Origin of the sequence: Arthrobacter ginkgonis (genome assembly GCF_039540195.1) — a bacterium.
GTDB classification, from domain to species: domain Bacteria; phylum Actinomycetota; class Actinomycetes; order Actinomycetales; family Micrococcaceae; genus Zafaria; species Zafaria ginkgonis.
Map to the genome: position 1 here is coordinate 1 of NZ_BAABEO010000008.1, position 115,343 is coordinate 115,343.

Annotated in this window: 95 protein-coding genes, 4 tRNA genes and 1 pseudogene (1 of these 100 running past the window's edge); 30 read left to right on the plus strand and 70 right to left on the minus strand. The window is 71.3% G+C overall.

All coding sequences use genetic code 11. From position 1 onward, the window contains the following. Positions 1–17: 17 nt before the first annotated feature. The 3 genes from ABD912_RS02645 to ABD912_RS02655 form a co-directional block, all read right to left on the minus strand. Positions 18–90: transfer RNA gene (locus tag ABD912_RS02645), tRNA-Val, on the minus strand. A gap of 38 nt (positions 91–128) precedes the next feature. Then, positions 129–602 carry a redoxin domain-containing protein gene (locus ABD912_RS02650; RefSeq protein ID WP_345148274.1) on the minus strand — a complete coding sequence of 158 codons (474 nt, stop codon included), beginning with the start codon at positions 600–602 and terminating at the stop codon, positions 129–131. Between the two features lie 125 nt (positions 603–727). After that, positions 728–1,144, minus strand: a complete 417-nt coding sequence (locus ABD912_RS02655) for a DUF3052 domain-containing protein (RefSeq protein ID WP_345148276.1) — start codon at positions 1,142–1,144, stop codon at positions 728–730. Positions 1,145–1,461: 317 nt separating this feature from the next. On the opposite strand from ABD912_RS02655, the gene aceE reads away from it, so the two are divergent. The 8 genes from aceE (at position 1,462) to ABD912_RS02695 (ending at position 11,679) form a co-directional block, all read left to right on the plus strand. Continuing rightward, the gene (aceE, locus tag ABD912_RS02660; protein WP_345148278.1) at positions 1,462–4,206 is read left to right on the plus strand and encodes a pyruvate dehydrogenase (acetyl-transferring), homodimeric type; all 2,745 of its coding nucleotides are present in this window, start codon (positions 1,462–1,464) and stop codon (positions 4,204–4,206) included. A 134-nt stretch (positions 4,207–4,340) separates the two neighbouring features. After that, positions 4,341–5,558, plus strand: coding sequence for a PucR family transcriptional regulator (locus ABD912_RS02665; RefSeq protein WP_345148279.1), 1,218 nt, complete (start codon positions 4,341–4,343; stop codon positions 5,556–5,558). A gap of 78 nt (positions 5,559–5,636) precedes the next feature. Further along, on the plus strand, positions 5,637–6,578 hold the full coding sequence (locus tag ABD912_RS02670) for an ACP S-malonyltransferase (protein ID WP_345148281.1): 942 nt from the start codon (positions 5,637–5,639) through the stop codon (positions 6,576–6,578). A gap of 1 nt (position 6,579) precedes the next feature. Beyond that, positions 6,580–7,635, plus strand: coding sequence for a beta-ketoacyl-ACP synthase III (locus tag ABD912_RS02675; protein WP_345148282.1), 1,056 nt, complete (start codon positions 6,580–6,582; stop codon positions 7,633–7,635). Positions 7,636–7,729: 94 nt separating this feature from the next. Further along, positions 7,730–7,975 (plus strand): acyl carrier protein, encoded by a 246-nt coding sequence (locus ABD912_RS02680; protein ID WP_345148283.1) that lies wholly within the window; start codon positions 7,730–7,732, stop codon positions 7,973–7,975. Between the two features lie 147 nt (positions 7,976–8,122). Beyond that, a complete protein-coding gene (gene fabF, locus ABD912_RS02685; protein WP_345148284.1) occupies positions 8,123–9,361 on the plus strand; it encodes a beta-ketoacyl-ACP synthase II in 1,239 nt (412 codons plus the stop codon). Between the two features lie 276 nt (positions 9,362–9,637). Beyond that, on the plus strand, positions 9,638–10,771 hold the full coding sequence (locus tag ABD912_RS02690; protein WP_345148285.1) for a glutathione-independent formaldehyde dehydrogenase: 1,134 nt from the start codon (positions 9,638–9,640) through the stop codon (positions 10,769–10,771). Positions 10,772–10,857: 86 nt separating this feature from the next. Beyond that, a complete protein-coding gene (locus ABD912_RS02695; protein WP_345148286.1) occupies positions 10,858–11,679 on the plus strand; it encodes an alpha/beta fold hydrolase in 822 nt (273 codons plus the stop codon). A 206-nt stretch (positions 11,680–11,885) separates the two neighbouring features. Here ABD912_RS02695 and ABD912_RS02700 read toward each other — a convergent pair whose 3' ends face one another. From ABD912_RS02700 to ffh, 16 genes are all read right to left on the minus strand, one after another. Beyond that, positions 11,886–12,389 carry a DUF3145 domain-containing protein gene (locus ABD912_RS02700; protein WP_345148287.1) on the minus strand — a complete coding sequence of 168 codons (504 nt, stop codon included), beginning with the start codon at positions 12,387–12,389 and terminating at the stop codon, positions 11,886–11,888. A gap of 366 nt (positions 12,390–12,755) precedes the next feature. Continuing rightward, the gene (locus ABD912_RS02705; RefSeq protein WP_345148289.1) at positions 12,756–13,853 is read right to left on the minus strand and encodes a tyrosine recombinase XerC; all 1,098 of its coding nucleotides are present in this window, start codon (positions 13,851–13,853) and stop codon (positions 12,756–12,758) included. A 168-nt stretch (positions 13,854–14,021) separates the two neighbouring features. Further along, complete coding sequence (locus tag ABD912_RS02710; protein ID WP_345148291.1) at positions 14,022–15,377, minus strand: DNA-processing protein DprA; 1,356 nt, start codon at positions 15,375–15,377, stop codon at positions 14,022–14,024. Next, positions 15,374–16,954, minus strand: coding sequence for a YifB family Mg chelatase-like AAA ATPase (locus tag ABD912_RS02715; protein WP_345148293.1), 1,581 nt, complete (start codon positions 16,952–16,954; stop codon positions 15,374–15,376). Before ABD912_RS02715 ends, ABD912_RS02710 begins: the two co-directional genes overlap by 4 nt. Next, the gene (locus ABD912_RS02720) at positions 16,951–17,310 is read right to left on the minus strand and encodes a YraN family protein (protein ID WP_345148295.1); all 360 of its coding nucleotides are present in this window, start codon (positions 17,308–17,310) and stop codon (positions 16,951–16,953) included. The genes ABD912_RS02715 and ABD912_RS02720 overlap by 4 nt, the downstream gene beginning before the upstream one ends. Positions 17,311–17,466: 156 nt before the next feature. Next, positions 17,467–17,793, minus strand: coding sequence for a DUF2469 domain-containing protein (locus ABD912_RS02725; RefSeq protein WP_345148297.1), 327 nt, complete (start codon positions 17,791–17,793; stop codon positions 17,467–17,469). Positions 17,794–17,815: 22 nt separating this feature from the next. Beyond that, positions 17,816–18,658 (minus strand): ribonuclease HII, encoded by an 843-nt coding sequence (locus ABD912_RS02730; RefSeq protein ID WP_345148299.1) that lies wholly within the window; start codon positions 18,656–18,658, stop codon positions 17,816–17,818. A 3-nt stretch (positions 18,659–18,661) separates the two neighbouring features. Continuing rightward, positions 18,662–19,564, minus strand: a complete 903-nt coding sequence (gene lepB, locus ABD912_RS02735; protein ID WP_345148301.1) for a signal peptidase I — start codon at positions 19,562–19,564, stop codon at positions 18,662–18,664. Next, positions 19,561–20,148 (minus strand): signal peptidase I, encoded by a 588-nt coding sequence (gene lepB, locus ABD912_RS02740; RefSeq protein ID WP_345148302.1) that lies wholly within the window; start codon positions 20,146–20,148, stop codon positions 19,561–19,563. The genes lepB (ABD912_RS02735) and lepB (ABD912_RS02740) overlap by 4 nt, the downstream gene beginning before the upstream one ends. A gap of 123 nt (positions 20,149–20,271) precedes the next feature. Further along, positions 20,272–20,631, minus strand: a complete 360-nt coding sequence (gene rplS, locus ABD912_RS02745; protein ID WP_345148303.1) for a 50S ribosomal protein L19 — start codon at positions 20,629–20,631, stop codon at positions 20,272–20,274. A gap of 305 nt (positions 20,632–20,936) precedes the next feature. Next, positions 20,937–21,782, minus strand: a complete 846-nt coding sequence (trmD, locus tag ABD912_RS02750) for a tRNA (guanosine(37)-N1)-methyltransferase TrmD (protein ID WP_345148305.1) — start codon at positions 21,780–21,782, stop codon at positions 20,937–20,939. Between the two features lies 1 nt (position 21,783). After that, complete coding sequence (gene rimM, locus ABD912_RS02755; RefSeq protein ID WP_345148306.1) at positions 21,784–22,311, minus strand: ribosome maturation factor RimM; 528 nt, start codon at positions 22,309–22,311, stop codon at positions 21,784–21,786. Positions 22,312–22,449: 138 nt separating this feature from the next. Further along, on the minus strand, positions 22,450–22,692 hold the full coding sequence (locus ABD912_RS02760; RefSeq protein WP_149955431.1) for an RNA-binding protein: 243 nt from the start codon (positions 22,690–22,692) through the stop codon (positions 22,450–22,452). 2 nt (positions 22,693–22,694) lie between these two features. After that, on the minus strand, positions 22,695–23,108 hold the full coding sequence (gene rpsP / locus ABD912_RS02765; RefSeq protein WP_345148307.1) for a 30S ribosomal protein S16: 414 nt from the start codon (positions 23,106–23,108) through the stop codon (positions 22,695–22,697). 245 nt (positions 23,109–23,353) lie between these two features. Beyond that, a complete protein-coding gene (locus tag ABD912_RS02770) occupies positions 23,354–23,902 on the minus strand; it encodes an NUDIX domain-containing protein (protein ID WP_345148308.1) in 549 nt (182 codons plus the stop codon). A gap of 25 nt (positions 23,903–23,927) precedes the next feature. Then, the gene (gene ffh / locus ABD912_RS02775; protein WP_345148309.1) at positions 23,928–25,478 is read right to left on the minus strand and encodes a signal recognition particle protein; all 1,551 of its coding nucleotides are present in this window, start codon (positions 25,476–25,478) and stop codon (positions 23,928–23,930) included. 79 nt (positions 25,479–25,557) lie between these two features. Here ffh and ABD912_RS02780 point away from each other — a divergent pair, with 79 nt between their 5' ends. Then, positions 25,558–27,003 (plus strand): glucose-6-phosphate dehydrogenase, encoded by a 1,446-nt coding sequence (locus ABD912_RS02780; protein WP_345148310.1) that lies wholly within the window; start codon positions 25,558–25,560, stop codon positions 27,001–27,003. An 89-nt stretch (positions 27,004–27,092) separates the two neighbouring features. Here ABD912_RS02780 and ABD912_RS02785 read toward each other — a convergent pair whose 3' ends face one another. Next, positions 27,093–27,431, minus strand: a complete 339-nt coding sequence (locus ABD912_RS02785; RefSeq protein ID WP_345148312.1) for a P-II family nitrogen regulator — start codon at positions 27,429–27,431, stop codon at positions 27,093–27,095. Continuing rightward, the gene (locus tag ABD912_RS02790) at positions 27,428–28,735 is read right to left on the minus strand and encodes an ammonium transporter (RefSeq protein WP_345148313.1); all 1,308 of its coding nucleotides are present in this window, start codon (positions 28,733–28,735) and stop codon (positions 27,428–27,430) included. Before ABD912_RS02790 ends, ABD912_RS02785 begins: the two co-directional genes overlap by 4 nt. Positions 28,736–29,016: 281 nt before the next feature. On the opposite strand from ABD912_RS02790, the gene ABD912_RS02795 reads away from it, so the two are divergent. Next, positions 29,017–30,522, plus strand: coding sequence for an MFS transporter (locus ABD912_RS02795; protein WP_345148314.1), 1,506 nt, complete (start codon positions 29,017–29,019; stop codon positions 30,520–30,522). A 35-nt stretch (positions 30,523–30,557) separates the two neighbouring features. Here ABD912_RS02795 and ftsY read toward each other — a convergent pair whose 3' ends face one another. Beyond that, a complete protein-coding gene (ftsY, locus tag ABD912_RS02800) occupies positions 30,558–31,742 on the minus strand; it encodes a signal recognition particle-docking protein FtsY (protein ID WP_425548025.1) in 1,185 nt (394 codons plus the stop codon). A gap of 213 nt (positions 31,743–31,955) precedes the next feature. On the opposite strand from ftsY, the gene ABD912_RS02805 reads away from it, so the two are divergent. Beyond that, complete coding sequence (locus ABD912_RS02805; RefSeq protein ID WP_345148316.1) at positions 31,956–33,194, plus strand: MFS transporter; 1,239 nt, start codon at positions 31,956–31,958, stop codon at positions 33,192–33,194. 13 nt (positions 33,195–33,207) lie between these two features. Here ABD912_RS02805 and ABD912_RS02810 read toward each other — a convergent pair whose 3' ends face one another. The 4 genes from ABD912_RS02810 to ABD912_RS02825 form a co-directional block, all read right to left on the minus strand. Next, the gene (locus ABD912_RS02810) at positions 33,208–34,296 is read right to left on the minus strand and encodes a glycosyltransferase family 2 protein (protein WP_345148317.1); all 1,089 of its coding nucleotides are present in this window, start codon (positions 34,294–34,296) and stop codon (positions 33,208–33,210) included. Positions 34,297–34,355: 59 nt separating this feature from the next. Continuing rightward, complete coding sequence (gene smc, locus ABD912_RS02815) at positions 34,356–37,937, minus strand: chromosome segregation protein SMC (protein ID WP_345148318.1); 3,582 nt, start codon at positions 37,935–37,937, stop codon at positions 34,356–34,358. Positions 37,938–38,131: 194 nt separating this feature from the next. Continuing rightward, the gene (locus ABD912_RS02820) at positions 38,132–39,076 is read right to left on the minus strand and encodes an endonuclease/exonuclease/phosphatase family protein (RefSeq protein WP_345148319.1); all 945 of its coding nucleotides are present in this window, start codon (positions 39,074–39,076) and stop codon (positions 38,132–38,134) included. A 399-nt stretch (positions 39,077–39,475) separates the two neighbouring features. Then, positions 39,476–41,275 carry a hypothetical protein gene (locus ABD912_RS02825; protein ID WP_345148320.1) on the minus strand — a complete coding sequence of 600 codons (1,800 nt, stop codon included), beginning with the start codon at positions 41,273–41,275 and terminating at the stop codon, positions 39,476–39,478. Positions 41,276–41,434: 159 nt separating this feature from the next. Between ABD912_RS02825 and ABD912_RS02830 the strand changes: the two genes are divergently transcribed. The 7 genes from ABD912_RS02830 (at position 41,435) to ABD912_RS02860 (ending at position 54,497) form a co-directional block, all read left to right on the plus strand. After that, positions 41,435–43,042: a Stealth CR1 domain-containing protein gene (locus ABD912_RS02830; RefSeq protein WP_345148321.1), complete on the plus strand. Its 1,608-nt coding sequence runs from the start codon at positions 41,435–41,437 to the stop codon at positions 43,040–43,042. A gap of 128 nt (positions 43,043–43,170) precedes the next feature. Then, positions 43,171–45,876 carry a bifunctional glycosyltransferase/CDP-glycerol:glycerophosphate glycerophosphotransferase gene (locus ABD912_RS02835; protein ID WP_345148323.1) on the plus strand — a complete coding sequence of 902 codons (2,706 nt, stop codon included), beginning with the start codon at positions 43,171–43,173 and terminating at the stop codon, positions 45,874–45,876. A gap of 154 nt (positions 45,877–46,030) precedes the next feature. Further along, the gene (locus ABD912_RS02840) at positions 46,031–48,835 is read left to right on the plus strand and encodes a bifunctional glycosyltransferase/CDP-glycerol:glycerophosphate glycerophosphotransferase (protein ID WP_345148325.1); all 2,805 of its coding nucleotides are present in this window, start codon (positions 46,031–46,033) and stop codon (positions 48,833–48,835) included. Between the two features lie 67 nt (positions 48,836–48,902). Next, a complete protein-coding gene (locus ABD912_RS02845) occupies positions 48,903–49,928 on the plus strand; it encodes a 3-oxoacyl-ACP synthase III (protein WP_345148327.1) in 1,026 nt (341 codons plus the stop codon). Further along, positions 49,922–52,609: an alpha/beta fold hydrolase gene (locus ABD912_RS02850; protein WP_345148328.1), complete on the plus strand. Its 2,688-nt coding sequence runs from the start codon at positions 49,922–49,924 to the stop codon at positions 52,607–52,609. The genes ABD912_RS02845 and ABD912_RS02850 overlap by 7 nt, the downstream gene beginning before the upstream one ends. A gap of 71 nt (positions 52,610–52,680) precedes the next feature. Beyond that, the gene (locus ABD912_RS02855) at positions 52,681–53,670 is read left to right on the plus strand and encodes an NAD-dependent epimerase/dehydratase family protein (protein ID WP_345149382.1); all 990 of its coding nucleotides are present in this window, start codon (positions 52,681–52,683) and stop codon (positions 53,668–53,670) included. Continuing rightward, positions 53,670–54,497: a serine hydrolase domain-containing protein gene (locus ABD912_RS02860; RefSeq protein WP_345148329.1), complete on the plus strand. Its 828-nt coding sequence runs from the start codon at positions 53,670–53,672 to the stop codon at positions 54,495–54,497. The genes ABD912_RS02855 and ABD912_RS02860 overlap by 1 nt, the downstream gene beginning before the upstream one ends. A 60-nt stretch (positions 54,498–54,557) precedes the next feature. Here the strand turns inward: ABD912_RS02860 and mutM are convergent, their stop codons facing one another. The 5 genes from mutM to ABD912_RS02885 all read right to left on the minus strand — a co-directional run bounded on the left by mutM (position 54,558) and on the right by ABD912_RS02885 (position 58,519). Further along, on the minus strand, positions 54,558–55,487 hold the full coding sequence (gene mutM / locus ABD912_RS02865) for a bifunctional DNA-formamidopyrimidine glycosylase/DNA-(apurinic or apyrimidinic site) lyase (RefSeq protein ID WP_345148330.1): 930 nt from the start codon (positions 55,485–55,487) through the stop codon (positions 54,558–54,560). A gap of 2 nt (positions 55,488–55,489) precedes the next feature. Continuing rightward, positions 55,490–56,185, minus strand: a complete 696-nt coding sequence (gene rnc, locus ABD912_RS02870; RefSeq protein ID WP_345148331.1) for a ribonuclease III — start codon at positions 56,183–56,185, stop codon at positions 55,490–55,492. Positions 56,186–56,194: 9 nt separating this feature from the next. Further along, positions 56,195–56,398, minus strand: coding sequence for a 50S ribosomal protein L32 (gene rpmF / locus ABD912_RS02875; RefSeq protein WP_345148332.1), 204 nt, complete (start codon positions 56,396–56,398; stop codon positions 56,195–56,197). 2 nt (positions 56,399–56,400) lie between these two features. Continuing rightward, positions 56,401–56,964, minus strand: a complete 564-nt coding sequence (locus tag ABD912_RS02880) for a YceD family protein (protein WP_345149384.1) — start codon at positions 56,962–56,964, stop codon at positions 56,401–56,403. A 148-nt stretch (positions 56,965–57,112) separates the two neighbouring features. Continuing rightward, the gene (locus ABD912_RS02885; RefSeq protein WP_345148333.1) at positions 57,113–58,519 is read right to left on the minus strand and encodes a stealth family protein; all 1,407 of its coding nucleotides are present in this window, start codon (positions 58,517–58,519) and stop codon (positions 57,113–57,115) included. Between the two features lie 248 nt (positions 58,520–58,767). Here ABD912_RS02885 and ABD912_RS02890 point away from each other — a divergent pair, with 248 nt between their 5' ends. Further along, the gene (locus ABD912_RS02890; protein ID WP_345148334.1) at positions 58,768–59,961 is read left to right on the plus strand and encodes a CDP-glycerol--glycerophosphate glycerophosphotransferase; all 1,194 of its coding nucleotides are present in this window, start codon (positions 58,768–58,770) and stop codon (positions 59,959–59,961) included. A gap of 38 nt (positions 59,962–59,999) precedes the next feature. Here ABD912_RS02890 and ABD912_RS02895 read toward each other — a convergent pair whose 3' ends face one another. Then, entirely contained in the window at positions 60,000–61,292 is a 1,293-nt protein-coding gene (locus ABD912_RS02895; RefSeq protein WP_345148335.1) for a CDP-glycerol glycerophosphotransferase family protein, read from the minus strand. 53 nt (positions 61,293–61,345) lie between these two features. Further along, on the minus strand, positions 61,346–61,807 hold the full coding sequence (locus tag ABD912_RS02900) for an adenylyltransferase/cytidyltransferase family protein (RefSeq protein ID WP_345148336.1): 462 nt from the start codon (positions 61,805–61,807) through the stop codon (positions 61,346–61,348). 178 nt (positions 61,808–61,985) lie between these two features. Between ABD912_RS02900 and ABD912_RS02905 the strand changes: the two genes are divergently transcribed. Beyond that, complete coding sequence (locus ABD912_RS02905; RefSeq protein WP_345148337.1) at positions 61,986–64,664, plus strand: PEP/pyruvate-binding domain-containing protein; 2,679 nt, start codon at positions 61,986–61,988, stop codon at positions 64,662–64,664. A 221-nt stretch (positions 64,665–64,885) separates the two neighbouring features. After that, positions 64,886–65,911 carry an SH3 domain-containing protein gene (locus ABD912_RS02910; protein ID WP_345148339.1) on the plus strand — a complete coding sequence of 342 codons (1,026 nt, stop codon included), beginning with the start codon at positions 64,886–64,888 and terminating at the stop codon, positions 65,909–65,911. 200 nt (positions 65,912–66,111) lie between these two features. Here the strand turns inward: ABD912_RS02910 and ABD912_RS02915 are convergent, their stop codons facing one another. The 8 genes from ABD912_RS02915 to coaD form a co-directional block, all read right to left on the minus strand. Next, a complete protein-coding gene (locus ABD912_RS02915) occupies positions 66,112–67,032 on the minus strand; it encodes a glycosyltransferase family 2 protein (RefSeq protein WP_345148341.1) in 921 nt (306 codons plus the stop codon). Beyond that, positions 67,029–67,895, minus strand: coding sequence for a CDP-alcohol phosphatidyltransferase family protein (locus ABD912_RS02920; protein WP_425548012.1), 867 nt, complete (start codon positions 67,893–67,895; stop codon positions 67,029–67,031). The genes ABD912_RS02915 and ABD912_RS02920 overlap by 4 nt, the downstream gene beginning before the upstream one ends. Beyond that, positions 67,892–68,944 (minus strand): glycosyltransferase family 2 protein, encoded by a 1,053-nt coding sequence (locus ABD912_RS02925; RefSeq protein ID WP_345148343.1) that lies wholly within the window; start codon positions 68,942–68,944, stop codon positions 67,892–67,894. The genes ABD912_RS02920 and ABD912_RS02925 overlap by 4 nt, the downstream gene beginning before the upstream one ends. Continuing rightward, the gene (locus ABD912_RS02930) at positions 68,941–69,861 is read right to left on the minus strand and encodes an ABC transporter ATP-binding protein (RefSeq protein WP_345148345.1); all 921 of its coding nucleotides are present in this window, start codon (positions 69,859–69,861) and stop codon (positions 68,941–68,943) included. The genes ABD912_RS02925 and ABD912_RS02930 overlap by 4 nt, the downstream gene beginning before the upstream one ends. After that, positions 69,845–70,693 carry an ABC transporter permease gene (locus ABD912_RS02935; protein WP_345148347.1) on the minus strand — a complete coding sequence of 283 codons (849 nt, stop codon included), beginning with the start codon at positions 70,691–70,693 and terminating at the stop codon, positions 69,845–69,847. The genes ABD912_RS02930 and ABD912_RS02935 overlap by 17 nt, the downstream gene beginning before the upstream one ends. 92 nt (positions 70,694–70,785) lie before the next feature. Then, complete coding sequence (locus tag ABD912_RS02940; protein WP_345148349.1) at positions 70,786–71,781, minus strand: LCP family protein; 996 nt, start codon at positions 71,779–71,781, stop codon at positions 70,786–70,788. Positions 71,782–71,983: 202 nt separating this feature from the next. Further along, positions 71,984–72,880 (minus strand): UTP--glucose-1-phosphate uridylyltransferase GalU, encoded by an 897-nt coding sequence (gene galU, locus ABD912_RS02945; protein ID WP_345148351.1) that lies wholly within the window; start codon positions 72,878–72,880, stop codon positions 71,984–71,986. Positions 72,881–72,931: 51 nt separating this feature from the next. Beyond that, positions 72,932–73,405 carry a pantetheine-phosphate adenylyltransferase gene (gene coaD / locus ABD912_RS02950; RefSeq protein ID WP_345148352.1) on the minus strand — a complete coding sequence of 158 codons (474 nt, stop codon included), beginning with the start codon at positions 73,403–73,405 and terminating at the stop codon, positions 72,932–72,934. A 97-nt stretch (positions 73,406–73,502) separates the two neighbouring features. On the opposite strand from coaD, the gene ABD912_RS02955 reads away from it, so the two are divergent. Both ABD912_RS02955 and ABD912_RS02960 read left to right on the plus strand, forming a co-directional pair. Continuing rightward, positions 73,503–74,762 carry an aminotransferase class I/II-fold pyridoxal phosphate-dependent enzyme gene (locus ABD912_RS02955; RefSeq protein ID WP_345148354.1) on the plus strand — a complete coding sequence of 420 codons (1,260 nt, stop codon included), beginning with the start codon at positions 73,503–73,505 and terminating at the stop codon, positions 74,760–74,762. Further along, positions 74,759–75,538: a spermidine synthase gene (locus tag ABD912_RS02960; RefSeq protein WP_345148356.1), complete on the plus strand. Its 780-nt coding sequence runs from the start codon at positions 74,759–74,761 to the stop codon at positions 75,536–75,538. The genes ABD912_RS02955 and ABD912_RS02960 overlap by 4 nt, the downstream gene beginning before the upstream one ends. 423 nt (positions 75,539–75,961) lie before the next feature. Here the strand turns inward: ABD912_RS02960 and rsmD are convergent, their stop codons facing one another. From rsmD to ABD912_RS02980, 4 genes are read right to left on the minus strand one after another with little or no spacing between them, the layout of a single operon-like run. After that, on the minus strand, positions 75,962–76,555 hold the full coding sequence (rsmD, locus tag ABD912_RS02965; RefSeq protein ID WP_345148357.1) for a 16S rRNA (guanine(966)-N(2))-methyltransferase RsmD: 594 nt from the start codon (positions 76,553–76,555) through the stop codon (positions 75,962–75,964). Positions 76,556–76,560: 5 nt separating this feature from the next. Next, positions 76,561–78,822, minus strand: a complete 2,262-nt coding sequence (locus tag ABD912_RS02970; RefSeq protein ID WP_345148358.1) for an ATP-dependent DNA helicase RecG — start codon at positions 78,820–78,822, stop codon at positions 76,561–76,563. Beyond that, entirely contained in the window at positions 78,812–79,774 is a 963-nt protein-coding gene (locus ABD912_RS02975; RefSeq protein ID WP_345148359.1) for a DAK2 domain-containing protein, read from the minus strand. The genes ABD912_RS02970 and ABD912_RS02975 overlap by 11 nt, the downstream gene beginning before the upstream one ends. Positions 79,775–79,801: 27 nt before the next feature. Next, positions 79,802–80,842, minus strand: coding sequence for an LCP family protein (locus ABD912_RS02980; RefSeq protein WP_345148360.1), 1,041 nt, complete (start codon positions 80,840–80,842; stop codon positions 79,802–79,804). Between the two features lie 65 nt (positions 80,843–80,907). Here ABD912_RS02980 and ABD912_RS02985 point away from each other — a divergent pair, with 65 nt between their 5' ends. Next, positions 80,908–81,399, plus strand: a complete 492-nt coding sequence (locus tag ABD912_RS02985; protein ID WP_425548013.1) for a DUF3515 domain-containing protein — start codon at positions 80,908–80,910, stop codon at positions 81,397–81,399. A gap of 12 nt (positions 81,400–81,411) precedes the next feature. Here the strand turns inward: ABD912_RS02985 and ABD912_RS02990 are convergent, their stop codons facing one another. The 6 genes from ABD912_RS02990 to leuC all read right to left on the minus strand — a co-directional run bounded on the left by ABD912_RS02990 (position 81,412) and on the right by leuC (position 87,841). Then, entirely contained in the window at positions 81,412–82,536 is a 1,125-nt protein-coding gene (locus ABD912_RS02990; protein WP_345148361.1) for a D-alanine--D-alanine ligase family protein, read from the minus strand. Next, the gene (locus ABD912_RS02995; RefSeq protein ID WP_425548026.1) at positions 82,533–83,534 is read right to left on the minus strand and encodes an NAD(P)H-dependent glycerol-3-phosphate dehydrogenase; all 1,002 of its coding nucleotides are present in this window, start codon (positions 83,532–83,534) and stop codon (positions 82,533–82,535) included. Before ABD912_RS02995 ends, ABD912_RS02990 begins: the two co-directional genes overlap by 4 nt. 26 nt (positions 83,535–83,560) lie before the next feature. After that, on the minus strand, positions 83,561–84,349 hold the full coding sequence (locus ABD912_RS03000; RefSeq protein WP_345148363.1) for a lysophospholipid acyltransferase family protein: 789 nt from the start codon (positions 84,347–84,349) through the stop codon (positions 83,561–83,563). A 9-nt stretch (positions 84,350–84,358) separates the two neighbouring features. Then, positions 84,359–85,678, minus strand: coding sequence for a UDP-N-acetylglucosamine 1-carboxyvinyltransferase (gene murA, locus ABD912_RS03005; RefSeq protein ID WP_345148365.1), 1,320 nt, complete (start codon positions 85,676–85,678; stop codon positions 84,359–84,361). Positions 85,679–85,783: 105 nt separating this feature from the next. Continuing rightward, positions 85,784–86,383 (minus strand): 3-isopropylmalate dehydratase small subunit, encoded by a 600-nt coding sequence (gene leuD, locus ABD912_RS03010; protein WP_345148367.1) that lies wholly within the window; start codon positions 86,381–86,383, stop codon positions 85,784–85,786. Between the two features lie 12 nt (positions 86,384–86,395). Continuing rightward, positions 86,396–87,841 carry a 3-isopropylmalate dehydratase large subunit gene (gene leuC / locus ABD912_RS03015; RefSeq protein WP_345148368.1) on the minus strand — a complete coding sequence of 482 codons (1,446 nt, stop codon included), beginning with the start codon at positions 87,839–87,841 and terminating at the stop codon, positions 86,396–86,398. Positions 87,842–87,954: 113 nt separating this feature from the next. Here leuC and ABD912_RS03020 point away from each other — a divergent pair, with 113 nt between their 5' ends. Then, the gene (locus ABD912_RS03020; RefSeq protein WP_345148370.1) at positions 87,955–88,674 is read left to right on the plus strand and encodes an IclR family transcriptional regulator; all 720 of its coding nucleotides are present in this window, start codon (positions 87,955–87,957) and stop codon (positions 88,672–88,674) included. Positions 88,675–88,718: 44 nt separating this feature from the next. Here the strand turns inward: ABD912_RS03020 and thiL are convergent, their stop codons facing one another. From thiL to ABD912_RS03090, 14 genes and pseudogenes are all read right to left on the minus strand, one after another. After that, a complete protein-coding gene (gene thiL, locus ABD912_RS03025; protein WP_345148372.1) occupies positions 88,719–89,822 on the minus strand; it encodes a thiamine-phosphate kinase in 1,104 nt (367 codons plus the stop codon). Continuing rightward, positions 89,815–91,572 (minus strand): GTPase, encoded by a 1,758-nt coding sequence (locus tag ABD912_RS03030; RefSeq protein WP_345148375.1) that lies wholly within the window; start codon positions 91,570–91,572, stop codon positions 89,815–89,817. Before ABD912_RS03030 ends, thiL begins: the two co-directional genes overlap by 8 nt. Further along, positions 91,569–93,344: a dynamin family protein gene (locus ABD912_RS03035; protein ID WP_345148377.1), complete on the minus strand. Its 1,776-nt coding sequence runs from the start codon at positions 93,342–93,344 to the stop codon at positions 91,569–91,571. The genes ABD912_RS03030 and ABD912_RS03035 overlap by 4 nt, the downstream gene beginning before the upstream one ends. A gap of 119 nt (positions 93,345–93,463) precedes the next feature. Next, a tRNA-Glu gene (locus ABD912_RS03040) sits at positions 93,464–93,536 on the minus strand. Positions 93,537–93,587: 51 nt separating this feature from the next. Then, positions 93,588–93,660, minus strand: a tRNA-Glu gene (locus tag ABD912_RS03045). A 75-nt stretch (positions 93,661–93,735) separates the two neighbouring features. Next, positions 93,736–93,807, minus strand: a tRNA-Gln gene (locus ABD912_RS03050). Positions 93,808–93,932: 125 nt separating this feature from the next. Further along, positions 93,933–94,736: an HAD family hydrolase gene (locus tag ABD912_RS03055; RefSeq protein ID WP_345148379.1), complete on the minus strand. Its 804-nt coding sequence runs from the start codon at positions 94,734–94,736 to the stop codon at positions 93,933–93,935. A gap of 2 nt (positions 94,737–94,738) precedes the next feature. Then, positions 94,739–96,253, minus strand: coding sequence for a glutamate--tRNA ligase (gene gltX, locus ABD912_RS03060; RefSeq protein WP_345148380.1), 1,515 nt, complete (start codon positions 96,251–96,253; stop codon positions 94,739–94,741). 12 nt (positions 96,254–96,265) lie between these two features. Next, positions 96,266–96,940, minus strand: a complete 675-nt coding sequence (locus tag ABD912_RS03065) for a response regulator transcription factor (protein WP_345148382.1) — start codon at positions 96,938–96,940, stop codon at positions 96,266–96,268. Continuing rightward, positions 96,937–98,160 carry a sensor histidine kinase gene (locus ABD912_RS03070; protein ID WP_345148384.1) on the minus strand — a complete coding sequence of 408 codons (1,224 nt, stop codon included), beginning with the start codon at positions 98,158–98,160 and terminating at the stop codon, positions 96,937–96,939. The genes ABD912_RS03065 and ABD912_RS03070 overlap by 4 nt, the downstream gene beginning before the upstream one ends. Positions 98,161–98,321: 161 nt before the next feature. Next, positions 98,322–99,083 carry a fumarylacetoacetate hydrolase family protein gene (locus ABD912_RS03075; protein ID WP_345148386.1) on the minus strand — a complete coding sequence of 254 codons (762 nt, stop codon included), beginning with the start codon at positions 99,081–99,083 and terminating at the stop codon, positions 98,322–98,324. Between the two features lie 213 nt (positions 99,084–99,296). After that, a pseudogene (gene galE, locus ABD912_RS03080) lies at positions 99,297–100,304 on the minus strand (UDP-glucose 4-epimerase GalE); the annotation flags it as partial. 228 nt (positions 100,305–100,532) lie between these two features. After that, a complete protein-coding gene (locus ABD912_RS03085) occupies positions 100,533–101,624 on the minus strand; it encodes a branched-chain amino acid aminotransferase (protein ID WP_345148387.1) in 1,092 nt (363 codons plus the stop codon). Positions 101,625–101,723: 99 nt separating this feature from the next. Continuing rightward, positions 101,724–102,782, minus strand: coding sequence for a 3-isopropylmalate dehydrogenase (locus tag ABD912_RS03090; RefSeq protein WP_345148388.1), 1,059 nt, complete (start codon positions 102,780–102,782; stop codon positions 101,724–101,726). A gap of 209 nt (positions 102,783–102,991) precedes the next feature. Between ABD912_RS03090 and ABD912_RS03095 the strand changes: the two genes are divergently transcribed. The 4 genes from ABD912_RS03095 (at position 102,992) to ABD912_RS03110 (ending at position 108,219) form a co-directional block, all read left to right on the plus strand. After that, entirely contained in the window at positions 102,992–104,173 is a 1,182-nt protein-coding gene (locus ABD912_RS03095) for a sensor histidine kinase (RefSeq protein WP_345148389.1), read from the plus strand. Next, the gene (locus tag ABD912_RS03100) at positions 104,173–104,847 is read left to right on the plus strand and encodes a response regulator transcription factor (protein WP_345148390.1); all 675 of its coding nucleotides are present in this window, start codon (positions 104,173–104,175) and stop codon (positions 104,845–104,847) included. The genes ABD912_RS03095 and ABD912_RS03100 overlap by 1 nt, the downstream gene beginning before the upstream one ends. 97 nt (positions 104,848–104,944) lie before the next feature. Beyond that, positions 104,945–105,694, plus strand: a complete 750-nt coding sequence (locus ABD912_RS03105) for an ABC transporter ATP-binding protein (protein ID WP_345148392.1) — start codon at positions 104,945–104,947, stop codon at positions 105,692–105,694. A 2-nt stretch (positions 105,695–105,696) separates the two neighbouring features. After that, positions 105,697–108,219, plus strand: coding sequence for an ABC transporter permease (locus ABD912_RS03110; protein WP_345148394.1), 2,523 nt, complete (start codon positions 105,697–105,699; stop codon positions 108,217–108,219). An 80-nt stretch (positions 108,220–108,299) separates the two neighbouring features. Here the strand turns inward: ABD912_RS03110 and ABD912_RS03115 are convergent, their stop codons facing one another. Beyond that, complete coding sequence (locus ABD912_RS03115) at positions 108,300–108,947, minus strand: cob(I)yrinic acid a,c-diamide adenosyltransferase (RefSeq protein WP_345148396.1); 648 nt, start codon at positions 108,945–108,947, stop codon at positions 108,300–108,302. 111 nt (positions 108,948–109,058) lie between these two features. Here ABD912_RS03115 and ABD912_RS03120 point away from each other — a divergent pair, with 111 nt between their 5' ends. Beyond that, positions 109,059–110,780: a BCCT family transporter gene (locus ABD912_RS03120; protein WP_345148398.1), complete on the plus strand. Its 1,722-nt coding sequence runs from the start codon at positions 109,059–109,061 to the stop codon at positions 110,778–110,780. 73 nt (positions 110,781–110,853) lie between these two features. Here the strand turns inward: ABD912_RS03120 and metG are convergent, their stop codons facing one another. The 4 genes from metG to ABD912_RS03140 form a co-directional block, all read right to left on the minus strand. Then, positions 110,854–112,410, minus strand: a complete 1,557-nt coding sequence (gene metG, locus ABD912_RS03125; protein WP_345148400.1) for a methionine--tRNA ligase — start codon at positions 112,408–112,410, stop codon at positions 110,854–110,856. A 347-nt stretch (positions 112,411–112,757) separates the two neighbouring features. Continuing rightward, positions 112,758–113,912 (minus strand): sugar ABC transporter permease, encoded by a 1,155-nt coding sequence (locus ABD912_RS03130; protein WP_345149390.1) that lies wholly within the window; start codon positions 113,910–113,912, stop codon positions 112,758–112,760. 113 nt (positions 113,913–114,025) lie between these two features. Further along, positions 114,026–114,856: an ATP-binding cassette domain-containing protein gene (locus ABD912_RS03135; protein ID WP_345148401.1), complete on the minus strand. Its 831-nt coding sequence runs from the start codon at positions 114,854–114,856 to the stop codon at positions 114,026–114,028. Positions 114,857–114,961: 105 nt separating this feature from the next. Continuing rightward, on the minus strand, positions 114,962–115,343 hold the 3' portion of the coding sequence (locus ABD912_RS03140) for a sugar ABC transporter substrate-binding protein (RefSeq protein ID WP_345148402.1). Its footprint extends 689 nt past the window's final position; 382 of the gene's 1,071 nt are visible here — the last part of the coding sequence; its start codon lies off the right edge, out of view; its stop codon occupies positions 114,962–114,964.

Here is a 115,343-nt window from a genome sequence, read left to right on the forward strand (position 1 = left end):
CGGGGTTTTTTATTCAGTGGGCCCTACCGGGATCGAACCGATGACATCCACGGTGTAAACGTGGCGCTCTACCAGCTGAGCTAAAGGCCCCTGCGGCGTCCCAGCCTACCGGGCCGCGGGCCACGCGCCTAATCCGGCGCGCCGGCCCCCTCGCCGGAGCCCGCCCGCAGGCTGTCGACGGCGGCCCGGTAGTCCTCCGGGTCCCGTCCCTGCCCCACGGGGCTGGCGAAGTGGGCGGCCACCCGTCCCCCCGAAACCAGGAACGTGGAGCGGGTGGCCATGCCGCGCACGGCGTCGAAACACCCGAAAGCGGTGGCCACGGCCCCATGCGGCCAAAAGTCGGCGAGCAGGTCGAACCCAAGGCCGAGTTCCTGGGCGTAGGCCCGCAGCGCGTACTTGTGGTCAACGGACACGGCGAGGATCCGTACCCCGCGGGACTGCAGTTCGGGGCGCAACGCCTCGAGCGCCTCCAGTTCCCCGGTGCAGACCCGGGAGAAGGCGAACGGAAAGAAGACCAGGAAGTAGTCCCGCTCCCCCAGCCCACCCTCCGGAGCCGAGCCGAGGCGTTCACCGTATTGGTTCTCCAGCAGGAACCCCGGCACGGGGCCGCCAGGTCCTGGGCGCGCCGAAGGCGCCGTGGCCGCGCCCTCGGTGGGACCGGCGTCGTACCGTGGCCCCTCAGGGGGCCGCGGCGCCGGCAAACCGGCCCGCGGCGCGGGGGCCACGCCTAGTTCTTGCGGCGGGCCACCAGCCGGGAGGCCGCCCAGTCGCGGGACACGCCCTCGGTCTTGGTGACGTGCAGGCCGGCGGTCGGCGCGGCCTCCTGGATCTCCATCGGGGGCACGTAGCCGTCCCGGCCCGACTTGGGGGTCAACAGCCACACGATGCCGCCCTCCTGGAGGCTGGTCAGGGCGTCGACCAGCCCGTCCACGAGGTCGCCGTCGCCGTCGCGCCACCACAGCAGGACCGATTCGACGACGTCGTGGTCCTCCTCCGTCAGCAGCTCGCCACCGATGGCATCCTCAACTTCCTCCCGCAGGTCGAAATCGACGTCGTCGTCGTATCCGAGCTCCTGCACAAGGTTCCCGTCCTTAAAACCCATCTTGGCCGCGGCCCCGGTGGTTGCCGCTCCGGCGTCACTCACGTCACTCCTCCTGCTGGTGTATTGATCTGGGTCCAAGCCAACACCCTTTTGCCCTCTCCATCAAGCGCGGCCCCGCGTGACACGCCGCGGGAGGTCACGGCGGGGCGGCCCCGTCGCATGCGTGCAACGCGTCCGCGCGGCAAGGGCGCTTAGCAAATACGCATCCCGCAGGTCGGAGCACTACAGTGGGTTCGAAGGTCAGGACCGTCTACCCGACGGCACCGGCCACCCATAGCGGCCGCTGCCGCACGCTTCGTCCGGCCGAGCCCGGACGTGACGCGAACCCCCGCTGTACCCGTAACGAGGAGAAGTTGGACGTGGCTGAAGAGGAACACATTTCCCACATCCGGAGCGGCTTGACCAGCCAACTGCCGGACCGCGACCCCGAAGAGACCGCCGAATGGATCGAGTCCTTCGATGACCTGGTGGAAACCCAGGGAACAGAACGTGCCCAGTTCATCGTCCGCTCGCTGCTCCAGCGCGCCGGGGCGAAGAGCGTCGGCGTGCCGATGGTGACCACCACGGACTACGTGAACACCATCCCCGTCGACCAGGAGCCGCAGTTCCCGGGCAACGAGGAATACGAGCGCCGCTACCGCGCCTACATGCGCTGGAACGCAGCGGTCATGGTGCACCGCGCCCAGGATCCGTCGATCGGCGTCGGCGGCCACATCTCCACCTTCGCCGGTGCGGCCACCCTGTACGAGGTCGGCCAGAACCACTTCTTCCGCGGCAAGGACCACCCGGGCGGCGGCGACCACGTCTTCTTCCAGGGCCACGCCTCCCCCGGCATGTACGCCCGCGCCTTCATGGAAGGCCGCCTCTCCGAGGAGGACCTGGACGGCTTCCGCCAGGAGAAGTCCAAGGAAGGCCACGCGCTGCCCTCCTACCCGCACCCGCGTTCCATGCCGGAGTTCTGGGAGCACCCCACCGTGTCCATGGGCCTGGGCCCGATGAACGCCATCTACCAGGCGCAGTCGGACCGCTACCTGCACAACCGCGGCATCAAGGACACCTCCGAGCAGCACACCTGGGCCTTCCTCGGCGACGGCGAAATGGACGAGCCCGAATCGCGCGGCCTGCTCCAGCTGGCCGCGAACGAGAAGCTGGACAACCTGACCTTCGTCATCAACTGCAACCTGCAGCGCCTCGACGGTCCGGTGCGCGGCAACGGCAAGATCATGCAGGAGCTGGAAGCGTTCTTCCGCGGCGCCGGCTGGAACGTCATCAAGGTCGTCTGGGGCCGCGAGTGGGACGCCCTGCTCGAGAAGGACACCAACGGCACGCTGGTCGACGTCATGAACCAGACCCCGGACGGCGACTACCAGACCTACAAGGCGGAGTCCGGCGGATTCGTGCGCGAGCACTTCTTCGGCAAGACCCCGGAGACCAAGGAAATGGTCGCCGACCTGACGGACCAGGAGATCTGGAACCTCAAGCGCGGCGGACACGACTACCACAAGGTCTACGCCGCCTACAAGGCCGCCACCGAGGCCAACGGCAAGCCGACGGTCGTCCTGGCGCACACCGTCAAGGGCTACGGCCTGGGCCCGCACTTCGAGGGCCGCAACGCGACCCACCAGATGAAGAAGCTCACGCTGGATGACCTCAAGGCCTTCCGCGACCACCTGCGCATCCCGATCACGGACGAGCAGCTCGAGGCCAACCCGTACCGTCCGCCGTACTACCACCCGGGCCAGGACGCGGCGGAGATCCAGTACATGATGGAGCGCCGTTCCGCGCTCGGCGGCTTCGTCCCCGAGCGCCGCGAGAAGCACGTCCAGCTGGAACTGCCCGGGGAGAAGGCCTACGAGGTCGCCAAGCGCGGGTCCGGCAAGCAGCAGGCCGCCACCACCATGGCCTTCGTGCGCCTGCTCAAGGACCTCATGCGGGACAAGGAGTTCGGCAAGCGCATCGTTCCGGTCATCCCGGACGAGGCCCGCACCTTCGGCATGGACTCGTTCTTCCCGACGGCGAAGATCTACAACCCCAAGGGCCAGAACTACCTGTCCGTGGACCGCGACCTGGTCCTCGCGTACAAGGAGTCCCCGACCGGGCAGATCCTGCACGCGGGCATCAACGAGGCCGGATCGACCTCCGCGTTCACCGCCGCGGGCACAGCCTACGCCACCCACGGCGAGCCGCTGATCCCGATCTACATCTTCTACTCGATGTTCGGCTTCCAGCGCACCGGCGACTCCTTCTGGGCCGCCGGGGACCAGATGGCGCGCGGCTTCATCATCGGCGCCACGGCCGGCCGCACCACGCTCACCGGCGAGGGCCTGCAGCACGCCGACGGGCACTCCCCGCTGTTGGCCTCCACCAACCCGGCCGTGGTGACCTACGATCCGGCCTTCGGCTACGAGATCGGCCACATCATGAAGGCCGGCCTGGAGCGCATGTACGGCGGCAAGCACGAAGACCCGAACGTCATGTACTACATCACCGTGTACAACGAGCCGATCGTGCAGCCGGCCGAGCCGGAGGAGCTGGACGTCGAAGGCGTGCTCGGCGGCATCTACCTGCTGTCCCCGGCCAAGGTCGACGGCCCGCGCACCCAGCTGCTCGCTTCCGGCGTGTCGGTCCCGTGGGCCCTCGAGGCCCAGCAGATCCTCGCCGACGAGTGGGGCGTCTCCGCCGACGTCTGGTCCGTGACCAGCTGGAACGAGCTGCGCCGCGACGGCCTGGCCGCCGAGGAGGAGGCGTTCCTGAACCCGGGCGCCGAGGCCCGCGTGCCGTTCGTGACCAAGCAGCTGGCCGGCGCCACCGGTCCGGTGGTGGCGGTGAGCGACTTCATGAAGGCCGTTCCGGACCAGATCCGCCAGTTCGTTCCGAACGAGTTCGCCACGCTCGGCGCCGACGGGTTCGGCTTCTCCGACACCCGCGCCGCCGCCCGGCGGTTCTTCAAGATCGACTCCCACTCGGTCGTGGTGCGCGCGCTGCAGATGCTCGCCCGCCGCGGCGAGGTCGACGCCGATGCCCCGGCCCGCGCGTTCGAGAAGTACCAGCTGGACAACGTGAACGCCGGCACCTCCGGCAACACGGAGGGTGGCAGCGCCTAGCGGCGCCTTTCGGACCCGCCAAGGACCGCACCACGACGGCGGCGGGACCCTTCCCACGGAAGGGTCCCGCCGTCGTCGTTTTGTAGCCTTCACACAAAATGGAGCCACGCAACCGGGGCGCGTATCCTCTTTCCATGAGCGAAGATCGACCCGGCACGCAGGGGCCCCGCATCCGGCCGGCCCGGCAACCCAAGGCCAGCCCGGAAACGCTCGCCCGGCTGAAGAACCACCTCGGGGTGCTCTCCACCGTCGCCCTCAAGCACCTGGACCAGTCGCTGCCCTGGTACCGCGGCCTGCGACCGGAGGAGCGCGCGGCCCTGGGGCTGGTGGCGCAGAAGGGCATTTCCTCCTTCGTCTCCTGGTACGAGCGGCCGCAGTCCCCGCAGTGGGTGCTCAACGACGTCTTCGGCGCCGCGCCCAGCGAGCTGACGCGCTCCATCAGCCTGCAGAAGGCCCTGCAGCTGATCCGGACCATCGTCGAGGTCGTCGAGAGCCAGGTCCCGGACATCGTCCCGGAGTCCGAGCACCAGCAGCTGCGCGAGGCGGTGCTGCGCTACTCCCGCGAGGTCGCGTTCGCCGCCGCGGACGTCTACGCGCGCGCCGCGGAGTCCCGCGGGGCCTGGGACAGCCGGCTGGAGGCGCTGGTGGTGGACGCGGTGCTGCGCGGGGAAAGCCCCGACGCGCTGCGCTCGCGCATCGCGGCCGTGGGCTGGAAATCCCAGACGGACATCCGGGTCATGGTGGGCACCGCGCCGGAGGTCGCCGGCGCCGGATTCGTGGGAGACCTGCGCCGGGCCGCCGTGCGGCACACCAAGGACTGCCTGGTCGGAATCCAGGGCGACCGCCTGATCCTGATGCTCGGCGGCATGGAGGACTCCGAGTCGGAGTCTGTCTATACCCGGCTCAGCGAGTTCTTCGGCCCGGGCCCGGTGGTGTACGGCCCGCCGGCGCCGACCCTGCGCGACGCCGCCGCCTCGGCGCACGCCGCCTTCGCCGGCATCGCCGCCGCCCGCGCCTGGCCGCAGGCGCCGCGTCCCGTCGCCGCCGACGACCTGTGGCCCGAGCGGGTGATGGACGGCGACGACGCCGCCCGCTCCTCGCTGGTGAACAACATCTACCGGCCGCTCGAGAAGGCCGGCAACGGCCTGGTGGAGACCCTCGCGAGCTACCTGACGCTGGGGCATTCGCTGGAGGGAACGGCGCGCGAACTGTTCGTCCACGCCAACACCGTGCGCTACCGGCTCAAGCGCGTCTGCGACGTCACCGGGTGGGATCCGCTCATCCCGCGAGAGGCGTTCGTGCTGCAGACCGCGCTCGTGGTCGGTCGCCTCGATGCCGACAAAGAGTTGTAGGATTCCTACAACGACGTCAGTGGAGGTTGGTGCCCCGGGACACCGAGGTTGGCCTGCCTCGTTTGAAAAGGTGGAATAGTGCTAGCAATCGTGTGCCCAGGCCAGGGATCCCAGACCCCCGGCTTCCTGACCCCATGGCTTGAGGTCCCCGGCGTCGCCGGCCACCTCGCCACACTCTCCGAGCTGACCGGACGCGACCTCGTGGAGCACGGGACCGTCTCCGACGAGGAGACCATCAAGGACACCGCGGTCGCCCAGCCGCTGATCGTCGCCGCCGGCCTGGTGGCCGCCCGCGCCCTGTTTGGTGACGACGTCCCGTCCGGCGCCGTGCTCGCCGGGCACTCGGTCGGCGAAATCACCGCCAGCGCCCTGGCCGGCGCCCTGCCCGAGGGCGACGCGATGGTGTTCGTCCGTGAACGCGCCAACGCCATGGCCGCGGCCGCCGCCGACGTGCCCACCGGCATGGCCGCCGTCCTGGGCGGTGACCCGGACGAGGTCGCGGCAGCGATCGCCGCCGCCGGCCTGACCGCCGCGAACGCCAACGGGGCCGGGCAGACCGTCGCCGCCGGCACGCTGGAGGAGATCGCAGCGTTCACCGCCGCTCCCCCGGCCAAGGCCCGCGTCATCCCGCTGAAGGTCGCCGGCGCGTTCCACACCCACCACATGGCCCCGGCCGTGGGCGTGCTCGAGGACCTGGTGCCGTCGCTGCACCCGGCCGATCCCGCCGTCGTGCTGCTGAGCAACCACGACGGCGCCCCCGTCGCCTCCGGCGACGCGAACCTCGCCAGCCTGGTCGCGCAGGTCTCCCGCCCGGTGCGCTGGGACCTGTGCATGCAGCGCCTGGCCGACCTGGGCGTGACCGGCATCCTGGAGCTGCCCCCGGCCGGTACCCTGGTGGGCCTGGCCAAGCGCGGCCTCAAGGGCGTCGACACGCTGGCCCTGAAGTCCCCGGAGGACCTGGACGCCGCGCGCGCCTTCGTCGCCGAACACACCACCGTCCTTCGAGAGGAACAGAACTAACGTGACTGCCGTCCTGGCGCAGAAGCCCCTGCGCGAATACACCCGCATCCTGGGCGTGGGAGCCTCCCGCCCGGGCGTCATCGTCACCAACGAGGACGTCTGCCAGTGGATCGACTCCTCCGACGAGTGGATCCGCCAGCGCACCGGCATCATCACCCGCCACCGCGCGGACGCCGACACCTCCGTGGTCGACATGGCCGAGGAAGCCGCGCGCGAGGCCCTGGCCAACGCCGGCATCGAGGCCTCCCAGCTGGGCGCGGTCATCGTGGCCACCGTGACCTCCCCCTACGCGACCCCGTCCGCCGCCGCCGACCTGGCCGGGCGCCTCGGCGCCACCCCGGCCCCGGCGTTCGACATCTCCGCAGCGTGCGCGGGCTACTGCTACGGCGTGGCCCAGGGCGACGCGCTGGTCCGTTCCGGAGCGGCCGACTACGTGCTGGTCGTGGGCTCGGAGAAGCTCTCCGACTACATCGACAACCATGAGCGCACCATCTCCTTCCTGCTCGGCGACGGCGCCGGCGCCGTGGTGATCGGCCCCTCCGACACCCCCGGCATCGGCCCCTCCGTCTGGGGCTCCGACGGCACCAAGTGGGGCACCATCAGCATGACCCACTCGCTGCTGGACCTGCGCGACGTCGCCCTGCAGGCCGAGGAGGCGCCCACCGGCGAGGCGCTCGTGGCCGGCACCGAGGCCAAGCTGTGGCCGACCCTGCGCCAGGACGGGCAGACCGTGTTCCGCTGGGCCGTGTGGGAGATGGCCAAGGTCGCCAAGCGCACCCTGGACGCCGCCGGCATCACCGCCGACGACCTGTCCGCGTTCATCCCGCACCAGGCGAACATGCGCATCATCGACGAACTGGCCAAGCAGCTGAAGCTTCCGGAATCCGTGGCGATCGCCCGCGACATCGCCGACGCCGGCAACACCTCCTCCGCCTCCGTCCCGCTGGCGATGCACCGCCTGCTCAAGGAGCAGCCGGAGCTCTCCGGCGGCCTGGCCCTGCAGATCGGTTTCGGCGCGGGCCTCGTCTTCGGCGCGCAGGTCGTTGTCCTGCCCTAGGCTGGTACGGGGAAAAACACCACCACCAACCAGACCGCCGCGGCGGTGTGAAAAAACGTCGGGCCCTGCCCGGCCCAACCGAAAAGGAGCCACCATGGCTAGCAACGAAGAAATCCTGACCGGCCTGGCCGAGATCGTCAACGAAGAGACCGGCCTGGCCCCGGAGGCCGTCGAGCTGGACAAGTCCTTCACCGACGACCTGGACATCGACTCCATCTCCATGATGACGATCGTCGTCAACGCCGAAGAGAAGTTCGACGTCAAGATCCCCGACGAGGAGATCAAGAACCTCAAGACCGTCGGCGACGCCGTCAGCTTCATCGCCGCGGCCCAGGCCTAGTCCTCGGCCCAAGGCTCGCGCGTCCGTGAAGGACGCGCAGGATCCGCTGGATCCACCGGGGCGGCCCCGCAGCAGCAGGGCCGCCCCGCCCGCACCCGCCCGACGGCGTCGGGACGACCCACTCCGACCCAGCACAGAGAGTTTCCTATGGCCCGCAAAGTTGTAATCACCGGCCTTGGCGCCACCACGCCGATCGGCGGGGACGTGCCCACGCTGTGGGCCAATGCGCTCAAGGGCGTTTCCGGTGCCCGCACGCTGACCGACGACTGGGTGAAGGAGTACGACCTGCCCGTCACCTTTGCGGCCCGGGCCTCCACCCCCGCCTCCGAGGTCCTCTCCCGCGTCGAGATGAAGCGCATGGACCCGTCCACCCAGTTCGCCGTGGTTGCCTCCCGCGAGGCCTGGAAGGACTCCGGGATCGAAGAGATGGACCACGACCGCCTCGCGGTGGCCTTCGCCACCGGCATCGGCGGAGTGTGGACCCTGCTGAGCGCCTGGGACACCCTCAAGGAAAAGGGCCCGCGCCGCGTCCTGCCGATGACCGTGCCGATGCTCATGCCCAACGGCCCGGCGGCCGCGGTCAGCATGGACCTTGGCGCCCGCGCCGGCGCCCATACCCCCGTCTCCGCCTGCGCCTCCGGAACCGAGGCCCTGAACGTCGGTCTTGAACTGATCCGCGCCGGCAAGGCCGACGTCGTGATGTGCGGCGGCGCCGAGGCCGCCATCCACCCGATGCCGATCGCCGCCTTCGCCGCCATGCAGGCCCTCTCCCGCCGTAACGACGATCCGGAGCGCGCCTCCCGCCCGTACGACACCGACCGCGACGGCTTCGTGATGGGCGAAGGCGCCGGAGCCCTGGTGCTCGAGGCGGAGGAGCACGCACTGGCCCGCGGCGCCCGCATCTACGCCGAGCTGGCCGGCACCTCCGTCACCGCCGACGCCTACCACATCACGGCCCCGGACCCGGAGGGCCTGGGCGCCACCCGTGCGCTGAAGGGGGCCATGTTCGACGGCCGCATCCAGCCGGAGGACGTGGCCCACGTCAACGCGCATGCAACCTCGACCCCGGTCGGCGACAGGCCCGAGTACACCGCGCTGCGCGCCGCCCTCGGCAAGCACGTGGACAACGTCCCGGTCTCCGCCACGAAGTCCCAGATGGGCCACCTTCTGGGCGCCTCCGGTGCCGTGGAGTCCGTGCTGACCGTGCTGGCGGTGTACGAGCGCCGTGCGCCGGTCACCATCAACCTGGACAACCAGGATCCGGAGATCCCGCTCGACGTCGTGACGGGCACCCCCCGTGACCTGCCGAAGGGCCCGATCGTGGCGCTGAACAACTCCTTCGGCTTCGGCGGCCACAACGCCGTCGTCGCGATCCGCAGCGTCTAGGCCCGGCCTCCGCCCGGGCCAACACCCGGGTTCGAACGGCCGTTGCAATACCCCAGCCTTTTGGGGGTTGCAGCGGCCGTTCGGCCTTTAACCCCGGGCCCGGAGGCCGGCATCCACGCTGGTGCGGTCGCTGTCGCCGCCGGCGGCACCGCCCTTTGGCCCGCCTGTACAGGCACCCCCGGGTCTGCGTAGGTTGGAACGATGGGCCGCTTCAAGCGTCCTCCCCGAAAGAGAAATCGAGCCGGCTCAGCCGACGATGAACTGAAGGAGAGACAGATGAAGGCAGTAGTTTTCAAGGCACCCTTCGAACTGGCCATCGAGGAGGTTGCCGATCCGCGGATCGAGGGCCCGCTCGACGCGGTCATCGGCATCACCACCGCGAACATCTGCGGGTCGGACCTGCACCCGTACGAGGGCCGCGCCGAGCTGGACGCCGGCATGGTCCTGGGCCACGAGAACATGGGCATCGTCGAGGAGGTCGGCTCCGCGGTCAACCGCATCAAGGTCGGCGACCGGGTCTCGGTCCCGTTCAACCTGGCCTGCGGCACGTGCCGCAACTGCAACAACGGCTACACCTCGGCCTGCCTGCGCGCCAACCCCTCCGGGCAGCCCGGGGCTGGATACGGCTACCCGAAGATGGGGCCCTACTGGGGCGGCCAGGCGGAACTGCTGCGCGTGCCCTGGGCAGACTTCAACCTCCTCGAACTGCCGCAGGGCACCGAGCACGAGAACGACTTCACGATGCTCTCCGACATCCTGCCCACCGGCTACCACGGCGCCGAGATGGCGCTGGTGACCCCGGGCAAGTCCGTCGCGGTGTTCGGCGCCGGTCCCGTGGGACTGATGGCGGCCCACAGCGCCTTCCTCAAGGGTGCCGCGCAGGTCTTCGTCGTGGACAAGGAGCCCGACCGGCTGGCCCTGGCCACCGAGATCGGGGCCACCGCCATCAACTTCGCCGACACCGATCCCACCGAGGCGATCCTCGAGGGCACCGACGGGTTCGGCGCCGACTGCGGGATCGAGGCCGTCGGCTACCAGGCCCACGACCATACCGGCCAGGAGCACCCCGAAATGGTCCTGGACAACCTCGTGAAGGTCGTGCGCGCCACCGGCCACATCGGCGTCGTGGGGGTCTACGTCCCCGAGGACCCCGGCGCCGCCAACGACCTGGCCAAGGAGGGCCGGGTGGCCTTCAACTACGGCGAGGCTTTCACCAAGGGCATCAGCATCGCCGGCGGTCAGTGTCCGGTGAAGAAGTACAACCGCGAGCTGCGCGACCTGATCATCCGCGGCAAGAGCGCCCCCTCCTGGATCGTCTCCCACCAGGTGGGCCTCGACGAGGCGGTCGAGGCCTACGACAAGTTCGACAAGCGCATCGACGGGTACACCAAGGTGCTCCTCAAGCCGTGACGCCGCCCGGGAGGGGCGCCCCTGCCGGCATCCTCCCGCGGAACAAATGCCAAACGATCCGATTGCGCAAAGGATGGAGCACACCCATGGGAACCGTTACGGGAGCCAACGACAACGAACTGCACTACGAGGACACCGGAGGGACCGGACGTCCGGTGGTCCTGATCCACGGCTGGCCGCTCAACGGCAAGGCCTGGAAGGACCAGGTCGGGCCGCTCTCCGCGGCCGGGCACCGCGTGATCACCTATGACCGCCGGGGCTTCGGGGAATCCGAACCCCAGCACCCCTACGGCTACGACGCCTTGGCCGGCGACCTTGCCGCCCTCCTCGAAGCGCTTGACCTAAGGGAGACCGCCTTGGTCGGGTTCTCGATGGGAGGCGGCGAAGTCGTCCGGTACGTTGCCCTGCACGGGCAGGACCGGTTGCGCAGCGTCGTCTTCGCCGCCGCCGTCCCGCCCTACATGCTCCGCACCGGGGACAACCCCGAGGGGCCGCTGTCCAAGACGGAAGCCGCGGCCATGGCTGCCCAACTCACCGCCAACCGGGAAATGTTCTACGACGGCTTCACGACGAAGTTCTTCTCCGCCGGCGACGAGCTGTGCGTGACCGAGGAGCAACGGCAGGAAGCGATCGACCTGTGCCGCGAGGCCCACAAGCTCGCCGCCCTCGAATGCATGGCTTCCTTCGGATCCACCGACTTCAGGGACGACCTAGGGCACATCACCGTTCCCGCGCTCGTCCTCCACGGCGACTCCGACGGAACCGTGCCCTTCGAGGGATCGGGCCAACGCACCCACGACGCCCTGTCCCGAAGCGAGCTCGTCGTCGTTCCCGGCGCGCCCCACGGCCTCAACGTGTCCCACCCCGACCAGTTCAACACCGCCCTCCTGGCGTTCCTGGCCGACTGACCGGCCCCCGGGATGCGCAGCAGGCGCCGGGACCGCGATGCGGTCCCGGCGCCTGCTGCGTCCGGCGGTGGTGGGCGTCGGGAAGCGGCTGCCGGGGCTGCGGCCCGCTGGAGGACGGGGCCGGAGCCTTGGGGCCGCGCCCGGGAGGGCCGGATCGGCCCAGCCGAGGCGGTGGCTGGCCCGGTAACTGCTAGCCGACGCGATACTTAGCCGACCTGGTGCAGCCAGCGGACCGGCGCTCCGTCGGCAGCGTGACGAAACGGCTCGAGTTCCTCGTCCCACGCTTCCCCGAGCGCCAGGGAGAGCTCCTGGTAGAGCACGGCCGGGTCCCCGGCGCCCTGCTCGTAGGCGTAGCGGATGCGGTCCTCGGTCACGACGATGTTCCCGGCGCTGTCCGTGGTGGCATGGAAAATGCCCAGCTCGGGCGTGTGGGACCAGCGGCTGCCGTCCACGCCCCGGCTGGCTTCCTCGGTGACCTCATAGCGCAGGTGCGCCCAGCCCCGCAGCGCCGACGCCAATTTGGCGCCGGTGCCCGGAACGCCGGCCCAGCCGATCTCCGCCCGGTACATTCCGGGCGCGGCAGGCTGGAGCGTCCACTTAAGGTCCGTCCGCTGGTCGACCACGGACCCGATCGCCCACTCGATATGAGGGCACAACGCAGTAGGGGCCGAGTGCACGAAAAGTACGCCCCTGGTCATTGCCTCAGACATGCCATCCTCCAGTTGCTTTGGTACGTCTTCCCCAACGACCACAGCACTGCCGGTATGCGAGTGTCCAACGGAATTCATTCTGCACGAATCAATCATCCACCGCCACCTGTAAATATTTTGACAGGTGATGTTGTGCCATGTCAGCCTCGCAAGTTTGGCGCAGGGAGGCCGTATGTGCGCGATCACACACTCCGTAACACTCCCCGGCCGGCGCACGCCCGGCGAGTCGATTGCGCGGGCCGGAAAAGCCGATGCGCTACGGACCATTCCGCGGACAGGGAATTGTGCTGCGTAAGTGCGGGTTCCCCATCGAAAAGTGACGCCTAAGTGCGGGTCCCGCCGATCTCCCCGGCCGGGCGAGTGGCTTCAGGCGCGCGGGTGGGCCTGCTGGTAACTGGCCCGCAAGCGCTCGACCGAGACGTGGGTGTACAGCTGGGTGGTCGCCAGCGAGCTGTGCCCCAACAGCTCCTGCACCGCGCGCAGGTCGGCGCCGGCGTCAAGCAGGTGGGTCGCGGTGGTGTGCCGCAGGGCGTGGGGGCCGCGGGCGGCGGTGTCCCCGAGCCCCTCGAGCGCACGGGAGACCACCTCGCGGGCCTGGCGCTGGCCCAGCCGGCCCCCGCGCACGCCGAGGAAGAGCGCCGGGCCGCTGCCCGGGGCGGCCAGCACCGGGCGTCCCCGGCGGAGCCAGTCGTTGAGGGCGTTCAGCGCCGGCTGGCCGAACGGGACGGTGCGTTCCTTGTTGCCCTTGCCCAGCACCCGCAGCGTGCGGCGGTCGTTGTCCACGTCGTCGATGTCCAGGGCCACCAGCTCCCCCACCCGGATGCCGGAGGCGTACAGCAACTCCAGCAGGGCCAGGTCCCTGTCGGCGAGCGCCGCGTCGCGGGGGTCGGCCTCGCGTGCGGCGGCGGACGCGTCGGCTTCCTCGGCGGGGCGGGGAGATGCCGCATCGGTTGTTGCAGGGCGATTGGCTGCGGGACCGCGGGCATTGCCCGTCGCCCGCCCTGCGGAGGCGCCGTCGAGCAGGCGCTGCATTTGGCCCTGCTGCAACACGTGGGGCAGGGTCTTCTCGCGGCGTGGCGACTGCAAGCGAAGGGAGGGATCGTGCGGGACCAGTTCCTCGCGTTTGGCCCACGCCAGGAACGTCCGCGCCGAGGCGGCATGGCGGGAGAGCGTCGAACGGGACTTTCCCGTGGCCTGCTGTCCTCCGAGCCAGAGCCGCAACAGCGAGAGGTCGAGGTCGGCGAGCCGGGTGGCCCCGTGGCCCGCGCAGTAGGCCAGCAGCGAGGCGGCATCGCCGGTATAGGCGCGCACGGTGTGCGAGCTGCGGGCCCTCTCGAACTCCAGGTGGCGCGAGAAGCCCTCGAGCGCGGCGGCGAACTCCACCGGAAGCGGCGCGGCGGCCCCGGACGGAGCGGGAGTGCCGGAACGGGAGGAACGGGGGCGCGGTGCTGCGGGGTCGGGCATTTCTCCACTTTGCCCCGCCGCTGTCGCCGGACCAAGCAACCACGCCGACCAAAGAACCCCGCCAACCCAGTTTCGGTGCAACCCAGCTACCCCACCGGCCTCACCATCAGGCCGGTGGGGCTCGCACTCCCGGGCAGGTGCCGCGTCCACCGGGGACAGGTGCTGTGCTCAGTCGGGGCGGGTACGCTGCCATCCGTCGCCCAGCCGCCGGGCCAGCCCGCGGGCCTGCAGCCGGGAGAGCCCGCCCAGCACCGCTCCAATCCCGAGCCCTGCGACCACCGCCAGCTTGTCCGGCGTGCTCGCCGAGCGCACCGGCAGCGCATCCAGCAGGAGCAGGTCCTGGATGTCGAGGCCGTCGTGCGGGCGGGCGGCGTCCCGGCTGCGGACGGCCTCCCGGCTGCCCGCAGTGTCCCCGCCGCCGGCGACATCAAGGGGATGAGCCGGCGCCCGTTCGCCCCCGGGGCTGCCTGTCGGCGACGAAGGCCGTGGGCGGCCGCCCAGCAGCTCCAGCGCCTCGGCGGCATCCGTGACCGCAAGGGCGGCCCCCTCCCGGAGGAGCCGGTGGCAGCCGGCGGAGTTCGCCGAGTACACCGAGCCCGGCACCGCGCCGACCTCGCGTCCCATTTCCGCTGCCCGGTGGGCGGTGGTGAGCGCCCCGGACCGCCAGCGCGCCTCCACGACCACCGTGGCGGCGCAGAGGGCCGCGATCAGCCGGTTGCGTTGGAGGAAGCGCCACCGCGTGGGTGCGGTGCCCGGGGATACCTCGGCCAGCAGCACCCCGGCCGCGGCGACCCGGCGCAGCAGGTCCTCGTTGCCGGCGGGGTAGAACCGGTCCAGTCCTCCCGCCATCACCGCCACCGTGGGCGGACGGCCCCCGCACGGACCCGGCAGGGTGCCAGGTGCGGTCGCCGTCGCACCGGTGCCGGCGGGACCGCCCAGGCCGTCAAAGGCGGCCAGCGCTGCCTCGTGTGCCCGGGCGTCGATCCCGTAGGCGCCACCGGAGACGACCGTGACCGCCTCCCGCACCAGGGCCGACGCCAGCTCGGACGTCACCTGCCGGCCGTAGGCGGTTGCGTCCCGGCTGCCCACCACGGCCATCAGGTCCTGTACCGGAGGGAGGGCGGCGGGCTCCACCGCGCCCCGCCACCACAGGCACAGCGGTGCGCCCAGCCCGAGCGCGTCGAACTGCCCCGGCCAGCCGGCATCCTCAGGAACCAGCAACCCGCCGCCGAGCCGCCGCATCGTGTCCAGGTCGCGTGCCGGGGCGGCGTCGGGCAGCCGCGGGCGCCAGCGTTCGAGCCCGGCGTCCAACCGGTGTTCGGCCCGCGAGGCGGCGACCCCTTCCAGCAGTTCCGCCACCGCCTGTTGTTCGCGCGCCGGGGCCTTGCCGTCGCGCGCACCGATGAGGCGGAAGGCCTCCTCCGGGCCCGCCACGGCAACGAGGGCGAGTCCGGTCAGGTCCGAGGGCTCCATCAGCCGGGCCAGGCCCGCACGGGCGATCCGGACGGCGTCGGGGGCGCTCATGCCGCCTCCCCTTGTGCCAGGTGCCGAAGCTGGAACGCCACGTCGAGGTCCGCGGCTTGCGGCTTGTCCCCTCCGGCCAGGTCGCTGACGGTCCAGGCGATGCGCAGGACCCGGTCGTAGCCGCGGGCGGTGAGCATCCCGTGGTCCATCGCCCGGTCCAGGGACGCGGTCGCGCTTGAGGGCAGCCGCAGTGGCCCGCGCAACACGGAACCGGTCAGTTCCGCGTTGCGCACCAGCCCGACGGCGGCGAGCCGCTCCGCCTGCTGCTGCCGGGCGGCGCGTACCCGCCGCGCCACCACGGTGCTGCTTTCCCCCGGCGCTGCGGAACGCAGGTGGCCCGCCGTCACGCGCGCGACGGTGATCTGAAGGTCGATGCGGTCAAGCAGGGGGCCCGAGAGCCGCTGGAAGTAGCGGATCCGCTGCATCGGCGAGCACTGGCAGTCCCGGCCCTTGCCGTCGGACCGCCCGCACGGGCAGGGATTCGCGGCCAGCACCAGCTGGAACCGGGCAGGGTACGTCGCGGCCCCCGCAGCCCGGTGGAGGGTCAGCTGCCCGGACTCCAGCGGCTGGCGCAGGCTGTCCAGGGCCTTGGCGGCGAACTCCGGCGCCTCGTCCAGGAACAGGACGCCCCGGTGGGCGCGCGAGGCGGCACCGGGCCGGGGAAGGCCCGAGCCGCCGCCGATCAGGGCCGGGGTGCTCGCGCTGTGGTGCGGGTTTTCGAAGGGCGGGCGGCGAATCAGCCGATCCACCGGGCCACCCCCGCCGGCCAGCGAGTGGATCGCCGTCGTCTCCATCGCCTCCTGGTCGGTGAGGTCCGGCAGCAGGCCAGGCAGCCGTTCGGCGAGCATCGTCTTGCCGGCCCCGGGCGGTCCGACCATCAACAGGTGGTGCCCGCCCGCCGCGGCGACCTCCAGGGCATAACGTGCCTGGTCCTGCCCGGCGATGTCGGCCAGGTCGGGGACGTCGGCGCGCCGGGGAACCTCCCCCGGCGCGCCGGACGGTGCCGGACCCTGGACATCCCCGGTGCCGTCCCAGGCCGGGGCGGGCGCCGGGCGCTCCAGCTTCGCCCGATCCGCCCCGAACTCGGCCAGCACGTCGGCCAGGTGCCCGAAGGCGGCGACCTCGGCCCCCGGCACCAACCGCGCCTCCGCGGCGTTGCCCTCCGCGACCACCACGCGCGGACGGCCCGCGGCCACCGCTGCCATGACGGCGGGCAGGATGCCGGCGACCGGACGAAGGTAGCCGTCCAGCCCCAGCTCGGCGAGGTAGACGAGCCCGGGCGGGGTGCCGATGTCCCCCGCGGCGGCCAGGGAGGCCACGACGATCGCCAGGTCGAAGGCCGAGCCGCGCTTGGGCAGGGAGGCCGGCACGAGGTTCACCGTGATCCGGCGGGCGCTCAAGGGCATGCCCGAGTTGCGGGCGGCGGCCCGGATCCGGTCCCGCGATTCGGCCAGCGAGGCGTCCGGCAGGCCCAGCAGGACGAAGCCGGGCAAGCCTCCCCCGAGATCCGCCTCCACCTCCACCAGGTGCCCGTTCAGGCCCACCAGGGCCACCGCCGCGGCCCGGCCCAGGCTCACGACTCCACCGCGCGGTAGTGCTCAATCAGCGGGTGCCCGCCCGGCGGCAGCACGATGGCCACCACATCGATCCGCGCCCGCTCCCAGTCCCGGCCTCGCTCCCGGCACCAGAGCCGGGTGAGCACGCACAGGCGTCCCAGCTTCTCCGGGCCCACGGCCTCCGCCGGGTGCCCGTACCCTAAGCCGGCGCGGGTCTTGACCTCCACTCCCACGACCTGCCCCGCATCGTCGGCGACGATGTCCAGTTCCCCGCGCGCACAGCGCCAATTCCGCTCCAGCACGGCCATGCCATGCCGTTCCAGGAAGGCGGCGGCGAGGTCCTCCCCCGCCGCCCCCAATGTTTGGTTCGCTCCCATTCCGTGCACCTCCGCCACCAGCGTGGCGCAACGCCAACGGCCCCGGGGCGATGCCCGAGGCCGTTGTGGATGCCCGCTGGCGCGGGTGCGGCTGTGGAGGGCAGCCGGGTCCCCTCCGTGGCGACGAAGCCGACAAGAAAGGGCCTGCCCCGCGCGCTAGTGGCCCATTCCCGCATCCTTGGGGATGGTGAGGTCTTCGCTCTTGCTCAGTTCCTCGATGTTGACGTCCTTGAAGGTGATGATCCTGACGTTCTTGACGAACCGCGCGGTACGGTAAACGTCCCACACCCACGCGTCCTGGAGCGTGACGTCGAAGTAGATCTCCCCGTCCGCCGAACGCGCCTTGAGGTCGACGTGGTTAGCGAGGTAGAAGCGCCGCTCCGTTTCGACCACGTAGCTGAACAGGTTCACCACGTCCTTGTATTCGCGGTAAAGCTGCAGTTCCATGTCGGTCTCGTAGTTTTCGAGGTCTTCGGCACTCATTGTTTCCTCCTGGTCTCGAAGACTATTGTGCCTGATCGGCAATGGTCAGCCGCCAGCTGCGGCGGTGCTGGACGCTGGCCCCGAGCCCGGCGATCGCCGTCCGGTGCGCCTGCGTCCCGTATCCCTTGTTCACTGCCCACCCGTAGCCGGGCAGCTCGGCGTCGTAGCCGACCATGAGGGCGTCGCGCTCGACCTTGGCCAGCACGCTGGCGGCGGCGACGGAGAGGCACTGCAGGTCGGCCTTGACCTTCAGCCGCACGGCCACGTCCACGCCGTCGTCCCTGCGCTCGGGAGCGTCGCCGTCCAGCCCCTCGAACAGGACCGGCTGTTCGCGCCTGCCAAGCCAGTCCAGGTTGCCGTCCAGAAGTACGACGTCGGGGCGCACCTCGGCGGGACGCGCCGCCGCGGCCGTCCAGGCCCGGGTGCCGGCCAGCCGCAGCGCCGGCACCAGGCCCAGCGCATCGATCTCCGCGGCCGAGGCGTGCCCGACACCCCACGCCGCCGCCCACGCGCGGATCAGCGGCACCAGGGCCTCGCGCTCGGCGGGTGCCAGGAGCTTGCTGTCGCGCACCCCCGGCAGCGGTTCGGTCCGGACCGGGTCGACGACGACCAGGCCCACCGTAACGGGTCCGGCCAGCGCGCCGCGGCCGACCTCGTCGCATCCGCCCACCAGGCGGAAGCCCTGCGCGGCGAGGGCGCGTTCGGTTTCCAGTGTGGGGTCCTGGATCAGCGGGTCCGCGAGCCTGCCCGGCAGGGGCCTGCGGGACGAGCTCCCGCGGGCCGCGGTCTTGGACCCCGACGTCCTGGACGCGGGGGCCTTGGACGCAGGGGCCTTGCGGAGCGGGTCCTGGCCGGTGGCCGCCACGGCCTACTCCGTCCCGTCCGGGGGCACGGCGGCGAAGACGTCGTGGTGGTCCGAGACGATGCCGATGCGGGCCAGCGGCCAGGCGATCACGGTGGTCTTGCCCTCCACGTCCCCGATGTCGACGAACCCGCCGTCGATGTCCTCGTGGTACCGGGAGTCGGCGGAGGCGTCGCGGTGGTCGCCCAGCACCCACAGCTGGTCCTGGGGAACGGTCACGGAGAACTCCTCGTCGGAGGGCGCGGCGCCGGGCCAGACGTAGGGTTCGGTGACCGGCTCCCCGTTGACCAGGATCCGACCGTCGGGGCCGCAGCACTCGACGGTGTCCCCGGGCAGCCCGATCACGCGCTTGACCAGGTGCTGCTGGGACGAGTCCGGCAGGAGTCCGACGAAGGCGAGGAACCCGGAGACCGGGTTCACTTCCACCGGGTCCGTCTCGCCGAGCCATCCCTTGGTGTCCTTGAACACCACGACGTCCCCGCGTTCCAGCTCGAACGGGCCGGGCACCAGCAGGTTCACGAAGATGCGGTCGTTGATCTCCAGGGTCGGCTCCATGGAGCCGGAGGGGATGTAGAAGGCCCGGAAGAAGAAGGTCTTGATGACGAAGGAGAGCACCAGCGCGATGCCGGCGATCATCAGGATCTCCTTCAGCCAGCCCCAGGCTCCCTGGGCGGCGCGGGTACCGCGGCCGCCCTCGCCCCTGCGGTCGGCCCGGCGTCCGCGCTCGCGGCCCTGCCCGCGCCGCTGCCGGCGTCCCTGCGCGGCGGCGGGCTCCTCCGTGCCGTCCGGCTTCGACATGGGCCCGTCCTTCCTGTGCTGGTTCTCGACGGCGCCGTATGGGTTTTCGACGGCGCCCGGCTGGTTTGCGGCCCGGGGCTGGCGTCCGTCCGGCGCGCCGTCGTCGTTCATCCGTCCTCCCGCGGCACCGCGGCGCGGCGGTCCAATGGCCAAACCACGGAGGTGACGCGTCCCAGGATGCGGTCGACCGCGATCATCCCGCCGCCCGGGGCCCCCAGCAGTGCGCGCGAATCGGCGGAGGCCGAGCGGTGGTCACCCATCACCCACACCCGCCCTTCCGGGACGGTCGCCACGAAGTCGATGGTGCTGGCCGCGTCCCCGCCGTACACGTAGGGCTCGTCCAGCGGTTCGCCGTTGAGTAGGAGGAATCCGTCCGCATCACAACACTCTAGGGTGTCCCCGGCCACCGCGATAACCCGCTTCACGTAGGACGTGTCGTCCCCGGTCAGGCGCAGGGCACGCAGCAGCGCGTCGACGGCGTCGGGGCGGTGGTAGGGCAGGAAGGAACCGCGTCCGTCGAAGACCACGACGTCGCCGCGGCGCACCTCGCCGCCGCGGTACGCGGTGCGGTCCACCATGATGCCGTCGCCGGGGGTGAGCAGCGGCTGCATCGATTCGCTGCCGATGTGGTAGAAGTCCACCAGGGTGGCTCGCACGACGACGGCGAGAACGGCGGCGGCCACGAGTGCGCCCACGACAAGGCGCCAGCCCCAAGAACGGGACCGGCGCCTTGCGCGCCCCGGCGACGGATCGCGGGGGCTGGGTTCTATCTGCAAGATCTCTAGGGGCGCCCGGAGGCGTCCGCAGTTCGGATCAGGCTACTTGGCGGTGCCGAAGTCGCGCTTTTCCTTGATCTTGGCGGCCTTGCCGTGGCGATCGCGCATGTAGTACAGCTTCGCGCGACGCACGTCGCCGCGGGCGAGGACCTCGATCTTGTCGATGATCGGGGAGTGCACCGGGAAGGTACGCTCCACGCCGACGCCGAAGGAGACCTTGCGGACCGTGAAGGTCTCGCGCACGCCGTCGCCCTGGCGGCCCAGGACGAAGCCCTGGAAGACCTGGACGCGGGAGTTCTTGCCTTCGATGATGTTCACGTGCACCTTGACGGTGTCGCCGGCGCGGAACTCGGGAACGTCGCTGCGCAGGCTGGCTGCGTCGAGGGAATCGAGAATATGCATGGATATTCCTCCTAGGTGGCCGCCACGGGTCCTCCACCATGAACGCGGCGACAGGGCCGTCCCCGAGGGGAAGCGGCCGTCTCGCCGAAGCTGGTTCACCGGCGGATCCGGATTCGGATGCCGGGCGGCCCGGCTGTTGGCCGGCTCCCCCCGTGGCAGGAGGTGGCCCAGCAGGCACAAACACCCATTTTGCCACAGCATCGACGGCCAGGCGAATCCCGGGCATCCGGCCACCCGAGCCCGCCCCACCCGGTTCTCCGGACATTGCCCGGGCGCGTGCGGGCGGGGTTTTCCGCAGGCTCCGGTCAGGCGGGGTGAGCGGGCGCCTCGGGAGCCTCAGGCACTTCAGGCTCGGGCGCTTCCGGGCGGCGGACGATGCGCCCCTCGGCCAGCATGAACCCGGCGTGCCAGAGCGTGTCGCGGTCCTTCGCGTTCAGGGTCGCGGGGTCCAGCGCCAGGATCAGGTCCGGGCGGCGGGCCGCGGTGCGCCGGAGCTGTTCGTTGCGGCGGTGGCGGGCGATCTTGCCGTGGTTGCCGCCGAGCAGGACCTCGGGCACCGCGCGCCCCTCCCACACCGCGGGCTTGGTGTAGACGGGGTACTCGAGCAGGCCGTCGGAGTGGGACTCCTCGACGAGCGACTCGGGGTTGCCGACCACGCCCGGGACCAGCCGCCCGATCGCCTCGACCATGGCCAGCACCGCGACCTCGCCGCCGTTGAGGACGTAGTCGCCCAGGGATACTGGCCGGACCTCGAACCGTTCGGCGGCCCATTCGAGCACGCGTTCGTCGATGCCCTCGTAGCGGCCGCAGGCAAACGCCAGGTGCGGCTCCTCGGCGAGCTCGTGGGCCATCCGCTGGGTGAACACGGCACCGGCCGGGGACGGGACGATCAGCAGCGGCTTCCTGCCCGCCGGCACCGGCGACGCCTCCGCGATCTCCGACAGCGCGGCCGCCCACGGCTCCGGCTTCATGACCATGCCGGCGCCGCCGCCATAGGGCGTGTCGTCCACGGTGTGGTGCCGGTCGGTGGTGCGCTCGCGCAGGTCCTGGACCCGCAGGTCCAGCAGGCCGTCGCGGCGGGCCTTCCCGATCAGGGACAGGTCCAGCGCGGCCAGGTATTCGGGGAAGATGCTGACGACGTCGATGCGCACGCTAGTCCTGCTCCTCCGCTTCGTCCCGGTTGAGCTCGAACAGGCCCGGGGGCGGGGTGACGACGACGAACCCGCCGTCGAGGTCCACCTCGGGAACGATTTCCTCGACGAAGGGCACCAGCACCTCGGCGCCGTCGGTGGCCTCGACGATCAGCAGGTCCTGCGCGGCGTGGGTGCGCAGGCCGGTGACCTTGCCCACGGAGGCGCCGTCGACGCGCACGTCCAGGCCCTCGAGCTCGTGCTCGTACCAGGCGTCCTCGTCGTTCTCGACGTCCTCGGCGTCGACGAACAGCTGGGCCCCGCGCAGCGTTTCGGCCGTGTTGCGGTCGCGGACCTCATTGAAGGCCAGCAGCAGGATCTCCTTGTTCCAGCGGGCGGAGGCGACCGTGAGCTTGCCCAGCTTGGCCGGCTCGACGATCAGTTCGGTGCCGGGGAGGAAGCGGTCCTCGGGGACGTCGGTCATGACCTGGACGGTGACCTCGCCGCGGATTCCGTGCGGCTTGCCGATGCGTGCGACCTGCAGGCGCATGCTTGCTCCATTCGTGGGTGTCTGGCGTGGGGGTGTGTCTGGCGCGGGGCCCTTCGGGGCTCCCTGGGGCTTAACGGCACCGGCCCCGCACCGTATTCGGTGCGGGGCCGGTGCGCGTTGGTGGTGTCGCTTGCGCGACTAGCGGCGGCGGTCCGTGTCGACGACGTCGACGCGGATCGGCTCGCCGTCGGCCAAGGCCGCGACCACGGTGCGGAGGGCCTTCGCGGTGCGTCCCTGGCGGCCGATGACTCGGCCCAGGTCGTCCGGGTGGACGCGCACTTCGAGGGTCTCCCCGCGGCGGTTGCTCTTGAGTTCAACGGTCACGTCGTCCGGAGAATCGACGATTCCGCGCACCAGGTGGTCGAGCGCCTCGGCCAGCACTGCTACTCGGCCTCGGTGGCTTCAGCCTCGGCGGCCGCGGTCTCCTCGACCTTGGCGGCCTTCTTGGTGATGGCCTCGGGCAGGATGACCGAGCCCTTCTCCGGCGCGACGAAGGCTTCCTTCGGAGCCTTGGTCTTCAGGGTGCCTTCCTGGCCCGGCAGGCCCTTGAACTTCTGCCAGTCGCCGGTGATCTTCAGGATCGCGGCAACCTGCTCGGTCGGCTGGGCGCCGACGGACAGCCAGTGCTGGGCACGCTCGGAGTTGACCTCGATGAACGAGGGCTCCTCGGTCGGGTGGTACTTGCCGATCTCCTCGATGGCACGGCCATCGCGCTTGGTGCGGGAATCCGCGACAACGATGCGGTAGTACGGGGCGCGCATCTTGCCGAAGCGCTTCAGGCGAATCTTAACGGCCACTTTTGTGGTCACTCCTATTTCTGGTGAAAAGGTCGAACCCAGGTTTCTGCTCCCGTGGGGCGGGCCGTACTTCGCGGGTTCAAAGGACAAGACGGCGCGCGGAGAGAGGGGCCACGTGCCATCGAGTACCTTGCCATTATGCCAGAGGGTTCGACTCTTGCGCGAACCATCCCGGCGTGGCGGCGCGGCGTGTCCGTGGCCGGGCCCCGATCGCTGCCCGGGAGCCCCGTTCACTGCCCGGCAGTTCAGTCCCGGCGCAGGATCTGGGGCACCTCGGGCAGCTCCGGCATGAGCCGGCGGACCGGGCCGGCGCCGGGACGCTCCCGCGCCGTCGCGTCGCGGCCGTCCTCGAGTTCGGCCGTCCCGCCCAGCTCCAGCGCCCACAGCGCGGCGGCGGCGCGTTCGCCCTCGGTCGGTTCCAGGAGGCGGGAGACCGCCTCCGGGTGGGAGAACGCGGCCTCCAAAGCGCCGTCATCGGCGGCGAAGACCGTCACGCCGGTGTCCCAGGTGCCGCCGTCGAAGACCAGGGAGAGCGAGCCGCCGTCGGCACCGGTGGCGAAGTCCTGGACCAGCAGGCGGCCGATGCCGCCCTCCAGCGCCAGCCGGCGCAGGGCCCGTTCGGCGGTGGCGCGCGGGGAGGATTCGGGGCGGACCGCTCCCCCGGGCAGCTTCCACATCCGGTCCGCCCCGCGAACCAGCAGGACCCGGCCGTCGGTGCGGCGCAGCAGCACCGTGGCGACAACGCGATGGCGCCAGCGCCCGCTCAGGAACCCGTCCAGACCGGTGGTGGTCATCGTGCCCGGACCCGCCTGCCCGGACCTAGTTGCCCAGGAACTTCTCGAAGCCCTTGGGCAGGTTCAGGTCCTCCGGCTTGAAGTCCTTCCCGGCGTTGCCGAAGGCGGCGCCGGCCGGCAGCGAGGGCTTGCGGGTGGCGGCATCGGCGGCGGCCTGCGCGGCCTTGGCCGGGTTGCCGTACTTCTGCTTCTTCTTGGCCCCGCCCTTGGCGGGGGCCTTCTTGGCGCGGCCGCCGGGCATGCCCGGCATGCCGCCGCCGGAGGCCATCCGCTTCATCATCTTCTGCGCCTCGGTGAAGCGCTCCAGCATCGAGTTGACCTCGGACACGTGCACGCCCGAGCCCTTGGCGATGCGGGCGCGGCGGGAGCCGTTGATGATCTTGGGGACGCGGCGCTCGTGCGGGGTCATCGAGCGCACGATCGCCTCGATGCGGTCGATCTGGCGCTCGTCGAACTGCTCCAGCTGCTGGCGGGACACCTGGGCCCCGGGCATCATCGTGAGCATCTTCTTCAGCGAGCCCATCTTGCGGATCTGCTGCATCTGGGCGAGGAAGTCCTCGAGGGTGAAGTCCTCCTGGTCGACGAACTTCTTCGCCATCCGCTCGGCCTCGTCCTTGTCCCAGGACTTCTCGGCCTGCTCGATCAGGGTGAGGATGTCGCCCATGTCGAGGATGCGGGAGGCCATGCGGTCCGGGTGGAAGACCTCGAAGTCGTCCAGGTTTTCGCCGGTGGAGGCGAACATGACCGGCTTGCCGGTGATGGAGGCCACGGAGAGCGCGGCGCCGCCGCGGGCGTCGCCGTCGAGCTTGGAGAGCACGACGCCGGTGAAGTTCACGCCGTCGTTGAACGCCTGGGCGGTGTTGACCGCGTCCTGGCCGATCATCGCGTCGATGACGAAGAGGACCTCGTGCGGGTTGATGGCGGCGCGGATGTCCGCGGCCTGCTGCATCATGTCCGCGTCGACGCCGAGGCGGCCGGCGGTGTCCACGATGACGATGTCGTGCTGCTTCTGGCGGGCCTCGGAGACGCCGTTGCGGGCGACCACCACGGGATCGCCCGTGGGGGCCTCGAACTCGGAGGAGACTCCCGGGTGCGGCGCGTAGACCGGCACGCCGGCGCGTTCGCCGTTGACCTGGAGCTGCTTGACGGCGTTGGGGCGCTGGAGGTCGCAGGCGACCAGCAGCGGGGTGTGCCCCTGACCCTTGAGCCACTTGGCCAGCTTGCCCGCGAGCGTGGTCTTGCCGGCGCCCTGCAGGCCGGCGAGCATGATCACCGTCGGCGGGTTCTTGGCCAGGTTGATGCGGCGGGTCTCGCCGCCGAGGATGCGCACCAGTTCGTCGTTGACGATCTTGACGACCTGCTGGCCGGGGTTCAGCGCCTGGCTGACCTCCTCGCTCAGGGCGCGCTCCTTGACGTGGGCGGTGAATTCGCGCACCACGGGCACGGCGACGTCGGCGTCCAGCAGCGCGCGGCGGATCTCGCGGACGGTGCCGTCGACGTCGGCCTCGGTCAGGCGGCCCTTGCCGCGGAGGTTCTTGAAGGTCGCTGTCAGGCGGTCGGAGAGGGAATTGAACACGTGCAGTGCACTTCTTTCGCTAGGCGTGTCTGCGTGCGGGCGCCGCCCGCTTGACTCAACATCCAAGCCTAGCAAGGACATGCAGACAACACAGGGCAATGGTGACAGGGTGGACATCGTGGCTGCAACCGGGACCCGGCACGTGAAGACCCTGCTCATCCTCGGCGCCTCGGGGGACCTGACGGGGCGCCTGCTGCTGCCCGGCCTGGCCGGGCTGATCGGCACCGGCCGCGTCCCGGGCCTGGTGCTGGCGGGAGCGGACGCCGCGGACTCCGGCGGCCAGGCGTGGCGCGACCGCGTGCAGAAGACATTCGGCGAGGCGAGGGACGCCGCGAACGACGCCGGCCGGCGCGATCTCGACGAGGTCGCCGCCGGCACGACGTACCGCGCCGGGGACGTGACGCAGCCCGGCGTGCTGGGGCGGATGCTGGCCGAGCTGGAGGGCCCCGCGGCCGTGTACTTCGCGCTGCCGCCCGCGGTCACCGAGGCCGCCTGCGAAGTGCTGGCTCCGGAGGAGGTGCCGGAGGGAACGACGCTGGTCCTGGAGAAGCCGTTCGGTACCAGCAGGCAGACGGCGCGCGCGCTGAACCGGACGCTGGCCCGGCTGGTGCCGGAGCCGAACATCCACCGCATCGACCATTTCCTCGGCAAGGCCACGGTGCTCAACCTCTTGGGCCTGCGCTTCGCCAACCGGCTCCTGGAACCGCTGTTCGTCAGCGAGCACGTGGCGAAGGTGGAGATCGTCTACGACGAGGAGCTGGCCCTGGAGGGCCGTGCCGGCTACTACGACCGCGCCGGGGCCCTGCGGGACATGATCCAGTCCCACCTGCTGCATGTCCTGGCCTTTCTGGCGATGGACGCCCCGGCATCGTTGGGGGAACGGGACCTGCGCGACAGCATCGCGGCGACGCTGGAGGTGGCCTCCGTGCCGGAGGATTTCGCCCGCAGCGCCCGGCGGGCCCGCTACACCGAGGGCAGCAGCCAGGGCCGCCCGGTGCCGGACTATGCGGCCGAGGCGGGGGTGGACGCCTCCCGCGGCACCGAGACGCTGGCCCAGGTGGAGGTCCGCATCGACAACCCGCGCTGGGCCGGGGTCCCGTTCATCCTGCGCTCCGGGAAGGCGTTGGGGCGTCGGCGCAAGGAGGCCGTGGTCACGTTCCGGCCCGCGGGCCACCTGCCGGCCGGCTTCCGGGGCCGCGATTCGCCCACGCGCCTGCGCATCGGCTTCGGTCCGGACACGCTGGTGCTGGAACTGGACGTCAACGGCCCGGGAGACCCGTACACGCTGGACCGCGTCGACCTGCGCGCCGACCTCAACTCCCCCGACCTGCTGCCCTACGGCGAGGTGCTGCTGGGGGTCCTGACCGGGGATCCGACGCTCTCGGTGCGCGCGGACACGGCCGAGGACTGCTGGCGGATCGTCGAACCGGTGATGGCCGCCTGGGCGGCCGGAGAGGTGCCGCTGGAGGAGTACCCGGCCGGCAGCGGCGGGCCGGCGGGATGGGCCGCGCCCCCGCTCACCTGACGCTGCCACGGTGACGGCACGGAACAGGGCCGCCCCGACGTCGTACGTGGTGTACGACGCCGGGGCGGCCCTGTGTGGACTGCGTTCGGCTACAGCGCGGCGTCGCCGCGTTCGCCGGTGCGCACGCGCACCGCTTCCTCGACCGCAACGACCCAGACCTTGCCGTCGCCGGCGCGTCCGGTGTTGGCGGTGGCGACCAGGACATCGACGATGTCCCCGGCCCATTCGTCGCTGACCAGGACCTCGACGCGCACCTTCGGCAGCAGGTCGACGGTGTACTCCGCCCCGCGGTAGACCTCGGTGTGTCCGCGCTGGCGGCCGTAGCCGCTGGCCTGGCTGACCGTCAGGCCCTGGACCCCGTAGCTTTCCAGGGCGCCTCGGATCGATTCGATCTTGTCCGGCCGGACAATTGCCGTGACCAGTTTCATGCCTTTGCCTCTTCCTTCTTGTGGCTCTTCAGGTGACCGGAGGTCGCCGGGTGCGGGACGAAGCTGCCGCCGGTGCCCAGGCCGCCGAACTCGTAGGCGGTCTCGGCGTGCTGCGTCAGGTCGACGCCGGCGATCTCTTGCTCGGCCGTGATCCGGAAGCCGATGGTCTTGTGGATGGCAAGGCCGATGATAGTCGTCATCACGCCGGAGAAGACGATTGCGACAATCGCGGCCACGGTCTGGGCGCCCAACTGGGCGAAGCCGCCGCCGTAGAAGAGGCCGCCGCCGGTGCCGTCGACCGGCAGGGCGATGAAGCCGAGGGCCAGGGTGCCGATCAGGCCGGAGACCAGGTGCACGCCGACGACGTCCAGGGAGTCGTCGTAGCCGAAGCGGTACTTGAGGCCGACCGCGAGGGCGGAGGCGACGCCGGAGACGATGCCCAGGGCGATCGCGCCCATCGGGGAGACGTTGGCGCAGGCCGGGGTGATGGCGACCAGGCCGGCGACGATGCCGGAGGCGGCGCCGAGGGAGGTCGGGTGGCCGTCGCGGATGCGCTCGGTCAGGATCCACGCGAGCATCGCTGCGGCCGGGGCGACCATGGTGTTGATCCAGATCAGGCCGGCTTCCTCGGCGGTGCCGGCGGCGCCGCCGTTGAAGCCGAACCAGCCGAACCACAGGAGGGCCGCGCCGAGCATAACGAACGGGATGTTGTGCGGGCGCTGGCTCGGGTCCTTGCCGAAGCCCTTGCGGACGCCGAGGATCAGGGCCAGGACCAGGCCGGCGACACCGGCGTTGATGTGCACCACGGTGCCACCGGCGAAGTCGATCGCCTCGCCGGCCCAGCTGCCGATGGCGCCTTCGGCGCCGAGCAGGCCGCCGCCCCAGACCCAGAAGGCCAGCGGCGCGTAGACCAGGGTGACCCAGATGGGGGTGAACAGGGCCCAGGCGCCGAACTTGGCGCGGTCCGCGATGGAGCCGGAGATCAGGGCGACGGTGATGATCGCGAAGGTCGCGCCGTAGCCCGCACCGATCAGGTCCTCGCTGTTGAGGATCGATTCCATGCCGAACTGCGTGAAGGGGTTTCCGAAGAGTCCGCCGATGTTGTCGCCGCCACCGGCCATCGAGTTGCCCCACATCACCCACACGACGCCGACCAGTCCAACGGCGACGAAGCTCATCATCATCATGTTCAGCACACCCTTGGCGCGGGTCATGCCACCGTAGAAGAATGCCAGTGCTGGGGTCATGAGCAGCACCAGGGCCGCGCAGACCATCATCCAGACGTGACCTGCGGTCAGATCCATTCCGTCCTCCTGTGATTGGTGCGGTTTTCCGCTTTGACACAAGATTCACTGACGCGTGTTTCGGCCAGCAGAGGCGGTTGTTTCCCACCGGTTACAGGATCGGCCGGCGCGTAAAGAAGTCGTGGCCCGCATGTTGCGTGCATGTTTCGTGGCCTTGTGAGGGATCTTGCGAGGGATCTTCCCGGGTGCCGCTGCGAAACTTCGGAGGGGAGGCGGCGACCCTGCGCCCGGCCGGCACCTGGGCATGTCCGCGCCCTAGGGTTGTCAGTACACTGGGACGCATGACCGAGCAGGAACCGGCTCCGCCGGGCGCGCCTGCGGCTCCTGGCGGCGACGCGGGCGTCCCCGCGGACACGGCCGTCACTTCCGCCCCGGTCGAGGACGATCCGACCCCGCGCCTGGCCGATCCCGACGCGATCGACACGTCCTTGCGCCCTGCGGCCCAGCGGTCCCGCACCTTCGCCGGAATCCTGGTTAATACCGCCCTCGCCAACATCACCACCAGCTACCTGTGGTTCGCCCTGACGTTCTGGGTGTACCTGCAGACGCGCAACGTGATCGCCACGGGAGCGATCGGCGGCGCCTACATGCTGTTGATCGCCTTTTCCAGCATCAGTTTCGGCACCTTCGTGGACCGCTACCGCAAGCTTTCCGTGATGCGTTTCGCCGCCGCCTTCACCCTGGTGATGTTCGCGCTGTCCGGGGCCGTGTTCGCGCTGACGCCCGCCGACCGGATGCTGGACCTGACACAGCCCTGGTTCTGGGTCTTCTCCCTGATCATCCTGGCCGGTGCGGTCGTGGAAAACATGCGCAACATCGCCCTCTCCACCACGGTCACCATCCTCATCGAGCCGGATCGCCGGGCCAACGCCAACGGGCTGGTGGGGATGGTGCAGGGACTGATGTTCATCGTCACCTCGGTGCTGTCGGGGCTGTCGGTCGGGCTGCTGGGCATGGGCTGGACGATCGTCGTCGCCGTGGTGCTCACCGCGTTGGCGTTCGCGCACCTGCTCACGCTGCGCATGCCCGAGGAGGTGCGTGCGGCCGCTACGGACGCGCAGGGCGGATTCGACCTGCGCGGTTCCCTCGCCGCCGTGCTGGCCATTACGGGACTCTTCGCGCTGATCGTGTTCTCCACGTTCAACAACTTCATCGGCGGCGTCTACATGGCCCTGATGGATCCCTACGGCCTGGAGATGTTCCCCGTGGAGCTGTGGGGGACCTTCTTCGCGCTTGGCGCGAGCGGATTCATCGTGGGCGGCGCGCTGATCGGAAAATTCGGTCTCGGGTCCAACCCGTTGCGCACCATGCTCATCGCGGTCATCCTCATGGGAGTCCTCGGAGCGGTGTTCACGCTGCGGGAGTGGGCCTGGCTCTACATCGCCGGCATCTGGCTGTACCTGGTCCTGGTGCCGTTCGTGGAGGCCGCCGAGCAGACAGTCATCCAGCAGGTGGTGCCCCTGCAGCGGCAGGGCCGGGTGTTCGGATTCGCCATGGCGTTCGAGTCCGCGGCGGCGCCCATCACCGCGTTCCTCATCGCCCCGATCGCCCAGGTCTGGATCATTCCGTACGCCCGCTCCGCCGAGGGCTCCGCCCGGCTCGCCCCGCTTCTGGGCGAGGGCACCTCCCGCGGCATCGCCCTGGTGTTCCTGGTGGCCGGGCTCATCATGGTCGCCGCCGCGTCACTGGCTTTCCTGACCCCGGTCTACCGCCGGATCTCCGCATCGTACAAGCGGGCGGCCACGGAGGCGCAGGCGGCGGCTCCTGCGCCTCCGGCCGGGCGATGACGGGCCGGGAAGGGGACCGCCCCTAACCGGTACGTCTAGTCCAGCAGGGCGTCGACGAAGGCCTCGGCGTCGAACGGGGCCAGGTCGTCCGGGCCCTCGCCCAGGCCGACCAGCTTCACCGGGACCCCCAGCTGGCGCTGGATGGCGACCACGATTCCGCCCTTGGCGGTGCCGTCGAGCTTGGTCAGGACGATGCCGGTGACGTTGACGACCTCGGAGAACACCTTGGCCTGGTTCAGGCCGTTCTGTCCGGTGGTCGCGTCCAGGACCAGCAGCACCTCGTCCACGGTGCCGTGCTTCTCGACGACGCGCTTGATCTTGCCGAGTTCGTCCATCAGGCCGACCTTGTTCTGCAGGCGGCCGGCGGTATCGATCATCACGACGTCGACCTCCTGGTCGATGCCGGCGCGCACCGCCTCGAAGGCGACGGACGCCGGGTCCGCGCCGTCGACGTCGGCCTTGACGGTCGGCACGCCGACGCGGTCGCCCCAGGTGGCCAGCTGTTCGGCGGCGGCGGCGCGGAAGGTGTCCGCCGCGCCCAGCAGGACGTCCTTGTCCTGGGCCACCAGGACGCGGGCGAGTTTGCCGATGGTGGTGGTCTTGCCCACGCCGTTGACGCCGACGACCATCATGATGGCGGGGCGGTTGGGGTGGCGCTCGGAGGCGAGTTCGCGGTCCATCGACGGGTCGACGAGCTTGACCAGCTCCTCGCGCAGCATGTCGTGGACAAGCTTGGGGTCGCGGCTGCCTTCGACCTTGACGCGCGCCTTGAGCGCCTCGACCAGTTCCTGCGTCGGCTCGGTGCCGAGGTCCGCCAGCAGCAGCGTCTCTTCGATCTCGTCCCAGACGTCCTCGTCGATCGTGTCCCGGGACAGCAGGGCCAGCAGGCCCTTGCCCAGGGCGTTGTTGGACCTGACCAGGCGGGCGCGCAGGCGGGCCAGCCTGCCGCGGACCGGGGCGGGGACCTCCAGGGCCGCCACCTCCGGGACCTCCTCCAGCCCCAGGTGGTGCCCGGCCGGCGGCGCTTCGGCGGTTTCGACGGCGGGGGCCGGCGCGGCCGGGGCCTCGGGCTCGGCAACGGCGGTGCCGCCGGAGCCGGCGGGCAGGTCGTTCGCGTCCCGGGTGCTGGTGTAGGTGCCCGGAGGCGTCTTGCGTCCGCGCAGCAGGAAGGCGGTGCCGACGCCGAGGATCAGGACGACGGCGGCGACAATGATGATCAGAAAGAGGTCTTGGGTAGGCACGGCACAAGCTTCTCACAGCCCCGCCGCCGCACGGGCAAGGACGGCACGGCCGGGCGCCGCGGGGTGGCGGCTGGCGGCTACCCGCCTCCCCGTTCGCGGCCTGTCCCACACGCTTCGCGCGTGGGGACCCCTGGCCGCTCTCTTGGCTCGCACGCTCGCGGCGGGGCCCTCGGCGGCTAGACTCTTCCCGTCATGGCCACTCCCCCTCTGCCTCCCGAGTCCCGCCCCGCCGGGGGGCCCCGCTCCGCCGACGCGGCCCCACGCGAACCGGTGCCCCGCGAGATCCGGGTGCTGATCGCAGCGGCGTTCCTGATCGCGATCGGGTTCGGCCTGATCGCTCCGATCCTGCCGCAGTTCGCGCGCAGCTTCGACGTCGGGGTCGCGGCCGCGGGCATGATCGTGAGCGTGTTCGCCCTCACCCGGCTGCTTTTCGCCCCGGTCAGCGGCCGGCTCACGGACCGGCTCGGGGAACCGATCGTCTACGTCGGCGGCGTGCTGACCGTGGCGGTGTCCACCATCCTGTGCGGGCTGGCCGCGGACTACGCGCAGCTGATGTTCTTCCGTGGCTTGGGCGGCATCGGGTCCACGATGTTCACCGTCTCGGCGATGACGATGATCGCCCGGCTCTCCCCGCCCTCGATGCGCGGGCGGATCTCCGGGATGTACGCCACCGCGTTCCTGACCGGCAACATCGCCGGCCCGATCGTCGGCGGCCTGCTCGCCGGGCTCGGCTACCGGCTTCCGTTCTTCCTCTACGGCGGAACCCTGGTGGTCGCGGCCGGGCTGGTCTTCGTCCTGCTGCGCCATGCCGGCAGGGGCAGCCGCGGCAACGCCAACGCCAAGCCCCCGATGTCGGTGCGGGAGGCCCTGGGGGTGCCGACCTATCGGGCGGCCCTGTGCTCGGGCTTCGCCAACGGGTGGTCGACGTTCGGGGTGCGCACCGCGCTGGTTCCGCTCTTCGCCGCGCAGACCTTCCTCCACGGGGACGCCTACGCCGGCGTGGCGCTGGCCCTGTTCGCCGCCGGCAACGCGCTTTCCCAGCCGTTCGCCGGCAGGGTGAGCGACCTCTACGGGCGCAAGGTCCCGCTGATGTCCGGCCTCGCGGTGGCGTCGCTGGCGATGGCGGGCATCGGCTTCACCTCCTCCGTCCCGCTGTTCCTGGCGCTGGCGGTCGTCTCCGGCGTGGGCACCGGCTTCATGAACCCGGCCCAGCAGGCGGCGGTGGCCGACGTCGTCGGGCCGGACCGCACCGGCGGCAAGGTCCTGGCCACGTTCCAGATGTCCGCCGACCTGGGCGCGATCCTGGGTCCGGTGCTCGCGGGGCTGATCGCCGACCGGCTTGGCTTCGGCTTCGCGTTCGGCATGACCGCGGCGATCGGGCTGCTCGGCGCGGCCGCCTGGCTGCCGGTGCGGGACCGGCGCCCGGCGTGAGGCCGCCGGGCCCCTATTCCCCCCGCGCCTCGCCGGCGCAGTAAGCAACCATGCCCGCATGGTCGCGGGCCAGGATGAGCTCGGTCTTGCGCCTGTTCCGCTCGCCCAGCTGCTGCTGCAGGTCCGGGGTGATGAAACGCTCGACGAAGGCCGCATGCGCCAGGATCCAGCGGCGCTGGACCGGCCGCCGGAAGCGGGCGTAGCGCCGGGGTTCGTAGAACCGCAGGCACTTGCGCCGATACAGATCCAGCACCAGCAGCCCGCCGGTCCGCGCATCCGGCGCTCCCTGCTCAAAGATCTCGGCGATCCGGGTGACGGAGCTGACGTAGTCCTCGGGTACCACCGGCCTGCTGCTGATGTTGCCGCCGTCGTCGCGCCGCCGGAGCTGGTAGTAGTCGTAGTCGGCCAGCACGGAGGTCCGCCGCGAGCGCAGGTAGCACTCGGAGATGAGGATCCCGTCCTCCAGCCTGACCCTGCCCTCGGGGAAGCGGATGCCGTTGTCCGCCAGCAGTCGGCGCCGGATCAGCTTCTGTGGCGCCAGGGACACCGCCACCGTGCGCAGGGGGGCGTCAAGCAGGGTCTTCTCGAACAGCGCGTCGCGGACGCCGCGGCCGCCGAGGCCCACCATCTTCGGCAGCAGGACGTCAACGTCATGCTCCTGTGCGTAGTCCACCATGCGGCGCAGGGCCTCGGGCCCCAGGCGGTCATCGGCGTCGCAGAAGAAGACGAATTCGGCCCGGCTCGCCGCCAGCCCGACGTTCCGCGGTTTCCCCGGCCACCCGCTGTTGGGCTGGTGGATCACCCGTGCGTTGGGGTTGCGCGCTGCGAAGGCCTCAAGGACCCGGCCGCCGGAGTCGGTCGATCCGTCGTCGACGGCGATGACCTCGTAGAGGCGCCGGTCCATGTCCTGCTGCTCGAGGGATTCGAGCAGCTCGGCCAGGTACGGCATCGCGTTGTGGACCGGGACCACCACGCTGACCAGTGCGGTGTCCGCACTGGAACTCTCCCCCGAGTCCCCTTCCGGGTGGACCCTGCGAGCCAGGCTGCGGTAGCGGTCCAACGCTTGGCGGCGGACAATGCGGACACGGCGCGCAAATTCCATGGAGCACCCTTTGACTAGGCGGTAGGCGGAGTGCTCACATTCTGGCACACCGCGCCCGGCTAGCCTTCCCGCTCGATCCGCTGGCTGATCACCATCGACACCCCGTCCCCGCGCATGGTCACCCCGTAGAGCGCGTCGGCGATCTCCATGGTGCGTTTCTGGTGCGTGATGACGATCAGCTGGCTGGATTCGCGCAACTCCTCGAAGATCGTGATCAGCCGGCCCAGGTTGGTGTCGTCCAGCGCGGCCTCGACCTCGTCCATCACGTAGAAGGGCGAGGGGCGCGCCTTGAAGATCGCCACCAGCAGGGCCACCGCGGTCAGCGAGCGCTCGCCGCCGGAGAGCAGGGAGAGCCGCTTGATCTTCTTGCCGGCCGGCCGGGCCTCCACCTCGATGCCGGTGGTGAGCATGTCCGACGGGTCGGTGAGCACCAGCCGTCCCTCGCCGCCTGGGAAGAGCCGGGCGAAGACCCGCTCGAACTGGGCCGCGGTGTCGGCGAAGGCCTCCGCGAACACCCGCTGGACGCGCTCGTCGACGTCGCGGATGATGTCCAGCAGGTCCTTGCGGCTCGCTTTGAGGTCCTCCAGCTGGGTGGCCAGGAAGCGGTGCCGCTCCTCCAGCGCGGCGAACTCCTCCAGCGCCAGCGGGTTGACCTTCCCCAGCGCCGCGAGGTCGCGCTCGGCCCGCTTGAGCCGCTTCTGCTGCTCGGCGCGGTCGTAGGGAACCTCGGTGGGCACCGGGTTCCCGTCGGCGTCGACCTCCTGGTACAGCGCCGCCCACTTGTCCGTGGTGCCGCCCGCCTCCGCGGACGGCACCGGCAGGTGGGGTCCGTAGTGCTCCAGCAGGTGGTCGGGGGTCATCCCGAGCTCCTCGATGGCCCGGTTCTCCAGCGCCTCGAGCCTCAGCCGCTGCTGCGCCCTGGCCAGTTCGTCGCGGTGCGCGGCATCGGTCAGGGAGGCCAGCTCCCGGCCCAGTCCTTCGGCGTCGGCGCGGACCCCCGAGAGCCGCGCCTCCAGGTCCGCCCGCACGGCCTCGGCGCGGTCGCGGGCGGCCGCGGCCAGCTCCAGGGACACGGCGGCGTACCGTTCGGCGGTCCCCGCGGCGGCGGCGACGGCGCGGGCCGATGCCGCCTGCCGGCGCCGGACCCGGGCACGCGCCTCGGCCTGCGCGCGGGCCCGGCGCTCGGTTTCGGCGGCGCGGGAGAGGGCCTGGACGCGCCCGCGCAGGGAACCGACCTGTTCCTCGGTCCCGCGCAGGGCCAGCCGGGCCTCCAGTTCGCGCTGGCGGGCACGCGCGGCGGCGGCGGCGAGCGCATCGCGGGTCCCGGTGGCCGGTTCGTCGTCGCCGTCGGCGGATTCCTGCGCCGCCTCGAGGCGTTCGACCGCCTCGGCGAGCGCCTCCTGCCCGGCCTCGATCTGGGCCCGGGCCGCCTCCGCGCCGGCGGTGAGCCGGTCGCGCTCGGCTTCGGTTTGGCGCACCGCCGCCTCCAGCTGGGCCAGGCGGGCAGCCTGGGCGGAGTTCCGCGTTTCGGCGGCACGCAGCTGGGCCAGGGCGGCGTCGGCCTCCGCGCGGGCGCGTGCCGCCTGGCCCGCCAACTCCTCGGTCTCGACGCGGGCGGCCTCCACGGCAGCCTCCGCCCCGGCCAGCCGGCGGGCGGTCTCCTCCACGGCCGCCTGCGTCTCCAGCAGCGACGGCGCCGCGCCGGTGCCCCCGGCGGCGGAGGCCGCGGTGAATACGTCCCCGTCGCGGGTCACCACGCGCCAGGCCGGGTCGGCGGCCAGCACGGCCGCCGCCTCCCGCGCATCGGCGACCACTGCGGTGCGCGCCAGCAGGTGCCCGACGGCGTCGGCCAGCCCCGCGGGGGCCCGCACCAGGGTGCGGGCCGGAACCGCGGGGGCCGGCGGATCCGGCTCGGCCGGGGCGGCGGGGGCGTCGGCGAGCAGCAGGTGGACGCGGCCGGCGTCGTCGGCCTTCAGCCCGTCCAGCACCTCCCGGGCGGTGTCCAGCCCGTCGGCCGTCAGCGCCTCGGCGGCGGGCCCGAGCGCGGCGGCAATGGCTGCCTCATGGCCGGCGTCGACCTCCAGCCGGGAGGAAACGCGCCCGCCGATGCCGGCGGGGGCGGCGGCCAGGATGTCCTCGGTCGCGTCCTTGCGGGCCAGGCCGTGCCGGAGGGCCTCGAGCCGGGCGGCCAGCGCGGCGCGGTCGCGGTCGTGGGCGCCCTCGCGGGCGCGCGCTTCCCGTACCCGCACCTGGAGCGCGTCGGAGCGTTCACGGGCCCCCTGGAGGGCGGCCTCCGGGTCTTCCCCGCCGTTCCCGGAGGGTGCGGACTGTTCCTGCGCCGCCGTCTGCTCGGCCTGGGCCGCGGCACGGCGGGCCTCGGCGTCCGCGGCGGCAGCGAGCAGGCGGCCGCGTTCGCCCTCGGCGGCCTCCACGCGGGAACGTTGGGCCCCGACCTTGCCGGCCAGCCGTGCCAGGCCTTCGCGGCGGTCGGCGGCGGCGCGCAGCAGGGCGGTCAGCCGGCGCTCCTCCTCCGCGGAGGCGTCCTCGGAGGCCATGCGGGCCTCGATGGCTTCCTCCAGCAGTTCCCGACGGACCTCGAGCTGTTCCTCCACCTCGGCCAGCTCGTCGCGCAGGCGCCCGGCCTGGAGTTCCAGCCGGTCCGGGTCCCGGCCCGGGTCCGGCTGCGCCTCGACGGCGCCGAGGAGGCGGGCGCGTTCGGCGGCGAGCGCGGAGAGCGAGCGGAAGCGTTCGCGGACCGATCCGAGCCGGTACCAGGTGTCGCGGGCGGCATTGACGGCCGGTGTCGCCTGCGCGGCGGCGACCTCCAGGGAAGCCAGTTCGGCGCGGACGGCGCCCAGCCGCGCGGTGACCTCCTCCTGCCGGGACTTCAGCGCGGCCTCGTCCGCGCTCTCCTTGGCGAGGTTCCCGGCCAGGGTGGCGAGGTCGTCGGCGAGCAGGCGGGCGCGGGCGTCGCGGACCTCGAACTGGACGGCCTGTGCCCGGCGGGCCACCTCCGCCTGCTTGCCCAGCGGGGTGAGCTGGCGGCGCAGTTCGGTGGTGAGGTCCTGCAGGCGGGTCAGGTTGGCCTGCATGGCGTCCAGCTTGCGGACCGTCTTTTCCTTGCGGCGGCGGTGCTTGAGGATGCCGGCAGCCTCCTCGATGAAGCCGCGCCGGTCCTCGGGGGTGGCGTGCAGGATCCGGTCCAGCTGCCCCTGGCCCACGATCACGTGCATCTCGCGGCCCAGCCCGGAATCGGAGAGCAGCTCCTGGATGTCCAGCAGGCGGGCCGGTTCCCCGTTGATCGCGTACTCCGACCCGCCGGCGCGGAAGAGCGTGCGCGAAATGGTGACCTCCGCGTACTCGATCGGCAGCGCCCCGTCGGTGTTGTCGATGGTCAGCGAGACGTGCGCGCGGCCCAGCGGCGGGCGGCCTGAGGTCCCGGCGAAGATGACGTCCTCCATCTTGCCCCCACGCAGGGTCTTGGCCCCCTGCTCCCCCATCACCCAGGCCAGCGCGTCCACGACGTTGGACTTGCCGGAGCCGTTGGGGCCGACGACGGCCGTCACTCCGGGTTCGAAGTCGAAGACCGTCGCGGAAGCGAAGGACTTGAATCCGCGGACGGTGAGGGACTTCAGGTGCAAGGCGGCGGGCTTTCGCTGGGTTGGATCGATGTAGGTTGGATTGAAGGAGGCCGGGGTGGAGCGGGCCGGCGGAATCTGGCCGATTCCGCCCCTACAATCTACCGTGCCGATCCACCGGCCCGGCGCGGCCAAGCGCGGGGCAGCAGGGTCCCTGCGTGGCGACGAAGTCGACACGATAGGGCCTGCCCCGCGCGCTAGAAGCAGGTCCGGCGCAGGGGGAACGGCCGGGCGGCGGGGCACGTCCAGGGGCCGGCCACCGGCTTGGGCGCCGGAAGCGCGAGGACCGCCAGGATGGGGTGGTGGTCGGAAGGGATCCTGCCCATGAACTTGCCCGTGCGGGGGTTGATCTTCGCGACCAGTTCCCAGCGTCCGACGCCGATGCCGCCGGAGACCATGATGTAGTCGATCCGTTTGCCGGGCACCTGCGGCGGCGGGTTCCTGAACCCGTGGAAGCTGTTGAACGTGGCGTTCTTCCGCGGCGCATCCGCCTCGGCTGTGTCCTCGAACCCGTTCTCGAGCAGCGTCTGCACCGGGGTTTGGTAGGCGTACGAGTTCAGGTCGCCCATCAGGACCACCGGCAGCCCGTTCGGGTTCACCGAGGCGTCCAGCGCCTTGAGGATGTTCTTCACCTGCCCGTTGCGGCACCGCTCCAGGTCCCCGCGTTCGTTGATGCCCTCGTAGTACAGGTGGGTGTTCACCGCGATGAACGTCGTCGACGGAGCGGCGCGTGTCCTGAACACCTGCCAGACCATCGCGCGGTCGTCCCACTCGCACCAGTCGTTGTCCACGTTGACCCTCCCGCCGGTGCCGACGGGTTCAAGGGTTGCGGCGTTGTAGAAGATGTGGAGGCCGAACTGCCCCCCCTCGTCGGCCGAACAGTTCTTCTTGCCGCAATCCTCGTACTTGCCGTCGGAGCCAGTGAGCGCGTGCCCGTACCCCTTGGCGGCGAGCGCCCGGCGCAGGCTCTCCCACTGCGGGATGTCGTCGTCGTTGCCTTCCCAATCGCGGGTGACCGAGGCCTCCTGGGTGCCCAGGAGGTCCACTCCGTGGGAAACGATCGTGTTGACCACCGCGGGACGGCGCGAAATCCACGGCCGGTCCTCGTCATAGTTCTCGGCCGTGAGGATGTTGAAGGTCATCGCCCGGATGCGCGGACCGGTGGAACCGGCGGAACTGGCGGCGCCGGCGGAACCGGCGGGAGTGGGTGTTCGCGGTTCCGCCGCGGATTGCTGGTGCAGTGGCGCCGCCGGCGCGGCGCGGTCCATGCCCGCGCCGCCCAAGGCAATCCCCAGGGCCAGCGCAAGGCACGCTCCGCAGGCCGCAGCAACCCGGTGTGACACCCCAAGCCACCCCCCATCGACCAGGGCCGGCATCCGGCACCTGGACCCGTCATTTCGGGGGCCCCAGCCACGGCGTCGCGGCCGAGGTCCTGGTTCGGCCTCCGTCCCCGGGAGGCCGAACTTGTTGGACCCCAGCGTAGCGCCGGAATCAGCGCAGCATAAGGGAAAGGCCGGGCCGCCCGGCCCGGCCTTTTCCGGCTACCGCTTCGCCGACAGGACGCGGCGCTTGATGCGGCGCAGGTCCCGTCCGAGCCGGCGGACCAGGCGGGGCTTGTTCCGTGTGACCCAGGTGAGGGCGGCCCTGCCCCCGGCCAGCGGCCGGGCGGCCTGCAGCCGGCATTCGACGGCCCCGTCCGTACCGCCCACCGAGAGCCGCAGTCCCGCGGGGTGCGAGGAAAGGATCGTCCCGGCCAGGGCCGTGATGTACACGTCATACTCCCCGGGCGCGATGTTGTCGGCAGTAATGCCCGCGTAGGAGCGCGTCGCGAAGTACGTGAACCGGTAGTCCCCCAGCGGATCCCCCACCTTGGCTCCCGGGAAGTCCTGCTGGCTGGTCCCGAGCGCCCGCGACGCCGCCACGGAAGCCGTCCCGGCCTTCACCAGGACAACGTGGTACTGGACGTCTCCGTGTTTGAGGGTCCACTTGCCCGGCAGCACGTACCGGCCTTCGACGTGGAAGCGGTTCTCGCGCGCCCAGGACTTGGCCAGCTGGAAGTGGCTGCCCGGCATCGGACCGGCCAGCACCGGCCCCTTCACCAGTTCCACGGAGCGGCCGGACGAACGCAGGCGCACGGCCTTCCCGCCGACCACCAGCGCGGCGGCACGAGGCTCCGCCGGCACGGCCTCGACCGTGGTGGAAATCCCCTCCTGCTCCAGTTCCAGGCCCACGGTGTAGGTCCCGTCGGGAAGCTGGGACAGGTTGATGCCCTCGCGCTTGCGCGTGGAGAACCTGCCCTGCGAATAGTCGCAGAAGTCGTTCTCGAAGTAGTTTCGGTTGAGCTTGTCGTCTGTCACGCCGTCCAGGGCGTAGCTCCTGCGCTCCAGGTCAGAGGCCAGCGTCAGGCGCCGGGAGAACTGCTCCGATCCCTTGGTCCCGTAGCCCTTGGTGAACAGGATTCCTTCGGGGTAGAACCGGCCCTTGCGCAAGGCCATCGACGTCAGCCGGGCCACGGTTTCCCGGCGCTCGCGGACCGGTTCCAGGCTGGGCCGCGGCAGGGACGAGGCAACGGCCCGGTCGCCGTTGCGCACGTGACCGTAGCGCGGCACCGCCCCCTCGCCGAGGGCCGCGATCGTCGACAGGAGCAGCGGGATGTTGTAGGAACCGACGTCGCGGTGGCGGACGACGAGCGGGGACTCGGTCAGAACGAAGTTGAAGTTCTCGTACCGCTCGTAGTCCTCCAGGAAGGGCGCCACCTGCGACTTGTACTGCGGATCCGCCGGGGAGGAGAAGAGGTAGATGTTCTTGGCCTTGTTCGGGCAGTTCGCGAGCAGGTCCGGCAGCAGCGCGTCGAGCTCCGCGACGCCCTCGTCCGTGTCCTCGCCGATGAGTTGGCGCAGCACCTCCGGCCGGAGCGCGCGGTTGGCGGTGCCGATCCCCATCCGCGGGACCACCGCGATGATGTTCGGGTAGTCGTCGGTCAGGGCGTGGTACAGCGCCCCGGTCGCGCCCTTGGAGAACCCGAGGAAGGTGCAGTGGTGCTTCTCCAGTCCGCGCTCGGTGCGCACCTTCTCGATGAGGGCCGCCACCGCCTCGGCGATGAGTCCGCCCCGCCGGTGGGTGCGGATGTAGTAGGAGAAGTCGCCGTCGAAGCGGTCCTTGATCCAGAGGATGTCCGTGCGGAGGCCGTCCACGACCGACCCGTCGAGGTCGTACCGCTTGTCCTCGCCGAAACCGCCCGAGAAGACCACCAGCAAGTGCCGCCGGTCCTGCAGGGAGCGCCGGAACTTGTAGGTGACCGAGAGTCCTTGGTACACGAATTCCTGGTCATCTGGGTGCATGGTCATCCTCGGGGTTGGTGCGCGGGGAACCCCACCATCCTAGCCAGAGATGGCAGTGACACCGGACGCATTCCGGGCCGGGGACCTCCCGCCGCGGGGCCGTTGCGCGGCGGCCCGGATAGGATTGCGGAGTTCCAAACCGCCCAGAAGGGATCCTTCGTGTCCGTCAAGCGCAGCCTTGTCCAGGCCCGTGACCGCGTCAGCCAGATCGTCACCTCCAACTCCACCTACCGCCGCCACCGGCGCAACGTCTCAGGTGAGGCCTTTGTTCGCGGGGGCGGGAGGCTCACGCCGAGCATGGTTCGCCTGGACCCGGACCTGCGCCTGCCGGAGCTGAAGGCCACCTCGGCCCGGCTGGTCGAGGCGACCCTGGACCGCCTGGGTGTGCGGTACTGGACGGTTCCCGCGCAAAACAACCGCTGCACCAAGTTCGGGGTACTCGAGGCCGACCGCGCCCTGATCCTCGGGTCCCTGGCGGCCGAGGCCACCTATGCCCACTGGAACGCCCAGGAGCTCGCTCCGCGCGGGACGGCACTCGCCGCGCTGTATTCGGCCACGGAACTGTCCGGCCAGTCCGCCTGGCCCGGCCTCCGGATCTACGAACGGGTGGCCCCCGCCGCCGGCTCTGCCTTCCGCTCCGACGCCGCCCAGGGCGTGGAACTCCACTTCTGGTCCGCGTCCAAGGCGACCGGGCTCCTGGAGTCCCAGGTCTGGAACGACCGGTTCATCACGGCCCCGGATCCCGCCGTGGATCCGGACGCCTTTGAGGAGGTCGTCCGGCGCGCCGCCCTGCCGTCCTCGGAACAGGCCGACTTCCCCATCGACGTCGTCTACACGTGGGTCGACGGCGCCGATCCCAACTGGCAGCGCGCCAAGGCCGAGGCCCTCCACGCCGCGGATGCGGAATCCTTCATCCAGGACGCCGTGGACGAGGCCCGGTTCGCGGACAACGAGGAGCTTCGCTACAGCCTGCGCTCGCTGGAGCAGTACGCCCCCTGGGTGCGCAAGATCTGGATCGTGACGGCGGGCCAGACGCCGGCCTGGCTGGACACGGACAACCCCCGCGTGGAAATCGTGGACCACCGGCAGATCTGGCCCGACGCCTCCGACCTGCCCTCCTTCAACTCGCACGCCATCGAGGCGAACCTGCACCGCATCCCCGGACTGGCCGAGCACTTCCTCTACTTCAACGACGATTTCCTGCTGGCCCGCCCCGTCAACCCCGAACACTTCTTCTTCGGCAACGGCGTCGGAAAGTTCTTCTACTCCCGTGCCCACGTGGATTTGATGGATGCCTCCCCCGAGGACAACGTCTCCACCATCGCCGCGAAGAACGCCAGGGACCTCCTCCAGGACGCCGGGGGGCACGCCTTTAGCCGGAAGTTCTTCCACACGCCCTCGCCGCTGAGGAAATCCGTGCTCCTGGAGGCCGAAGGCTCGTTCCCGGACGCGTTCAGCCAGACCCGTGCCGCCCGGTTCCGGCAGCAATCCGACATCGCCGCCGCCGGTTCCTTCTACTTCCAGTACGCGTTCTCCCAGGGCGCCGCCGTCCCCTCACGCATCGCCTACGACTACATCGATCCGGCCACGGCCGACGGCCGGCGCCGCTTCACCTCGGTGACCGCCCACCACAACATGGACACGATCGTGGTCAACGACGGTTCAACGAAGGAGTCCCCGGCGGAACGGCAGGCCACCTCGCGGTTCATCAAGGCGACGCTCGCCCGGTTCCTGCCGGTCCCCTCCGTCTTCGAGACGGACCGCTGAGCCGGCCCCGGGAAAAAGCTCCCGAACCCGGCCCGGCGCCGGCCACGCGCGGCGCCGGGCCATGGGGCCGGCGCCGCTCGCCTAGAATCCATGTGGACAAGTTTTATCCTCCAGAGACTCGGGAAGACGTGACCCCTGCTTCAGCACCCCTCCAGCCCACCCGCGACGGTTACCGCCTGACGGTGATCAGTGCCGTGTACAACGTGGCGCGCTACCTTCCGGAGTTCATCGCATCGCTGGAGGCCCAAACGTTCGACCATGGGCGGGTGCAGGTGGTCGCTGTCGACGACGGGTCCACCGACGAGTCGGCCGACCTGCTGCGCGCCTGGGCCCGGGACACCCGGTACGCCGTCACCGTCCTGTCCAAGGAGAACGGCGGCCAGTCCTCCGCCCGGAACCTGGGCCTTGACGCCGCCAGCGGCGACTGGGTGACCTTCGCCGATCCGGACGACATGCTGGACCCCGAGTACTTCACCCAGATCGAGGCCTTCCTTGCCAAGAATCCGGAAGCCGCCATGGCGGCGACCAACCTCCTCGACTTCCACGAGCTGACCGGCGAGACCCGCAACACCCACCCGCTGCGGCACCGCTTCACCGGCGGCGACCGGCTGGTGGACCTGGACCGCCACCCGAACTTCTTCCACATGTCCGGCGGCACCTCGGTCTTCCCGCTGCGCGCCCTGCAGGACCTGGGGCTCCGCTTCGACCTGCGGGTCGCCCCGACCTTCGAGGACGCGCACTTCATCCAGCGTTTCCTGCTGGCCAGCCCCGACCGCAAGATCGCGTACCTGGAGAGCGCCCGGTACCTCTACCGCCGGCGCGCGGACGGCTCGTCGACCCTGCAGACCAGCCGCCGCGACCCGCGCAAGTACACCGACGTGCTGGAATACGGCCTCCTGGACCTGCTCCAGCGCGCCAAAGCCCAGGCCGGGCCCGTTCCCCGCTGGCTGCAAAACGCGATCATCTACGACCTGACGTGGCACTTCCGCGCCGAGGAATCCGCCAACACCTCGGCCGGGAAGATTTCCGCCGACACCGCTGCGCAGTTCCACCGGCTTGTCGCCGAAATCCGCAGCCACCTCGACCCTTCGGTCATCGACAGCTTCACCGTGGTCCGGCGCTCACCCACGCAACGCGAGGCGCTGCTCCACGGCTACTCGGCCGAGCCCTGGCATTCGGAAGAGATCTTCCTCGACAGGCTGGACCAGGATCGCCAGCTGGTCCGCCTGCGCTACCGCTTCGCGGGCACCCCGCCGACGGAAACCCTCCGCCTGCGTGGCCTGCCGGTGGAACCGGTCCACGCCAAGACCCGCGCGCACACCTACTTCCGCGAACCGCTCCTGACCGAGCGGATCCTGTGGGTGTCGGCCGCCGGAAGCATCGAGGTGGACCTCAACGGCGTGCGGATGCCCCTGACGTTCACGGAGCCTGCACCCCAAAAGCCCTACTCCGTCCGGCCCTCCCAGATCCGGCAGCAGTCGGAGCCGGAGCATGCGGTGCCGGAACTGTCAGCCAAGCGGATTCCCGCCGTCGAACTGCCCAAGGTGTCCGCCGAGGACCGGCGCATCCTGCGGTTCAGTTCGCTGCGGCCGGTGCGGCGCCTGTTCGCCAACGCGTGGGTCCTGATGGACCGCGACGAAAACGCCAACGACAGCGCCGAACACCTGTTCCGCTACCTGCGCAAGCACCGCCGGGACATCAACGCCTGGTTCGTGCTCAAGAAGGACACCCCGGACTGGCACCGCCTCAAGAAGGAAGGGTTCAAGCGGCTGGTCCCGCACGGTTCGCTGCTCTGGAAGGCGCTGTGCCTGAACGCCCGGCACATCGTCTCCTCCCACGCCGACGTGTACGTGCACGATCCCTTCCGACTGGGCAGCGGCCACAAGCCGACCTGGAAGTTCACCTTCCTGCAGCACGGGGTCATCAAGGACGACCTGTCCCGGTGGCTGAACGCTAAGCCCATCACCAACTTCGTGACCACCACCCCGGCCGAGTTCGCCTCGATCGCCGGGAACGGTTCGCCCTACGTCTTCACCACCCGGGAGACGCACCTGACCGGACTTCCCCGGCACGACCGGCTCGCCCGGCTGGCGCGGAAGGCCTCGGCGAAGGCGGAGAAGCGCTCGATCGTCGTTATGCCCACCTGGCGCCAGGACCTGGCCGGACTCCAGCTGCAGGCAGGGGGGTGGGCCCGGGAGATCAATCCCGCATTCTTCGAGTCCGAATTCCACCACGAGTGGTCCGGCGTGCTCCGCTCCCCACGGCTGGCCGCACTGGCCCGGGAACACGGGCTCGAGGTCGTCTTCGTGCCCCATCCGAACCTGAAGCCCTACGTTCCCCTGATGGAACTGCCGGCCCACGTGACGGTCAAGACGTACGACCAGGACGACGTGCAGGAGATCCTCAGCCGCGCGGCGGTGGTGGTCACCGACTACTCCTCGGTGGCCTTTGACGCGGCCTTCATCCGCCGGCCCATCGCCTACTTCCAGTTCGACAAGGCCGCGGTGTTCGGCGGAGCGCACATCACCAAGCCCGGATACTTCTCCTACGAGCGCGACGGGTTCGGCCCGGTGGCCACCGGTTTCGACGAGTTGATGGACAACGTCGCCGCGGCCCTGGACCCCGCCGGCACCGCCGGCACCGCCCTGGAGGAATACCGCGAACGGATGGAACGGACGTTCACGCTGCCGCAGGACGGAGCGTGCGCCCGGGTGACCGCGATGGTCGAACGATCCACGGTTCCGCTGAGCGTCCGGAAGGCCCATGGCAACCCCACGGCCGCCCCCGAAGCGCCGCCCATCACCTACGAGTTGTTCAACGCACCCCTCACGTAGGGGGCGGAGACCGGGGGCGCCCCGCGGGACTTTCTACAATTGTTGCCTCTTCGCTTAGAATTTCTCAGGAATTACTCAGGAATCTCTTGGAACAGCCGTTGGCGTTCCGGATGAACCCTCTTGTGCCTGACAGAGTCGAGATGAAGTGAATGCCATGGCTGAAGGCTCCGCCCCCTCGGATAGCGCCTTTCGTTTTACCGTGATCTGCGCCGTGTACGGCGTGGCCCGCTACCTGCCGGACTTCATTGCGTCCCTGGAGGCCCAGTCCTTCGACCACCGGCGGATCCAGGTGGTCGCGGTCGACGACGGCTCCACGGACGGCTCGGCCGACCTGGTCCGGGACTGGGCCCAAGACACCAGGTACGCCGTCAGCGTCCTGTCCAAGGAGAACGGGGGCCAGTCCTCGGCGCGCAACCTCGGCCTGACCGTGGCCAGCGGGGAATGGGTGACCTTCACCGACCCGGACGACATCCTGGACCCGGAATACTTCACGCAGATCCACAAGCTCCTCGAGGAGCGTCCCGACGTGTGCATGGCCGCGGCCAACCTTCTCGACTACCGCGACAGTTCGGGGCAGATCGACAACAGCCATCCCCTGCGGTGGCGCTTCGAGGGCGGCGACAAGGTCGTCAACGTCGACCGGCATCCGCGGTACTTCCACCTGCCCACCAACTCGGCCTTCTTCCGCCTGCGGGACCTGCGGGACCAGGGCCTCACCTTCGACGAACGCGTGGCGCCCACGTTCGAGGACGGGCACCTCATCCAGCGCTTCCTGCTCGACCGGGCCGAGCGGAAGGTCGGGTTCGTGGCCAGCGCCAAGTACCTCTACCGCCGCCGGGACGACGGAACGTCCACCCTGCAGACCAGCAACACCGATCCGCGCAAGTACACCAACGTCCTCCGGTACGGGTACCTGGACCTGCTGAAACGCGCCGCCGCCATGGGGGCCCCGATCCCCCGCTGGCTGCAAAACGTCATCATCTACGACCTGACCTGGTACTTCCGGGGGGAGGAGGCGATGTTCTCCTCCTCCGCGGGATTGGCGGCCGAAACCGCCGCCGAGTTCCACCGGCTGGTCACCGAAATCCGCAGCCACCTGGAATCGTCGGTGGTCGAAAGCTTCGACGTCATTTCCCGCGCCCCCTCCCAACGCGACGTGCTGGCCCACGGATACTCCGACGAGGACTGGCACTGGGACCGGGTCATCGTCAACCGGCTGGACGAGGACCGCCAGCTCGTGGAACTGCGGTACCGCTTCACCGGAACCCAGCCGCACGAAGTCATCAGGGTGCGGGGCTTGGCCACCACCCCCGTCCACTCCAAGACCCGCTCGCTCCACTACTTCCACCAAGCGCGGCTGTCCGAGCGCATCCTCTGGGTCTCCGCCCAAGGCACCGTGGAAGTCGAACTCAACGGCCGGCGGACCCCGGTCACCTTCCAGTGGCCGCGGCCGGAACGCTACGCGCTCAGTCCTTCCGAGGTCCGCAGGGCCCGGGGCACCCGGCGCAGGCAGTTCACCCTCCGGGCGGCACGGCGGCCCAAACCTGCCGCGGCCAGGATCCCCGCCCAGGACCGCCGGGCCCTCATGGTCAGCTCCCTGCCCACGATCCGGCGGCTGTTCGCCGACGCGTGGGTCCTGATGGACCGGGACGAGAATTCCCACGACAACGCCGAACACCTTTTCCGCTACCTGCGCAAGCACCGCCGGGACATCAACGCCTGGTTCGTGGTCAGGAAGGGCACCCCGGACTGGGATCGGCTGAAGCGGGACGGCTACAAGCGGCTCATCCCCTACGGGTCCACGCTGTGGATGGCCCTGTGCCTGAACGCGAAACACATCGTGTCCTCCCACGCGGAACGCTACGTGTACGACCCCTTCCGGCTGGCCACGGGCCACAAGCCGGAGTGGAAGTTCACCTTCCTTCAGCACGGCGTCATCAAGGACGACCTGTCCCGCTGGCTGAACCCGAAGCCGATCAGTTCCTTCGTGGCCACGACGAAACCCGAGTTCGCGTCCCTGGCCGGCAACGGATCACCCTACGTGCTGACAACCAAGGAAGTGCGGCTCACCGGCCTGCCACGCCACGACCGCCTGGCCCGACTCGCCCACGCCGCGGACGCCGGCCCGGCCCGGCGCAGCATCGTCGTTATGCCCACATGGCGGCAGTACCTCGTCGGCGGCCCCGTCCAGGGGGCCTCCGCACGCGAGGCCGTCTCCGGCTTCCTCGGCTCCGACTTCCACCGCCAATGGACGGCCTTCCTGCGCTCGGACCGCCTGCGCCGGATCGCCGGGCGGCACGGCCTGGACGTGGTGTTCATGCCGCACCCCAACCTGAAGCCGTACCTGTCCATGCTCGACCTTCCCGAGCACGTCAGGATCGCCTCCTACCAGTCCGACGATGTCCAGGAAGTGCTCAGCCATGCCGCCGTGGTCGTGACCGACTACTCCTCGCTGGCGTTCGACGCCGCCTTCATCCGCCGGCCGGTGGTCTACTTCCAGTTCGACAAGCCCACCGTGTTCAGCGGGGCCCACACCACCCGGCCGGGGTACTTCGCCTACGAAAAGGACGGATTCGGCCCCGTCGCCTACACCCTTGACGCGGCGCTGGAAGGGCTGTCCGATTCCCTGGACCCGGACAGCGGCAGCGCCGCCGTGTACCGCGAACGGATGGACCGCACCTTCACGCTCCCGCAGAAGGGCGCCTGCGCCCGCGTGGTCCGCATGATCGAACGCTCCGAGCACCCCCTGACGTTCCGGCAGGCCCGCCGCCGGACGGTGACCGCACCGGAGGCGCCGCCCATCAACTTCGATTTCCGGAAGGACACGGCCCCCGAACCCGCGGAATCCCATCGGACCAATGGACCACCCGTGGTGGAATTGGTCCCGGCGGCAGGTGAAGGCACACCTCCATGCACGGCCGGGAATGTGCGGGAACCGGCCTCGGACGTGCATAGTTAACTTCTCGGCAGGATGAGCTTGCCCGATGCCCCGGGGCGGGCCACACGATCAGGATGAAGGCTGCATATTGAACGGCAACGCAACGTTTCGGCACACCAATTCGGCCATCCTTGCCGTCACGAGTGTGGAAGCGCCGAGGGTCGTCAGCTCCACCGAATTCGACGAGCGGCTGGCCCCAAGCCTGAAGCGGCTGCACCTGTCCAAGCGGCTCCTTGAGCGCGTTGCCGGGGTGCGGGAGCGCCGCTGGTGGCCGGCCGGCACCGGGTTCGACGATGCCGCCATCGAGGCCGGCTCCAAGGCCCTGGCCCAGGCGGGCATCCGGCCCGAGGAAGTGGGCCTGCTCATCAACACCTCGGTCACCCGGCGGAGCCTGGAGCCGTCCGTGGCCGTGAAGATCCACCACGGACTGGGGCTTCCCTCCTCGGCGATCAATTTCGACGTGGCCAACGCCTGCCTGGGCTTCGTCAACGGCATCACGCTGGCCTCGAACATGATCGACTCGGGCCAGATCCGCTACGCGGTCATCGTCGCCGGCGAGGACGCCCAACCCACGCAGGAGACCACGTTCGAGCGCCTCAACCGGGAGGATTCGACCCGCGAGGACTACCTGCGCGAATTCGCCACCCTGACGCTGGGCTCCGGCGCGGCGGCCGCCGTCATCGGCCCGGCGGACGCGCATCCCGGATCGCACCGGATCGTCGGAGGGGTCTCGCGCGCCGGCACCGAGCACCACGAGCTGTGCGTCGGCGGCCCGGACGGCATGTTCACCGACACCAAGGGACTCCTGGAGAACGGCCTCAAGCTCGTCGTCGACGCGTGGGACGAGGCCCACGCCAACGGCTGGGACTGGCGCTCGATGGACCGCTACGTGACCCACCAGGTGTCAGCTTCCTACACCAATGCGATCATCAAGGCCGTGGACCTGGTCCGCGAGCGGGTACCCATCACGTTCCCCAAGTGGGGCAACGTGGGCCCGGCCTCGCTGCCGATGACCCTCGCCCAGGAAGCGCCCACCCTGAAAGCCGGGGACCGTGTCCTGTGCATGGGGGTCGGCTCCGGGCTGAACACCTCGATGCTGGAGCTCGCGTGGTAGCCGCGGACGCGCCTGCGGTAACCCGCCCGGGCCCCTGGCCCGGCGTCCGGCCCGGCTGGTCGCGCACCGTCGAGGTTCCCTCGACCGCGGCCTGCGACGGGCCCGGGACGGTCCACCGGTGGCACCTGCTGGACAACGGTCCCGACCTGGAGGCCCGCGGCATCGAGCCGGCAGGAACCCTGCTGTGCGTCCACGGGAATCCGACCTGGTCCTACCTCTGGCGGTCCCTGCTCGCGGCCGCCGCGGACGCGCCGGCCCCCTGGAGGGTCGTGGCCGTGGACCAGCTCGACATGGGCTTCTCCGCCCGCACCGGAAGGTTCCGCCGCCTGGCCGACCGCGTGGACGACCTGGGCGACCTGACGCGGGAGCTGGGACTCGCCGGCCCGGTGGTGACCGTCGGGCACGATTGGGGCGGCATCATCTCGTTGGGCTGGGCCCTGCGGCACCGGGAACTGCTCGCCGGCGTCGTGCTCACCAACACGGCCATCCACCCGGCGGGCTTCTCCCTTCCCCCCGCGCTGAGGCTGGCCCTGCACCCGGGGGTGCACGCCTGGGGCACAACGACGACGCCGGCGTTCCTGCGCGTCACCCACGCCCTGGCGCGGCCGGCCCTGGCGCCCGCCGTTCGCTCCGCCTTCATGGCCCCGTACCTGAGCCCCGCCCGCCGTTCCGGCGTCGGAAACTTCGTGGCCGACATCCCGGCCGATCCCGGGCATCCGAGCTGGGCGGCCCTGGAGGAGATCTCCTCGGGCGTGCGCACCCTGGACGTTCCGGCGCTGCTCCTGTGGGGCCCGAAGGACCCCGTCTTCTCCGACCGGTACCTGCGCGATCTTCTGGACCGGCTGCCGCACGCCGACGTGCACCGCTTCGAGGGCGCCGGGCACCTGCTGCCGGAGGACCGTGACATCACGGCCCCCGTGCTGCGCTGGCTCGGCACCCACGCCGGCCCCGGCGGGACGCCGGAGGACACGGCGGCGAGCGAAGCGGCGCCCTACCGGTCCCTGCTCGCCGAGCTCGACGAACGCGGCACGGACCGGTCCGCGGCCGTGGTGGACATGGCACCGCTGAGCACTATCCCGGGCGCGGCCCACGGCGAAGGCCCGCGGACGCTGTCCTGGGCCGAACTCGCCGACGACGTCGATGCCCTGGCCCGCGGCCTGGCCTCGGCCGGCGTCCGCCCCGGCGACCGCGTCAGCCTGCTGGTGCCCCCGGGCATCGAACTGACGACGCTGATCTATGCCTGCCTCCGCCTCGGGGCCGTCATCGTGGTTGCGGACGCGGGCCTGGGCCGCGCCGGCCTGGGCCGCGCCATCGTCGGCGCGGGCCCGGCCTGGCTGGTCGGCATCGACCGGGCCCTGGCCGGCGCGCGCCTCCTGGGCTGGCCGGGCACCCGGATCTCCGTCCGGCCCGTCTCCGCTGCCACCCGCCGTGCCCTGGGCGTCCGGCACACGGTGCCCGAACTCCTCGCCGCCGGCCGCCGCCTCTCCGGCGGCGATCCCGCCCCGCTGCCGGCGCCGGCACCCGACGCCGACGCCGCTGTCCTGTTCACCTCCGGCTCCACCGGCCCGGCCAAGGGCGTGGTCTACACCCACCGGCGCCTGTCCGCGATGCGGGACACCCTGAAGGCCACCTACGGGCTGCAGGCCGGGTCCGCGCTCGTCGCCGGATTCGCCCCCTTCGCCCTGCTCGGCCCGGCCCTGGGAGCGACGTCCGTGACACCGGACATGGACGTCACCGCACCGAAGACGCTCACCGCCACGGCCCTGGCCCAGGCCGCCGGGACGATCGACGCGACCGTGGTCTTCGCCTCCCCCGCGGCCCTGGCCAACGTCCTGGCCACCGCGGACGCCCTGGACGCGAAGGACAGCGCCGCGCTGGCGCACGTTTCCCTGCTGCTCTCCGCCGGCGCCCCCATCCCGGAACCGCTGCTGGAGCGGGTGCAGGAACTTGTCCCCCACGCGTCCCTGCACACGCCCTACGGGATGACCGAGGCCCTCCCGGTCACCGACATCGACCTGGCCGGGATCCGGGAGGCCGGCACGGGCAACGGCGTCTGCGTGGGAACCCCCGTCGCCGGGGCCCGCGTCCGCATCCTGCCGCTGTCCGCCGACGGGGTGCCCGGCCCCGATGCTCCCGGCATCGACGACTCCACCGCCGCGGCGGACGTCACGGGAGAGATCGTGGTCGCGGCGCCGCACGTGAAGGAGCGCTACGACCGGCTCTGGATCACCCAGCAGGAGAGCGCGTCCCTGCCGGGATGGCACCGCACCGGCGACGTGGGCCACTTCGACGCCGACGGGCGGCTGTGGGTGGAGGGCCGCCTCGGCCACCTGCTGACCACCCCCGAGGGGGTCCGCACTCCGGTCGCCGCCGAGCATGCGGCGGCCGCCGTCCCCGGGGCGGGCCGCGCCGCCGTCGTGGGCGTGGGCCCGTCCGGCACCCAGGCCGCCGTCGCGGTCATCGAGGCCGTCCCGCCGGTCCGCCAGGCGGGACCGGCCGATCCCGGGCTCGCCGCGCAGGTGCGCGCCGCCGTGGCCGCGGGCACCGGCATCCGGCTGGCCGCCGTGCTGGTGGTTCCCGAACTGCCCACCGACATCCGGCACAACTCGAAGGTGGACCGCACGGCGCTGGCCGGCTGGGCCTCCCGGGTCCTGGCGGGTGAACGGGTGGGGGCCCCGTGAGCGGCACCCCTCCCCCGCACGCCGCGGCGTCCCCCACGAACCCGTCCCCGGGCTTCGGGCCCCGCACGGTCCTGGTGACCGGCGCCAGCGGCCTGCTGGGCTCCGCGGTCGCCGCGCTGCTGGCGGAGCGCGGCCACGTGGTCCGCACGCTCCAGCGGCGCCCCTCGCCGGCCGCGGGGACCACGCACGTTCCCGGATCGGTGACCGACCCGCAGGCCGTTGCCCGCGCGGTGGAGGAAAGCGACGCCGTCGTCCACCTGGCCGCCAAGGTCTCCATCACCGGGGACTGGAGCGACTTCGCGGAAACGAACATCCACGGCACCTCCAGGCTCCTGGAGGCCGCCCGCGCCGCCGGCGTCCGGGACTTCGTCCAGGTTTCCTCGCCGTCCGTGGCGCACTTCGGCGCCTCGATCGTCGGCGCCCCCGCCGGACGGGCCGATCCGGCCCGGGCCCGCGGCCACTATGCGCGTTCGAAGGCCGCCGCCGAACTGCTGGCGCTGGCCGAGGACGGCCCCGGGTTCCGCGTGGCCGCGGTGCGCCCGCACATCGTCTGGGGACCGGGCGACACCCAGCTGGTCGAACGCGTCGTCAGCCGGGCCCGCGCGGGCCGGCTGCCGCTGCTGGACGGCGGAGCCGCACTGATCGACACGACCTACCTCGACAACGCCGCCGAGGCGATCGTGCGCACGCTCGAACGGATGGACCACACCCACGGGCAGGCGGTGGTCGTGACCAACGGCGAACCGCGGCCGGTGGGTGAGCTGATCGCCGGGATCTGCCTGGCCGCCGGGGTCACCCCGCCGGCCTGGAGCGTGCCCGGCTCGCTGGCGCGCGGCGCCGGCGCGGTGATCGAGCGGGCCTGGGCCGCGGCCGGCCGGCGCGGCTGGGTCCGCGACGAACCGCCGATGACGCGTTTCCTGGCCGAACAGCTTTCGACCGCGCACTGGTTCGACCAGCGCCGCACCCGGGAACTGCTGGACTGGACCCCCGCGTTGGGGATCGACGACGGGCTCCGCCGCCTCGCCGAACACTACCAAGCGGAGCACTACCAAGGAGCCTGATGGAAACCCTGAGGATCATTGACAGCTGGCCGGCGGAAAACGCCGCCGCGGCCGTGGTGGCCGCCGACGGCCGGGTGCTGGGCCGGCACGGCGACACGGGACGCCCGTTCCGGCTGGCGTCGGTGACCAAACTGCTGTCGGCCTACGCGGTGCTGATCGCCTGCGAGGAGGGCGCGCTGGAATTGGACCAGCCGGCGGGCCCGGAGGGTTCCACCGTGCGCCACCTCCTGGCGCACACCGGCGGCTTCGACTTCGGCGACCGCACCGTCCGCTTCCCGCCGGGCGAGCGGCGGTTGTATTCGAACGCGGGATTCGACGTGTTGGGCGAAACCCTCGAGACGGCCACGGGCTTCGGCTTCGCCGACTACCTGGCCGAGGCGGTGCTGCAGCCGCTGGGCATGGACTCGACCCGCCTGGACGGCTCCCCCGCCGCCGACGGTGTCTCGACGGTGGATGATCTTGCCCTTTTCGCGGCCGAACTCCAGCGGCCGCGCCTGCTCTCGCCCGAGACGTTCGAGGCGGCCACGGCCGTGGTGTTCCCCGGCCTGTCCGGGGTGCTGCCCGGGTTCGGCCGCCAGCGCGAGAACGACTGGGGACTGGGGTTCGAGCTGCGCGGCCACAAGTCCCCGCACTGGACCGGTGCCAAGAGCTCGCCGCGGACGTTCGGGCACTTCGGGCAGGCGGGCACGTTCCTCTGGGTGGACCCGGAGGCGGCGGCCGCCTGCATCGCCCTGACGGACCGCGGCTTCGGCCCGTGGGCCGCGCAGGCGTGGCCGGCGTTCACGGACGCCGTGCTGGAGGAACTGGCCGGGGACGGCGCACCCTAGCCCCTGCCCCGCAGCCCCCGCTGGCAAGACCGGTTCCGCTCCTCCCCAGCTCGTGGCGGGCTAGTACCGGGCGTTGCGCGGCGTGCGCTGGCAGACCGGGCAGGTGTAGGAGGAACGGCCCATGAACGGGTCGCGGCGGATCAGCGACACCACCCCGGCCCCGGCGCAGCGCGGGCACTCCCGGCCGGCCCGCCCGTAGGCGTTCAGGGACCGGTCGAAGTACCCGGAGGCTCCGTTGACGTTCACGTAGAGGGAATCGAAGCTGGTGCCGCCGGCGGCGAGGGCCCTCCCCATGACGTCCTTGAGGGCCTCGACCACCCGCTCGGTCTCCGGCCGGCGGAGCGTGTCCGTGGGCCGGGCATAGTGCAGGCGGGCGGCCCAGAGGGATTCGTCGGCGTAGATGTTGCCGACCCCGGAGACCACGCCCTGGTCCAGCAGCGCGCGCTTGAGGCCGGTGCGGCGCCGGCGCAGGGCGGCGTGCAGGAGGTCGGTTCCGAAGGCGGGGTCCAGGACGTCGCGGGCGATGTGCGCGGCGGCGTCGGGAACCAAGGGCAGGTCGGAGCCGTGCCCGCCGGGGGCGCCGTCCGGCGTCGGGCGCAGGCGGGAGAGGAACAGGCCGCCAAAGATGCGCTGGTCCACGAAGCGCAGTTCGGCGGGCTTGCCCGCCGCGGGCGAGAGTTCCAGGCGCACCTTCAGGTGCTTCTCGCGGGGGGCCTCGGAGTCCTCGACCAGGAGCTGGCCGCTCATGCCCAGGTGGGCGACGAGCGCGACCGGCTCGGGGAGGCCGTCCAGCGGCATCCACAGGAACTTCCCGCGCCGCACGGCATGGCGGATGGTGGTGCCGCGCAGGGTGTCGGCGAAGTCGAGCGGGCCGCCGGCGTGGCGGCGCACGGAGCGCGGGTCGTGCACCTCGAGGTCCTGGACGGTGCGTCCGACGACCCAGGAGTCGAGGCCGCGGCGCACCACCTCGACCTCCGGCAGTTCGGGCATGGCTAGAGGGCTTCCGGGGCGGGCAGGCGCAGCTGCTTCCAGGAGGAGGCCGCGGCCTCCTGCTCGGCTTCCTTCTTGGAAGGGCCGGTGCCGGAGCCGTACAGAGTGCCGCCGATGGACAGCGTCGCCTCGAAGGTGCGTGCGTGGTCCGGGCCGGAGCCGCGGATCAGGTATTCGATGGCGCCGAGCTTGCGGGCGGCGGCGATCTCCTGGATGGCGGTCTTCCAGTCGGTGCCGGCGCCGAGCGCCTCGACGTCGTTCAGCAGCGGGTCGACGAGCCGCATGACCAGCGCGCGGGCGGCCTCGATGCCGTTGGTGAGGTAGGTCGCCCCGATCAGGGCCTCCATGGTGTCCGCGAGGATGGAGGACTTGTTGGCTCCGTTGGTCAGCTTCTCCCCCTGGCCCAGCAGGATGAAGTCGCCGATGCCGAGTCCGCGGGCGATGCCCGCCAGGGCCCGCGTGCTGACGACGGCGGAGCGCCGCTTGGCGAGGTCGCCTTCGGGCAGGTTGGGGTACTGGCGGTACAGGTGGTCCGTCACCGAAAAGCCGAGGACGGAGTCCCCGAGGAACTCAAGGCGTTCGTTGGTGGGAATGCCGCCCTGCTCGTAGGCGTAGGAGCGGTGGGTGAGCGCAAGACGAAGCGTCTCGGGGTCGATGGTGACCCCGAGACGCTTCAGAAGCTCTTCGGTTGAAGGCATCAGACGTGCTTAGGCGTCTGCGACCTTGCGCCCCTTGTACTCAAGGAACAGCGCGGTGCCGGCGGAGTCGGTAACGACCTTCGCCTGGTGCGGCAGGCTGTAGGTCACGCGGCCGTTCTCCACGGTCTTGACCAGGTGCGGCGCAGTTGCCTTCCACTGGGACCGGCGGGCGCGGGTATTCGAGCGGGACATCTTCCGCTTGGGAACAGCCACGGCTAACTCTCTTCTCTCTCGACTGATTCTGTACGTTGTGCCACGTCGTCTGCGGCGGTGTCGGCCAGCCCGGAAAGGGCTGCCCAACGAGGATCCAGGACCCCATGGTGGTGGTCCGGATCCCCTTCGAGGCGTGCCCCGCATTCGGGGCAGAGGCCTGCACAGTCCTCCCGGCACACCGGCTGGAACGGCAGGGCGGTGACCACTGCGTCCCGCAGCACTGGCTCGAGGTCGATCAAATCGTCCTCGACCCGGTACTGGTCGTTCTCTTCGTCATCCTCGAACAGTTCCCTGTCCTCGAAGTAGAAGAGTTCCTGAATATCGGCCTCGAGGTCATACGCGATGGGGTCCAGACACCGGCCGCATTCGCCCTCTATGTGGACGTATGCGGTACCGGACACCAGGATCCCCTCGTGCACGGCCTCAAGTCTCAGGTCCAGATCGACGGGCGATCCTTCCTGAACTCCGATCAGTGCAACACCCAGCTCAGCTGGGGCCGCAACCTGCTCTTCCAAGGTTCGCATGCTCCCCGGGCTGCGCCCGAGGTCCTTGACCGCGAAGGTCAGGGGTGAACTCCGGTCGATTCCGTGCGAGGACGGGCGATCCGAACGCTTACCGCTAATGAGAACTCCTAATAGAACATAGACCGACGGTACATCTTAGCCCGAGGATCGGGGGAAGCCCAAACCGGCTCCCCGGTCCCCCGGCCCGCGGTCAGTTCCGGGCAGCGGCGGGCCGTCCGGCCGCCACCGTGCCGCGCGGGACCTCGGGCCGCTCGAACGCGGAGGGGAACGGGAAGTATTCCTGCAGGAAGTGCTGCATCATCTTCAGCGTCTCCTGCTCCCGGCGCCCGCCGGAGGCCACCTCGTTGAGGCAGAACATCTGCGGCCGCTCGGTCCACATCAGCCGCAGCAGGCGCAGCCGGGCGGTCGCGTCGGAGAGGTCGATGTAGTTGTAGCCGACCTCCCCGGGCACGGCCCGTCCCAGTGCCGTCCCGTAGTAGTGCGCCAGCGAGGAGGGGATGGACAGGTCCGTGTCGCTGCGGAACCGCGCGGCCGCGGTCCGTTCGACCTCGTCGCGCTCGTCCGCCTCGATCGCCTCGAGCGTCGTCCTGAGCTGGGCGTGGGCCACGTGCAGGAACTTGAAGATGGATGACCTGCCGAAACGGCGCTGGAGCACCGCGCGGTTGTTGCGGGCCGCCACGTTCACGGGAAGGTCGCCGGGCTTCTCCGCGCCGATGCGCTGCTTGGACAGGAAGTACCGGCTGGAGCCGTCGGCCGCGTAGAAGAGCTCGGGGTCCACGGGACGCCCGAAGAAGACGTCGTCGTTCATGTAGATGAACCGCTCCGAGAGCCCCTCGATGTGATGCAGCTGGGATTCGATGGCGTGGGAATTGAAGGTGGGTAGGTTGCCCGGGTCCGCGAAGATGTCCCGGTGCGGGACCACGCTGACCCGGCCGCCGTCCGTGTCCAGCCAGCCGGGGACCTGGTCGGCGGTGACGATGTAAATGTGGTTGATCCAGGGCGCGAAGTACTCGAGGGAACGCAGCGAGTAGCGCAGCTCGTCCCTGGACGCGTAGCGGGCCTCGTCGTCGGAGGTGGCCAGGGGCGTTCCGGTGGCCTCCGCCTGGGCGGCGGCACGCTCCGCCCTCCACTCCCGGTCCGATCCGTCGACCCAGGTGTAGACGACGTCGATGGGCGCCGGGGCCGCTGCGGGTTCCGGAGCGCCGCCGTCGGTCCCCTCAAGGACCAGGACGCCGAGCGCGTCCGCCAGCTCGCGCCGGTGCCGCGCGAACCCCGCGTCGGCGACGCGCCACCCGCGGGCCGCCCCCTCGGGCAGGTGCGTTGGGGCGGCGGCCTGGGCCATCAGCCCCTTGATGGCCAGGGCCTGCCTGAGCCGCCGCCGGTCGCGGGCCGCCAGGGGGGATTCCGCAAGGATCGTGCCGGCGTCGAGGGTGCGGAAATTCGCCGCCACCCCGGCGGTGGTCGCGGCCCACAGGAATTCCTCGCGGTGGCGGGCACGGATCCGCTCCGGCGTCCAGTCCGCAGGAAGCCCCGAACGCAGGGCGGTGCCGCCGAAGGTGTTGTTGGCCAGCATCCGCAGGATGTGCGGGGGAAGCAATGAACCCGCCTTGCCTCGCCATGCCGCCACTCGATTTCCCCTTTAAAGCACCATTACGTTTCAGGATTCTTCGCCCGAGACTTTCACCAGATTCCCTACCGATCCTACCAACCGTCCCGCGGCCCGCCGTCGCCGGCCCCTCCCGCGCGGCCCCCGCGGCCGCGCGGGAGGGGCATCCGGACGGGTCCCGGAAGGGTGCCGGGGCGGCCTCCGGCACGGGCGGTTCGGTCCTTGGATAGGATCGTCCGGTGCACGAACTCCAAGTGATCCGCCGCGGACTGCGCGTGGCGTCCGAGAAGGCCCGCTCCGTCGCGGCCGGCCGGCCCACCCGTCGGATGCTGGCCGCCAGGGCGCAGCAGCCGCCGCCGGTCTCGCCCTTTGCCGTGTACTTCGGCGACGGCCCGGCGGGCCTGTACCAGTTGCAGCAGTGGCTGGGCCCCTGGGAGCGCCTAGCCGCCGAGGTCGCGCCGCTCACGCTGTTGCTGGGGGATCCCCGGGCGGCGCGGGAGATCGCCGGCCGGACCACCCTGCCGGTGGTGCTGGTTCCCGGATCGGCGCCCTTCGAGCGCTTCCTTGCCGAGCACCGGGTGCGCGCCGTCTTCTACGTGAACAACAACCAGGCCAATTTCACCGCCCTGCGCGTGAACGGCCCCGCCCACGTGCACCTGAGCCACGGCGAAAGCGAGAAGTCGTCCATGGCCTCCAACCAGCTGAAGGCCTACGACTTCGCCTTCATCGCGGGGCAGGCTTCGCACGAGCGCATCCTGGCCGCGGTGCCCCGGTTCGACGAGCGCCAACTGGTCCACATCGGCCGGCCCCAACTCGGTTTCCCCGGGATCGCGGATTTCCCCCCGGCCGCGGGAACCACCACCGTGCTCTACGCCCCCACCTGGGAGGGCGACTCGCCCGCGATGGCCTACAGCTCCCTGAAGACGCACGGACGGCGCCTCGAGGGCCTGCTCGCCGATCCCGGAGTGCGGGTCATCCTGCGCCCGCACCCCAAGACGGGATCGGTCGACCCCTCGTTCCACAGGGTGCTTGCCGGCTTGCGCTCGGCGTTGCAGCAGGCCAACGCGGGTCGGACCACTGCCCCCCACGTCTACGACGACGGGCCGGAGCCGCTGGCCTCGCTGGCGGTGGCAGACGTCGTCCTGGCCGACGTCTCGGCCATGGCCATGGACGCGGTGGGGCTCGGCAGGCGAACCGCCCTGTGCATCAATGGGGACCGACCCCGGCAGGCCCCGGGCGCACTCACGCTCGCGGGGGCCCTGCCCACGTGGTACCGGCACGAGCCCCGGGACTTGCGTTCCGCGATCGAGGCCCTGGCGGCCGCGCCGGTCCCCGCCGCCCAGGATGCGTTCCGCCGCCACGTCTTCGGCGACGACGGCGGCGACCCCTGCGGACGGTTCCTGGCTGCGGCCCGGGACCTCCTCGCCGGCTGAGGCTCCAAAGCTGGGCGCCCGCGGGGGCGCCCAGCGGATCAGGACGCTGCCGGGCTGAGCTGGGCTGTCGGGCTGGGCTGGCGGGGCTGCTGCAGCTGCTGCCGGCGTTCGGCGATCAGCCGCTCGATCTCCTGTTCGAAGCTCTCCGTGGACTCGCCGCGGTGCAGCCCGCCGAAGTAGAACTCCCGCATCCCGGCTCGCCGGGCGGCCCGTTCGTCCCCGAAGATCCACTCCCGCAAGCGTTCCCCGACCGCTGCGGCGTTCTTCCCGCTGACCACGCCGCAGGCGCGGGCCAGCGGGGAGTCCTGTTCCAGCTTGGCGCCGTTGTTGCGGCGGTCGGTCAGGACGATCGGCTGCTGGGGCCGCAGGTACAGGAAGTCCAGCCCGACGCTGGAAATGTCGGTCACCAAGGCATCCACGGCGTCGAACATCGCCAGGATGTTGCCCTCGGGCAGGAAGGCGTGGCCGCCGTCCGCCGCCGCCGCCTCGATCAGCCGGACGATCTCTCCGTGCGCGGCAACCATGGAGGGCGTGGTCGAGTCGAGGACGCGCGGGTGCGGCTTGTAGACCAGGCGGACCTCGGGCATCGCAAGCAGGGCCGCCACGATCGCCGGCCCGTACGGCTCCACCGAAGTGTAGTTGTTGACCTCGTTTTCGCCTTCCCAGGTGGGCGCGTACATCACCGTGGTGCGGCCGGGGACCGGGAGCAGTTCAGGAACGAAGATCTCATCGAGCTGCGGGCGGCCGGTCACCACCAGGCGGTCCAGGTCAAAGTCGAGCAGGCGCGCCTTGTGGCGTTCGATCGCCGCCGGTCCGGCAACGAAGATGCGGTCATAGGCCTTGGCCTTGTTGGAGACCATGGAGATCTTGTCGCTCTCCCCGTGGTTCACGTGCACGTGGACCGGCCACGGGTGCTCCAGCGACTGGAAGTTGCTTTGGCCGTTGTTGACGTAAAGGACCATGCCGTAGTCGTTGGACTCGTACAGGTCCACCAGGTCCGTGAAGCGGCGGATGAAGATGCGCGGCAGGTCCGTGAGGGGGGCCAGCGCACGGTAGGCATCGATGCGGCGGCAAATCACCAGGACCCGCTTCTTGCGGTGGAGGGTCTCCAGCACGGGGAGCCACTGGACCAGCTGGTAGATCTTGTCGGCGCCGTCGCCGTAGTAGACCACGACGTCGCCGGGCACCGGCACGCCGTGGAACTCCATGGCGGCGGCGCGCGTCGGGCGCACCCCCAGGAGGGGCAGGACCCTCCGCACCGCGCCCGTTTTGCCGATCTGGGCCCCCGCGGCCTTGATCCTGTATTTGATGGTCTCGGAAATGACCGTCACCGATACTCCATGTTTTTTCTGCCCCGTAGGGAAATTTTTGTCCCCGCAGGGAATTAGCTGAGTTCCTTCACGATCTGGCTGATGCTGTCCAGGGTGCGCTTGAGCTCCTCGACGTGGCGTTCGTCGAAGGCGCTCAGGACGCGTTTCATCTCCGTGGTGGAGATGCCCTCGGTGCGGGGCAGGTACACCACCTCGACGCTGTCGCCCAGGTCGTCGAACTTGCCGCGCCAGTCGTCGCCGATGCCAAAGACGTCGACGCCGTACCGCTGGATGTCGAGGCGCTTCTGCGCCCAGTTCTCCTCGGGGATGGCCTCGTCGACGTACTTGATGGAGCGGACGATCTCGATGCGCTGCTCGAACGGCACCACGGGCTTCTTGCCCTTGACCGCGTTGAACTCGTCGGTGGAGACGCCGACGATCAGCCGGTCCCCCAGCCCGCGAAGCCGCTTGAGGACGTTCAGGTGCCCGATGTGGAACAGGTCAAAAGTGCCGTAAGTTAACACCGTCTTGGGCACATGGACTCCCGTAGTCTGCCGATTGTTAAGATTTCATCTCATTTTATCCCATGGGTCTGTGTCTCCCCTGTGGCGACGCGGCCCGCACCCGTTGAGCGCCCCCGGCGGCGGGCCTATAGTCGCCCCATGCACCTCCACTCGGCGGCGCACCGTCCACGCGGCGGCGGAACGGGGGACCATGGATGCGCCGGAGCAGGAGCGGCTCCTCATCGAACTGGCCGACATCGGCCCCGGCATGCTGGCGCAGGTGGGTGGCAAGGCCCTGAACCTGGGCGTGTTGCTGGCCGACGGGTTGCCCGTCCCCGGGGGCTTCTGCCTGACCACGGCCGGCTATGCGGCCATGGCGCGCGACGCCGGCCTGGAGGGCCCCGTCGATGCCCTCGGTCCGCTGGATCCGGCCGACCCCGCTGCGCTGGCCGAGGCGACCGCGCGGATCCGCGCCGCCGTCCATGCCACTGCCGTCCCCCAGCCGGTCGCCGCCGCCGTCCTGGAGGCCTACGCGGGCCTCGGAACCGACGTGCCGGTGGCGGTCCGCTCCTCCGCCACCGCAGAGGACCTTCCCGAGGCGAGCTTCGCCGGCCAGCAGGACAGCTTCCTCAACGTGCGCGGCGCGGATGCGGTGATGGAGGCGGTGCGGGGCTGCTGGGCCTCGCTGTGGACCGACCGCGCCGTGGCCTACCGCGCCGCGCACGGGATCGGCCAGCGCGGGGTGGGCCTTGCCGTCGTCGTGCAGGTGATGGTGCCGGCCGCCGCCGCCGGCGTCCTCTTCACGGCCAACCCCGTCACCGGCACCCGCCGGCAGGCGGTCGTCGACGGCGCGCCGGGGCTGGGCGACGCCGTGGTGTCCGGGGCCGTGGCCCCGGACCACTTCGTGGTGGACACCGGCACCGCGCGGATCCTCGAACGCACGGCCGGCCCGCGGCCCGACGGCGGGGGCCGGGACGGCGGGGGCCCGAACGGCCGGCTGTGCCTGACCGATGCCCAACTGCTGCAGCTGACGGAGCTGGGTGCCAGGGCGGAGGCCCTCTTCGGTTCCCCGCAGGACCTGGAATGGGCCGCCGAGGCGGGCGGCGCCCTCTGGCTCACGCAGTCGCGGGCCATCACGACCCTGTATCCGGTACCGGAGGGACGCGGCTCCGTCGAGGGGTCCCGCGTGTACCTGTGTGCGAGCCTGGCCCAGGGGCTGGTGCGCCCGCTGACCCCCATGGGAATGGCGGCGATCGCCGGGATGCGGGACGAACGCAGCGGCTGGTTCCTGGCGCAGGCCGGCATGCGGCCCTTCGTGGACCTGACCCCGGTGGTGCGCAGCGCCAGCGGGCGGCGCACCATGCTGAGGATGTTCCGCGTGGCCGAGGCCCGCTCGGCCGACCTGCTCCAGACGATCTACGCCGATCCCCGCTTCTCCGTCACCCGGGGCGCCCGCTCTCCGAACCTCCTCTCCGGCGGCGGCGCCCGGCAGGTGGGCGCGCTGCTGCTGCGGATCCTTCAGGCCCTCCTGCGGCCTGAGGCCGCGGTGCGGCGGATCCAGGAGGTGGGGCGCAGGCTGGAACAGGACCTGGCCCTCGCCGAACCGGCCACCCCGGCGCAGCGGCTGGACCATGTGGAACGGGTGATGTCCACCGCCTTCTTCTCGCTGGTGCCCGGGGTCCTGCCGGCCCCCGCCACCGGGTACGCCCTGCTGGGCGTGGCCCGCTGGCTGCTGCGCGGGATCGCCGGACCCGGCGAGCTGCAGGCGGTGCTGGCGGGGCTGCCGAACAACGTCACCACCGAAATGGACCTGGAGCTGTGGCGGCTGGCCGACCGGCTTCGGGCGGACCCCGCCGCGGCGGCGGCCCTGGAGTCCGAACCGGCGGCCGAACTCTCCCGCCGGTACCTGGCCGGCACCCTGCCGGCGGCCCTGCAGGACGGCCTGGCCGCGTTCCTGGAACGCTACGGGCACCGGGCCGTGGCCGAGATCGACCTGGGCATGCCGCGCTGGTCCGACGATCCGGCGCACCTGCTCGGCGTCATCGCCAACTACCTGCGGCTCCCCGCGGGCCATCCGACGCCGGAGACCCAGTTCGCGCGGGCCGCGGCGGAGGCGGAAGCCAAGGTGGCCGACCTCACGGCGCGCGCCCGGGCCCGCGGACGGCTGCGCGGGGCCGCCGTCGGGCTGGCCCTGGCCCGGGCCCGGCAACTGTGCGGGCTGCGCGAGCAACCCAAGTTCTTCATCATCCTGTCCTTCGCCGCACTGCGCCGCCAACTGGCCGAGGTGGGCGCGGCGCTGGCCTCCGACGGACGGACCGCCCGGCCCGACGACATCTGGTTCCTGGCCCCGGAGGAGGCCCGGGTGGGCCTGCGCGGGGCGGACCTGGCGGAGATGGTGGAGCGGCGGCGGGCCACCTACGGGCGCGAACTGCAGCGCCGCTACGTGCCCCGCCTGCTGCTGTCCGACGGGACCGACGTGGAGGCCGCCGCGGCCGCCACCCAGTCCCCACCGTCCGCGGCGGGGGCCCCGGTTCAGATGCTGCGCGGCAGCCCGGCATCGGCCGGGACGGTCACCGGCAGGGTCCGGGTCATCACCGATCCGGTCGGGGCCCGGCTGGAGCCGGGCGAGATCCTGGTGGCGCCCTCCACCGACCCCGGCTGGACCCCGCTCTTCCTCACGGCCGGGGCGCTGGTGATGGAGATGGGCGGTGCCATCTCCCACGGGGCCGTGGTGGCGCGCGAGTACGGGATCCCGGCGGTGGTCGGCGTCCCCGAAGCCACCCTCCACCTGCGGACGGGGCAGACCGTCACCGTGGACGGGGCGGCGGGAACCGTGGTGGTTGTGCCGGCGGAGGCCGGAGCCGTGGAGGACGGGCCGGCGGACGCCTGAAGCGAGGGAGGCCTGAACCGGTCCCTCGCCCGGAGCGCAAGCTTCCGAAACACAGGTTTTCGAGTATTCCCTGCTCTTGTCCCCCGCCAGCGAAGACCCCATTCTGAGTCTTGACATGCACACCCGGATTGGGGTCCGGGTGCATTGAATACTTGGGGGTTGCAATGTCGCAATGCTTTCCGTCCACACGTGTATTAATCGCCAGGTTTGGGGCAGCGGCGATGGCGGGAACCGCCGCACTGCTGCTCGTCCTCCAGGCCCTGGTCGCGCCGGCCGCCGCGCCGCCGGGCCTTAAACCGCCGGACGCCACACCGCCGTCGTCCTACGCCGCCCCGAACATGGTGCACTTCGAGCTCGCGGCCACGAAGTACCTTTCCGCCGTCACCACCGGCAGCGTGCGGGTGCGCACCGGTCCCGGCACGAACTACGCGTCCATCACCCTGTTGGTGGAGGGCACGCGGGTCAAGCTGCTGAAGAAGAATTCCAAGGGCTGGTGGCAGGTCACGATCGGCCGCAAGACCGGCTGGATGAAGGGCTCCTACCTGAAGCTGTCCACCAAGGCCGCCACCAACGCGATCGGCTACCTCGCCTCCGGCAAGGGCTTCGAGGACAACGGGGACAAGGGGCCGAACAAGACCTCCCGCGTCGTCCTGACCTACGACGACTGCCCGAAGACCCTGAGCGACTTCAACGCCGTGCTGAAATACGTGCAAGCGAAGAACATCGGGCTGGCCATCGCCCCGACCGGCGACTGCATCGCCGACTTCGAGGACCGCTACGGGGTGAACCTGGCCACCCTGGCCCGCGCCAAGGGCCAGTGGGTCATCAACCACTCGGCCGTCCACCAGGACCTGCGTCCGCTCAGCTGCGCCGCCGCCGCACGGCAGTTGAGGCTCACCGGGGTGAGCACCAACTACGGCCGCCCGCCCCACGGGGCAGTGGACGGCAGCGTCGAATGCGCCTACGCATCGGCCGGGATGAACATCTGGACCTGGGACGTGAGCACCCAGGACTGGGAGCACGAGAACAAGGCGCTGACCATCTCCCGTGCCGTCACCAAGGCCAAGCGCGGCTCCTCGGTGCTGATGCACATGTGGACGCCCGGTTTCACCCCGGATGCGATCCGCCAGATCAAGGAGGGACTGTCCAAGCGCGGGCTCAGCCTCTGCCGCGCCTACCGCGGCATGGACAACGCCGGGGCCATCACGACCACCCCGCGCTACCTGCCGGACTCCCTGCCCTGCTAGCGCGCGGGGCAGACCCTTTCGTGTCGACTGCGTCGCCACGCAGGGACCCGACTGCCCCGCGCTTTGCGGGGGAACGGCCCTTTCGTGTCGACTGCGTCGCCACGCAGGGACCCGACTGCCCCGCGCTTTGCGGGGGAACGGCCCTTTCGTGTCGACTGCGTCGCCACGCAGGGACCCGACTGCCCCACGCTTGGCGGGGCTCAGATGACGGGCGGACGGCCGGCCAGGGCCATGCGCAGGTGGGTGCGCCACCTCAGCTTGGGACGCGGGTGCGCGTACCAGGGGCTGGTCCGCCAGCCGGAGCGCCAGCCGGCGGCGTACTGGCGCAGGCCGCGGCGGTCCTTGCGCAGGCGGATCCCCTCGATCAGCCCCCAGCTGCACACGTAGGCCCAGCTGAAGGGCCAGTGGAGGTTGCGCCGGGCCAGCCAGACGCGGTTGCGGGCGTTGAGCCGGAAGAACTCCTCGTGCCGGCGCGGGTCCACCACCGGGTGTCCCACGCGCATGTCACCGGCGTACCAGACACGGTGGCCGGTGTCCCAGACGCGCCAAGCCAGTTCGATGCCCTCGTGGGCGTACCAGAAGCCTCCGGCCCAGCCGCCGGTCTCATCGAAGATCCGCCGCGGCATGACCAGGCACGTCTCCCCCACGTGGAAGACGTTGCTGGGAACGGAGGCGGTGCGCTTGTTTAGCCGCGGGATCCAGCGCCGCGGCGAGTCCGCGCGCTCGGGGTCCTCGATGCGCGGCTGCAGCAGGCCCATGTCCGGGTGGCGCTCGAAGCGGCGCGCGGCCTCCAGCAGGAAGCCGTCGTCGAGCAGCCAGGAGTCGTCGTCGAGGAAGAACAGGTACTGCCCGCGCACGTGCGGGACCCCCGCGTTGCGTCCGGCCGGGATGCCCAGGTTTTCGGGCAGGTGCACGGCCTTGAAGCCCTCCGGCAGCCCGGTGGGCTCCCAGCCGTTTCCGACCACCGCGACGTCCAGGTCCACCCCGCGCTGGGCCAGCAGCGAGTCGAACGCCCGCTGCAGTTCCGCCGGCCGGTTGCCCATGGTGAGGATGACGACGCCGAAGCCGGGCCGGTCGGACGCCCGCGGCGCGCCTGCCCCGATCGGCTGGACCGCGCTCATGCGACCAGCCGGGTGGAAGCCATGTTGGACAGGAAATGCCCGAGGTTCACGAACACGCAGGCCGGAAGCAGGATCCACAGCATCCACTGCTCCCCCAGCCCCGGGCTGCCCAGCAGCGCCGAGACGATCGAGGCGGCCAGGATCAGCAGGCTCAGCTCGACCGCGTGCAGCAGCCGGTGGAAGGGCAGGAAGCGGGCCAGCCGGCGCAGCTTGCCCACCAGGGAGGTGGCGGGCACGGCGCGGGCGGCGGCGGTGTCCGGTAGCTTGCCGAGCCCGGCCATGCCGCGGGCGGCGTGCACCATCAGGGACTGCGAGCGGTTGAGCACCAGCAGGACCGCCACGGCGGCGCCCACGAACAGGATCGCCCAGGAGTCGGCGCCGAAGGGTGCGCCGCCGGCCAGTTCCAGCGCCACCCGGCAGCCGAGCGCGATCGGCAGCAGCGCCTCGGTGGTGTGGTGGCCGACCATGTCGATGAAGATGCCCTTGGGGCTCTGCGATTCGCGCCAGCGCGCCACCTCGCCGTCGCTGCAGTCGAAGTACAGCTGCAGCTGGGAGAGCACCACGGCCAGCAGCGGCCCCCAGATGCCGGGGACCAGCAGGGCCGCGGACATCGCCCAGCCGGAGAGGATCATCAGCCCGGTCACGCCGTTGGCGGTGATGCGGGTGCGCAGCAGCGCCGCGGTCAGGTAGATGGAGATGTGCCGCAGGTACAGTTCGGCGGTCCAGTGCTCGGCGTTGCGGCGCGCGCGCACCTCCGGGGGCTGGCAGACGGCGCGCAGTTGCTCCAGGGTGGGACGGACCGGGCGCGGCCTGCCGTCGCGGCCCATGCGCACCCCGGCCTCGCCGGTGCCTGTGCCGGTCATGCGCGCACCCTTCCCTTGTCCAGCGTGGATCCGGCGCCGGCGGCACGTCCGCGCACGAACCCGACGGCCCACGGGAAGTGGATGGTCGGCAGCACCGCAAGCATCAGCAGCCGCTCGCGCGGGCTGAGCCTGGACTTGGCGGTGGCCGCGGCGGCAGCCACGCCGCCGAGGTAGGCCACCGGCGCCAGGCGCAGCAGGGCCAGTGCCGCCGTCGTGCCCCTGGCCGGGGCGGCCGGGCGCACGAACCAGGAAACGACGCCGGCGGCGACGGCGGCGACCACCGCCGGCGGCAGGTCGTGGCGGCGCGACTTGCCCTCGCGGTGGCGGCGGGCGATCTCGCCGCGCCAAACGCCGGAGGCGTAGGACTGGCGGCGCAGGTCGCGCAGGCGCTCGCGCGGGTAGTAGACGGTGCGCAGTTCCGGATCGAACCAGACGGTGCGGCCGGCGTTGCGGATGCGCAGGCACAGCTCCCAGTCCTGGGCGCGCCAGAGCGATTCGTCGTAGTAGCCGACCTCGTCGAAGACCTCGCGACGGAAGATGCCCAGGTAGGCGGACTCGGCCGGGCCCTCCGGGGCGCCGGAGTGGTAGGCCGCGCCGCCCAAGCCGGCCGGGGAATGGTAGGCGGCGGCGACGGCGCGCTGCAGCGGGGTCCGGCCCCGGGCGTCCATCAGTCCGCCGACGTCGGAGGCGCCGGTGCGGAACAGCGTCTCGACGCCGCGCCTGGTGTAGCCGGGGGCCAGCGTGGAGTGCGCGTCCACGCGGATGACCACCGGGTAGCGGGAGGCCTTGATGGCCAGGTTCAGGGCGATCGGGGTGCGCCCGCGCGGGTTGTGCACGAAGCGCACGCGCGGGTCCTCGGCGTGGAGCTGCTCGACGATGGCGGTGGTGTTGTCCGTGCTGGGTCCGAGCGCCAGCACGATCTCCTTGTCGCCGTCGTAGTCCTGCGCCAGGATGCTCGCCACGGCCTCGCGGATGTACCCGGCCTCGTTGAGCACGGGCATGACGTAGGAAACGCCGGGCTGCTGGTCTTCGGTGGTTTCCGGGCTCACTTCTTCGATTCCTTGTAGGCCTTCACGACGGCGGCGGGATCCCCGTCCATTTCCAGCACGCCCTTGTTGATCCAGATCACGCGGCTGCAGGTGTCCAGGATGGACTTCATCGAGTGGGAGACCAGGAACACCGTGCCGGCGTTCTCGCGGATCTCGCGGATCCTCGCCTCGCTGCGCTGGCGGAAGCGGGCATCGCCCACCGCCAGGGCCTCGTCGACGATGAGGATCTCATGCTGCTTGGACGCGGCGATGGCGAACTTCAGGCGCGCGGACATGCCGGAGGAGTACGTCTTCATCGGCAGGTCGATGAAGTCCTCCAGCTCGGCGAAGGTCACGATCTCCTCGCGCAGCGCCTCGACCTCCTTGCGGGTGTAGCCCAGGGCCAGCCCGCCGAGGGTGATGTTCTTGTCGCCGGACAGGTCCGGGATCAGGGCCGCGCCCACGCCCAGCAGGTTGGGGCGGGAGGAGGCGTAGACCGCCCCGGAGGCCGGCGGGGTCAGGCCCACGATGGTGCGCATCAGGGTGGACTTGCCCGAGCCGTTGGACCCGATGATGCCGATGGACTCGTTCTCGTAGGCGGTGAAGGAGACGCCCTTGACGGCGTGCACCTCGCGCAGGCCGCGGGTCCGGGTGAACAGCTTGCGGTTCGCCGCGGAGCCGGCGGCCTTGCCGCTGGAGTAGACCTTGTACTTCACATGCAGGTCGTCGACCACGACGACGGGGCGGCGGGTGTCCACGGCGTCCGGTTCGGCCTTGGCCGGCGCGGAATCGACCGGGCGGTCCGGCGACGCCGGGGCGTCCCCGCCGTCGCGGCCCTCCCCCGGCACCTGTCCGGACATGTGCCGCGGTGCGGGCCCTTCCCCGCCCGGGCCGGGCTCCCGACGGAGCACGTCGTCGAAATTAGTTACCTCGGCCATAGCGCTCCTCAGCTACCCAGAAGAAAACGACGCCGGCCACGAAGGTCACCACGGACCAGATCGAGAACAGGAGCCAGTAGAGGGACGGATAGGACTGGCCCTCCATGATGCAGCCGCGGGCGATGGTGAGCACCTGGTAGAGCGGGTTGAAGTCGTAGACGGTCACCATCACGGGGTACGCGTTGAAGATCTTCTCCACGCTGAACAGCACCCCGGAGGTGTAGAAGAGGACCCGGGTCACCAGCGGCAGGATCTGCGTGATGTCGCGCAGGTGCACCGTGAGGCGGGCGCAGATCAGCGCCACTCCGGTGTTGAAGAGGCTGAAGAGCCCCACCAGCGGCAGCACCAGCAGCCAGGACCACTGCGGCGCAGTGCCGAGCGCCACGCAGTAGATGAACATGACGCCGAGCATCGGCGCCAGCTGGAGCAGGTTCTGCAGCACCGTGGAGACGGGCAGCGAAATGCGCGGGAAGGCCAGCGACTGCACCAGTGCCGCGTTGCCCGTGATCGACTTCGCGCCCTGCACCATCGAGGAGGAGAAGAACTCGAAGAGGAACACGCCGATGACCACGAAGACCGGGAAGTCCTCCGGCCGGTTGGCCCCCTGCAGGAGCCCGAAGATGGCCCCGTACATCAGCGCGTTCAGCGTGGGCTTGATCACAACCCACAGCATGCCCAGCCGGTTGCTGTTGTTGCTGGCCTGGATTCGGCTCCTGGCCAGCTCGAACATGAAGTCCCGCCGCGCCCACGCCTGCTTCAGGTAGGAAGGCAACGCCGGCCTGGCTCCCACCCGTTTCAGGTGGTTGCGGGCTGCGAAGTCGGCTGCAGTCATGCCTTGGAAAACCTCATCATTCGCGTGCGGGGGCCGGCTGCCGGCGGCAGGAGCCCTTCAATTCTAGGCGATCCGCAACCGCGGACGTCCGCCTACCCGTTGGCGGCCGGCGTCGACTCCTCCTGCGTCTTGACCCAGGCGGCCATCGTGTCCGCCTTCAGCGCGGCGCCGATGTCCGCGATGGCGGCATCGTCCTTGAGCACGATCGACTGCCCGTCGAGGGAGGTTCCGATGCCCGCGGTCGGGAGCGTGAACAGTTCGACGTCGGAGGTGCGCATGTCCTTCAGCTGCAGTCCCAGCCCGGCGGCCGTGGCGGCGTCGAACGTCGCGTCGAAGGACAGGTACGGGGAGACCTTGTCGATGACCTCGTAGATGGTCGTCGGGTTGGTGAGCGTCTCGGCGGTGAGGAACTTGGCCATGATGGCCTTGATGAACTTCTGCTGGTTGCGCACCCGCTGGTAGTCGCCGTCGATGAAGGACTTGCGTTCGCGCACGAAGCGCAGGGCGCGGTCCCCCTCGAGGGTGAGCTTGCCCACCGGGTAGAAGTAGTCGGTGTCGTGGGCCGTGAAGGCGAAGTCGTTCTTGACCTGGATGCCGCCCAGGGCGGTGGTCAGGTCGCGGAAGCCCTCGAAGTCGATCATCGCGACGTGGTCGATCTTGGTGTCGAACAGCCCCTCAAGGGTCTGCACCACCAGCGGGGTGCCGCCCAGGGTCATGGCCGCGTTGATCTTGTGCTCGCCGTATCCGGGGATGTCGACCCAGGTGTCGCGCATGATGGACATCACGTACATCCCGGAGCGGTCCTCGGGAATGTGGAGCAGCATCATCGTGTCCGCGCGCTGCTCGGTGGCACCCGCCGCCTGCGTCTGCGCGGAGGCCTTGGGCGTGCCGTTGTCGGCACCGAGCAGCAGGATGTTCATGGACCCGTCGTCGGGGTCCTTCACCGGGCGCGTCTGCTCCGAGGGGAAGGCCTGGGCGATCTGCTGGGTCTTGCCGTTGAACATGTTCGCCAGGCTGGTCAGGTACGTTCCGGCGACCAGGCCCGCGACCAGCACGATCCCGAGTGCGCTGAACAGGATGATGCGCACGGGACGGCGCCGCCGTCGCGCCATGCGACGCGGGACATATTTGCCCACCGGGCTCCTACCTCGTGTCAACCAAGTACTCCAGTTTCTAGGGCCCATTGCCTGCGGCATCGGTCGGGACCCGGCCTTGTCGGCTCCGGGTCCCGTTTCCGCCAGCGTAAGGGCGATGTCTGAGTGGGCCCTGTGACCGGGCCAAGCCGCGCGGCTAGAGGCCGGCGACGAAATCCTTGAGCCAGGGCACCAGCTTCGGGCCCAGGTCCTCGCGTTCGGAGGCCAGCTGCACGACCGCCTGGATGTAGCTGAGCTTGTCGCCGGTGTCGTAGCGGCGGCCGCGGAACACGACGGCGTACACGCCGCCGCCTTCGGCGTCGGAGGCCGCCAGTTCCTGGAGGGCGTCGGTGAGCTGGATTTCTCCGCCGCGTCCGGGAGCCGTGTGCTCGAGCACGTCGAAGACGGCCGGATGCAGCACGTAGCGCCCGATCACCGCGTAGTTGGACGGCGCTTCCTCGGGTGCCGGCTTTTCCACGAGGCCCTTGACCTTGACGTAGCCCTGGCCGTCGATGGTCTCGACGTCGGCGCAGCCGTAGGCGCTGATCTGCTCCGGAGTCACCTCCATGAGGGCAATCACGGATCCGCCGGTCCGCTGCTGGACCTGGATCATCGGGCCGAGCAGGTCGTCCCGTTCATCGATGAGGTCATCGCCCAGCAGGACCGCGAACGGTTCGTGCCCCACGTGGTGGCGGGCACAGAGCACGGCGTGGCCCAGGCCGAGCGGGTCGCCCTGCCGGATGTAATGGATGTCACCGAGCGCGGTGGCCTCCTGGATGCGGCGCAGCTTCTCCTCGTCGCCCTTGCCCTGCAGGGTGGCTTCCAGGCTCGGCACGCGGTCGAAGTGGTCCTCGAGGGCGCGCTTGGAACGGCCGGTAACCATGAGCACGTCGTTCAGGCCGGCCCGTGCAGCCTCCGCCACGACGTATTGGATGGCGGGCTGGTCGACGACCGGCAGCATTTCCTTCGGCATGGCCTTGGTGGCCGGAAGGAAGCGGGTCCCCAGGCCCGCCGCTGGGATGACCGCTTTGGTGACGGGGTTCGGATGGCTCATGGGGCCAACTTTACTCGACCCGGCGTCCGGACCCCGGCAGGAAGCCCGGACCTACCGGCCCGTACCAAGCCGGCGCAGCGCCGCCTTGGGCAGGAAATCGGACACGTCTCCGCCGAGCGCCTGGACTTCCTTCACCAGGGTGGAGGACAGGTGCGTGTACCGGGTGTCGGCGGTCAGGAAGACGGTTTCCACCCCGGTCAGGTGGCGGTTCATGGCCGCCATCGGCACCTCGTACTGGTAGTCGAGGCTGGAGCGCAGCCCCTTGACGATCGCCTCCGCGCCGACCTCGCGGCAGAACCCGGCCAGCAGCCCATCGCCCATGCCTTCGACGCGGATCCCGGCGAGTCCCGACACGGACTCGCGGACCATCTCCAGGCGGTCGGCCTCGGTGAACATGTATTTCTTCGAGTAGTTGGTGGACACCGCCACCACCACCTCGTCGAACAGGTTGGTGGCACGGGCGATGATCTCCAGGTGGCCCTTGTGGATGGGGTCGTAGGACCCGGGGCAGACGGCTCGGCGCATACCCTGCAATCTACCAAGGCACCGCCCCCGGCACAGCGGATGTTCACTCCGGCACGCCGGAGCGCTTGCCGCCGGTGCGACTTGGGATAATGGGCGCATGTCCCATGACTCCCCCACGCCCGCATCCCCCCGGACCGCTTCCGTCCCCGGCGCGCCCTGGCTCCGGGCCGCCGCCGGCGCCAACCTGCTCGGCCCCGACGGCTTGCCGGCCGTCACGATCTTCGAGGAGATCACCGCCCTGGCCGCCCGCAACGGGGCGATCAACCTGGGGCAGGGCTTCCCCGACGAGGACGGCCCGGCCATGATGGCCGAGCTCGCCCGCGAGGGCATCGCCTCCGGCCGCAACCAGTACGCCCCCGGCAGCGGCCTGCCCGAGCTGCGCCGCGCCGTCGCGGACCACCAGCAGCGGTTCTACGGGCTCGCACCCGACCCGGACGCCGGCGTCGTCGTCACCACCGGCGCCACCGAGGCCATCGCCGCGGCGGTGCTCGCGTTCGTCGAACCCGGCGACGAGGTCCTCACCTTCGAACCGTTCTACGACTCCTACGGGGCCATGGTGTCGCTGGCCGGGGGCATCCACCGCACCGTGCCGCTGCGCGCCCCGGACTTCCAGCCCGACCTGGCCGAGCTGCGGGCCGCCGTGACCGACCGCACCCGGCTGATCCTCCTGAACAATCCGCACAACCCCACCGGTGCGGTGTTCGGCCGCGAGGTGCTGGAGGAGATTGTCCGGCTCGCGCACCGGCACGACTGCACGATCGTCTCCGACGAGGTGTACGAGCACCTCACGTTCGGGGTCCGGCACCTGCCGATCGCCTCGATCGACGGTGCGTGGGAGCGCACCCTGACCATCTCCTCGGCCGGGAAGACGTTCTCCTACACCGGTTGGAAGGTCGGCTGGGCGTCCGGCCCCGAACAGCTGGTCACCGCCCTGCGCACCGTCAAGCAGTTCCTCAGCTACAGCTCCGGCCCGGCGTTCCAACCGGCCGTTGCCGCCGCCCTGGCGCTGCCGGACGAGTTCTACGCGGGCTTCGCCGCGGCGCTGCAGGCCAAGCGGGACCTGCTCTGCGTCGGGCTGGAGGCCGCCGGGCTGGAGGTGTTCCGTCCCTCCGGAACGTACTTCGCGGTCACCGACACCGCCCCGCTGGGCTTCACCGACGCCGCGGCCCTGGCCCGTGCGATGCCCGCCGCGGTGGGGGTGGCCGGCATCCCCGTGTCCGTCTTCTGCCACCCGGAAGGCGCCGGGCGAACCCGTTCGCTGCTGCGCTTCGCGTTCTGCAAGCGCGAGGACGTGCTGCGCGAGGCGTCCGCCCGGCTGGCCGGCCTGCTGGCCCTGCGCCCCTCAGGGACTCCGTGAGTCCGGCGCGCCAACGCTGGCTCTCCGGGATCGGCGAGCATGCGGTGCTGGAACCGGACGCCTGGGTTCCCGGCGCCTGGGTGCTCTCCATCGGCGGGCGGGAACAGTCCCACGTGAATCTGGCCGCGCCTCAGGAGATCTTCTACGAGTACCTGCGCCGGCTGGCCAACCATCTTGACCTGCTCGGCGCCCCGGGCGCCCCGCTGCGGGTGCTGCACCTGGGGGCGGGCGCCCTGACGCTGGCCCGCTACGTGGCGGCCACCCGTCCGGGGAGCCCGCAGGTGGCCGTTGACCTGGAGCGCGAGCTGATGGGGTTCGTGCTGGAGGCGTTGCCGCTGCCCGCCGGAGCGGACGTGCGCCTGGTGGTGGACGACGCCCGCACCGTGGTGGACTCGGGGCTGCCCGGCGAGCGCTTCGACGCGATCGTGCTGGACGTGTTCTCCGGCGCCGATGCCCCGGCGCAGCTGACCGGCCCCGACTTCTACGCGGCGGTGGCCGCGCGGCTGGCCCCGGGCGGCGTGGCGCTGATCAACGTCGGCGACGACCCGCCGCTGCGCTTCGCCAAGTCGCAGCTGGCCGCCATGGAGGAGGTCTTCGGGTTCGTGACCGTCGCGGCGCCGACGGAAATGTTCAGCTGCCGCTACCCGGGCAACCTGATCATGATGGGTTCGGCGGAGCGGTGGGACTCCGCGCGGCTGGATGCCCTGCGGGCGGCCGGTCCGCACCCGGGGACGGCGCTCACCGGTCCCGACCTCGACGCCTTCCGCAGGCCCTAGCCCCCGCCGAATCCTGACGCGTAAGTGCGGGTGCACACCGCAATCCTGACGCGTAAGTGTGGGTGCTGTCCGGAATCCTGACGTCGTGGTCCATGCCGCGCCCTCAGGATTTTGCTACCTCCCGGGCAGTATTTTCCGGATTCTGTTCACCGGCACCACAGGCGACCACCGCCGTCGTTCTCGGCCCGGCGGCCACCCCCGCGCGCAATTCCGGGAACACTGTCCGCAAGTGAGCAATATTTCGCGGGAACTGCCCGGGAGGCAGCAAAATCCTGGAGGAGGCGGGGCGGAAGGCTCTCTTCCGGCTGGCACCTACGCCTCGTTGCCACTATTCCCGGGAGCACCCACACTTACGCGCCACTATTCCCGGCGGCACCCACACTTACACGTCACTATTCCGGGAGCACCCGCACTTACGCGTCACTATTCCGCGGGGGCGTCGGGGTGGGTGTCGGGTTCGGCGAACCAGAGGGTCGTCTCCCCGTACTTGCGGTCCGCGAAGCGGCGCAGGCCCGCGGGCCAGCGCGGTTCGGGCGAGCGGGTGGAGCGTTCCACCACCACCACCGCCTCCGGTTCCATCAGCGGGGCCAGCCGGTCCAGCGTGGCGGCCAGGCCGTCCTCGCCCAGCGGGTAGGGCGGGTCCAGGAAGGCGATGTCCCAGCCGCGCCCGGCCTCGGCCTCCGCCTCCAGGAACCCGTCGACCCCGCCGCGGCGCACCGAGACGGCCGTCCGCCCCAGGGCGCGGTTCACGGTGCCGGCGTTGGCCTGGCAGGCGGCGACCGCCTTGGGTGCCTGCTCCACCAGCACCACGGCGCGGGCGCCGCGGCTGGCGGCCTCCACCCCGAGCGCGCCGGAACCGGCGAACAGGTCCAGCACGCGGGCCCCGGAGAGCACGTCGTAGCTTTCCAGCCTGGAGAACAGCGCCTCCTTGACCCGGTCGGTGGTGGGCCGGGTGGCGTCCCCGGGCACGGAGGCCAGCGCCAGTCCTCCGGCCGCCCCCGCGATGATGCGTCCCATTGTTGCTATCCCCTTTCCAGGAAGGCCTGCATGTCTTCGTCGACCCAGTCGCGCACCGCGCGGTCCAGCGCCGGGTGCGCCTCCAGTCCGCCGGGTCCGTCCACGATCGCCTCGGCGTCCTCGCGGGCGGCCGCGATCAGGTCGGCGTCCTGGATCACGCGTAGCACCTTGAGCGTGGATTTGCGCCCCGACTGGCTGGACCCGAGGATGTCGCCCTCGCGGCGCTGCTTGAGGTCCTCCTCCGCCAGCGCGAAGCCGTCCCGGGTCGCGGCGACGGCGTCCAGGCGCGCCCGCGACGGGTGCCCCTCCTCGAGCCAGGTCGCCAGCAGGCAGGTGCCGTGCAGCCCGCCGCGGCCCACCCGGCCGCGCAGCTGGTGCAGCTGGGAGATGCCGAACGCGTCGGCGTCGACGACGGCCATCAGCGTGGCGTTGTGCACGTCCACGCCGACTTCGATCACGGTGGTGGAGACGAGGATGTCGATCCGCCCGGCCTCGAAGTCGGCCATGGTGCGGGCCTTGTCCTCCGAGGCCAGGCGACCGTGCAGTTCCCCGACGCGCACCCCCTCCATCAGCGGCATCGCGCGCAGCCGGGCCGCCATCGCCTCGACCGTGTCGCGCGGGATCTTCTCGGGGGCCGCCCCCGCGGCGCCCTGGCCGTCGGCCCCGCCCCGACCGGCGGCGCCGTCCGCAGCGGGAGAGGCCGCCCCGGCGGGCCCGCCGTCGTCCTCCGTGGCCGTCTCGGTGATCCGCGACACCACCACGTAGACCTGGTGGCCCTGGGCGACCTCCTCCCGCATGAGCTCGAACAGCCGGGTGCGGTACTTGGGCTTGGCCAGCGGGACCACGTGCGTGTTGATTGGGGCGCGGCCGGCCGGGAGCCCCTCCAGGGTGCTGACCTCCAGGTCGCCGAAGACGGTCATGGCCACGGTGCGCGGGATGGGGGTGGCCGTCATGACCAGCATGTGCGGGGTGGCGCCGGCCTTGGCGCGCAGGGTGTCGCGCTGTTCGACGCCGAAGCGGTGCTGTTCGTCCACGACCACCAGCCCCAGCTCGGCGAACTGGAGGTGCTCGGAGAGCAGCGCGTGCGTGCCCACCACGATCCCGGTTTCCCCCGAGGCCACGCGCAGCAGCACCTCCTTGCGCCGGGCGGCGGTCATCGACCCGGTGAGCAGGTCCACCCGGGTGGCGTGCTCGTCCCCGCCGAGCATTCCGGCGGCGGCCAGCGGGCCGAGCGCGCGGGTGATGGACTGGAGGTGCTGGGCGGCGAGGACCTCGGTGGGGGCCAGCAGCGCCGCCTGCCCGCCGGCGTCGATGACCTGGAGCATGGCGCGCAGCGCCACGAGCGTCTTGCCGGAGCCGACGTCGCCCTGCAGCAGCCGGTTCATCGGGTGCGTGCCGGCCAGGTCCGCGGCGATCTCCGCCCCGGTGGCGCGCTGGCCCGGAGTGAGCTGGAACGGCAGGCACGCGTCGAAGCGCTCCAGCAGCCCCCCGGCGGCGGGCGGGCGCGGCACGGCCGGCTGGCCGCGCCGGTGGGCGCGGCGCTGGGCGATGGCCAGCTGCAGCAGCAGGGCCTCGTCGTAGCGGAAGCGGCGCAGCGCCCGGTGGGCGTCGCGGAGCTGGTGCGGATGGTGGATGGCCTGGTAGGCGGCGGCCCGGCCCAGCAGGCGGCGCCGGCGCAGCAGTTCCGCGGGCATCGGGTCCGGCCAGCCGGCCTCGTCGACGCCGGAGAGCGCCAGCAGGACGGACTTGCGGATCGCGTCGTTGGCGAGCTTGCCGGTGGAGGGGTAGACGGGGATGGGACGCGGCTCGGCGTCGGCGGCGGATTCGAGCACGGCGTACTGCGGGTGGGTCAGTTCCAGGTGCTCCCGGTAGCGGGTCACCCGGCCGCTGAACATCGCCACGGTGCCGGTGTGCAGCTCCTTGAGCGCCTGGTACCCGTTGAAGAACGTCATCCGCAGGTGTGCCTGCTCGGGTCCGAAGGCGTCCTTGACCACGACCTCCACCAGCATGCCGCGCCGAGTGTGCATGCGGCGCTGCGTGATGGTGTCCACCTCGGCGACGATCGTGACGTCCTCCCCCAGCGGCAGCGTGGCGATCGCGGTGAGTTCGCCGACCTCCAGGTAGCGGTTGGGGAAGTGGTTCAGCAGCTCGCCGACCACCTCGTAGCCGAACCCCTTGTGCAGCTTGTTGTACGCGTCCTTGCCGATGACCGCGCCCAGCGGCGTGCCGGGCCCGAAGGCGGTGCGGTCGGCGTCCTCAGCCTTCATGGGTGCACAGGTCGGTGACGGAGACGTTGACCGGCTCGCCCGCCCGGCCGATGGCCTCGAGGGCGTCTTCCTCGCGCGGCACGTGCACGTGCACGCGCCAGCGGTACCCGTCGTCGGTCTCGTTGACGGCGGTCATGATGACCGATTCCCCCACCGCGTCCAGTTCGGCGCGCAGCGTGGCGGCCTCCAGCGGCGAGAGCGCGATCGTGCACATGACCTCGACGCCGGACTCGGGCCGCACGTTCGCGGTGATGTGCGGGTCCTGGATGCCGTAGCCGTGCAGCGGGGCGTAGCGGTCGTCGTCGAAGGCCTCCCCCGTCACCGCCGCGCGCAGCGCGTCCAGCGTCAGCAGCAGGCCCACGGCGCCGGCGTCGACCACGTGGGCCGTCGCCAGCGGTCCCAGCTGGGCTTCGGTGGCCACCACGGCCCCAAGCGCGACGGCGCACACGGCGTCGAGCACCTCGACGACGGCGGCGCGGCTGGTGGGCTCGATCCTCGAGTGCATCACCGTCTCGGCGGCCGCGTCGGCGGCCTCGGCGATGATGGAGAGCATGGTGCCCGGGACCGGGTCGCTCAGTGCGGACCAGGAGCGCACGCGGGCCCGGTCGAGTCCGGCGGCGATGAGCTGTCCGGTCAGGCGCTGGTGCCCCAGCAGGGGTTCGGCGAAGCCGGCGAACATGACCGCCAGCAGGGTGCCCGAGTTCCCGCGCGCGGACTCCATGCCGGCGCGTCCGGCCAGCCCCAGCAGTTCGCCCAGGTCGTCGGCGTCGAGCATGGAGACGGCGTCGTGCGCGGTGCGCGCGGTCAGGTAGAGGTTGCTGCCGGTGTCGCCGTCGGCGACCGGAAAGATGTTGATGGCGTCCAGCCGGTCGCTGTGGTTGCCCAGGAGCCTGACGGTGCCGTCGAGCCAGGCCAGCACCGCGGACGCTCCGGTGGCGATTTTTGCCGTCATCTGCGGGTATGCCCCTTTCGTTCCGGCCTACAGCCCGTGGTCCTGGACGAACCCGGCGACGTCGTCCTCCGCCAGCGCGCCGGCCAGTGCGGCGATGGCCGCGGTGTCCGGCAGCACGATCGACTGTCCGTCGGCCGAGCGGCCCGTGCCCAGGGTGGGCAGCGTGAAGAAGTGCATGTTCCCGGAGCGCGTCCGGGCCATCGAGAGCCCCACCCGGCCCGCCGCGAGGGCGTCCAGCGATTCGTCCACCGCCAGGTACGGGGAGATCTGGCCCACCGCGTCCCAGACCGTGGCGGGGCTGGTCAGGGTCTCCCGGGAGGTCAGTTCACCGAGCAGGGCCTTGAGGAAGACCTGCTGGTCGCGCACGCGCTGGTAGTCCCCGTCGGCGAACGCCTTGCGTTCGCGCACGAACGCCAGGGCCTGCTCGCCGTTCATGGGCTGCCTGCCCTCGGCGAAGTGGTGGCCCTTGAGCTGGCTGGCGTCGAAGGCCACCGGGACGTCGACCTCGACGCCGCCGAGCGCGTCGGTGAGACCCTTGAACCCCTCCATGTCGATGGCGGCGACATGGTCGATGCGGGTGCCCAGCAGCGTCTCGATGCTCAGCACGGCCAGCGGCACGCCCCCATAGGCGAAGGCCGCGTTGATCTTGTGGCTGCCGTGGCCCGGGATCTCCACCCAGGTGTCGCGCATGATCGAGGCGACGTACACACCGGAGCCGTCCCCGGGGACGTGCACCAGCATCATGGTGTCCGAGCGCCCCGAGTTGAGCAGGCCCGCGGCGGTCGCGGAGGTCCCGCCGGTGTCGCGCGAATCCGAGCCGAGCAGCAGGATGTTCGTGGCGCCGGTGGCGTTGGCCGCCGGGCGCAGCGCCTCTTCCGGGAAGGCCGGGGCAATGGTGGCGGTCTTGGACTCGAAGCTGCGGGCCAGTGCGAACAGGTAGCCCCCCACCGCCAGGCCCGCCAGGAGCACGAGCACCAGCACCGCCGCCAACAGGGCGCGCACCGGCCGCCGACGCCTGGCCGGGGCACCGCCCGCTAGCCAGTCGTCGAATTCGTGCTGCGCCATCATGGCCCTTCCTGAAGGAGACATTCAGTCCCATCCTAGCCGTGCCGGGCAGGCGGTAAGGTGTTGTGGTGCGTTCCCAAACCCCGTTTCACCACGTTCGTCCCGTGCTGGCGGCGCTCGCCGCAGGCACCGCCGTCGTCCTGTCCGGATGCTCGTCCACCGCCGCCGTCCAACCCGCCGACGACGCCGCCAACCCCGCCTGCGCCTCCATGATGGTGCTCCTGCCGGACGTGCTCGCGGACCTGGACCGGCGCCAGACGAACAGCCAGGGCACCGCGGCGTGGGGCGACCCGGCGCAGGTGGTGCTGCGCTGCGGCGTCACCGTGCCCGGCCCCTCCACCGACCCGTGCGTGAGCGTGAACGGCGTGGACTGGCTGGCCAAGGAAGGCGACCCGGCCTGGACGCTGACCACCTACGGGCGCACCCCGGCCACCGAGGTCCTCTTCGACCCGAACCAGGTCCCCTCCAGCACGGTGCTGGCCGAACTGGCCACCGCCGCCGCGAAGATCCCCGCCCAGGGCAGCTGCACCACCGTCGACAAGTCGGTGGACCTGCCCTGAGCCGGAACCTGCCTAGCGCAGCCCGGTGCGGCGGTGCAGCGCCAGCCAGATCAGTTCGTCGATCAGGTCCGGGTAGGCCAGGCCGCTCTTGGCCCACATCTGCGGGTACATGCTCACCGGGGTGAAGCCGGGCATGGTGTTGATCTCGTTGATCACCCAGCGCCCGTCCGGGGTGTAGAAGAAGTCCACGCGGGAGAGGCCCTCGGCGCCGACGGCGTCGAACGCGTGGGCGGCGAGGCGGCGGACCTCCTCGACGGCCGCGTCCGGCAGCTCGGCCGGGCAGCTGAGGGCGGCGGCGCCGCCGTCGACGTACTTGGCCTCGAAGTCGTAGAAGCTGTGCGCGCCCGGGGCCACGGCGATCTCGCCCGGCAGCGAGGTGCGCGGCGCGTCGGAACCGCGTCCCTCCAGCACGCCGCACTCGATCTCGCGTCCGGCGATCCCGGCCTCGATGACCACCTTCGGGTCGTGTTCGCGGGCGGCCTCGACGGCGGCGCGCAGTCCGGAGGGCTCGTCGACGCGGCTGATCCCGACGGAGGAGCCGGCGCGGGCGGGTTTGACGAACAGCGGGTAGGCCAGGTCCGCGGCGGTGGCCAGGGCGGCCTCCGGGTCGCGGTGCCACTGCTTGTCGGTGATCACCACGTAGGGTCCGACCTCGAAGCCGGCGGCCTCGAAGACCACCTTCATGTAGTGCTTGTCCATGCCGATGGCGCTGGCGGAGACGCCGGAGCCGACGTAGGGCACGTCGGCGAGCTCAAGCAGGCCCTGCAGGGTGCCGTCCTCGCCGAACGGGCCGTGCAGCAGCGGGAAGACCAGGTCCACCGGGCCGAGGCTGCGGCCGGCGTGGCCGGCGTCGTTGGCCACCAGTTCGCGCGATCCGCGGGTGGCGTCCAGGCGCAGCGTTCCCGCGCCGGCGGGCACCTCGGGCGCCGCGCCGGAGGCCAGGGACCAGCGCTCGTGGTCCGCGTCCACCAGCGACCATTCGCCCTCGCGGCTGATCCCGACCGGGACCACCTCGTACTTGGCGCGGTCGATCGCGTGGAGCACGCCGGCGGCGGTGACGCAGCTGACGGAGTGCTCCGAGGAGCGTCCCCCGAACAGCAGCGCGATCCGCGGTTTGCGGGCCAGGTTGTCGGTCATGCAAGTTCCCCTTCGGATTTCAGCTGCCGGCCCAGCAGTCGGGCTGCCATCGCGTCGACGCTCAGCGTGCCCTCGAGGACCATCACGACGGCCTCGGTGATGGGCATCTCGACGCCGTGGCTGTGCGCCAGATCCAGGACGGCCTGACCCGACTTGATGCCCTCGGCGGTCTGCGTCATGCGTTCGTTGACTTCGGTCAGGCTCAGGCCCTGCCCGAGCAGCCGGCCGGCGGTGTTGTTTCGGGACAGCGGCGACGAGCAGGTCGCCACCAGGTCCCCGAGGCCGGCGAGCCCGGCCATGGTTTCGAGGCGGCCGCCGAGGGCGACCGCAAGGCGCGTGGTTTCGGCCAGTCCGCGGGTGATCACGGAGGCCTTGGTGTTGTCGCCCATGCCGCGGCCGTCGCAGATGCCCACGGCCAGCGCGATCACGTTCTTGACGATGCCGCCGATTTCGACGCCGACCAGGTCGGTGTTCGTGTAGGGGCGGAAGTATTCGGGGGTGCAGGCCTCCGCGATCCAGGTGGCGGTCTCCTGGTCGGTGCAGGCGACCACGGAGGCGGTGGGCTCCTCCCGGGCGATCTCCAGGGCCAGGTTGGGTCCGGAGACGACGGCGATCGCGTCCTGCGGCCAGTCGAGCTCCTCCCGGATGATCTCGCTCATGCGCGCGTCGGTGCCGCGCTCGAGGCCCTTCATCAGGGACACGACGACGGCGCCGGCCGGCATCGCGGCCTTGAAGGAGCGCAGTTGCTCGCGCACGGTCTGCGCCGGAACGGCCAGCACCACCACGTCCGACCCGGCCAGCACGGCCGCGAAGTCGGTGGACGCGGTGATGTTCTCCGGCAGCACGGTTCCGCCCAGGTAGCGGGCGTTGGTGTGCAGGCCGTTGATTTCCGCGGCCGCCTCGGCGCGCCGCGCCCACAGCTGGACCTCGGTGCCGCTGCCGGCGCCGGAGTCGGCGAGGACCTTGGCGAAGGTGGTGCCCCAACTGCCGGCACCCATGACCGCGATCTTGCGCGGTGCCGTCCTCACCGGGCGGCCTGGCCGTCGGCCGGATCCGCCGCGGTGCCGGCGTCGGGCTTGGCCTGGAAGTCGCGGCCGGTGTGGGCCTGGCCGTGCTCGGCCGGGTCCCACAGGGACAACGGGGGTTCCTCGCCGCGGATCTCGGCCAGCTGGGCCGTCAGGGCCGCCATGATCCGGCTGGTGGCCTCCTCCAGGACGGTGCGGGTCATGGGGCCGCCGGCGAGGTCGGAGAGGTCCACCGGGTCACCGACCACCACGCGCACGTGCTTGCGCGGGAACGGCTTGAGGCCCTTGGCGTAGCGCGGGAAGAGCTCCTGGGCGCCCCAGTGGGCGATCGGCACCACCGGCGCGCCGGTCTGCAGGGCCAGCCGCGCGGCACCGGTGCGCCCGCGCATGGGCCACAGGTCCGGGTCCCGGGTCAGCGTGCCCTCGGGGTAGACGATGATCGCCCCGCCGGATTCGAGCAGGGTGCGGGCCGCCGCCAGCGACCGGTTGGCCCCGGCCGAGGAGCGCTCCACCGGCACCTGCCCGGTCGCGCGCAGCACGGCGCCGACGACGGGGATGCGGAAGAGCGATTCCTTGGCCATGAAGCGCGGCAGGGCCCCGTGGTTGTACAGCGCGTGCCCCACGACGAGCGGATCGAACTCCGTCACGTGGTTGGGGCAGGCGATGAAGCCGCCCTGGGGCAGCTTCCCGAAGCCCTCGTGGCGCTTGCCGATCAGCAGGTTCAGCAGCGGGCGGGCCGCGCCCGCGACGATCCCCCAGGTCAGGCGGGAACCCAGCGATTCACTCACGATCGCTCCCTACGCGGTCAGCTCGACGCGCGCCCCGAGCCCCTGGAGCTTGTCGAGGAAACGCTCGTAGCCGCGGTTGATCAGTTCGATGCCGGTGACCCGGCTGCTGCCTTCGGCCGCGAGGGCGGCGATCAGGTGGGAGAAGCCGCCGCGCAGGTCCGGGATGTCGATGTCCGCCCCGTTCAGCCGCGCCGGACCGGTGACCACGGCCGAGTGCAGGAAGTTGCGCTGGCCGAAGCGGCACGGGACGGCGCCCAGGCACTCGCGGTGCAGCTGGATGGTGGCGCCCATGCGGACCAGGGCCTCGGTGAAGCCGAAGCGGTTCTCGTACACGGTCTCGTGCACGATCGACACGCCCTCGGCCTGGGTCAGCGCGACCACGAGCGGCTGCTGCCAGTCGGTCATGAAACCCGGGTGGACGTCGGTCTCCAGCACCAGCGGCTTGAGCGGGCCGCCCGGGTGGAAGAAGCGGATGCCGGCGTCGTCGACCTCGAACGCGCCGCCGATCTTGCGGTAGGTGTTCAGGAACGCGGTCAGGTCCTGCTGGTCGGCGCCCTCGACGTAGATGTCGCCGCGGGTGACCAGGGCGGCGGAGGCCCAGGAGGCGGCCTCGTTGCGGTCCGGAAGGGCCTTGTGGTTGTAGCCGGAGAGGTGGCTCACGCCCTCGATGCGGATGACGCGGTCGGTCTGGACGGTGATGATGGCGCCCATCTTCTGCAGCAGCGCGATCAGGTCCATGATCTCGGGTTCGACGGCGGCGCCCTTGAGCTCGGTGATGCCTTCGGCCCGCACCGCTGTCAGCAGCACCTGCTCGGTGGCCCCCACCGACGGGTACGGCAGCTCCAGCTTGGCTCCCTTGAGCCCGCCGGGCGCGGAGATCGCAATGCCGCCGGGGCGCTTGTCCACCACGGCCCCGAAGCTGCGCAGCACGTTCAGGTGGTAATCGATGGGGCGGTCGCCGATGCGGCAGCCGCCGAGGTCGGGAATGAACGCCTCCCCGATGGCGTGGATGAGGGGCCCGCAGAAGAGGATCGGGATGCGGGAGTCGCCCGCATGCGCATCGATCGCGTTGGAGGGGGCGGTCTTTGCGCCCTGCGGATCCAGCGTCAGGTCACCGGTGTCCGGGTCCTTGTCCACCTTCACGCCGTGGAGGGTCAGCAGGCTGGTGACAATCTCCACATCCCTGATTTCGGGGACGCTGCGCAACAGGGACGGCCCGTCGCCGAGCAGTGCCGCGACCATGGCTTTCGGCACCAAATTCTTGGCGCCCCTGACTGTCACTGTTCCCTTGAGCGGCACGCCGCCGTGGATAGTCAGGACTTTGCCCATGGATAAAAAACCTCACGATTGACTGGCCCCGAAAAGCGCCGGGGATTCCTAGTAAGCATACAGCCCCCGGCATGGCCGGGGGCTGTGCGGTGGCGGTGGCGGACGCTACGGCTTGGCGGGCAGCGTGGCCGGCTTCCAGCTCGGGCGGCCCGCCTCGTAGGCGGAAATCGCGTCCTCCTGCTGCAGCGTCAGGCCGATGTCGTCCAGGCCTTCGAGCAGCCGCCAGCGGGTGTAGTCGTCGATCTCGAACGGGGCGTGGATGGCGCCGCAGGTGACCGTGCGCGACCGCAGGTCGACGGTGACCTGGGTGCCCGGGTGGTTCTCGAGCTCCTTCCAGATCAGCTCGATGTCGGCCTGGTCGACCTGCGCCGCCACCAGGCCCTGTTTGCCCGAGTTGCCGCGGAAGATGTCGGCGAAGCGGGAGGAGAGCACGGCCTTGAAGCCGTAGTCCTTCAGGGCCCACACGGCGTGCTCGCGGGAGGACCCGGTGCCGAAGTCGGGGCCGGCGACCAGCACCGAGCCGGCCGCGTACGGCTCCTGGTTCAGGATGAAGGCCGGGTCCTTGCGCCAGCCGGCGAAGAGCGCGTCCTCGAAACCGGTGCGCGTGATGCGCTTGAGGTAGACGGCGGGGATGATCTGGTCGGTGTCCACGTTGGACTGGCGCAGCGGGACGCCGGTGCCGGTGTGGGTGGTGAACTTCTCCATGGCGGGGCCTCCCTAGGCGTTGACGGGGACGGGCAGGTCGGACGGGGAGCTGAGCGTGCCGCGCACGGCGGTGGCCGCGGCGACCACCGGCGAGACCAGGTGGGTGCGCCCGCCCTTGCCCTGCCGGCCCTCGAAGTTGCGGTTCGAGGTGGAGGCGCAGCGCTCTCCCTCGGCGAGCTGGTCCGGGTTCATGCCCAGGCACATCGAGCAGCCGGCGAAGCGCCACTCGGCGCCGAAGTCGGTGAAGATCCGGTCCAGGCCCTCGGCCTCGGCCTCGAGGCGGACGCGGGCCGAGCCCGGGACCACGATCATGCGCACGTTGGGGTCCTTCTGGCGGCCCTTGACGATCTCGGCGGCGGACCGCAGGTCCTCCATGCGGCTGTTGGTGCACGAGCCCAGGAAGACGGTGTCCACCCGGATGTCCTTCATCGGGGTGCGGGCCTGCAGGCCCATGTACTCGAGGGCACGCTCGCAGGCGGCGCGCTCGTTCTCGTCGGCGAAGTCCTCCGGGGCGGGGACGGCCGAGGAGAGCGACACGCCCTGGCCGGGGTTGGTGCCCCAGGTGACGAACGGCTCCAGCTCGTCGGCGTCGAGGGAGACCTCGGCGTCGAACACGGCGTCGTCGTCGGTGTGCAGGGTCTTCCAGTACTCGACGGCGGCGTCCCAGTCCGCGCCAACCGGGGCGTGCGGGCGGCCCTGGAGGTAGTCGAAGGTGGTCTGGTCCGGGGCGACCATGCCGGCGCGGGCGCCGGCCTCGATCGACATGTTGCAGATGGTCATGCGCGCCTCCATGGACAGCGCGCGGATCGCGGAGCCGCGGTACTCCAGGACGTAGCCCTGGCCGCCGCCGGTGCCGATCTTGGCGATCACGGCGAGGATGATGTCCTTGGCGGTCACGCCCGGCTTCAGGGTGCCCTCGACGTTGATGGCCATGGTCTTGAACGGCTTCAGCGACAGCGTCTGGGTGGCCAGCACGTGCTCCACCTCGGAGGTGCCGATGCCCATCGCCAGCGCACCGAAGGCGCCGTGCGTGGAGGTGTGCGAATCGCCGCAGACCACGGTCGTGCCCGGCTGGGTCAGTCCGAGCTGCGGGCCCACCACGTGGACGATGCCCTGCTCCTTGTCGCCGAGGGAATGCAGGCGCACCCCGAACTCGGCGCAGTTGGCGCGCAGCGTCTCGATCTGCTTGCGGCTGGTCGGGTCCGCGATCGGCTTGTCGATGTCCAGCGTCGGGGTGTTGTGGTCCTCGGTGGCGATCGTGAGGTCCAGGCGGCGGACGGGGCGGCCGGTCAGGCGCAGGCCCTCGAACGCCTGCGGGCTGGTAACCTCGTGCACCAGGTGCAGGTCGATGTAGATCAGGTCCGGCTGGCGTGCCGCCCCCTCGCCCTCGCCCTTGCGCACGACGTGCGCGTCCCACACCTTTTCGGCCAGCGTCCGCGCTGACTCCTGAGCGGCCATTGCCGGCTCCTTCCCTGACGGTTTCCCACGACTTATCCACTGAAACACCGCACCGCCCGGGAAATCCAGCTTCCCGACTTGCATCTCACATAATGAGACGGAAGTATCATTTTATGGACAACTCAAGTGGCGTAGGCGTCATCGACAAGGCGGCCGCGGTCCTCGACGCGCTCGAGGCCGGCCCCACCACCCTGGCCCAGCTGGTGGCCGCGACCGGGCTGTCCCGGCCCACCGTGCACAGGCTGGCGCAGGCGCTGGTCCACCACCGGCTGGTCGGCAAGGACGTCCACGGGCGCTTCGTGTTGGGCAGCCGGCTGGTGGAGCTGGCCTCGGCCGCGGGCGAGGACCGGCTGATCGCGGCCGCCGGGCCGCTGCTGATCCAGCTGCGCGACGCCACCGGCGAGAGCTCCCAGGTGTTCCGCCGGCAGGGCGACTCGCGGGTCTGCGTGGCCTCGGCCGAACGCCCGGTGGGCCTGCGGGACACCATCCCCGTGGGCACCCAGCTGTCCATGCGGGCGGGATCCGCCGCGCAGGTGCTGCTGGCGTGGGAGGACCACGAGCGGCTGCTCGACGGCCTGCAGAACGCCCGCTTCACCCCCACCATCCTGGCCGGGGTGCGCCGCCGCGGCTGGGCCCAGAGCCTGGGTGAACGCGAGCCCGGCGTCGCCTCGGTCTCCGCCCCGGTGCGCGGGCCTTCGGGCCGCGTGATTGCCGCGGTGTCCATCTCCGGGCCGATCGAACGCCTCACCCGCCAGCCCGGGCGCCTGCACGGGGACCTCGTGTGCCAGATCGCGACCCAGATCAGCGAGGCGCTGCGCCAGAACGGGGAGTGAGCCCGGCCGTTAGGGGGTGCCTGGCGGCCGGACCGCCGGTCCGGCTAGCCGCCGAAGTGGTCGTACCCGGGCCGCTGCCCGTGCAGCCGGGCCAGGGCCTCCGCCGCGGGGCGCCCGTCCACGCGCACCGGGGCGGCCGCTCCCGCAGCGCCCGCCCCGGCTGCTTCCACCACGCTTGCTTCCACGACAGCGCCGACGCGGCGGAAGCCCTCCGGCAACGGGGTCCCGGGCGGGAAGGCGGCCAGCAGCCCGTGGTCCTCTCCCCCGGAGAGCACCCAGAGCAGCGGCGGCACCCCGGTGGCGGTTCCGGCCCCTGCCAGCGCGGCGGCGTCCTCTGCCAGCGCGGCGGCCTCCAGGTCGATGCCGCATCCGCTGGCCGCGGCCATCCGGCCGGCGTCGCGCACCAGCCCGTCGGAAAGGTCAAGCATCGCCCGGGCCCCGGCCCGCGCGGCCTCCGGGCCCGCCGCCAGCGGCGGCAGCGGGCGGGCCTGCCGCGCGACCAGGGCGCGTTCGGCCTCCCCCAGCGTTGCGTACGGGACCGGGGATTCGAGCAGGGCCAGCCCGGCGGCGGCGGCGCCGAGCACGCCGCAGACCGCCAGGGTGTCCCCCGGCCGGGCGCCGGAACGCACGACGGCGGCGCGGCCCTCCAGGCTGCCCGTCGCCGCGGCGGTGACGGCCAGTTCGCTGCCGGCGCCGAGGTCGCCGCCGGCCAGCGCGCAGCGGTCCGCGCCCAGCGTGCGCACCGCCGCGGCGTAGCCGTCCGCCAGCGACTCGACCCAGGCCACCGGCGTGTGGGCCGGCAGCGTCAGGCTCATGACCAGCGCGGTCGCGACCGCCCCCATGGCGTTGATGTCCGAAAGGTTCTGCGCGGCGGACTTCCACCCGACGTCGAAGCCGGTGGTGCGGTAGCCGTTGGGCCATTCGAGGCGGAAGTCCTGGTCCTGGACCAGGGTGTCCACCGAGACCACGAAGCGCCCGTCCGGCGCGGCGACGACGGCGGCGTCGTCGCCCGGGCCCAGCAGCGCCGGCGCGCCGGCCAGCCGGGGCAGGATCCGGGCCAGCAGGCCGGCCTCCCCCAGGCCCGCAACGGTGGGACCCGCGTCGGCCGTATCCACAGCGACCGGTTCCGCGGGGCCGGTGTCAGCCACGGGCCACCGCCAACGCCTCGGCGAAGCGGTTGTACCGGCTGACCTCGTCCGCCACGGGCGCCACGACCCGGGTGGCCGCGACCCCGGCGACGGCGGCGTGCAGCCTCCGGGACACGGTGCGGGCGCGCGCGGCGGCGGCGGCGCGGGCCGCCACCCCGGAGGCGAGGCCGAGCACGATGCCCAGCAGGACGCCGGTAACCAGCATCAGCGTGGGCACCGGGATGCCCTCCACCACGGGGACTGGCGGGACCGGGAACTGGAGGAAGCCCATGACCGCGAGTCCGCCCAGCCAGGCGGCCCCGGCCAGCGCCACGGCCAGGGCGATCCACTGGACGATGCCGGCCACGGGCCACCACCAGGATCCGCGCCCGGCACCGATGTCGGTTCCGGCGATCGCCTGGTCCAGGGCATCCGGCAGGGTGTCCGCCGAGCCGCGGGCGGCACGCCGGATGGAGGCGCGCCACACGTCGGGGGCGCCGCCGGCCGCGGCGTCGGCGAAGGTCCGCACCGCGGAGTCCGCCTGGGCGCGCTGCGCGGCGCCGGCGGGAGGCAGGGCGGTGCGGTTCAGCGCGGGGTTGACGCTCCGGCCGACCAGGTCCTTGCTGTCCAGGTTCAGGCGGCGCAGCGGGTCCGGGCGCAGCTTGCCCAGCCAACGCACCACCGGCCAGCCGGTGCGCGCGTGCGCGTCCTTGCGGTAGCTGTCCCGGACCGCCTGCACGACGATGCCCACCCCGGAGGCCTCGGCAAGGTTTTCCGACAGGCGGCGAACCGCCTCCTTGCCGGGCAGCTCCAGTTGGTGCGGGGCGGGGGCGGCGCGGTTGGGGGCCGCGTCCTCCCTCCCGGCCTCCCCCCAGCCGGCACCGAGCACGGCGATCGGCCCGGTGGCCGCGGGCACGGCGTCGGCGGCCAGGGCCCCGGCCAGCGTGTCCGCGGCCGCGCCGACGTCGGCCAGCAGGCGCTCGGTGGCCGCGGTCCGCTCCGCCGTAACCGCGCCGACGGCCTCGCGCAGCTTCCCGACGCCTTCCCCGGTCGCGGCGGACACCGGCAGCACGTCGATGCCGGGCAGCCCGTCGCGGGCCAACAGCCCGCGCAGGGAGACGACCACCGGGTCCAGCTGGCCCGGGCGCAGCCTGTCGATCTGGTTCAGCACCACCAGGGTGATGGCCCCGTGCCCGGCCATGGGCCGGATGAAGTCGTGGTGCACGGCGGCGTCGGCGTACTTCTGCGGATCCAGGACCCAGACCAGGACGTCTACCTGCCCGGCCAGGCGGCGCACGGTCTCGCGGTGCTCGGCGGCGGTCGAGTCGAAATCGGGCAGGTCCAGCAGGATCAGGCCGCCTTGTGCGGGGGCCTTGCGGAACAGGCCGCCCTTGGGGGCGGGCAGCGGATCCTCCAGTTGGCGGCGCTCCTCGACCTGGAGCCAGTCCAGCAGCGGCCCGCTGCCCTCCTCCCCCCACACCGCGGCCAGCGGGGCCGAGGTGGTGGGCCGGGTGGCCGCGGCACGGGCCAGCTGCTGCCCGGCGACGGCATTGAAGAGGGAGGACTTGCCGCTGCCGGTGGCCCCGAAGAATCCGACGACGGTGTGTTCGGCGGACAGCGACCGGCGCTTGGAGGCGCGCTCCAGCACGGCGTACGCGTCCGCGGCGGCGGCCTCGGGCACGCGGCCCTCGCCCAGCTGCCGGGCCTCGTTGAGCGCCTCCAGGCGGGTGATCAGCGGGGTGGCCTCGGTGTCGCGGCGGCGGCGGCTCATGCCCGGGCCTCCCCCGGCGCGCCCAGCGCCTCCAGCCGGCGGGCCAGTTCCTCCAGCACGTCCACCTCCGCGGCGGGGCGCAGCACCTCCAGCCGGTCCAGGAAGCGCCGGCTCTCCTGCTCCAGCAGGATGTGGCAGCGTTCCTCCAGCCCGTCGGCGGCGTGTTTGGCCAGCCGGCGCACGGCGTCCTCCCCGAAGATCGCCTCGAGCAGCTTCTGCCCGACCACGGCCGAGCCGCCGGCGATGCCGATCTCCAGGCCGGTCAGTCCGGCGGTGGAGGCGAACACCACCACCATCAGGGCCACGGCGACGCCGTTGACCCCGAAGGAGACCATGCGGGCGGTGAAGCGCTTGTCCGCGCCCTCCGTGCGGATCAGTTCCATCAGGTCCCCCTGCCAGGCGCGGATCTGTTCGGCCACGCTGTCGCTGAAGCCGGGTGCGACGCTGCCGAGGTCGTCGGTGCCGAGCAGTTGCCGCCCGGCCGGGTCGGCGCGCCAGCGGGCCTCGCTCTCCTCGGCGGCCTTGGCGGCCTGGTCCACGACGACGGCGTGCAGCCCGGATTCGATGGCCTGCTCGACGCTGGCCACGGGCTGGGGCTTGCCGGTGAAGAAGGCGCCGAGGCGGTCGCGGAAGCGTCCGATCCCGGTTTCCAGGGAACGGAAGAACTCCCCGGTTCCCACGAACCCCTGCCAGCGGGCCAGCACCTCCCCGCGCAACAGGGTCCCGTCCCGGGTGGCGCTGCGGATCCGCTCGGCGGCCTGCGCGTACGCCTCGGCGACGTCGGCGCCCAGCCGGACGCCGGCGTCGTGCTGCTCGCGCTCGGCGGCCGCGGTGGCGGCCGCGGCGCCGGCCAGGGCCCGCACGGCGCCGGCGAGGGTGCGCCGGGCCAGGGCGGAGCGGGCGCCGGCGTCCGCCGCGACGGCGCCGAGCCAGGCGCGCACCGCGGACGCGGCCGCCTCGGGGAGCATTTCCAGCTCGTCCAGCGGCGCTTCCGGGACCACGAACAGCGGGGCTTCGCCCAGGCCCTCGCGGGCGAGCATGGCGCGCAGGTCGGCGGAGACCTCCGCCTCGACGCCCGGCGGAACGCGGTCCAGCACCACCGCGAGGGTGATGTCGCGGCGGGCGGCCTCGGCGAGCAGCCTCCACGGGACGGCGTCGGCGTAGCGGTTGGCGGTGGTCACGAACAGCCACAGGTCGGCGGCGGAGAGCAGCTGGCCGGCCAGGCGCCGGTTCTCGTCGGAGACCGAGTCGATGTCCGGGGCATCCAGCAGCGCCAGCCCCGCCGGCACCGCCGGATCGGCGACCAGGACCAGCGAGCCCATGGCGTCGGGATCCGGCTCGGCGCCGGCCCGGTCGGCCGGAGTGGGGCGGGACGGGTCGACGCTGTGGCCGACCACGCGGCCCAGGCCGGGCAGGATGCGGGCGTCGGCGAACCAGGACCGCTCGGCGGGGTGGTGCAGCAGGATCGGCTGGCGGGTGGTGGGGCGGATCGCCCCGGCGCGCGTGACCGGATGGCCCACCAGCGCGTTGACGAGGGTCGATTTTCCGGCGCCGGTGGACCCTCCGACGACGGCCAGCAGCGGGGCGTCCAGGCTGCGGTAGCGCGGGATGATGTAGTCGTCCAACTGGGCGACGGCGGTGCGGGCGCCCTCGCGGGCCGCCGGGGCACCGGGGAGCTCCAGCGGCAGCGCCGCCGCCGCGAGCGCGGTCTTGGCCCGCTCCAGGAGATCGATCGCCGCGGCAGGCTCCTGCGGTCCGTTGGTAGTAGTCACGTCCCAATCATGCCAAAGTCGCGGCGGCCGGGCGGCCAGGGCCCCGCCGCGGGCCGGAGGGGCAGGACCGGCCGGCAAAAGCGAAAGGTCCCGGACCGAAGTCCGGGACCTTCCAAGGGTGACCCCAGCGGGATTCGAACCCGCGTTACCGCCGTGAGAGGGCAGCGTACTAGGCCGCTATACGATGGGGCCGCATAGCTTGCACCGTTTTCAGACGCGTGCCGTCTTGTCCGGAAAGGACAGTGACCCCAGCGGGATTCGAACCCGCGTTACCGCCGTGAGAGGGCAGCGTACTAGGCCGCTATACGATGGGGCCGTATGCCGCGCGGGAGTCGAACCTCCGCGCACAGCCGACCTTCCGCCTTGCAGAATCTGCAGCGGAGGCCGAGCGCTGGGATACCAGGACTCGAACCTAGAATGACGGTACCAGAAACCGTAGTGTTGCCAATTACACCATATCCCACTGTCTTTGGCGCCTTCCGAATTCCTTTCGGTCTTCGTTCCGTGCGCCTCAGCACGAGTAATTACTTTACACGAGGTCACGCGCGATTCCAAAATCGGCCACACCCCGCCCGGCGCCCGCCCCGGCTACCCCGGAATCACGCGGATTTCGGGGCTGATCAGGCCCGGCAGGTCGGCGAGCGTGCGCAAAACGAGGGATGCGATGCCGGTCACATTTTCGGACGCGGGAGGCACCGTTTCGGCGGGCGCGCCTTCCGGGGCGCGGCGGTCCAGCAGCGCGGCACGCAGGCCGGCCTCAAGCGCCCCGCGCACGTCGTTGACCGGGTTGTCCCCCACGTAGAGCACCTGTTCCGGTTGCAGCCCCAGCAGGTCCACCCCCGCCAGGAAGGGACGCGGGTCCGGCTTGGGGGCGCCGGCGGTGTCCGAACCGACCAGCACCCGGATGCGGTCCAGCCCGGTGATGGCCAGCTTCTCCCTCTGGTAGGCCTCCACGTTGTTGGACACCGCGCCGTAGGGCACGCCGAGGCGGTCCAGCCCGTCGAGGCAGGGGTGGACGTCGTCGAACGGTTTCCAGACCGAGCGCACGGCGTCCTCGAAGTCGGCGGTGAAGCGCGCCAGTTCCCCCGCGGCCAGCTCCGGCCCGCCGACCAGGGCGTAGGCGTGGCGGATGCGCTCCACCCGCTGGCCGGCGAAGGTCAGCTCGCCGGCCATGTAGAGCTCGTAGAAGCCGCCGGCGTCGGAGGAGAACGCCGCGGCGGCGCGCGTGCGGTCGGCGTCGGGGACCCCGGCCAGATCCGTGGCGCTCAGGCGCAGGAAGCCGGCCCGGGCGGCCGCTTCCAGGTCCACCAGGGTGTCGTCGATGTCGAAGAGCACCCCGGAAACGGCCAGGCCGGCCGCACGGGTGCGGCCGGCCTGGCGGGTGTCGCTCACGCTCACAGGGAGTCGATGTCCGCGCGGAAGGCGCGCAGGCGGGCGAGCGAGGAGTCCTTGCCGAGGATCTCCATGGACTCGAACAGCGGCGGGGAGATGCGCTTGCCGGAGACGGCGGTGCGGACCGGGCCGAACGCCAGGCGCGGCTTCAGGCCCAGCCCGTCGATCAGCGCCGCGCGCAGCGCCTCCTCGATGGCCGCGGCGGTCCACTCGGCCAGCGGCTCGAGCGCGGCCAGGCCGGCGTCCAGGACCTCGTCGGTGTTGCCCGGCAGGCCCTTGAGCGCGTCCTGGTGCACCACCAGGTCGGCGTCGGCGCGGAAGAGGAACTCGAGCATTTCGGGGGCCTCGCCCAGCAGGGTGATGCGCTCCTGCACCAGCGGCGCGGCCGCGGCCAGGATCTCCTGCTGGCGTTCGGTCAGCGTCTCCCCCACCAGCTGCGCGTGGCGCAGGTACGGGACCAGGCGCTCGCGGAAGTCCGCCGGCTCCAGCAGCCGCACGTGGGTGCCGTTGATGGCCTCGGCCTTCTTCAGGTCGAAGCGGGCCGGGTTGGAGAGCACGTCGGCGACGTCGAACGCCGCCACCAGCTGCTCGCGGGTGAAGATGTCCTCGTCCGCGGACAGCGACCAGCCCAGCAGGGCCAGGTAGTTGAGCAGGCCCTCGGGGATGAAGCCGCGGTCGCGGTGCAGGAACAGGCTCGACTCGGGGTCGCGCTTGGAGAGCTTCTTGTTGCCCTGTCCCATGACGTAGGGCAGGTGGCCGAAGAGCGGCACGTACTGGGCCACGCCGACGTCCACCAGCGCCCGGTACAGCGCGATCTGGCGCGGGGTGGAGGAGAGCAGGTCCTCGCCGCGCAGCACGTGGGTGATCCCCATGAGCGCGTCGTCCACCGGGTTGACCAGGGTGTACAGGGGCTTGCCGTTGGCGCGGACCACCGCGAAGTCCGGAACGGTCCCGGCCTTGAAGGTGATCTCGCCGCGGACCAGGTCGGTGAAGGTGATGTCCTCGTCCGGCATGCGCACGCGCAGCACCGGCTCGCGGCCCTCGGCGCGGAACGCCGCGGCCTGCTCCGCGGTGACGTCCCGGTCCCAGTTGTCGTAGCCGAGCTTCGGGTCGCGTCCTGCGGCCTTGTGGCGGGCCTCGACCTCCTCCGGCGTGGAGAAGGACTCGTAGAGGTGGCCGGCGGCCTTGAGCTTGCCGATGACCTCGGTGTAGAGGTCGGCGCGCTGGGACTGGCGGTAGGGTTCGTGCGGGCCGCCCACGTTGACGCCCTCGTCCCAGGTGATGCCCAGCCAGTCCAGCGCGTCGAGCAACTGGTTGTAGCTTTCCTCGGAGTCGCGCGCCGCGTCGGTGTCCTCGATGCGGAAGATCAGCTTGCCGCCGGTGTGCCGCGCGTAGGCCCAGTTGAAGAGCGCGGTGCGGATCAGGCCGACGTGCGGGGTGCCGGTCGGCGAGGGGCAGAAGCGGACGCGGACAGGCGTATCCGCCGTGACGGTGGGAATCAGGGATGCATCAGTCATGGTGCTCCGATTCTAGTACGGGCCGTATCCCCACCCCGCGTCGCGGGCCACCAGCGCCGCCTGCACCCGGTTGGAAAGCCCGGTCTTGGCCAGGATGCGCGAGACGTGGGATTTTACGGTCGCCTCGGAGAGGAACAGTTCGGCGGCGATCGCCTCGTTGCCCATCCCCTGCGCCACACGGGCCAGCACGTCGCGTTCACGCCCGGTGAGCGGCTCCAGGCGAGCCAGCGCGGCGGCCGGGCCGGCCGAACCGGTCAGGCCGCGCGTGTGCTCGATCAACCGCCGGGTGACGCTGGGGGCCAGCATCGCCTGGCCGGCCGCAACCTCGCGGATGGCCTGGAACAGCTGGTGCGGTTCGGTGTCCTTGAGCAGGAAGCCGGCGGCCCCGGCCTCGAGGGCCGCGAAGACGTAGTCGTCCGCGTCGAACGCCGTCAGCACGATCACCGCGGGGGCCTGTGCCTGTTCGCGGACCCGCGCGGTGGCCGCGATGCCGTCCCCGCCCGGCATGCGCACGTCCATCAGGACGACGTCGGCGCGGAACGCCCGGGCCGCGGCGGCGGCTTCGATGCCGTCCCCGGCCTGGGCCACGACCTGCATGTCCTCGCGGGTGTCGATGATCGCCGCGAGCGCTTCGCGGACGATGCGTTCGTCGTCGGCGACGATCACCCGGATCGGCGCGGCGTTCACCGCGCTTCCCACGGCAGCCGGGCCTGCAGGCGGAAGCCGCCGTCCGGCGTCGGACCATGGTGGAGGTCCCCATCGAGCGCGTGCACCCGCTCGGCCACCCCTACAAGGCCCAGTCCCGCGCCGGGCAACACCTCGGTGGGCGGTGCGGCGGAGTTCTCCACGGCGACTTCCAGCGCTCCGGGCCCGGCCGTCAGCGTGACGGTCACGGTGGAGGCCGGGGCGTAGCGGGCGGCGTTGGTGAGCGCTTCCTGCACGATCCGGTAGGCAGCGCGCCCCACCGCCGGCGGGACCGCTCCCCCGGGCAGCGGCCCCGCCTCGATCACGAGCCCGGCGCTGCGCCACCCGTCGATCAGTTGCGGGATTTCGCCAAGGCCGGGCGCCGCCTGCCGGGGAGCCGGGAGGGTGTCTTCGCGCAGGACGCCGAGCACTCCGCGCAGTTCATCCAGGGCCTCCCGCGCGCTGCCCCGCACGGCCGCGGCGGTGTTGGCCGTGCGTTCGTCGGCGGCGGTCAGCTCCAGGGCCGCCGCCTGCACGGCCACCTGGGACATTCGGTGCGCAATGGTGTCGTGCATTTCGCGGGCGATGCGCTGGCGTTCGGCGGAGCGGATGCGTTCGGCGTCGGAGGCGCGGGCGGCCTCCGCGGCCTCGGCCCGCTGATGCAGGGCTTCGAGGGTGCGCAGGCGCTGCCCCCGATAGGCGCCCCAGGCGTAGACCGCCGCCAGCACCACCAGCAGGAGCACGAAGGCCAATGGCAGGTCGGCCGGCAGGTGTCCACCCGTGGATCCGTTGAGCTTGAGGTCGTCGAGGGCCGTAAGGGTGGCGCAGGCAACGGCCACCGCCGCGGCCGGACCGAGGCGGCGCAGCTTGCCCAGGTGGTACAGCGCCAGGAAGAAGGCCAGGCCGCTGAAGGAGAGCAGGCCCAGGGCCGCGGTGAGGACTGCCGCCGTAACTGGCCGGTTCCGGCGCAGCAACAGCAGCCATGCGGTTCCGAAGGCGAGCACGGGGGCCAGTCCCGTCCGTGCAGCGAGCCACGGATCCGCGGGGAGCCCGTCCGCGGGCAGCCAGGCGGAGGAGCCGATCGCGATCAGGGCCACGAGTGCGTCAAGCAGCCCCACCGCTAGGACGAAGAACACGCCGGCGGCACGCCCGGCCGGCCATGCCATGGCGGTGTCGGGTATCGGCCCGGCGACGGGCATCAGGGTGTTGGTCTGCGTTTTCATGCTCCCCAGCCTAGGGACGGCGACCCCGGCGGACATCCGACGAAAGGTGTGCTTTGCCCGCCCGGCGTCATCCCCGCGGACGGTGGCCGGCGGGACGAAAGGAGGCCCCGGCGTCGTGCCTGTGGTGGCACGGGCGCGGGGCCTCCCCATCCGGAACGCGGTTAGCGGCGGAAGGTGTTGGCGAGGGTGCCGATGCCCTCGATCTCGACCTCGTAGCGCTGGCCCTCGGTGATCAGGCCGACGCCGGCGGGGGTGCCGGTGAGGATCACGTCGCCGGGGAGCAGCGTGAAGGCGGCGGAGGCGTAGGCCACCAGTTCGCGCACCCCGAAGACCATGTCCTTGGTGGTGCCGTCCTGCTTGGTCTCGCCGTCCAGGCGTCCCTCGATGGTGAGGTCCTCGGGGTCCAGCTCGGTCTCGATCCACGGCCCCAGCGGGCAGGATCCGTCCCAGCCCTTGGCGCGGGCCCACTGGCCGTCGGTGCGCTGGGCGTCGCGGGCGGTGAGGTCGTTGGCGCAGGTGTAGCCGAAGATGACCTCCTCGGCCTTCTCCGCCGGCACGTCCTTGCAGATCCGCCCGATCACGACGGCCAGTTCCGCCTCGTAGGAGATCTCGTCGGAGAAGGAGGGCAGGGTGACCGGGTCGTTCGGGCCCACGACGGAGGTGTTCGGCATGAGGAACATCATCGGGGAGGTCGGCAGTTCGTTGCCCAGCTCCTTGGCGTGGTCGGCGTAGTTGCGCCCGATGCCCACCACCTTCGAGCGCGGGATGATCGGGGCCAGCAGGCGCACGTCCTCCAGCTTGTGGCGGGCGCCGGTGGGCTTGATGCCCTGGAAGAACGGGTCGCCGGCAATGGCGGCGACCTCCTCCCCCTCCACGACGCCGTACTGGGGATCACCATCGACTACGAAACGAGCAATACGCATGGGTTAGAGCTTAGTGGAGGCCGCGGGCCCGGACGGCGTTTCGGGGGCCGATGGCGTTTCGGGACCGGAGTCCGGCGCGCCCGTCCCCTCGGACGGCTCCGGCCCGCCCGGAGCCCCGGCCGCCGGCGATGCGGACTCAGGGGTTTCCGGCGGGTTCGGGGCCTCCGGGTCCGCCGGCCCGGGGTCGGCCTGTTCGGGGGAAGCCTGCTCGGGGTAGCCCTCCGGGTTCCCGGACTGCCAGCGCCAGACGTCGGCTGCCATCTCCTCGAGCCCGCGTTCGGACTTCCAGCCGAGTTCCTCGCGGGCCAGCGCCGGGTCGGCGAAGTATTCGGGCAGGTCCCCGGGCCGGCGGCCGGCCACCTCGTAGGGGATCTCGCGGCCGGCGGCGCGGGAGAAGGCGCGGACGACGTCGAGCACGGAGGACCCGGTGCCGCTGCCCAGGTTCCAGGCGTGCAGGCCGCCGTGCTTGAGCAGGTATTCGAGGGCGGCCAGGTGTCCGGCGCCCAGGTCGACGACGTGGATGTAGTCGCGCACGCCGGTGCCGTCCGGCGTCGGGTAGTCGTCGCCGAAGACGAGCAGCTTCTCGCGCCGGCCCACCGCCACCTGGGCGACGAAGGGCATGAGGTTGTTCGGGATGCCCTGCGGATCCTCGCCGATGCGCCCGGACCCGTGGGCGCCCACCGGGTTGAAGTACCGCAGCTTGCCGATCGCCCAGCGCGGGTCGCTGGCCGCGAGGTCGTCGAGCATCTGCTCGATGTGCATCTTGGTCCGCCCGTAGGGGTTCACCGCCGCCAGCGGCAGTTCCTCCGTGTACTTGACGACGCCGCCGGCCTCGCCGTAGACGGTGGCGGAGGAGCTGAAGACCAGCGTGCGGACCCCGTGGGCGTCCATGGCCTCGAGCAGGTTCAGGGTGCCCGCGACGTTGTTGCGGTAGTACTTCAGCGGCTCGGCGGAGGATTCGCCGACCGCCTTGAACCCGGCGAAGTGGATCACGGCCTCGGGGCGCACGGCGGCGAAGACCCGGGCCGTGGCCTCCGCGTCCAGCAGGTCGGCCACGTGCAGGTGAGCCCGGTGCCCGGCGAGTTCGCCCACCCGGCGCAGCGCCTCCGGGGAGGAGTTGCTCAGGTTGTCCAGCACGTGGACCTCGTGGCCCTCCTCCAGGAGCAGCAGGACGGTGTGGGATCCGATGTATCCGGCCCCGCCGGTGACTAGGATGCGCATGCCCCCAGTCTAGGCGGGCCGCGGACCCTGCCTGCGGCCCCGCCCCGCACCCCCGTTTCGCCAAAGGTTCCCGTCCGCCCCCTGCGTTTCGCCAAAGGCAGCTGCTGGGTTTGGGGCCAGGACCCAGCACCTGCCTTTGGCGAAACGGGGGTGGGGGGCACGTACCTTTGGCGAAAAACGCACGACGCCGGCACCCAGGCGGGTGCCGGCGTCGTGCGGTGCCTGCGGCTAGGCCAGGCGGGTGAGCCAGCCGTGGGTATCCTCCACGGTGCCCGTCTGGATGCCGAGCAGCTGCTCGCGGATGCCCTTCCAGACCGGCTCGCCCTCCGCGGTGGGGGTCGCCAGCGTGTCCTGGGCGGTCTTGAGCTCGCCGATCGGGGTGATCACGGCGGCGGTGCCGCAGGCGAAGACCTCGGCCAGGGTGCCGTCGGCGACGCGCTCACGCCATTCGGCGATGGTGAACTTGCGCTCCTCGACCGCCAGGCCGCGGTCCTTGGCCAGCTGCAGCACGGAGGAACGGGTGACCCCGTGCAGGATGTTGCCGTTGAGCTCGGGGGTGACCAGGGTGCCGTCGGTGAGCACGAAGAACACGTTCATGCCGCCGAGCTCGTCCACCGCGTAGTCGTTGGTGGGGTCCAGGAAAAGGACCTGCTTGCAGCCGTGCTGCTCGGCCTCGATCTGCGCGGCCAGCGACGCTGCGTAGTTGCCGCCGCACTTGGCCTCGCCGGTGCCGCCGTGGCCGGCGCGGGCGTAGCGCTCGGAGAGCCAGATGGAGACGGGCTTGAGCTCGCCGCCGAAGTAGTTGCCGGCTGGGGAGGCGATCACCCGGTAGGAGACCTCGCGGGACGGGCGCACCCCCAGGAACGCCTCGGTGGCGATCATGAACGGGCGCAGGTACAGGGCCTCGCCGTCCTCGGACGGCACCCAGGCGCGGTCGGCGGCGACGATCTGCCGCAGGGACTCGATGAAGTCCTCCTCCGGCAGCTCCGGCAGCGCCAGGCGCACGGCCGACTTGTTGAAGCGGGCGGCGTTGGCCTCGGCGCGGAAGGTCCACACGCTGCCGTCGGCGTGGCGGTAGGCCTTCAGGCCCTCGAAGATCTCCTGGCCGTAGTGCAGCACCGCGGCGGCCGGGTCCATCATGATCGGCCCGTACGGCTCCACGCGCGCATCGTGCCATCCGCCCTCGCCGGCCGCGTCGACGGTCCAGTCGATGACGACGGTGTGGTCCGTGAAATAGTCGCCGAATCCCGGGTCAGCCAGAATCGCGGCCCGGTCGGCCTCGCTCTTGGGGCTGGTGGAGAATTGCTGGGAGAATTCCATGGTGCCGGCGCACTTCCTCTTGGACGGGACTGGTGGGGTGCCGAGGGGGCGCCGCGCCAGGCGGCGCCCCCTCGAGGGGTCCGGTGAACGGACCGAAAGCTAGCTTACGCCTGCGGCAATCGCGTCGCCGACCTGCGCCGTGGTGCGCGGGCCGGACAGCTGCGGCCGGGCGGCGATGTCCGCCTCGACGGCGGCTTCGACGCGGCGGGCCGCCGCGTCGAGGCCCACGTGCTCCAGCAGCAGGGCAGCGGAGAGGATCGCCGCGGTCGGGTCGGCCTTCTGCTGCCCGGCGATGTCCGGGGCGGAGCCGTGGACCGGCTCGAACATGGACGGCGAGGTGCGGTCCATGTTGAGGTTGCCCGAGGCCGCCAGCCCGATGCCGCCCGAAACGGCGCCGGCCAGGTCGGTCAGGATGTCCCCGAACAGGTTGTCGGTGACGATCACGTCGAAGCGGGCCGGGTCCGTGGTCATGAAGATCGTCGCGGCGTCGATGTGCAGGTAGTCGTGGCTGACCTGGGGGAACTCGGCGGCGACCGCCTCGACCGTGCGGCGCCACAGGTGCCCGGCGTTCACCAGCACGTTGTGCTTGTGCACCAGGGTGACCTTCTTGCGCGGGCGGTCGGCGGCCCGGCGGAAGGCGTCGCGGACCACGCGTTCCACGCCGTGGGCGGTGTTGATGGAGACCTCGGTGGCGATCTCGTGCGGGGTCCCCACGCGCAGCGCGCCGCCGTTGCCAACGTACGGGCCCTCGGTGCCTTCGCGGACCACGATGAAGTCGATGGTTCCGGGGTCGGCCAGCGGGCTCGGCACGCCCGGGTAGGTCTTGGACGGGCGCAGGTTCACGAAGTGGTCCATCGCAAAGCGCAGCTTCAGCAGCATCTCGCGCTCGATCAGCCCCGAGGGGATGCGGGTGTCGCCCGGGGCCGCGCCGACGGCGCCGAAGAGGATGGCGTCGTGCTTGCGCAGTTCGGCCAGGGTCTCGTCACTGAGGGTCTCCCCCGTGGCGAGCCAGTGCTCGGCGCCGAGCCGGTACTCGTTCAAAACCAGCTGGACGTCCTCGTCCTGCGTGGCCTTCTTCAGGACCTTCACGGCCTCGGCGATGACTTCCGGGCCGATTCCGTCGCCCGGGATGACGGCAAGATCAATGGTGTTCGTCATGGTTCAAGATTATGCGGAGCGTCCGCATGACGGGCAATTCGTCTCATCATGTGAACGCATCACGCGGGCGCCGCTTTCTGCGCGCGAATTTGCCCGGTTTCGGCGCCGCAGCCGCCCACCAGTCCGGCGTGTCCCCGCGCCACGCCGCTCGAGCCCGGACGGAACCGGGAGAAATCGCCGCCGGGCCGCGTTGCGTAGGCTTGGTGCCCATGACGCCGCACCGCAGGATCGACCGCTGGATCAGGGAGCACCCCGGCAAGGTCGACGCCGTCCTCGCCGCGGCCCTGTGGTTCACCTGCGCCGTGCCGGCATTCACCGGCGGCATGCCGGTCAACAGCGGCCTCGCGTTCGCCGTCTCGACGCTCCAACTGGTCCCGCTCGCGTGGCGGCGCTCGCGCCCCGGCGCCAGCGCCGCCGTCGTCGTGGCCGGGCACCTGCTCCAACTGGCACTGGTGCCGACCCTGCTGCCGTCCCAGGTGGCCGTGCCCATCACCGTCTACGCGCTCGCCGCGTACGGGCGGCGCTGGCAGTCCTTCGCCGGCCTCGGAACCGGGCTCGCCGGAGCGCTGCTGGCCACGGGACGCTACGTGGTCCTGGAAGGCACGGCCGCCGCCGCCGCGGCAATGACGCTGCTGGCCATGTCGCTGGTGGTCCTGGTCGCCTGGACCTTCGGCGACCTGCACCGGACCCGCCTGACGGCCACCCGCGCGCTCGAGGAGCGGGCGCACCGGCTGGAGGTCGAACGCCAGCAGGAACGCGACCTGGCCGCCGCGGACGAGCGCAGCCGCATCGCCCGCGAGATGCATGACATCGTCGCGCACTCGCTGTCCATCGTCATCACCCAGGCCGACGGCGCCCGGTACGCCAGCGCCGCCGACCCCGAGGTGGCCCGCCAGACCCTGGCCACCATCGCGGAGACCGGGCGCGCCTCGCTGCGCGAGATGCGCCGCCTCCTCGGGGTCCTGCGCGGGGACGAGCAGGCCTCCACCCGGCCGCTGCCCCAGCTGGCCGACCTGCCGGACCTGGTCGCCTCCGCCCGCACCGCCGGGCTCGCCGTGGACTTCGCCGTCACCGGCGAGCCGCGCCGCGGGCTGCCCGCCGGAGCCGAGCTGGCCGCCTACCGGGCCGTCCAGGAGGCGCTCACCAACACGGTCAAGCACGCCGGCCCGTCGGCGAGCGCACGGGTGGACCTCGGCTGGTCGCCCAGGGGCCTGTCGGTGTCCGTGCTCGATGACGGCCGCGGAGCCGGCGCCCTCTCCGGAGACGGTGCCGGCCAGGGGCTGGCGGGCATGGCCGAACGCGTCGGCCTCTATGACGGCACCGTCCAGGCCGGGCCCGCCGCCGGCGGCGGTTTCCGCGTTGATGTTTTGATTCCCTACACGGAGGACTGATGGATCCCATCCGCGTCGCGCTCGTCGACGACCAGCAACTGGTGCGCAGCGGCTTCCGCATGCTCATCGATTCCCAGCCGGACCTCCAGGTGGTGGCGGAGGCCGGGAACGGGCGGGAGGCCCTGGCCTCCCCCGCCGTGGCCGGGGCCGACGTCGTGCTGATGGACGTGCGCATGCCGGAGCTGGACGGCGTGGCCGCCACCGGAGCACTGCTCGGCAACCGGGACGGGGACGGGCCGCGGGTGATCGTGCTGACCACGTTCGACCTGGACGAGTACGCGCTGGCGGCGATCCAGGCCGGGGCGAGCGGGTTCCTGCTTAAGGACACCCAGCCGGAGGAACTGCTGGAGGCGATCCGCACGGTGCACCGCGGGGATGCGGTGATCGCCCCGTCCACGACGCGGCGGCTGCTGGACCACGTGGTCCCGCTGCTGCGCGCCCCCTCCCCGCAGGCCGCAGGGAAGGCGGCGGCCGTGGATTCCCTGAGCCCGCGCGAGCGCGAGGTGTTCGGGCTGCTGGCACAGGGCCGCTCCAACCTGGAGATCGCCGCCGGCCTGTTCCTGTCCGAGGCTACGGTGAAGACCCACGTGGGCCGGATCCTGGCGAAGCTGGGCGCGCGGGACCGGGTGCAGGCCGTGGTGATCGCCTATGAGACGGGCGTGGTCAGCCCGTAGCCGCAGTCCGGGTCATACCGGGGTATGAGTTGCGTCGGCCCAAGTCACGCCCGGAGGTGGATCCGTCCGCGGGGTCCGGCCCCGTAGCGTGGAGGCCATGACCATCACCCGCACCGATATCGCCGCGCCCGCCGTCGCGGCCACCGCCCTGACCAAGACCTACGGAGCCGGCTCCACCCGCGTGGAGGCGCTGCGCGGCGTCGACGTCGCCTTCGAGCGCGGCCGCTTCACCGCCATCATGGGGCCCTCCGGCTCCGGCAAGTCCACGCTTATGCACTGCCTCGCCGGCCTGGACAGCGCCGACTCCGGCTCCATCCTGATCGGCGGGACGGAGATCACCTCCCTCACCGACGACCAGCTCACCCGGCTGCGCCGGGACAAGGTCGGCTTCGTGTTCCAGGCCTTCAACCTGGTGCCGACCCTCACCGCCGAGCAGAACATCCTCCTGCCGCTGCAATTGGCCGGGCGCAAGCACGACGCCGCGTGGCTGGCCACCGTGGTGGAGACCCTCGGCCTGGGCGGGCGCCTGGCGCACAAGCCGCACGAGCTCTCCGGCGGCCAGCAGCAGCGCGTGGCGGTGGCCCGCGCCCTGCTGACCCGGCCCGACGTCGTCTTCGGCGACGAGCCGACCGGCAACCTGGACACCCGCACCGGGGCCGAGGTGCTCTCCCTGCTGCGCAGCTCCTCCCGCGAGATGGGCCAGACGATCATCATGGTCACCCACGATCCGGCCGCCGCCAGCTACGCCGACGAGGTGCTACTGATGCGCGACGGCGAGCTGGTGGGCGCGCTGGCGGATCCGACCCCGGAGTCGGTCACCGCGGCGCTTGCCGGGCTGGGGGCCTAGCCATGCTGGACCTGGCCCTGGCAAACCTGAAAACCTACGGCCGCCGCTTCATCGCGGTGACCCTTGCGGTGCTGATCGGCACCGCCTTCCTGGTCGCGACCCTGCTGGTGGGCTCCTCCGCGAAGGCCTCGCTGGGCCAGAGCATCGGCGAGGCCTACCGCACCGCCGACCTGGTGCTCACCTACGACCGCACCGAGGACGAAGGCGCCGCGGAGGATGCCGTCGAGGAGGAAGCCGGCGCGCCCCTCGGCTTCACCGCCGAGCAGCTGGATGAGGTGGCCACGCTGGAGACGGTGGAAGCCGTCCACCCGGTCTCCTGGGCCTACCCGCAGGCGACCACCACCGAGGGCAGCTACCAGACGATCGCCGGATCGCTGAGTGAGGACCCGGCGCTGGAATCGCGCACGCTGGCCTCCGGGGCCTTCCCCTCCACGGACGCGCAGGCGGTCGTGGACACCGGCTTCGCCGAGCGCTCCCACCTGGCGATCGGGGACTCCATCGTGCTGGCCGGCACGGACGCCGAGGGCAGGGAGGCCACCCGGACCGTTGTGGTCACCGGCCTGACCGTCCCCAGCGCCAACCCGATTGCCGGATCGCTGCCCCAGTTGGGGGTGCGCGCCGGACTGGTGGCCGACCTCGCCGGACCGGACGCCGCCCCGGGCCAGGCCCTGGTCCGCACCGCCCCCGGCCAGTTGGAGGCCGCACGGGACGCGATCGCCGCCGCGCTGGCCGCTGGCGACGGCGACGCCAGCACCGTAAAGACCGCCGAGGAGCAGACGGTTTCCGACGTCGCCGAATTCTCCGGCGGCCAGGACCAGCTCACCCTGGTGCTGCTGGTCTTCGCCCTGGTGGCCCTGGTGGTGACCGGCCTGGTGGTGATGAACACCTTCGCGGTGCTGGTGGCCCAGCGCACCCGGGAGCTGGCCCTGCTGCGCACCCTGGGCGCGCTGCGTGCCCAGTTGCGCCGCTCGGTGCTGCTGGAGGCCCTGCTGGTGGGCCTGGCGGCCTCGGCCCTGGGCGTGCTGGCCGCGATCGGCGTGATGGCCGGATTGATCGCCTTCGCCCGGACCCTGCCCGAGGCTTCCTTCGCCACGCTCGCGGTGACTCCGGGCGCGGTGATCGCCGGCATGGCCGTTGGCACCCTGATGACGCTGGTGGCGGCCTGGCTTCCGGCGCGGGCCGCGACCCGGGTCGCCCCGCTGGAGGCCCTGCGCCCGGCCGATCCCGCCACCGCGGGGTCGCGGGCCGGGCGCGTGCGGATCGTCTTCGGCGCCGTGCTGGCCGCCGTGGGAGCCGCGCTGCTGGCCCTGGGGGCGCTGCAGGTGAACCTGATGGTCGCGTTCCTCGGCGGAATCGTGTCCTTCCTCGGCGTGCTCCTGCTGTCCTCGCTGTTCCTGCCCCCTGCCGTTGCCCTCATCGGCAAGGCGCTGGGCGGACGCAGCGTGGCCGGAAGGCTGGCGGCCCTGAACTCGGTGCGCAACCCGGGCCGTACCACGGCCACCGCCTCCGCCCTGCTGATCGGCGTCACGCTGGTGTCCATGATCATGGTGGGCGCGCAAACCACCAAGGCCTCCCTGGACGCGGAGCTGAGCAGCAGCCGGCCGGTGGACCTGACCGTCGGCTCGTGGGGGCGCGATCCCTTCACCGCCGCGGACGCCACCGCCGCGGCCGGGCAGGCGGGCATCGATGCCGCCGTGCTGCTGGCCCCGGCCGGCGCCACGTCGGAGGGGACCATCGTCTTCGCCGCCGACGCCGCACGCCTGGCGGAGGTGCTCAACGACCCCTCCGTGGCCATTGCCGACGGGCAGATCCTGGTCCCCTCGTGGGTGAAGTCCGCCATCCTGGAGGTCGAGGGCGCCGGGGGCAGCGAGTCGTTCGCCACGGTCCGCGCCGGAACCGAGATGGTCGAGCCCGTGATCACCGCAGCCGACGCCGAACGGCTCGGCTGGGACACGGAGGCCGGGTCCGAGGAAGCCACGCAGCTGTGGCTGAAGACCGCCGGAGGCCTTGACGCACCGGCCATCCAGGAGGCCGCCACTGGCCTGTCCGCCACGCTCGGCGTCGAGGAATGGTCGGTCTCCGGACCGGTACTGGAGCGGCTGATGTTCACGCAGGTCATCGACACGCTGCTGCTGGTCGTCGGCGGGCTGCTCGCCGTCGCGGTGCTGATCGCCCTGATCGGGGTGGCCAACACGCTGAGCCTGTCGGTGCTCGAACGCACCCGGGAAAACTCGCTGCTGCGGGCGCTGGGGCTCACCCGCGGCCAGCTGCGGCGGATGCTCGCCACCGAGGCGGTGCTGATCGCCGGAGTGGCGGCGCTGCTGGGCTGCGTGCTCGGTTCGGTCTACGGCTGGCTGGGTGCCCAGTCGGTGCTCGGCGCCTTCACCACCAGCGTGGTCTCGCTGCCGTGGGGCCAGCTCGCGGGCGTGGTTGCCGTGGCCGCCGCCGCCGGCATGCTGGCCTCGGTGGTTCCGGCCCGCCGCGCGGCCCGGCTCTCGCCGGTGGCCGGCCTGGCGTCCGAGTAGCCCCGGCGCCGCCGGCCGGCACGCCTAGCGCCCAGAAGCCTCCCAATCCTCGCTGACGCTCGGATTGGGGCCCCCGGCTCCTAGGCTTCCGTCCGCCCGTCGTCCACCATCGGGCGGACGGAGGCCCCGGCTTCCCACAGGACGTCGCCGTGCTCGACATTCGCGACCCTGCTCAGGACGAACAGCAGGGTCGAGAGCCTGTTCAGGTACCGGGCGGTCCACTGGTTCACGGACTCCGGGTGGCGTTCGACGGCCAGCCAGGCCACCCGTTCGGCCTGCCGGACGGCGGCCCTGGCCTGGTAGAGGAACGCGGCCCCGACGGTCCCGCCGGGCAGGGCCATGCCGCTCAGGTCGCCGGCGATCACGCGGTAGTGCTCGATCGCCCGCTCGAGCCGCTCCACATGCCCGGGAAGGATCCGCACGGCGTCGGCGGGGGCGGCGTCGAGCGGTTCCAGCAGGTCGGCCCCGAGGTCGAAGAGGTCGTTCTGCACACTGACCAGCATGGCGTTGACCTCATCCGGCAGTTCCCCGATCGCCATGGCGACGGCCACCGCCGCGTTGGCGGCGTCGCATTCGTCGTGCGCGGAAACGCGGACGTCGTGCTTGGCGAGCTCCCCGTGCCCGCCGAGCACGGTGCGCCCGGTGTCGCCGGCGCCGTCGGCCGCTGCCCGGCCCCGGCCCCCGTCCACTGTCTTGGGTGCATCCCGCGGGTCGCCATTCCGTTCCATGCCTGCCACTATAGTGCGCAGACGTGTGACGTGGATTACAGGCGGGATGCCGGCGGCGGACACCACGGCCCTGCCCCGTTCCACCCCAAGGCTCCAAGGGATGGAGGCACGATGGGCAACGAACCCGCACAGCCGGACAGGGAATCGCCGGAAGGAAGCGCCGAAGCCGCCCGCGGATGGGCCACGGTGGACAAGACGGTGTTCGGGATCTCCTTCGGCATCATCGTGGCCGTCTGCATCCTGGGCGTCCTCTTCACCCAGCCCATCGCCGACGCCGCCGGAGCCGCGCTGCGGTGGGTGACGGGAAACTTCGGGTGGCTCTTCATCCTCGCGGCCACCGGCTTCGTCGTTTTCTCCCTGGTGCTGGCCTTCGGCCGGTACGGCAAGATCCCGCTGTCCCAACACGGGGAAACGCCCGAGTTCTCCACGATCTCGTGGATCTCGATGATGTTCAGCGCTGGGATGGGCATCGGGCTGATGTTCTTCGGCGTCTACGAACCCGTCACCCACCTCGCCTCTCCCCCGCCGTTCGTCGACGCCGCCCCCGGCAGCGAGGAGGCCGCCAGCCAGGCGATGGCCTACACGCTCTTCCACTGGGGGCTGCACCCGTGGGCGATCTATTCGGTGGTGGGGCTCGCCCTGGCCTACTCGACCTACCGCCTGGGCCGCGGGAACCTGATGAGCGCCCCCTTCCAGGGCCTGCTCGGCAAGGAACGCATCGAGGACAAGGGGTGGGGCAAGCCGATCGACATCCTGGCCATCATCTGCACCGCGTTCGGCTCGGCGACCTCCGCCGGCCTCGGAGCCCTGCAGATCGCCGCCGGCATCTCGCTGCTGCGCACCGGCCAGTTCGAGGAAAATCCCTCCGCCGCCGTGCCCATCATCATCATCTGCGTGCTCACCGTGGGCGTGATCATCTCCGCCGCCAGCGGAGTTTCGCGGGGCATCAAATGGCTCAGCAACGCGAACATGGCCCTGGCCATCCTGCTGCTCGCGTTCGTCTTCTTCGTTGGCCCCACCCTCTTCATCCTGGACCTGGTGCCCTCGGCCATCGGCACCTACCTCTCGGAACTCGTGCCCATGAGCTTCCATTCGGCGGTCTTCGGCGGCGGGGACTGGCTGGCCTCGTGGACCATCTTCTACTGGGCCTGGTGGATCTCCTGGACCCCGTTCGTGGGCACGTTCATCGCCAAGATCTCCCGTGGACGGACCATCAAGGAGTTCGTCCTGGGCGTCCTGCTGGTGCCCACCGCCGTCAGCGTGTTGTGGTTCTCCATCTTCGGCGGCGCCGGCATCAACCTGCAGCTGGCCGGGATCGACATCGCCGGGGCCGGCAGCGAGGCCGCCGGATTCTTCGCGGCGCTGCAGCACTACCCGTTCTTCATCGGGGCCACGCTGGCGGTGGTGGTGCTCACCGCGATCTTCTTCATCAGCGGCGCCGACGCCGGGGCCCTGGTCCTGGGCACGCTCGCCTCGCGCGGGCGCAAGGAGCCCTGGATGCCACTGGTGGTGCTGTTCGCCTTGCTGACCGGCGCGGTGGCGGCGGTGCTGCTCCTGGTCGGAGGACTCGGGGCGCTGCAGACCTTCACCATCCTGGCCGCCACCCCGTTCGTGCTGATCATGATCGGGATCTGCGTCGCCCTGTTCGTGGACCTGCGCCGGGATCCGCTGCGCCGGCGCCGCCTGGGTCCGGTGCGCGGGGCGGTCGCGCTCCCGCCGACCGCGCCCTTCGCGGTGCCCGAGACCGACCTGGAGGACATCGAGCTGCTGGATACGGAACAGGTCGATCCGGACGACGGCCCGCCCGCGCACCGCTTCGGGTCCGGCCTCTAGCCGGTTCCGGTCCCCGGCACAGCGACAAACGTCCTCCCACCCCTCGCTTCGCTCGGGGCGGGACCCTCGGCCGTTAGTCTGCCGGTTCCTCGTACTTCGGGAAGATCGGGGCCGGGGCGGGCAGCTCGGTGCCGGGCACGATCGGGCTCGCGTAGGCAGCGAAGGTGCGCGCGGCGCCCTCCTGCTGCCCGAGGACATCCAGCAGCGCGGCGGCGGAGGTCGGCATGACCGGCTGGGCCAGCAGCGCGACCTGGCGCAGCACCTCGAGCGTCACGTACAGCACCGTCTCCATCCGGGCGGTGTCCGTCTTGCGCAGCACCCACGGCTGCTGCTCGGCGAAGTAGGCGTTGGTGTCGCCGAGCAAGTTCCACACGACCTCGAGGGCCTTGCTGAACTCCTGGCGGGAGTACGCGCCGCGGCTGGTCTCCAGCAGCGCACCGGCGGCTGCCAGCAGTTCGGTGTCCGCCGCGGAGTACTCCCCGGGGGTCGGCACGGCGCCGCCGCAGTTCTTCGCGACCATGGACAGCGAGCGCTGGGCCAAATTGCCCAGGTTATTGGCCAGGTCCGCGTTCATGCGGCCCACGATCGCGTCGTGGCTGTAGTTGCCATCGGCCCCGAACGGCACCTCGCGCAGCAGGAAGAAGCGCATCTGGTCCAGTCCGTAGGCGCCCACCCAGTCCGAGGGCGCCACGACGTTGCCCAGCGACTTGGACATCTTCACGCCGTTGTTGTGCAGGTGGCCGTGGATCATCACGCGCTTGGGCAGCTCAAGCCCGGCGGACATCAGGAACGCCGGCCAGTAGATGGCGTGGAAGCGGGAGATGTCCTTGCCGATCACGTGCACGTCGGCCGGCCAGTAGCGCTTGAACGGATCGGAGTCGACGTCGGGGAACCCGGCACCGGTGAGGTAGTTGGTCAGCGCGTCGACCCACACGTACATGACGTGCTTGGCGTTGCCCGGCACCGGCACGCCCCAGTCGAAGGTGGTGCGGGAGATGGAGAGGTCCTCGAGCCCGCGTTCGACGAAGCGGATCACCTCGTTGAAGCGCGTCTGCGGCGCGGCGAACTCCGGCTCGTCCCGGTACAGCTTCAGCAGCCTGTCCTGGTAGGCGGAGAGGCGGAAGAAGTAGGACTCCTCCTCGGTCCAGGTCACCTCGGTGTCGGTCTCCTTGGAGTAGCGCACGCCATCGCGGACCTCGGTGTCCTCCTCGGCGTAGTACGCCTCGTCGCGCACGGAGTACCAGCCGGAGTACTTGTCCAGGTAGATGTCGCCGCTGTCCTCCATACGCTTCCAGATGGCCTGGACGGACTGGTGGTGGTCGGCGTCGGTGGTGCGGATGAAGCGGTCGTAGCTGATGCCCAGCTCGTCGTTCATGCTCTGGAACGCGTCGGAGTTGCGCTGCGCCAGCTCGCGCGGGGTGATGCCCTCGCGCTGCGCGGTCTGCAGCATCTTTTGGCCGTGCTCGTCGGTGCCGGTCATGAAGAAGACGTCGAACCCGTCCAGCCGCTTGAAGCGGGCCATCGCGTCGGTCGCGATCACCTCGTAGGCGTGGCCGATGTGGGGCACGCCGTTGGGGTAGGAGATGGCTGTGGTGATGTAGAACGGGGTCTGGTCCTGAGTCGAAGTCACCAGAAAAATCTACCGTAGAAACGCGCAGCACGACGGCGGCGTGCGGCCCCGGGGGTCACGAGAGGGTGGTCAGGGGGCCGAAGTCGGGCCTACAGTGGGCCCCAGATGCCCCGGCCGCGGGCCGTGTGGGGAAGGGCCGTATCCGGCCAGGCATCGGTCCGTGACACACTCGCACCTGATTCCGGACCGAGCCGCCCCCGGCCGGGGCATCGTCAGACGGGACCTCCTGAGGCGGGCTGTCGCCCAACGGGCCACCGCCAAACAAGGCACCCTCAAATAATTCATCTTCTGGCGGGCAGCGCCCCGCCGCCGGCCCGCTCCTGCCGGGCCGGCGGCGGGGCGCTCCGCTACGCGCGGCCGGCCGCCTGGCGGGAGCGCCGGGACAGTGAATCGATGATCACGGCCAGCAGCAGGACGGCCCCGGTGATCATGTACCGCACGGACGCGTCCAGGCTCAGCAGGGTCAGGCCGGAGGAGATCGACTGGATGACCACGATGCCCAGCAGCGCCGAGTAGGCCGACCCGCGTCCGCCGAAGAGGCTGGTGCCGCCGATGACCGCCGCCGCGATCGCGTTCAGGTTGGTGTCGCCGCCGCCGGAGCTCTGGTTGGCCGCGGCCAGGCGGGCGGCCGCGAGGATGCCTCCGAGGGCGGCGAACGTGGAGCAGAGGATGAACACGGACAGGTAGACCCGGCGCACCCTGAGGCCGGACCGGCGGGCGGCCTCGACGCTGCCGCCGACCGCGAACACCGCACGTCCCCAGCGGGTCCGGGTAAGGAGGAAGTTCATCAGGACCACCAGCACCAGGAACAGCAGGAACATCAGGCCCACGCCCCGGGACCGGTTCAGGTACCAGGTCGGGACGGCGAGGACCACCAGCAGCCCAACGCAGCGGAGCAGGATCGAAGACGTCGACAGGTGGGACAGGTTCGCCGCGGCGCGGCGGTGGGCATGGAACCAGGTCTGCCAGCCGAAGACCAGCACGGTCAGCAGCACCAGGACGTAGGAGAGCCATTCGGGCAGGAACATCTGCTGCGCGAACCGCACGATCCACGAGTCGAAGGGGATGTTGACCGAGCCGGTCTTGCCCAGCACCAGCAGCTGCAGGCCCAGGAACCCAAGGAGACCGGCCAGGGTGATCACGAAGCTGGGCACGCCGAAGCGGGTGTAGAGAAAGCCGTAGAAGAGGCCGATCACGGCACCCAGGGCCAGGGCCGCCAGCACGGCGCCGATCAGGGGCCAGCCCCACTGGACGAAGCCGACGGCCAGCACCGCCGAGGCCAGGCCGCTGACCGACCCGACGGAGAGGTCGATCTCCCCCAGCAGCAGGACCAGCACGATGCCCAAAGCGATGGTGCCGACCGCGGCGCACTGCATGCTCAGGTTGACCAGGTTGGTACTGGAGAGGAACACCGGGTTCAGCATCTGGAAGACCGCCCAGATGATGATCAGTCCCACGACGACGGGCAACGCGCCGAGGTCACCGCCCCGGATCCGCGCCATGAAGGCGTGGAACGCCCCGCCGGGTCCGCGGTGCTGGACCAGCCGTTCGTCCTGCAGGTCGGCGGCGATGGAAGCCGGTGCCGCCTCCTGGTTCGGAACGCTGTTGGGAATGCTCACGGTTCCCCGCCCTTCTCTGGGTTCTTCTGCGCCGCACGGCGCGTGACGGCATTGTCGGTGGCTCCGGTGATCGCCGCAATGATGGTTTCGCCCGTGACGTCCTCGTCATCGACGCGGAAGACACCGTTGTTGCGGCCCAGCCGCAGGACGACGACGCGGTCCGCCACCGCCATCACGTCGGCCATGTTGTGGCTGATCAGGATGACGCCGTGGCCGCGTTCGCGCAGGCGCTCGATCAGGTTGAGCACCTCCGCGGTCTGGGCGACGCCGAGCGCGGCGGTGGGCTCGTCGAGGATGACCACCCGCGGGTCCCCGATCAGCGAGCGGGCAATCGCGACGGTCTGGCGCTGGCCGCCGGAGAGCGAGGCGATCGGGATCCGCACCGAGGGGATCTTGGCGCTGAGTTCGCGCAGCAGCTGCCACGACCGCTGCTCCATCCCGACCTCGTCGAGGGTGCCCCCAACGGTCAGCTCGCGGCCCAGCCACAGGTTGGAGACGACGTCCAGGTTGTCGCACAGGGCGAGGTCCTGGAAAACGGTCGCGATCCCGAGGTTCCGGGCGTCGGCCGGGCTGCCGATGGCCACCTGCCCGCCCTCGTACTCGATGGTCCCGCCGTCCGGCGGGTAGACCCCGGCCAGCGTCTTGACCAAGGTCGACTTGCCGGCGCCGTTGTCGCCGACGAGGGCCACGACCTCGCCGGCATAGACGTCCAGGTCGATGTCCGTCAGCGCTTGGACGGCGCCGAAGTGCTTGTTGATGCCCCGCATTGCCAGGATCCGCTCGTGCGGTCGCGCTGCGGGCGCCGGAACCCCCGACGGCTCTGTCATGGTCATATCCTCATTCACTCGAACGTTGAAGGAAAGGGATGGGCGGGCCGGTCCCTGCGGGGCCGGCCCGCCGCCGTCGTGCCGTGGAGCGCAGGACGGATTGCGCTACTTGATACCGGCCTCGGCGCAGGCCGCCTCGTACTGGGCCGTGCAGATCTGGTCGACCGTCCAGAATCCGTCGGCGACCACGGTGTCCATGACGTTCTCCTTGGTCACGACGACCGGCTCGAGCAGCGTCGAGGGAGTGCCCTCGACCGTGGTCTTGCCCTCCGGGGTCTCCCCGCGGGCCAACTGGTCGGCCACGGTGGCGGCCAGTTCGGCCTCCGGCTTGATCGCCTTGTAGACAGTCATGAACTGGTCCCCGGCAACGATGCGCTGGATGCCGGCGAGCTCTGCGTCCTGGCCGGTAATCACGGGCCAGGGGTCGGCGTTGGCGGCCTTGAGCGCCGCGACCGCCCCGCCGGCGGTGCCGTCGTTGGCCGCGTAC

What these genes read in the sequence shown, in the direction of transcription:
- ABD912_RS02695 (WP_345148286.1), top strand. Translation starts at nt 10,858, where the DNA reads ATGGGAACCGTTACGGGAGCCAACGACAACGAACTGCACTACGAGGAC.
- ABD912_RS02820 (WP_345148319.1), bottom strand. Translation starts at nt 39,076, where the DNA reads ATGACCTTCAACATCCTCACGGCCGAGAACTATGACGAGGACCGGCCG.
- murA (WP_345148365.1), bottom strand. Translation starts at nt 85,678, where the DNA reads ATGGGCAAAGTCCTGACTATCCACGGCGGCGTGCCGCTCAAGGGAACA.
- ABD912_RS02790 (WP_345148313.1), bottom strand. Translation starts at nt 28,735, where the DNA reads ATGGATCTGACCGCAGGTCACGTCTGGATGATGGTCTGCGCGGCCCTG.
- ABD912_RS02700 (WP_345148287.1), bottom strand. Translation starts at nt 12,389, where the DNA reads ATGTCTGAGGCAATGACCAGGGGCGTACTTTTCGTGCACTCGGCCCCT.
- ABD912_RS02725 (WP_345148297.1), bottom strand. Translation starts at nt 17,793, where the DNA reads ATGAGTGCCGAAGACCTCGAAAACTACGAGACCGACATGGAACTGCAG.
- rplS (WP_345148303.1), bottom strand. Translation starts at nt 20,631, where the DNA reads ATGCATATTCTCGATTCCCTCGACGCAGCCAGCCTGCGCAGCGACGTT.
- ABD912_RS02910 (WP_345148339.1), top strand. Translation starts at nt 64,886, where the DNA reads ATGGCGGGAACCGCCGCACTGCTGCTCGTCCTCCAGGCCCTGGTCGCG.
- leuC (WP_345148368.1), bottom strand. Translation starts at nt 87,841, where the DNA reads ATGGCCGCTCAGGAGTCAGCGCGGACGCTGGCCGAAAAGGTGTGGGAC.
- rimM (WP_345148306.1), bottom strand. Translation starts at nt 22,311, where the DNA reads ATGCGCCTGCAGGTCGCACGCATCGGCAAGCCGCACGGAATCCGCGGC.
- ABD912_RS02680 (WP_345148283.1), top strand. Translation starts at nt 7,730, where the DNA reads ATGGCTAGCAACGAAGAAATCCTGACCGGCCTGGCCGAGATCGTCAAC.
- ABD912_RS03130 (WP_345149390.1), bottom strand. Translation starts at nt 113,912, where the DNA reads ATGGCGCGGATCCGGGGCGGTGACCTCGGCGCGTTGCCCGTCGTCGTG.
- ABD912_RS02920 (WP_425548012.1), bottom strand. Translation starts at nt 67,895, where the DNA reads ATGACCGGCACAGGCACCGGCGAGGCCGGGGTGCGCATGGGCCGCGAC.
- rnc (WP_345148331.1), bottom strand. Translation starts at nt 56,185, where the DNA reads ATGCCTTCAACCGAAGAGCTTCTGAAGCGTCTCGGGGTCACCATCGAC.
- ABD912_RS02690 (WP_345148285.1), top strand. Translation starts at nt 9,638, where the DNA reads ATGAAGGCAGTAGTTTTCAAGGCACCCTTCGAACTGGCCATCGAGGAG.
- ABD912_RS03095 (WP_345148389.1), top strand. Translation starts at nt 102,992, where the DNA reads ATGACGCCGCACCGCAGGATCGACCGCTGGATCAGGGAGCACCCCGGC.
- ABD912_RS02955 (WP_345148354.1), top strand. Translation starts at nt 73,503, where the DNA reads ATGTCCCATGACTCCCCCACGCCCGCATCCCCCCGGACCGCTTCCGTC.
- coaD (WP_345148352.1), bottom strand. Translation starts at nt 73,405, where the DNA reads ATGCGCCGAGCCGTCTGCCCCGGGTCCTACGACCCCATCCACAAGGGC.
- ABD912_RS02970 (WP_345148358.1), bottom strand. Translation starts at nt 78,822, where the DNA reads ATGAAGGCTGAGGACGCCGACCGCACCGCCTTCGGGCCCGGCACGCCG.
- ABD912_RS02665 (WP_345148279.1), top strand. Translation starts at nt 4,341, where the DNA reads ATGAGCGAAGATCGACCCGGCACGCAGGGGCCCCGCATCCGGCCGGCC.
- ABD912_RS02930 (WP_345148345.1), bottom strand. Translation starts at nt 69,861, where the DNA reads ATGGCCGAGGTAACTAATTTCGACGACGTGCTCCGTCGGGAGCCCGGC.
- ABD912_RS02905 (WP_345148337.1), top strand. Translation starts at nt 61,986, where the DNA reads ATGGATGCGCCGGAGCAGGAGCGGCTCCTCATCGAACTGGCCGACATC.
- ABD912_RS02975 (WP_345148359.1), bottom strand. Translation starts at nt 79,774, where the DNA reads ATGACGGCAAAAATCGCCACCGGAGCGTCCGCGGTGCTGGCCTGGCTC.
- galU (WP_345148351.1), bottom strand. Translation starts at nt 72,880, where the DNA reads ATGAGCCATCCGAACCCCGTCACCAAAGCGGTCATCCCAGCGGCGGGC.
- ABD912_RS02995 (WP_425548026.1), bottom strand. Translation starts at nt 83,534, where the DNA reads ATGGGTGCCGGCAGTTGGGGCACCACCTTCGCCAAGGTCCTCGCCGAC.
- ABD912_RS02915 (WP_345148341.1), bottom strand. Translation starts at nt 67,032, where the DNA reads ATGAGCGCGGTCCAGCCGATCGGGGCAGGCGCGCCGCGGGCGTCCGAC.
- ABD912_RS02805 (WP_345148316.1), top strand. Translation starts at nt 31,956, where the DNA reads ATGGCCACTCCCCCTCTGCCTCCCGAGTCCCGCCCCGCCGGGGGGCCC.
- ABD912_RS02860 (WP_345148329.1), top strand. Translation starts at nt 53,670, where the DNA reads ATGGAAACCCTGAGGATCATTGACAGCTGGCCGGCGGAAAACGCCGCC.
- ABD912_RS02710 (WP_345148291.1), bottom strand. Translation starts at nt 15,377, where the DNA reads ATGAGCGCCCCCGACGCCGTCCGGATCGCCCGTGCGGGCCTGGCCCGG.
- ABD912_RS02840 (WP_345148325.1), top strand. Translation starts at nt 46,031, where the DNA reads ATGGCTGAAGGCTCCGCCCCCTCGGATAGCGCCTTTCGTTTTACCGTG.
- ABD912_RS03070 (WP_345148384.1), bottom strand. Translation starts at nt 98,160, where the DNA reads ATGAAAACGCAGACCAACACCCTGATGCCCGTCGCCGGGCCGATACCC.
- gltX (WP_345148380.1), bottom strand. Translation starts at nt 96,253, where the DNA reads ATGACTGATGCATCCCTGATTCCCACCGTCACGGCGGATACGCCTGTC.
- ABD912_RS02990 (WP_345148361.1), bottom strand. Translation starts at nt 82,536, where the DNA reads ATGACCGACAACCTGGCCCGCAAACCGCGGATCGCGCTGCTGTTCGGG.
- ABD912_RS02705 (WP_345148289.1), bottom strand. Translation starts at nt 13,853, where the DNA reads ATGCCCGACCCCGCAGCACCGCGCCCCCGTTCCTCCCGTTCCGGCACT.
- ABD912_RS03030 (WP_345148375.1), bottom strand. Translation starts at nt 91,572, where the DNA reads ATGAGCCGCCGCCGCCGCGACACCGAGGCCACCCCGCTGATCACCCGC.
- ABD912_RS02825 (WP_345148320.1), bottom strand. Translation starts at nt 41,275, where the DNA reads ATGCACCCAGATGACCAGGAATTCGTGTACCAAGGACTCTCGGTCACC.
- leuD (WP_345148367.1), bottom strand. Translation starts at nt 86,383, where the DNA reads ATGGAGAAGTTCACCACCCACACCGGCACCGGCGTCCCGCTGCGCCAG.
- ABD912_RS02785 (WP_345148312.1), bottom strand. Translation starts at nt 27,431, where the DNA reads ATGAAACTGGTCACGGCAATTGTCCGGCCGGACAAGATCGAATCGATC.
- ABD912_RS02935 (WP_345148347.1), bottom strand. Translation starts at nt 70,693, where the DNA reads ATGACTGCAGCCGACTTCGCAGCCCGCAACCACCTGAAACGGGTGGGA.
- ABD912_RS03075 (WP_345148386.1), bottom strand. Translation starts at nt 99,083, where the DNA reads ATGCGTATTGCTCGTTTCGTAGTCGATGGTGATCCCCAGTACGGCGTC.
- ABD912_RS02795 (WP_345148314.1), top strand. Translation starts at nt 29,017, where the DNA reads ATGACCGAGCAGGAACCGGCTCCGCCGGGCGCGCCTGCGGCTCCTGGC.
- rsmD (WP_345148357.1), bottom strand. Translation starts at nt 76,555, where the DNA reads ATGGGACGCATCATCGCGGGGGCGGCCGGAGGACTGGCGCTGGCCTCC.
- fabF (WP_345148284.1), top strand. Translation starts at nt 8,123, where the DNA reads ATGGCCCGCAAAGTTGTAATCACCGGCCTTGGCGCCACCACGCCGATC.
- ABD912_RS03090 (WP_345148388.1), bottom strand. Translation starts at nt 102,782, where the DNA reads ATGACGAACACCATTGATCTTGCCGTCATCCCGGGCGACGGAATCGGC.
- ABD912_RS02770 (WP_345148308.1), bottom strand. Translation starts at nt 23,902, where the DNA reads ATGACCACCACCGGTCTGGACGGGTTCCTGAGCGGGCGCTGGCGCCAT.
- ABD912_RS03100 (WP_345148390.1), top strand. Translation starts at nt 104,173, where the DNA reads ATGGATCCCATCCGCGTCGCGCTCGTCGACGACCAGCAACTGGTGCGC.
- ABD912_RS03105 (WP_345148392.1), top strand. Translation starts at nt 104,945, where the DNA reads ATGACCATCACCCGCACCGATATCGCCGCGCCCGCCGTCGCGGCCACC.
- ABD912_RS03135 (WP_345148401.1), bottom strand. Translation starts at nt 114,856, where the DNA reads ATGACAGAGCCGTCGGGGGTTCCGGCGCCCGCAGCGCGACCGCACGAG.
- ABD912_RS02980 (WP_345148360.1), bottom strand. Translation starts at nt 80,842, where the DNA reads ATGATGGCGCAGCACGAATTCGACGACTGGCTAGCGGGCGGTGCCCCG.
- ABD912_RS03120 (WP_345148398.1), top strand. Translation starts at nt 109,059, where the DNA reads ATGGGCAACGAACCCGCACAGCCGGACAGGGAATCGCCGGAAGGAAGC.
- lepB (WP_345148301.1), bottom strand. Translation starts at nt 19,564, where the DNA reads ATGAACGACGACGGCGCGCCGGACGGACGCCAGCCCCGGGCCGCAAAC.
- ABD912_RS02780 (WP_345148310.1), top strand. Translation starts at nt 25,558, where the DNA reads ATGCAGACAACACAGGGCAATGGTGACAGGGTGGACATCGTGGCTGCA.
- ABD912_RS03020 (WP_345148370.1), top strand. Translation starts at nt 87,955, where the DNA reads ATGGACAACTCAAGTGGCGTAGGCGTCATCGACAAGGCGGCCGCGGTC.
- ABD912_RS02720 (WP_345148295.1), bottom strand. Translation starts at nt 17,310, where the DNA reads ATGGGAGCGAACCAAACATTGGGGGCGGCGGGGGAGGACCTCGCCGCC.
- ABD912_RS03085 (WP_345148387.1), bottom strand. Translation starts at nt 101,624, where the DNA reads ATGGAATTCTCCCAGCAATTCTCCACCAGCCCCAAGAGCGAGGCCGAC.
- ABD912_RS03115 (WP_345148396.1), bottom strand. Translation starts at nt 108,947, where the DNA reads ATGGAACGGAATGGCGACCCGCGGGATGCACCCAAGACAGTGGACGGG.
- mutM (WP_345148330.1), bottom strand. Translation starts at nt 55,487, where the DNA reads ATGCCCGAACTGCCGGAGGTCGAGGTGGTGCGCCGCGGCCTCGACTCC.
- ABD912_RS03110 (WP_345148394.1), top strand. Translation starts at nt 105,697, where the DNA reads ATGCTGGACCTGGCCCTGGCAAACCTGAAAACCTACGGCCGCCGCTTC.
- ABD912_RS02810 (WP_345148317.1), bottom strand. Translation starts at nt 34,296, where the DNA reads ATGGAATTTGCGCGCCGTGTCCGCATTGTCCGCCGCCAAGCGTTGGAC.